General features: G+C 67.9%; 98 protein-coding genes and 2 tRNA genes (1 of these 100 only partly in view). 57 read left to right on the top strand and 43 right to left on the bottom strand.

Annotated elements, in window-relative coordinates; genetic code table 11:
- The 3 genes in view from MEU52_RS19770 to MEU52_RS19760 are tightly spaced (each overlapping or abutting the next) and all read right to left on the bottom strand, a layout consistent with a single transcriptional unit that may run on beyond the window.
- A protein-coding gene (locus MEU52_RS19770) for a threonine/serine dehydratase (RefSeq protein ID WP_238122935.1) crosses the window boundary here: on the bottom strand, positions 1–88 show its start. 896 nt of this gene lie to the left of the window's left edge; 88 of the gene's 984 nt are visible here — the first part of the coding sequence; the start codon lies at positions 86–88; its stop codon lies beyond the left edge, outside the window.
- Positions 85–1,152: a glycosyltransferase family 4 protein gene (locus MEU52_RS19765; protein WP_273546341.1), complete on the bottom strand. Its 1,068-nt coding sequence runs from the start codon at positions 1,150–1,152 to the stop codon at positions 85–87. The genes MEU52_RS19770 and MEU52_RS19765 overlap by 4 nt, the downstream gene beginning before the upstream one ends.
- The gene (locus MEU52_RS19760; protein ID WP_238122936.1) at positions 1,152–1,961 is read right to left on the bottom strand and encodes a UDP-2,3-diacylglucosamine diphosphatase; all 810 of its coding nucleotides are present in this window, start codon (positions 1,959–1,961) and stop codon (positions 1,152–1,154) included. The genes MEU52_RS19765 and MEU52_RS19760 overlap by 1 nt, the downstream gene beginning before the upstream one ends.
- A 536-nt stretch (positions 1,962–2,497) precedes the next feature.
- Between MEU52_RS19760 and MEU52_RS19755 the strand changes: the two genes are divergently transcribed.
- Positions 2,498–3,346 carry a fumarylacetoacetate hydrolase family protein gene (locus tag MEU52_RS19755; RefSeq protein WP_238122937.1) on the top strand — a complete coding sequence of 283 codons (849 nt, stop codon included), beginning with the start codon at positions 2,498–2,500 and terminating at the stop codon, positions 3,344–3,346.
- Between the two features lie 56 nt (positions 3,347–3,402).
- Here MEU52_RS19755 and MEU52_RS19750 read toward each other — a convergent pair whose 3' ends face one another.
- The 3 genes from MEU52_RS19750 to MEU52_RS19740 all read right to left on the bottom strand — a co-directional run bounded on the left by MEU52_RS19750 (position 3,403) and on the right by MEU52_RS19740 (position 6,850).
- Positions 3,403–4,524, bottom strand: coding sequence for a carboxylate-amine ligase (locus MEU52_RS19750; RefSeq protein WP_238122938.1), 1,122 nt, complete (start codon positions 4,522–4,524; stop codon positions 3,403–3,405).
- Positions 4,525–4,781: 257 nt separating this feature from the next.
- The gene (locus tag MEU52_RS19745; protein WP_238122939.1) at positions 4,782–5,513 is read right to left on the bottom strand and encodes a 16S rRNA (uracil(1498)-N(3))-methyltransferase; all 732 of its coding nucleotides are present in this window, start codon (positions 5,511–5,513) and stop codon (positions 4,782–4,784) included.
- A 461-nt stretch (positions 5,514–5,974) separates the two neighbouring features.
- Positions 5,975–6,850 carry a polysaccharide deacetylase family protein gene (locus MEU52_RS19740; protein ID WP_238122940.1) on the bottom strand — a complete coding sequence of 292 codons (876 nt, stop codon included), beginning with the start codon at positions 6,848–6,850 and terminating at the stop codon, positions 5,975–5,977.
- Positions 6,851–7,432: 582 nt separating this feature from the next.
- On the opposite strand from MEU52_RS19740, the gene MEU52_RS19735 reads away from it, so the two are divergent.
- Positions 7,433–8,326 (top strand): tRNA nucleotidyltransferase, encoded by an 894-nt coding sequence (locus MEU52_RS19735; protein ID WP_238122941.1) that lies wholly within the window; start codon positions 7,433–7,435, stop codon positions 8,324–8,326.
- A 42-nt stretch (positions 8,327–8,368) separates the two neighbouring features.
- On the opposite strand, the gene MEU52_RS19730 is transcribed toward MEU52_RS19735, so the two are convergent.
- The 3 genes from MEU52_RS19730 to MEU52_RS19720 all read right to left on the bottom strand — a co-directional run bounded on the left by MEU52_RS19730 (position 8,369) and on the right by MEU52_RS19720 (position 11,414).
- Complete coding sequence (locus tag MEU52_RS19730) at positions 8,369–9,664, bottom strand: hypothetical protein (protein WP_238122942.1); 1,296 nt, start codon at positions 9,662–9,664, stop codon at positions 8,369–8,371.
- A 48-nt stretch (positions 9,665–9,712) separates the two neighbouring features.
- The gene (locus MEU52_RS19725; protein WP_238122943.1) at positions 9,713–10,504 is read right to left on the bottom strand and encodes an ATP-binding cassette domain-containing protein; all 792 of its coding nucleotides are present in this window, start codon (positions 10,502–10,504) and stop codon (positions 9,713–9,715) included.
- A gap of 76 nt (positions 10,505–10,580) precedes the next feature.
- Positions 10,581–11,414: an ABC transporter permease gene (locus MEU52_RS19720; RefSeq protein ID WP_238122944.1), complete on the bottom strand. Its 834-nt coding sequence runs from the start codon at positions 11,412–11,414 to the stop codon at positions 10,581–10,583.
- Between the two features lie 807 nt (positions 11,415–12,221).
- On the opposite strand from MEU52_RS19720, the gene MEU52_RS19715 reads away from it, so the two are divergent.
- The 14 genes from MEU52_RS19715 to MEU52_RS19650 all read left to right on the top strand — a co-directional run bounded on the left by MEU52_RS19715 (position 12,222) and on the right by MEU52_RS19650 (position 27,720).
- Complete coding sequence (locus MEU52_RS19715) at positions 12,222–12,530, top strand: DUF485 domain-containing protein (RefSeq protein WP_238122945.1); 309 nt, start codon at positions 12,222–12,224, stop codon at positions 12,528–12,530.
- Positions 12,530–14,260 carry a cation acetate symporter gene (locus MEU52_RS19710; RefSeq protein WP_238122946.1) on the top strand — a complete coding sequence of 577 codons (1,731 nt, stop codon included), beginning with the start codon at positions 12,530–12,532 and terminating at the stop codon, positions 14,258–14,260. The genes MEU52_RS19715 and MEU52_RS19710 overlap by 1 nt, the downstream gene beginning before the upstream one ends.
- A gap of 132 nt (positions 14,261–14,392) precedes the next feature.
- Complete coding sequence (locus MEU52_RS19705) at positions 14,393–15,781, top strand: putative nucleotidyltransferase substrate binding domain-containing protein (RefSeq protein WP_238122947.1); 1,389 nt, start codon at positions 14,393–14,395, stop codon at positions 15,779–15,781.
- The gene (locus MEU52_RS19700) at positions 15,778–16,140 is read left to right on the top strand and encodes a hypothetical protein (protein WP_238122948.1); all 363 of its coding nucleotides are present in this window, start codon (positions 15,778–15,780) and stop codon (positions 16,138–16,140) included. Before MEU52_RS19705 ends, MEU52_RS19700 begins: the two co-directional genes overlap by 4 nt.
- A complete protein-coding gene (locus tag MEU52_RS19695; protein WP_238122949.1) occupies positions 16,137–18,812 on the top strand; it encodes a sensor histidine kinase in 2,676 nt (891 codons plus the stop codon). The genes MEU52_RS19700 and MEU52_RS19695 overlap by 4 nt, the downstream gene beginning before the upstream one ends.
- Before the next feature lie 12 nt (positions 18,813–18,824).
- Positions 18,825–19,253 carry a response regulator transcription factor gene (locus MEU52_RS19690; protein ID WP_238122950.1) on the top strand — a complete coding sequence of 143 codons (429 nt, stop codon included), beginning with the start codon at positions 18,825–18,827 and terminating at the stop codon, positions 19,251–19,253.
- Positions 19,250–21,406 (top strand): 3'-5' exonuclease, encoded by a 2,157-nt coding sequence (locus tag MEU52_RS19685; protein WP_238122951.1) that lies wholly within the window; start codon positions 19,250–19,252, stop codon positions 21,404–21,406. Before MEU52_RS19690 ends, MEU52_RS19685 begins: the two co-directional genes overlap by 4 nt.
- Positions 21,407–21,695: 289 nt before the next feature.
- Entirely contained in the window at positions 21,696–22,568 is an 873-nt protein-coding gene (locus MEU52_RS19680; RefSeq protein ID WP_238122952.1) for a branched-chain amino acid ABC transporter permease, read from the top strand.
- Positions 22,568–23,431, top strand: a complete 864-nt coding sequence (locus MEU52_RS19675) for a branched-chain amino acid ABC transporter permease (RefSeq protein ID WP_238122953.1) — start codon at positions 22,568–22,570, stop codon at positions 23,429–23,431. Before MEU52_RS19680 ends, MEU52_RS19675 begins: the two co-directional genes overlap by 1 nt.
- A complete protein-coding gene (locus MEU52_RS19670) occupies positions 23,431–24,189 on the top strand; it encodes an ABC transporter ATP-binding protein (RefSeq protein WP_238122954.1) in 759 nt (252 codons plus the stop codon). Before MEU52_RS19675 ends, MEU52_RS19670 begins: the two co-directional genes overlap by 1 nt.
- 1 nt (position 24,190) lies before the next feature.
- Positions 24,191–24,919: an ABC transporter ATP-binding protein gene (locus MEU52_RS19665; protein WP_238122955.1), complete on the top strand. Its 729-nt coding sequence runs from the start codon at positions 24,191–24,193 to the stop codon at positions 24,917–24,919.
- Between the two features lie 75 nt (positions 24,920–24,994).
- Positions 24,995–26,164, top strand: coding sequence for an ABC transporter substrate-binding protein (locus tag MEU52_RS19660; RefSeq protein WP_238122956.1), 1,170 nt, complete (start codon positions 24,995–24,997; stop codon positions 26,162–26,164).
- A 96-nt stretch (positions 26,165–26,260) separates the two neighbouring features.
- Positions 26,261–26,947, top strand: a complete 687-nt coding sequence (locus MEU52_RS19655) for a DUF2848 domain-containing protein (RefSeq protein ID WP_238122957.1) — start codon at positions 26,261–26,263, stop codon at positions 26,945–26,947.
- Positions 26,948–27,015: 68 nt separating this feature from the next.
- On the top strand, positions 27,016–27,720 hold the full coding sequence (locus tag MEU52_RS19650) for a GntR family transcriptional regulator (protein WP_238122958.1): 705 nt from the start codon (positions 27,016–27,018) through the stop codon (positions 27,718–27,720).
- Positions 27,721–27,775: 55 nt separating this feature from the next.
- On the opposite strand, the gene MEU52_RS19645 is transcribed toward MEU52_RS19650, so the two are convergent.
- The 10 genes from MEU52_RS19645 to MEU52_RS19600 all read right to left on the bottom strand — a co-directional run bounded on the left by MEU52_RS19645 (position 27,776) and on the right by MEU52_RS19600 (position 41,653).
- Entirely contained in the window at positions 27,776–29,164 is a 1,389-nt protein-coding gene (locus MEU52_RS19645) for an amidase (RefSeq protein WP_238122959.1), read from the bottom strand.
- Between the two features lie 63 nt (positions 29,165–29,227).
- On the bottom strand, positions 29,228–29,608 hold the full coding sequence (locus MEU52_RS19640) for a cupin domain-containing protein (protein ID WP_238122960.1): 381 nt from the start codon (positions 29,606–29,608) through the stop codon (positions 29,228–29,230).
- 36 nt (positions 29,609–29,644) lie between these two features.
- Positions 29,645–31,129 (bottom strand): 4-hydroxyphenylacetate 3-hydroxylase family protein, encoded by a 1,485-nt coding sequence (locus MEU52_RS19635; RefSeq protein WP_238122961.1) that lies wholly within the window; start codon positions 31,127–31,129, stop codon positions 29,645–29,647.
- Between the two features lie 75 nt (positions 31,130–31,204).
- Positions 31,205–31,717, bottom strand: coding sequence for a flavin reductase family protein (locus MEU52_RS19630; RefSeq protein ID WP_238122962.1), 513 nt, complete (start codon positions 31,715–31,717; stop codon positions 31,205–31,207).
- Between the two features lie 229 nt (positions 31,718–31,946).
- Positions 31,947–32,783, bottom strand: a complete 837-nt coding sequence (locus tag MEU52_RS19625; RefSeq protein ID WP_238122963.1) for a hypothetical protein — start codon at positions 32,781–32,783, stop codon at positions 31,947–31,949.
- Between the two features lie 3 nt (positions 32,784–32,786).
- Positions 32,787–34,208, bottom strand: a complete 1,422-nt coding sequence (locus MEU52_RS19620; protein WP_238122964.1) for a hypothetical protein — start codon at positions 34,206–34,208, stop codon at positions 32,787–32,789.
- Positions 34,209–34,212: 4 nt separating this feature from the next.
- Positions 34,213–36,606: a hypothetical protein gene (locus MEU52_RS19615; protein ID WP_238122965.1), complete on the bottom strand. Its 2,394-nt coding sequence runs from the start codon at positions 36,604–36,606 to the stop codon at positions 34,213–34,215.
- On the bottom strand, positions 36,587–39,370 hold the full coding sequence (locus tag MEU52_RS19610) for a hypothetical protein (RefSeq protein ID WP_238122966.1): 2,784 nt from the start codon (positions 39,368–39,370) through the stop codon (positions 36,587–36,589). The genes MEU52_RS19615 and MEU52_RS19610 overlap by 20 nt, the downstream gene beginning before the upstream one ends.
- On the bottom strand, positions 39,363–40,559 hold the full coding sequence (locus MEU52_RS19605; RefSeq protein ID WP_238122967.1) for a S1 family peptidase: 1,197 nt from the start codon (positions 40,557–40,559) through the stop codon (positions 39,363–39,365). Before MEU52_RS19605 ends, MEU52_RS19610 begins: the two co-directional genes overlap by 8 nt.
- Positions 40,556–41,653 (bottom strand): hypothetical protein, encoded by a 1,098-nt coding sequence (locus tag MEU52_RS19600; protein ID WP_238122968.1) that lies wholly within the window; start codon positions 41,651–41,653, stop codon positions 40,556–40,558. The genes MEU52_RS19605 and MEU52_RS19600 overlap by 4 nt, the downstream gene beginning before the upstream one ends.
- A 164-nt stretch (positions 41,654–41,817) precedes the next feature.
- Between MEU52_RS19600 and MEU52_RS19595 the strand changes: the two genes are divergently transcribed.
- The 3 genes from MEU52_RS19595 (at position 41,818) to MEU52_RS19585 (ending at position 45,304) form a co-directional block, all read left to right on the top strand.
- Complete coding sequence (locus MEU52_RS19595; RefSeq protein ID WP_238122969.1) at positions 41,818–42,456, top strand: hypothetical protein; 639 nt, start codon at positions 41,818–41,820, stop codon at positions 42,454–42,456.
- On the top strand, positions 42,456–43,058 hold the full coding sequence (locus MEU52_RS19590; RefSeq protein WP_238122970.1) for a hypothetical protein: 603 nt from the start codon (positions 42,456–42,458) through the stop codon (positions 43,056–43,058). Before MEU52_RS19595 ends, MEU52_RS19590 begins: the two co-directional genes overlap by 1 nt.
- Before the next feature lie 983 nt (positions 43,059–44,041).
- Positions 44,042–45,304: a hypothetical protein gene (locus MEU52_RS19585; RefSeq protein ID WP_238122971.1), complete on the top strand. Its 1,263-nt coding sequence runs from the start codon at positions 44,042–44,044 to the stop codon at positions 45,302–45,304.
- 74 nt (positions 45,305–45,378) lie between these two features.
- On the opposite strand, the gene MEU52_RS19580 is transcribed toward MEU52_RS19585, so the two are convergent.
- Positions 45,379–45,771, bottom strand: coding sequence for a c-type cytochrome (locus MEU52_RS19580; RefSeq protein WP_238122972.1), 393 nt, complete (start codon positions 45,769–45,771; stop codon positions 45,379–45,381).
- Positions 45,772–45,984: 213 nt separating this feature from the next.
- On the opposite strand from MEU52_RS19580, the gene MEU52_RS19575 reads away from it, so the two are divergent.
- From MEU52_RS19575 to MEU52_RS19555, 5 genes are read left to right on the top strand one after another with little or no spacing between them, the layout of a single operon-like run.
- A complete protein-coding gene (locus MEU52_RS19575) occupies positions 45,985–46,620 on the top strand; it encodes an amino acid kinase family protein (protein ID WP_238122973.1) in 636 nt (211 codons plus the stop codon).
- A 15-nt stretch (positions 46,621–46,635) separates the two neighbouring features.
- On the top strand, positions 46,636–47,208 hold the full coding sequence (locus MEU52_RS19570; protein WP_238122974.1) for a flavoprotein: 573 nt from the start codon (positions 46,636–46,638) through the stop codon (positions 47,206–47,208).
- Positions 47,209–47,212: 4 nt separating this feature from the next.
- Entirely contained in the window at positions 47,213–48,634 is a 1,422-nt protein-coding gene (locus tag MEU52_RS19565) for a DUF6513 domain-containing protein (RefSeq protein ID WP_238122975.1), read from the top strand.
- Position 48,635: 1 nt separating this feature from the next.
- Positions 48,636–49,196, top strand: coding sequence for a DUF447 domain-containing protein (locus tag MEU52_RS19560; RefSeq protein ID WP_238122976.1), 561 nt, complete (start codon positions 48,636–48,638; stop codon positions 49,194–49,196).
- Positions 49,193–49,918 carry a (5-formylfuran-3-yl)methyl phosphate synthase gene (locus MEU52_RS19555; RefSeq protein WP_238122977.1) on the top strand — a complete coding sequence of 242 codons (726 nt, stop codon included), beginning with the start codon at positions 49,193–49,195 and terminating at the stop codon, positions 49,916–49,918. Before MEU52_RS19560 ends, MEU52_RS19555 begins: the two co-directional genes overlap by 4 nt.
- Before the next feature lie 9 nt (positions 49,919–49,927).
- Here MEU52_RS19555 and MEU52_RS19550 read toward each other — a convergent pair whose 3' ends face one another.
- The 5 genes from MEU52_RS19550 to mgtE form a co-directional block, all read right to left on the bottom strand.
- Positions 49,928–51,001 (bottom strand): NAD(P)H-dependent flavin oxidoreductase, encoded by a 1,074-nt coding sequence (locus tag MEU52_RS19550; protein ID WP_238122978.1) that lies wholly within the window; start codon positions 50,999–51,001, stop codon positions 49,928–49,930.
- A gap of 229 nt (positions 51,002–51,230) precedes the next feature.
- The gene (locus MEU52_RS19545; protein ID WP_238122979.1) at positions 51,231–51,611 is read right to left on the bottom strand and encodes a 4a-hydroxytetrahydrobiopterin dehydratase; all 381 of its coding nucleotides are present in this window, start codon (positions 51,609–51,611) and stop codon (positions 51,231–51,233) included.
- A gap of 35 nt (positions 51,612–51,646) precedes the next feature.
- The gene (folD, locus tag MEU52_RS19540; protein WP_238122980.1) at positions 51,647–52,519 is read right to left on the bottom strand and encodes a bifunctional methylenetetrahydrofolate dehydrogenase/methenyltetrahydrofolate cyclohydrolase FolD; all 873 of its coding nucleotides are present in this window, start codon (positions 52,517–52,519) and stop codon (positions 51,647–51,649) included.
- Between the two features lie 318 nt (positions 52,520–52,837).
- Positions 52,838–54,964 (bottom strand): putative bifunctional diguanylate cyclase/phosphodiesterase, encoded by a 2,127-nt coding sequence (locus MEU52_RS19535; RefSeq protein ID WP_238122981.1) that lies wholly within the window; start codon positions 54,962–54,964, stop codon positions 52,838–52,840.
- Between the two features lie 155 nt (positions 54,965–55,119).
- A complete protein-coding gene (gene mgtE, locus MEU52_RS19530) occupies positions 55,120–56,535 on the bottom strand; it encodes a magnesium transporter (RefSeq protein ID WP_238122982.1) in 1,416 nt (471 codons plus the stop codon).
- 342 nt (positions 56,536–56,877) lie between these two features.
- Here mgtE and MEU52_RS19525 point away from each other — a divergent pair, with 342 nt between their 5' ends.
- Positions 56,878–57,630: a polysaccharide deacetylase family protein gene (locus MEU52_RS19525; RefSeq protein WP_238123144.1), complete on the top strand. Its 753-nt coding sequence runs from the start codon at positions 56,878–56,880 to the stop codon at positions 57,628–57,630.
- A 95-nt stretch (positions 57,631–57,725) separates the two neighbouring features.
- On the opposite strand, the gene MEU52_RS19520 is transcribed toward MEU52_RS19525, so the two are convergent.
- Positions 57,726–57,810, bottom strand: a tRNA-Leu gene (locus tag MEU52_RS19520).
- 221 nt (positions 57,811–58,031) lie between these two features.
- Between MEU52_RS19520 and lipB the strand changes: the two genes are divergently transcribed.
- Positions 58,032–58,769, top strand: a complete 738-nt coding sequence (gene lipB, locus MEU52_RS19515) for a lipoyl(octanoyl) transferase LipB (protein ID WP_238123145.1) — start codon at positions 58,032–58,034, stop codon at positions 58,767–58,769.
- A 439-nt stretch (positions 58,770–59,208) separates the two neighbouring features.
- Here the strand turns inward: lipB and gatB are convergent, their stop codons facing one another.
- Entirely contained in the window at positions 59,209–60,702 is a 1,494-nt protein-coding gene (gene gatB, locus MEU52_RS19510) for an Asp-tRNA(Asn)/Glu-tRNA(Gln) amidotransferase subunit GatB (protein WP_238122983.1), read from the bottom strand.
- 493 nt (positions 60,703–61,195) lie between these two features.
- Between gatB and MEU52_RS19505 the strand changes: the two genes are divergently transcribed.
- Both MEU52_RS19505 and MEU52_RS19500 read left to right on the top strand, forming a co-directional pair.
- Positions 61,196–62,506 (top strand): capsule biosynthesis protein, encoded by a 1,311-nt coding sequence (locus MEU52_RS19505; protein WP_238122984.1) that lies wholly within the window; start codon positions 61,196–61,198, stop codon positions 62,504–62,506.
- Positions 62,503–63,288 carry an SDR family NAD(P)-dependent oxidoreductase gene (locus tag MEU52_RS19500; RefSeq protein WP_238122985.1) on the top strand — a complete coding sequence of 262 codons (786 nt, stop codon included), beginning with the start codon at positions 62,503–62,505 and terminating at the stop codon, positions 63,286–63,288. The genes MEU52_RS19505 and MEU52_RS19500 overlap by 4 nt, the downstream gene beginning before the upstream one ends.
- Positions 63,289–63,310: 22 nt before the next feature.
- On the opposite strand, the gene oxyR is transcribed toward MEU52_RS19500, so the two are convergent.
- The 7 genes from oxyR to MEU52_RS19465 all read right to left on the bottom strand — a co-directional run bounded on the left by oxyR (position 63,311) and on the right by MEU52_RS19465 (position 71,706).
- Positions 63,311–64,219 carry a DNA-binding transcriptional regulator OxyR gene (gene oxyR, locus MEU52_RS19495; RefSeq protein WP_238122986.1) on the bottom strand — a complete coding sequence of 303 codons (909 nt, stop codon included), beginning with the start codon at positions 64,217–64,219 and terminating at the stop codon, positions 63,311–63,313.
- A 60-nt stretch (positions 64,220–64,279) separates the two neighbouring features.
- The gene (gene ahpF, locus MEU52_RS19490) at positions 64,280–65,857 is read right to left on the bottom strand and encodes an alkyl hydroperoxide reductase subunit F (RefSeq protein WP_238122987.1); all 1,578 of its coding nucleotides are present in this window, start codon (positions 65,855–65,857) and stop codon (positions 64,280–64,282) included.
- Positions 65,858–65,952: 95 nt separating this feature from the next.
- Positions 65,953–66,516, bottom strand: a complete 564-nt coding sequence (gene ahpC / locus MEU52_RS19485; protein ID WP_238122988.1) for an alkyl hydroperoxide reductase subunit C — start codon at positions 66,514–66,516, stop codon at positions 65,953–65,955.
- Positions 66,517–66,843: 327 nt separating this feature from the next.
- A complete protein-coding gene (locus MEU52_RS19480) occupies positions 66,844–67,773 on the bottom strand; it encodes a DMT family transporter (RefSeq protein WP_238122989.1) in 930 nt (309 codons plus the stop codon).
- 260 nt (positions 67,774–68,033) lie between these two features.
- Entirely contained in the window at positions 68,034–69,404 is a 1,371-nt protein-coding gene (locus tag MEU52_RS19475) for a glutamate--cysteine ligase (RefSeq protein WP_238122990.1), read from the bottom strand.
- Positions 69,405–69,541: 137 nt separating this feature from the next.
- Positions 69,542–70,540, bottom strand: coding sequence for an AI-2E family transporter (locus MEU52_RS19470; protein WP_238122991.1), 999 nt, complete (start codon positions 70,538–70,540; stop codon positions 69,542–69,544).
- A 146-nt stretch (positions 70,541–70,686) separates the two neighbouring features.
- The gene (locus MEU52_RS19465; RefSeq protein WP_238122992.1) at positions 70,687–71,706 is read right to left on the bottom strand and encodes a LysR family transcriptional regulator; all 1,020 of its coding nucleotides are present in this window, start codon (positions 71,704–71,706) and stop codon (positions 70,687–70,689) included.
- 237 nt (positions 71,707–71,943) lie between these two features.
- On the opposite strand from MEU52_RS19465, the gene MEU52_RS19460 reads away from it, so the two are divergent.
- The 4 genes from MEU52_RS19460 to guaD all read left to right on the top strand — a co-directional run bounded on the left by MEU52_RS19460 (position 71,944) and on the right by guaD (position 78,289).
- On the top strand, positions 71,944–72,777 hold the full coding sequence (locus MEU52_RS19460; protein ID WP_238122993.1) for an FAD binding domain-containing protein: 834 nt from the start codon (positions 71,944–71,946) through the stop codon (positions 72,775–72,777).
- Complete coding sequence (locus MEU52_RS19455; protein WP_238122994.1) at positions 72,774–75,503, top strand: molybdopterin-dependent oxidoreductase; 2,730 nt, start codon at positions 72,774–72,776, stop codon at positions 75,501–75,503. The genes MEU52_RS19460 and MEU52_RS19455 overlap by 4 nt, the downstream gene beginning before the upstream one ends.
- 78 nt (positions 75,504–75,581) lie before the next feature.
- Positions 75,582–76,880 (top strand): NCS2 family permease, encoded by a 1,299-nt coding sequence (locus MEU52_RS19450; RefSeq protein ID WP_238122995.1) that lies wholly within the window; start codon positions 75,582–75,584, stop codon positions 76,878–76,880.
- Positions 76,881–76,951: 71 nt separating this feature from the next.
- On the top strand, positions 76,952–78,289 hold the full coding sequence (guaD, locus tag MEU52_RS19445; protein WP_238122996.1) for a guanine deaminase: 1,338 nt from the start codon (positions 76,952–76,954) through the stop codon (positions 78,287–78,289).
- A 23-nt stretch (positions 78,290–78,312) separates the two neighbouring features.
- Here the strand turns inward: guaD and MEU52_RS19440 are convergent, their stop codons facing one another.
- The 4 genes from MEU52_RS19440 to MEU52_RS19425 all read right to left on the bottom strand — a co-directional run bounded on the left by MEU52_RS19440 (position 78,313) and on the right by MEU52_RS19425 (position 83,498).
- A complete protein-coding gene (locus MEU52_RS19440; protein WP_238122997.1) occupies positions 78,313–79,935 on the bottom strand; it encodes an ABC-F family ATP-binding cassette domain-containing protein in 1,623 nt (540 codons plus the stop codon).
- Positions 79,936–80,040: 105 nt separating this feature from the next.
- Positions 80,041–80,580 carry a DUF924 family protein gene (locus tag MEU52_RS19435; protein WP_238122998.1) on the bottom strand — a complete coding sequence of 180 codons (540 nt, stop codon included), beginning with the start codon at positions 80,578–80,580 and terminating at the stop codon, positions 80,041–80,043.
- Entirely contained in the window at positions 80,577–82,424 is a 1,848-nt protein-coding gene (locus MEU52_RS19430; protein ID WP_238122999.1) for a monovalent cation:proton antiporter-2 (CPA2) family protein, read from the bottom strand. The genes MEU52_RS19435 and MEU52_RS19430 overlap by 4 nt, the downstream gene beginning before the upstream one ends.
- Before the next feature lie 300 nt (positions 82,425–82,724).
- Positions 82,725–83,498: an SDR family oxidoreductase gene (locus MEU52_RS19425; RefSeq protein ID WP_238123000.1), complete on the bottom strand. Its 774-nt coding sequence runs from the start codon at positions 83,496–83,498 to the stop codon at positions 82,725–82,727.
- 135 nt (positions 83,499–83,633) lie between these two features.
- Here MEU52_RS19425 and MEU52_RS19420 point away from each other — a divergent pair, with 135 nt between their 5' ends.
- Positions 83,634–84,533: a LysR family transcriptional regulator gene (locus tag MEU52_RS19420; RefSeq protein ID WP_238123001.1), complete on the top strand. Its 900-nt coding sequence runs from the start codon at positions 83,634–83,636 to the stop codon at positions 84,531–84,533.
- A gap of 28 nt (positions 84,534–84,561) precedes the next feature.
- Here MEU52_RS19420 and MEU52_RS19415 read toward each other — a convergent pair whose 3' ends face one another.
- Positions 84,562–85,614, bottom strand: coding sequence for an AraC family transcriptional regulator (locus MEU52_RS19415; RefSeq protein ID WP_238123002.1), 1,053 nt, complete (start codon positions 85,612–85,614; stop codon positions 84,562–84,564).
- A 345-nt stretch (positions 85,615–85,959) separates the two neighbouring features.
- Here MEU52_RS19415 and MEU52_RS19410 point away from each other — a divergent pair, with 345 nt between their 5' ends.
- The gene (locus MEU52_RS19410; RefSeq protein WP_238123003.1) at positions 85,960–87,594 is read left to right on the top strand and encodes an arylsulfatase; all 1,635 of its coding nucleotides are present in this window, start codon (positions 85,960–85,962) and stop codon (positions 87,592–87,594) included.
- A gap of 75 nt (positions 87,595–87,669) precedes the next feature.
- Here MEU52_RS19410 and MEU52_RS19405 read toward each other — a convergent pair whose 3' ends face one another.
- Both MEU52_RS19405 and MEU52_RS19400 read right to left on the bottom strand, forming a co-directional pair.
- A complete protein-coding gene (locus MEU52_RS19405) occupies positions 87,670–88,836 on the bottom strand; it encodes a helix-turn-helix transcriptional regulator (RefSeq protein WP_238123004.1) in 1,167 nt (388 codons plus the stop codon).
- 316 nt (positions 88,837–89,152) lie between these two features.
- Positions 89,153–90,073, bottom strand: a complete 921-nt coding sequence (locus MEU52_RS19400; protein ID WP_238123005.1) for a LysR family transcriptional regulator — start codon at positions 90,071–90,073, stop codon at positions 89,153–89,155.
- Between the two features lie 157 nt (positions 90,074–90,230).
- On the opposite strand from MEU52_RS19400, the gene MEU52_RS19395 reads away from it, so the two are divergent.
- From MEU52_RS19395 to MEU52_RS19365, 7 genes are all read left to right on the top strand, one after another.
- A complete protein-coding gene (locus MEU52_RS19395) occupies positions 90,231–91,247 on the top strand; it encodes an ABC transporter substrate-binding protein (protein ID WP_238123006.1) in 1,017 nt (338 codons plus the stop codon).
- A complete protein-coding gene (gene rutB, locus MEU52_RS19390) occupies positions 91,244–91,969 on the top strand; it encodes a pyrimidine utilization protein B (protein ID WP_238123007.1) in 726 nt (241 codons plus the stop codon). The genes MEU52_RS19395 and rutB overlap by 4 nt, the downstream gene beginning before the upstream one ends.
- Before the next feature lie 15 nt (positions 91,970–91,984).
- Positions 91,985–92,371 (top strand): pyrimidine utilization protein C, encoded by a 387-nt coding sequence (gene rutC / locus MEU52_RS19385; RefSeq protein WP_238123008.1) that lies wholly within the window; start codon positions 91,985–91,987, stop codon positions 92,369–92,371.
- Between the two features lie 75 nt (positions 92,372–92,446).
- A complete protein-coding gene (locus MEU52_RS19380; RefSeq protein ID WP_238123009.1) occupies positions 92,447–93,199 on the top strand; it encodes an ABC transporter permease in 753 nt (250 codons plus the stop codon).
- Positions 93,200–93,224: 25 nt separating this feature from the next.
- Complete coding sequence (rutD, locus tag MEU52_RS19375) at positions 93,225–94,022, top strand: pyrimidine utilization protein D (RefSeq protein ID WP_238123010.1); 798 nt, start codon at positions 93,225–93,227, stop codon at positions 94,020–94,022.
- A complete protein-coding gene (locus tag MEU52_RS19370; RefSeq protein ID WP_238123011.1) occupies positions 94,019–94,804 on the top strand; it encodes an ABC transporter ATP-binding protein in 786 nt (261 codons plus the stop codon). The genes rutD and MEU52_RS19370 overlap by 4 nt, the downstream gene beginning before the upstream one ends.
- 118 nt (positions 94,805–94,922) lie before the next feature.
- Positions 94,923–95,594, top strand: a complete 672-nt coding sequence (locus tag MEU52_RS19365; protein WP_238123012.1) for a VIT1/CCC1 transporter family protein — start codon at positions 94,923–94,925, stop codon at positions 95,592–95,594.
- Positions 95,595–95,655: 61 nt separating this feature from the next.
- Here MEU52_RS19365 and MEU52_RS19360 read toward each other — a convergent pair whose 3' ends face one another.
- Complete coding sequence (locus MEU52_RS19360) at positions 95,656–96,672, bottom strand: HAD family hydrolase (protein ID WP_238123013.1); 1,017 nt, start codon at positions 96,670–96,672, stop codon at positions 95,656–95,658.
- A gap of 765 nt (positions 96,673–97,437) precedes the next feature.
- Here MEU52_RS19360 and MEU52_RS19355 point away from each other — a divergent pair.
- From MEU52_RS19355 to MEU52_RS19305, 11 genes are all read left to right on the top strand, one after another.
- On the top strand, positions 97,438–98,391 hold the full coding sequence (locus tag MEU52_RS19355) for a glycine reductase (RefSeq protein ID WP_238123014.1): 954 nt from the start codon (positions 97,438–97,440) through the stop codon (positions 98,389–98,391).
- 1 nt (position 98,392) lies between these two features.
- Entirely contained in the window at positions 98,393–99,586 is a 1,194-nt protein-coding gene (locus MEU52_RS19350; RefSeq protein WP_238123015.1) for a CaiB/BaiF CoA transferase family protein, read from the top strand.
- A 78-nt stretch (positions 99,587–99,664) separates the two neighbouring features.
- Positions 99,665–100,687, top strand: coding sequence for an ABC transporter substrate-binding protein (locus MEU52_RS19345; protein ID WP_238123016.1), 1,023 nt, complete (start codon positions 99,665–99,667; stop codon positions 100,685–100,687).
- Between the two features lie 10 nt (positions 100,688–100,697).
- A complete protein-coding gene (locus MEU52_RS19340) occupies positions 100,698–101,480 on the top strand; it encodes an ABC transporter ATP-binding protein (protein ID WP_238123017.1) in 783 nt (260 codons plus the stop codon).
- The gene (locus tag MEU52_RS19335) at positions 101,473–102,336 is read left to right on the top strand and encodes an ABC transporter permease (protein ID WP_238123018.1); all 864 of its coding nucleotides are present in this window, start codon (positions 101,473–101,475) and stop codon (positions 102,334–102,336) included. Before MEU52_RS19340 ends, MEU52_RS19335 begins: the two co-directional genes overlap by 8 nt.
- Before the next feature lie 134 nt (positions 102,337–102,470).
- On the top strand, positions 102,471–103,277 hold the full coding sequence (locus tag MEU52_RS19330) for an IclR family transcriptional regulator (protein WP_238123019.1): 807 nt from the start codon (positions 102,471–102,473) through the stop codon (positions 103,275–103,277).
- Positions 103,278–103,337: 60 nt separating this feature from the next.
- Positions 103,338–104,525 (top strand): CaiB/BaiF CoA transferase family protein, encoded by a 1,188-nt coding sequence (locus MEU52_RS19325; RefSeq protein WP_238123020.1) that lies wholly within the window; start codon positions 103,338–103,340, stop codon positions 104,523–104,525.
- Positions 104,522–105,151 (top strand): cysteine dioxygenase, encoded by a 630-nt coding sequence (locus MEU52_RS19320; protein ID WP_238123021.1) that lies wholly within the window; start codon positions 104,522–104,524, stop codon positions 105,149–105,151. The genes MEU52_RS19325 and MEU52_RS19320 overlap by 4 nt, the downstream gene beginning before the upstream one ends.
- A gap of 7 nt (positions 105,152–105,158) precedes the next feature.
- A complete protein-coding gene (locus tag MEU52_RS19315) occupies positions 105,159–105,926 on the top strand; it encodes an enoyl-CoA hydratase/isomerase family protein (protein WP_238123022.1) in 768 nt (255 codons plus the stop codon).
- A gap of 253 nt (positions 105,927–106,179) precedes the next feature.
- Complete coding sequence (locus MEU52_RS19310; RefSeq protein ID WP_238123023.1) at positions 106,180–106,533, top strand: hypothetical protein; 354 nt, start codon at positions 106,180–106,182, stop codon at positions 106,531–106,533.
- Complete coding sequence (locus MEU52_RS19305; protein ID WP_238123024.1) at positions 106,530–108,041, top strand: sodium:solute symporter family protein; 1,512 nt, start codon at positions 106,530–106,532, stop codon at positions 108,039–108,041. Before MEU52_RS19310 ends, MEU52_RS19305 begins: the two co-directional genes overlap by 4 nt.
- Before the next feature lie 33 nt (positions 108,042–108,074).
- On the opposite strand, the gene MEU52_RS19300 is transcribed toward MEU52_RS19305, so the two are convergent.
- Entirely contained in the window at positions 108,075–109,028 is a 954-nt protein-coding gene (locus tag MEU52_RS19300) for a LysR family transcriptional regulator (protein ID WP_238123026.1), read from the bottom strand.
- Positions 109,029–109,165: 137 nt separating this feature from the next.
- Between MEU52_RS19300 and MEU52_RS19295 the strand changes: the two genes are divergently transcribed.
- From MEU52_RS19295 to MEU52_RS19275, 5 genes are all read left to right on the top strand, one after another.
- Positions 109,166–110,230: a carbon-nitrogen hydrolase family protein gene (locus MEU52_RS19295; protein ID WP_238123028.1), complete on the top strand. Its 1,065-nt coding sequence runs from the start codon at positions 109,166–109,168 to the stop codon at positions 110,228–110,230.
- A 260-nt stretch (positions 110,231–110,490) separates the two neighbouring features.
- Positions 110,491–110,565: transfer RNA gene (locus MEU52_RS19290), tRNA-Gly, on the top strand.
- 647 nt (positions 110,566–111,212) lie between these two features.
- Positions 111,213–112,220, top strand: a complete 1,008-nt coding sequence (locus MEU52_RS19285) for a nucleoid-associated protein (RefSeq protein WP_170146978.1) — start codon at positions 111,213–111,215, stop codon at positions 112,218–112,220.
- Positions 112,213–113,409, top strand: coding sequence for a hypothetical protein (locus tag MEU52_RS19280; RefSeq protein WP_110372387.1), 1,197 nt, complete (start codon positions 112,213–112,215; stop codon positions 113,407–113,409). The genes MEU52_RS19285 and MEU52_RS19280 overlap by 8 nt, the downstream gene beginning before the upstream one ends.
- 267 nt (positions 113,410–113,676) lie before the next feature.
- The coding region (locus MEU52_RS19275; protein WP_238125024.1) for an abortive infection family protein at positions 113,677–114,459 on the top strand (783 nt) is incomplete at its 3' end.

Genomic DNA, 114,459 nt, shown 5'->3' with positions numbered 1-114,459 from the left:
CCAGCGGTGTACGCACGGCCACCCCCTTGAGGCGCTGGGCGGCGGCATCCACGTCGGCGGCGATGGGAAGGATCGGCGAAGGATTCATGATCCGGAAGCTACCCGACGGCGCAGGCGAAGGCGATAGCGCCGCGCGATGGGGCCGATATCGTGTGCCACCAGCACGTTATCGAGGAATTGACGGGCGCTCTCCCGCCAGGTGTAGTGCTCGCCGAAGCGGCGGGCCGCGGCGGGGGACAGTTCCAGCGCCCTGAGGCAGGCGGTGCGCAGGTCCTCGTCCAGTACGCCCACCGGCTCGGTGGCGTCCGCCAGCACGTCGGAAGGGCCGGTAACAGGATACGCCGCAACCGGCAGGCCGCTGGCCAGCGCCTCCAGCAGCACGATGCCGAAGGTGTCCGTGCGGCTGGGGAAGCAGAACACGTCGCAGGCGGAATAGACCTGTGCCAGATCCTCGCCCTCCTTGGGGCCGAGGAAATGGACATCCGGATAGCGGGCCTGCAGGCTCTCCAGCGCCGGCCCGCCGCCCACCACCACCTTGGAGCCGGGCAGATCGAGATCGAGGAAGGCCTCGATATTCTTTTCCACCGCCACCCGCCCGACGAACAGGAAGGCCGGCCGGGGAATGTTCAAGGTCGCCTCGGGCCGCGGCCGAAACAGGTCGGCGTCCACCCCGCGCGACCAGCGCATCAGCCGCTTGAAGCCGCGCGCCGCCAGATCCCGCTCCAGCGAGGCGGTGGAGACCATGACGCCACCGGCGGCATTGTGGAACGAGCGCAGCCAGGCATAGGTCCAGCGCTCGGGCACCGGTGCGCGGGCCGAGAGATATTCCGGGAACTTGGTGTGGTAGGAGGTGGTGAAGGTGCGCCGGCTGGCGATGCACGCCCGCCGCACCAGCATGCCGATGGGCCCCTCGGTGGCGATATGCACGAAATCCGGCTGCATGGCCTCGATCCGCCGCATGATCATGCGCGGGGTGGCCAGCGCCAGGCGAATCTCGCTGTAGGACGGCATGGGTAGGGTGCGGAACTCCTGCGGCGACAGGAACTCCAGATGGGCGCCGAGATGCTCGGCCTCGCGGGCGGTGTACTCCAGCGAGCGCACCACGCCGTTGATCTGCGGATGCCAGGCATCCGTCGCAATGAGAACGCGCATCAGGCGGCCGCCTGGGCCCCTTCCACCAGGTCCGAATCCTTGCTCGGCAGGGTTTTCAGATTGCGGGTCCAGCAGATGATCTCCATGCGGCCGTCGTCGTGCTCGGCGATGGCTGTGCAGCTCTCCACCCAATCGCCGCAGTTCACATAGCGCACCCCGAACTGGTCGTGAATAACCGCGTGGTGGATGTGGCCGCAAATCACCCCATCCACCTCATTGCGCTTGGCCTCGTCGGCCACCGCCTCCTCGAACTTGCCGATGTAGTTGACGGCGTTCTTCACCTTCAGCTTGGCCCACTGGCTGAGCGACCAATAGGTGAGCCCCAGCTTGCGCCGCACGCGGTTGACGTAGGTGTTGGTGGTGAGCGCCGCCGAATAGGCCCAGTCGCCGAGGAAGGCCAGCCACCTGGCGTGGCGCACCACCACGTCGAACACGTCGCCATGAATCACCAGGTATCGCTTGCCGTCCGCCGCCTCGTGAATGGCGGTCTCCACCACCTCGATACCACCGAAATGGGTGCCGTAATAATCGCGCAGGAATTCGTCGTGATTGCCCGGCAGGTAGACGATGCGGGTGCCCTTGCGGCCCTTGCGCAGCAGCTTCTGCACCACGTCATTGTGCTTCTGCGGCCAGTACCAGGAGGAGCGCAGCCGCCAGCCGTCGACGATGTCGCCCACCAGATAGATCACATCCGCATCGTGATACTTGAGGAAATCGAGGAGAAGCTCGGCCTGGCACCCCTTGGTGCCGAGATGGACATCCGACAGGAAGAGAGCGCGATAGCGTCGCGCATCCGCAGTGTCGCTCACGCCATGACCTCCGCACGTTGAACCTGATCCACGCTGCACCTGATCATCGTTGCACTCGATCATCGTGCACCCCCACCAGCGGTGCCCACACGCCACGGCGTTGTCGTCGCGCTCCGCGCGCCGCCCCGAAGGAGACTGCGTGGGAGTTATCCGGAGTCCTGTTTCCCTTTTATGACGCACGCGCGAAAAACGGAAGCAGCCCCGGCTGACTTTTAGCCATGCCTTGTTTTAATGCAGTATTTCTTCCCGTCACTTGGAAGACGGCTAAGTGTCCACACACCAACATACCGGCACGCTGCGGCACTGATGCTATGATCTCAACCGATTATTACCATCCACCCCGCCACATCGCGCGCGCCGCGCGCCACCGCGCGACGAGGTCTAGACGGCGCCTCGCCATCACCCTCAATGCCCTAGAGGAAGGCGCCATCTACACTCGCGGCTCGGCCGCAGGCTCCGGCCATTGACCGCGGGCAGCACGCACGGCAGCGTGCAGCCCGCGCGCGACGCGCTGCGGAGCCAGAGGAGGCACGGGCATGAAATTGGTACGCTTCGGAGCACCGGGGGAGGAACGTCCCGGGCTGGTGGATGCCCAAGGCCTGATCCGCGACCTGTCGGCGGAAATCAAGGATTTCGACGGCGCCGCGCTGGCGCCCGCGGCCCTGGCGCGTGTCGCCGCCCTCGACCCCGCCGGCCTGCCGCTCGCCCCGGAGGGCGCGCGACTCGGCCCCTGCGTGCCGCGCCCCGGCAATTTCATCGCCATCGGCCTCAATTTCGCGGACCACGCCGCCGAGACCAACATGGCGATTCCCACCGAGCCGGTGGTGTTCAACAAGGCGCCCAACTGCATCTGCGGACCCCATGACGATGTCATGATCCCCAAGGGCGCCACCAAGCTCGACTGGGAAGTGGAGCTCGCCTTCGTCATCGGCACCCGGGCGCGCTATGTGGAGGAGAAGGACGCGCTGGCCCATATCGCCGGCTTCTGCCTGTGCAACGACGTCTCCGAGCGGGCGTTCCAGATGGAGCGGGCCGGGCAATGGACCAAGGGCAAGGGCTGCGAGACCTTCGGCCCCCTCGGCCCCTGGCTGGTGACCCCGGACGAGATGGGAGACCTCGACGCCCTGCCCATGTGGCTCGACGTCAACGGCACCCGCATGCAGGACGGCTCCACCCGGACCATGATCTTCCGGATCCCCTTCCTGGTGCACTATCTCAGCCAGTTCATGGTGCTCGACCCCGGTGATGTCATCACCACGGGCACGCCGCCCGGCGTCGGCCTGGGCCACAAGCCGCCGCTCTTCCTCAAGGCGGGCGATGTCATGCGGCTCGGCATCGACGGGCTCGGCGAGCAGCGCCAGACGGTGGTGCCCTTCCGGCCGTAACCGCCGCCCTCTGCCGCCATCGCCCCCGGGGCGCGATGGCGGTGCCGCGCGCCGGCTCACTGCACCGTGGTGTGCGCCAGCCAGCTCTTTACCGCACGCAGCGCCTCGCCCCGGTTGCCGGTGCGATGCTGGGCCTCCTGGAACACCGCCAGCTGCACATCGGCGCTGGTGCCGCCTTCGGCGATGGCGCGGGCGTGCAGCACCGGGTCGAGGCAACCCAGTTCCTCGGCATCGCTGGCCACCAGATTGACCAGCCCCTCCACGCAATCGCGCACCGAGACCGCCCGGCGCTGCGCCAGATCCACGAACGAGCCGTGCACCCCGTAGCGCTGGGCCCGCCACTTGTTCTCCCCGGCGATGGCGCGATCGACGCTGCTCACCTCGCGATTGTGCTGCGGGTTGCGCACCAGGAATCGCACCAGGGCCCGATACAGGGCCGCGATAGCGATGCTGTCGGCCACCCGGGTGCAGCTGTCCGGCGCGCGCAGCTCCAGGGTCGGCAGCTTGCGGGAGGGGCGCACGCTCCACCACACATAGCTCGAATCCTCGATGGCCCGCGCCTCCACCAAGGCCCCCACATAGCGCTCATAAGCGGCGTGGTCCTCGAACATCTCCGGCAGGCCGGTGCGCGGCAGCTCGTCATAGGCGGCGAGCCGGTAGCCCATCAGCCCCGTGTGCTTGGAGCCCCAGAAGGGCGAAGAGGTGGCGAGAGCGATGAAATGGGGGATGTAGGGCACCAGGCGCCGCATCACATCCACCCGCTGGTCCGGGTCCGGCAGTTCCACGTGCACGTGGAGGCCGCACACCATGTTGCGCTCGCCCAGCATCTTCAGGTCGTTCATCAGGCCGCCGTAGCGCTGGGCCCGGTTCGCCCGGGCACCCTCCCAGCTGGCGGTGGGGTGGGTGCCTGCCGCCATCACCGCCAGGCCATGGCGTTCCGCCACCCGGCCGGCGCTGTGGCGCAGCTCCTGCAGCTCATCCAGTGCGGCCTGCGCATCGGTGGCCGGCTGTGTCGCCACCTCGATCTGCGATTGCAGCATCTCACCCGTAACGGCCGCGCCCAGCTCCTCGCGCAGATGATCGTGGAAGCCGGTGGGCATCCGCCGCTGGATCGCCATGGACTCCCCATCGACGACGAAGAACTCCTCTTCGATTCCGAATCGGTAGCACTCCGACATTCCAGCCTCCAATACTTTTATGAAACACCCCAACGAACATCCCATCAGTAACGCAGGATGGCGTAACACTGGAGCAAAATCGGTCGAAAATGGGGCGATCGAAAAATAACATCAACAGTGATGCGCGCACAATATCTTACCGCAGCGCACGCAAAAAGCTGCAGAACAGCAAATTCTGTTACGACTTATTCAAAATAAATATTTTCGTGTAGAAAACAGTCAAAGACGCTGGTTTTCACCCAAAAGCGGCAAGGTGCTTATATGGCGCCGCGCGCCGCCTCCACCAAGGCGAGCGCCGCGACGGCCGCCGTGTCGGCCCGCAAAATCCGTGGCCCGAGCGAGAGGGTGACCGCCCGCGGCAGCAGGCGCGCCCGCTCCTCCGGCGCGAAGCCCCCTTCCGGGCCGATGAGCACGCTCACCGGGCCGGCGGGCGCGGCCCGCAGGGCGGCGATGGGATCGGACGTGACCGCCGCCTCATCGCAGAACACCAGCACCCGATCCGCCGGCAAGGTCTCAAGCCACGCCTCAAGGGATCGCGGCGCAGCCACCTCCGGCACGCTGAGGATGCCGCACTGCTCCGCCGCCTCAACGGCGTTCGCCGCCATTCGTTCCAGGTTCACCCGCGAGACCTGGGTGTAGCGCGTGATCACCGGAGAGAGCAGGCCCGCGCCCATCTCCACCGCCTTCTGCACCATGTAGTCCAGCCGTGCATGCTTCAGCGGCGCGAAGGCATATTCCACCGTGAGCGGCGCCGGCTGGGGCCGCAGCAGCCGCTCCACCTCCAGGCGCACCTCCTTCTTGCCCCCCGCGCTGCGCCGCGCCAGCCATTCCCCATCCCGGCCGTTGAACAGCAAAAGCGCACCGCCAACCGGCAGGCGGATGACGTTGCCCACGTAATGCGCCGGTTCCGGCGCCAGGGTGAGAGCGACACCTGCCGCCAGATCATCGGGCACATGAAGGCGCTGGGTGCGAAAATCATAATCGGGCATGAGGTGTCCTTTCCGCTCCCGCCCTGAGCACGCCCCACGGCGGATGGCAAGGCCCACCTGTCGGCGGCACCGGCAGCCGCTGAGGCACGCCCTGGGGGCAGAGGCACGTCCGGGGGAAAGAACACGGCGCCCGCGGCGACGCGGCACGCCGGCACATGCCAGGGCCGAAGCTGGAGGACATGGCGCACTGCGGGCGCCAGGGACCAAGCCCCGCCCCACAGTGCGCCATAGAGGGGCAGCTCGCCCCAGCCGTTCCCCTCTGCCGCCTGACCGGCCCCACCACAATACCATGATGAAGACGCGGTGCATCCCTCGAAATGGGGATGACCCGCCCCCCTGGACTGCGGCAGCGCAGACGCGCGCCCTGCCCGGCCAAGATGCGCACGCAGACAGGCCGCGCACACGCTGGCGACGTGTGCGCGGCCTGTCGGTCGAAACTGCAACCCGAAAGCGGATGAAGCTCAGTAGAGGCTGGTGCGGGTGACCGGCTGCGGGGCCGGCTTCGGCCGCGCGACTGCCGGCTTGGCGGTGGCCGGCTTGCCCGTCGCCGAGGCGGGTTTGGCGGCGGTGCCGGGCTTCTTCGGCTTCGGCGCCCCCGAGGCGAGCTGCGCCACCCGCTCCGGCATGGGCTTGTTCATGGCGATGAGCTGGGACACGGTGACGAAGTGATAGCCCTTGGCCTGCAGCGCATCCAGCACCCGGGGCACGGCCGCCACGGTGGTCGCGTGAATGTCGTGCATGAGGATGATGCCGCCCGGACGGGTCTGGGCCATCACCTTGTCATAGATAGCCTGGGCGTCCCGGTTCTTCCAATCCAGCGAGTCGGCGGACCAGTAGACCATGGCCAGGCCGAACTTGTTCTCGATGTGCCGGCGCAGCCCCTGCGACATGGCCCCATAAGGCGGACGCAGATAGACGGGCGCCGACCCGGTGGCCGCGCGGATGGCGTCGGAGGTCATCTGGATCTGGCGATCCGCCTCCGCCTCGCTCACCTTCGGAAGCTGCGGGTGGTTCCAGGAATGGTTGCCGATCTCGTGGCCCGCCGCCGCCATCTGACGCAGCAGCTCGGGATTCTCGCTGGCGCGCGTGCCGACCACGAAGAAGGTCGCCTTCACGCCCCGCGCCGCCAGAATTTTCATCAACTTCGGCGTGGTTTCCGGATTGGGGCCATCGTCGAACGTGATGGCGATATAGGGACCGTCCACATTGACCGAGGTGTAGGCCGGAAAGCGGAAGCCCCTGGTGGGGGCGATCGCCGGCGCCTGCATGGGCGCGCTGGCACTCTCCTCCGGCGCCTGTCCCGCCACCGCCGCCGCGGCAGCCGCGGCCGCAGTCACCGAAGACGCGCTCGTCGATGATCCCTGCGCGGACGACGCACTCGCCGGCGCCACCCGCGCCGGAGCTGCGGCGGCCTGGGCCACGACCCGCGGCGCGGCGGAGGTCGCGCGCGCTCCCAGGCCGTCCGCCGCCGGGGCGACGACAGGCGTGGAGGCGACAGCGGGGACCGAAGCCGACGATTGCATCTGACTATAGGCGAGGCCGACGCCCAGGATACCCGACGCAAGAAACGTCGACACGGCCCAAAAAGTTCTCACAGCGCCCGCTTTCCAAACTGATCGTGGGGACGATACGCCACTTTCAGACGCTCTCTATGGACAAATTATGAAGCGCACCCAATCTTCCCGCGCATGTGGCAGCCGGAACACGTTGGCAGTGCGGCACTTAACGACCGCAGAGCGGCGCCGGGCCTGCAGTTCGCAGGGGCCCCGCCCCGATCAAGCACAACCCACATGGGAGCCCTGCACAAAGCGCGCAGCCTGCGCCAGCGTGCCATGACGGGGAGACCCCACCCCTTTGGCCACCCTTCGCCTGCCCTGGCCGCCCTTGCGCCTCCCCCCACTCGGTGTTCCACTTCGGTCATGGAACATGATCGTCCGCTCCTCCCGCCCGATCTGGTGCAGGTGCATCCAGGTCTGGGCATTCTGCGTCTCGCGGCCCTCCTTGCGGAGGGCGGCGCCGCCGACGACGACACGCTCGATCTCATGTTCGAGCAGATGGAAATCGGCGCCTTCGACGGGCTCGCTCCTGCGGAGATGTGGCCCGAGCTGGCTCGGGGACTGATGGCGACGGAGCCCGGCACCATGATCCGTGCCCTCCACGACTGCGGCGTGCTGGAGATCATCCTGCCGGAGGTGGACACCTTGTTCGGCGTGCCGCAGATCTCCGATGATCCTGGCGAGGTGGATCTCGGCGAATTGCTCATCAACGCCTTGAACGAAGCCGCGCGCCGCGAGGCGCCACTGGCGGTGCGGGTGGCCCTGCTCACCATGAACGTGGGCAAATCCGACTCCCCGCGCGAGCACCTGCCCGCCCATTACCGCCACATGGAGCGCGGCGCGCCGCGTATCACGGCCATCTGCGCGCGCTTCACCCTGCCGGTGGAATGCCGCGAGCTGGCGCTTCTGGCGCTGCACGAATGCGAGCGGGTGCACCGCACCTCGCAGGTACGGGCCGGGCCGGTGGCGGCCATGCTGGCGCGCATCGGCGCATTCGAGCAGCCGGCGCGTTTCGAGGCGCTGATGAGCGTTTGTACCTGCGACTATTTCGGCCATGGCGGGCGCCAGGAGGCCGCGTACCCGAAAGCCGCCCTACTGCATCGCGCCTTGGCCGCCTGCGCCGGCGTCAGCCCCGACCTCGGCCGCGAGGCCCGCCAGGAGGCTCAGGCCCGCGCGATCGCCGCCGCTTTCCGCTCGGAACGCTGGAGCAGCACCGACGACGTGGCCTCCGACGACACGCCCCCCGACGACGCCTGACCCCGCGGGCGCCGCCAGACGGCACCCGCGACCTTCAAGGCCTTACACGCTGTGATCGCGGATGGAGGCGAGGATCAGCCGCGCGATGAGCCACGCGAGGAACGTCACCGCAGCGACACCGAGCAGGATGCGCAGCCGATGGGGCAGCGTGGACTCGATCGGCACCGTCGGTGAAACCACGTTCACCACATAGATTTTCTGGTGCTCCGACTGCAGCACGGCGGTCTGCACCATGGCGGCCGCGGAATTGTACTTCTGCTGCGCCAATTGCATGTTGATGTTCAAGAGCTTGAACTGGCTGATAAGGGGCGCCAGCGCATCGGTGCGGCCGGTCAGACGGTTCTGCTCGGTGCGGATCTGCGATTCCAGCGACGCCAGCATGTTGCGGATTTCCACCGCGCGCGGGGACTCGGGAGACGAATTGCTGGTGAGCGCTCCCAGTTCCGCCCGCTTCACCGCCACCTGCTCGCGCAGGGAGGAGATGATCTGGCCGAAGCTCGCGGCCTCCTCGCTCGGGTCGAGCATGCCGTTCTTGATCTGAAGATCGGTCAGCGCCAGCATCGCCATGCGCAGGCCGTCCTCCGCCTCCGTCAGCTGGATCTGCGCCAGCCGGATGGTGTCCGAGCGCGCGCGCTCGTTGAACTGGTTCACCATCTTTTCGCTGACGCGCGCCAGCTCCTTGGCCATGGCGAACGCCGTTTCCGGATCGTAGGCGTCCGTGGTCAGGGTGATCTGCCCTTCGATATCCGAATAGGACACCGAAATGTGCTGCAGATAGTTGCGGTAGCGCTCCTCATACTGCGCTTCCGGCGACAGCCTGTGGAACCAGTCGAGCTTGCCGGAGGTGAACCGCTTGCTGAGATCGAGGCTCTTCTCAAGCTCATCAAACGCTTCGCGCGAACGGATGAAGTTCACCACGGCGAAGGATTCGTCGATCGCGCGCTCGGCCACCGTCTGGCCCGAGCTGCTCAGCGCCGCCGCCATGCCCTGCATGGAGCCGCCGGCATTGGCGACATTGTTGGCCGGGTTGCGGATCGCCAGAACCGTATCCACCTGATAGCCATCGGGGGCGATCAGATAGAGGTAAGTCGCGGCCGTCAAAATCGGCAGAGCGAGAAACAGGCGATTGAAGAGCTTGATATTGCTCTGCCAGAACTCGCGGATCGCCAGCCGCTGACGCAGCGGCAGCTGCTCCTCGCGCTGCGCAGCGAAATCGTCCCCCGGGACCTTCAGCCAGCTGAAGATCGACTTGACGTTGCTCTCCTCATGCGGGACCTCGCGGTCGTGCGTGGGCAGCGGCGTCGCCTTGCGCGGGCGCAGATTCAAGGGGCTATTCAATCGAAACCTCTTTGCGCTCTAATACTCATTCTGGTCCGTCCGGGCCGATCAATCAAGCACCTTGGCGCGATCGCCTGTCTTGAAGGCTTGGATCGCGTCATGCTTGTTGGCGAAGGTCCGGAGCGTTCCTCCCTCGAGGAGGTGAATGTCGTCACACAGCTCTCGATAGGCGATGATATTCTTGGTGACGATAATGAGACTGTGCGTGGACTTCCTCTCCACGAACAGCTCCTTGAAATGATCACGAAAGTGCTTCGACCCTCCGGTCAGAAGATCATCGGCGATATAGCAGTCGAAATCCAAGGCGTAACATAGGCTTGCCGTGCCCCGGATGACCAGATCGGCGGGCACCTCCGACAGCGGTCGGTCGAGATCCTGACTGCGGATCTTTCCGATTTCCTTAACCGCCTCCAGCATGTCCGGTGCCCAGGCGCCATAGAGGCCGGACACGATGCGCACGTTCTTCCGGAGGGTCAGCTCCCGCCGGAAGATGTCGCGCGCGCCGGTGGGCCACGAGACGCTCATGCCGCGCACGATCCGTCCGGCATCGGCCCGCATGTTGCCGGTCAGCAACTGCACCAGGGTGGATTTGCCGCTGCCCGACGCGCCCAGCACGCCCACCACCCGGCCGCGCGGAAAGATGGCATTCATATCCTGCAGCACAGGAACGCGCTTGCCGCTCAGCCCCAGCGCCTTGGAAACACCGTGAAACTCGATGGACCCGTGGCCACGCAGAAGGTCGCGCGAACGCACCGGCAGCGGCACGACACCCGTGCCGGCGTCATCGTTGGCCGTCCGGCCGAGCCGGAAGTCACCGATTCCGAACCGCGGCAGCGGCATGCGCCGACCCGGCAGATTGCGCCAAAGCGACCTCAGCATCCTGTCTCCCACCCCACCTGTCGACCAACCTCGGGCGCTACACCATATTCTCCGTGAACGGGTCCGTCTCTTCCTGCGGCCGCTGGGTCTGCTCCTGCGCTTTGGCGCGCACCACCCGTTCCAGCATCAAGCCCAGCGCCAAGGTCACGAACACCACCGTCAACAGGAACTGCCAATCCCCAAGGGCCGTCCGGTAAGCCTCGAAATAGGCGTCACGCAGCAGCTCCATGAAATGGAACAGGGGGTTCGCCGCGAAGAACCACCGCCCCATGTAGGGCACTTCCGGCCACAGGAACATGATGCCACTCAGCCACATGGCCATGTGCAGGATGCCGCCCACCACCACCTTCAATGACGGCACATATAGATAGACAGCGCCCAGGCACAGGCCGAATCCGAATGCCCAGACCCCCATCAGCAGGCAGAGCACAAGCACCAGCTCCGGCCGCTCCAGGCCGGGTGAATGGCCGGTCAGATAAGCTGCCGCGAAGGCCGTGGCGCCGATGCAGGTATAAATGAAGATGTTAACCACAGCTTTCGCGAGCAGCACGTCCAGTGACGTGATCCTCGGATTGCTGCGGAACGTCGCCTTCGCTGACTGCAGGTTCGAAACCTGCGCCACCGTGGTGCGGAACAGCCAGAAGGTAATCAGCCCCGACAACAGGAACGGCGCCATCGGCATGCCGTGATGGGTCGGCGCCCCCGTCATCACGCGCAGCGCCAGCATGCCGCCGGCCATGAAGATCAAGCCGCCCAGTTCCTCGATCAGGCCCAGGGTGCGGCGTGACGAACGCAGGGCGAACGTGGCGCTCAGCACCGCCCCCAGGCTGCGCACCTGGTTCTTCGTGGCTGCGACGAGGATATTGTCCACCCGAAAAGGCTCCTGAACAGGCTTTGGCGCATCACCGGCCACAGCCGACGACGAAGGACCTCAGGCTAGAGCCATAGGGTTAACAGCGTCACCTCGCCCCAGCACATCCCCCCGCTCCTAGCGCAGGGGCCGGTCGAAAACATGACGCAAATGTGGCGCGGACAGATGGCGACGCCCGCGCCCTGCCCGGCATCTGCTGGACGATAGTATGAATAGCCTTCCGCGTGGTTGTCGCATAGGTTGATCTTCGGAAGTGATCGGAACCGTGAGAATCGTCACCGGTGGTGCCCGCGACAATGCTGTCGCAGCCACACGCAAGGCGGCCCGAGGTCCGGCAGTTCCAGGGTGTTCTCGTGGACGGCAGGGGAGGTGCCGAAGCGTGGACCAGGATTCACATGTCAATTGAACCCGTCCCTTCACCGGGAGCGTGTGCCTGCTAGCCCGCCTGCAACGCGGCTGGAAGCGGGGCGCGAGTCTCCCCTTGTGAGGTGAAGACGGACCCGCGGTTGCCCACCCCCGGTGCGATGGGTGCGGAACCGCGGTCGCGAGAGGCACGAACCTGCGTGCGGCATGGCCGGCGCGGGCGGGGGAAGTGTGTGTCTGCTGTGGTCGGTCTCGTGTGGACCTCGCGCGTCGCGTGTGGGGCGCGTGGACCTTGAGATGAGCCAGGGCCTTGAGATGACACGCGCGCCGCCGGGCGGGTCGGGGCATCCGAACGCCGCTGAACACGGCATCTCCGCGGCTCCGCGGAGCACGGGGAAAAGAATGGGCCCGCGAATGGGTCGCGAGAAGAGGAGGGACAGTCCAATGGACAATTCACTGGCCGACCGCATTGCGGCCAATCCAGACTATCAGCGCCTGAAATCCACCCGATCACGCTTCGGCTGGATTCTCACCATCGCCATGCTGATCGTTTATTATGGCTTTATCGTGCTGATCGCCTTCGACAAGCAGGTGCTCGCCGCCCGCATCGGCGCCGGGGTGATGACCTGGGGCATTCCGATCGGCTTCGGCGTCATCGTCTTCACCATCCTGATCACCGCTGTCTATGTCCGCCGCGCCAACGGCGAGTTCGACACGCTGTCCGAGAAGATCAAGGCGGAGGTGCTGAAGTGATGACCGCCCGCAACCTGCTGGCCCGCGCCAGCGCCACCATCACCCTCGCCCTGCTCTCCGCTCCGGCCTTCGCCGCCGGCGGCGATCTCGGCGCCACCGAAAAGCAGGCCACCAACTGGACCGCGATCATCATGTTCGCGGTGTTCGTGGTAGGCACCTTGTTCATCACCAAATGGGCGGCTGCCCGCACCAAGTCGGCGGCGGACTTCTACACCGCCGGCGGCGGCATCACCGGCTTCCAGAACGGTCTCGCCATCGCCGGCGACTATATGTCTGCAGCCTCCTTCCTCGGCATTTCCGCCGCGGTGATGACCAATGGTTATGACGGCCTGATCTATTCCATCGGCTTCCTGGTGGGCTGGCCCATCCTAACCTTCCTGATGGCGGAACGCCTGCGCAACCTCGGCAAGTTCACCTTCGCCGACGTGGCGGCCTTCCGCTTCGCCCAGACCCCGGTGCGCGTGTTCGCCGCCTCGGGCACCCTGGTGGTGGTGGCCTTCTACCTGATCGCCCAGATGGTGGGCGCCGGCCAGCTCATCAAGCTGCTGTTCGGCCTCGACTACTGGATCGCGGTGGTGATCGTCGGCATCCTGATGATGATCTATGTGCTGTTCGGCGGCATGACGGCCACCACCTGGGTGCAGATCATCAAGGCCTGCCTGCTGCTGGGCGGCGCCACCTTCATGGCGGTGATGGTGATGCTGGCCTATGGCTTCAGCCCTGAGAAGCTGTTCGCCGCCGCGGTGCAGGTGAAGACCCAGATCGCCGCCGCCAAGCCGGGCACCACGCCCGAGGCCGCAGCGGCCGCCGGCCAATCCATCATGGGCCCCGGCAACTTCATCAAGGATCCGATCTCGGCCATCTCCTTCGGCATGGCGCTGATGTTCGGCACCGCCGGCCTGCCGCATATCCTGATGCGCTTCTTCACCGTGCCGAGCGCCAAGGAAGCGCGTAAGTCGGTGATGTGGGCCACCGCCTGGATCGGCTATTTCTACCTGCTCACCTTCATCATCGGCTTCGGCGCCATCACCTTCGTGCTGACCAATCCCGAGTTCCTCACCGGTCCCGGCGGCGGTCTCATCGGCGGTGCCAACATGGCGGCGGTGCACCTGGCCCATGCGGTGGGTGGCAATGTGTTCCTCGGCTTCATCTCGGCGGTGGCGTTCGCGACCATCCTCGCGGTGGTGGCGGGTCTCACCCTGTCCGGCGCCTCGGCGGTGTCCCACGACCTCTATTCGACGGTGCTGAAGGGCGGCAAGGCCGACAGTAAGTCGGAGCTCAAGGTCTCCCGCGTCACCACGGTTTGCCTTGGCATCATCGCGGTGCTGCTGGGCATCGCCTTCGAGAAGCAGAACATCGCCTTCATGGTGTCCCTGGCCTTCGCGGTGGCGGCCTCGGCCAACTTCCCGGTGCTGTTCATGTCGGTGCTGTGGAAGGACTGCACCACCAAGGGCGCGGTGATCGGCGGGTTCCTGGGGCTCGCCTCCTCGGTGATCCTCACCATCCTGTCGCCTTCGGTGTGGGAAGCCACCCTCGGCAATCCGGCAGGCTCGGCGCCGTTCCCCTACACCTCGCCGGCCCTGTTCTCGATGATCCTCGGCTTTGCCGGCATCTGGCTGTTCTCGAAGATCGACAACAGCGCCCGTGCCCGCATCGACCGGGCCGGCTTCGAGGCACAGGAAGTGCGCTCGGAAACCGGCATCGGCGCGGCGGAAGCCTCGGCCCACTGAGGCGTCATGCCTGAGCCGGGTTCACCCTCGGCGGACGGATCGGGACTTCAGGGAGCCCCGATCCTCGCCGAGCCGTCCGACACCGGACGGCTCAGCTCCCGGCGCCACGCGCGCCGGGAGTTTGTTTCGTTGATGACCGCCCATGTGCGCGATGCCCATGTGCGCAAGCCGCTGTTCGTGGATGGCGAGACCGATATCGTCAGCCTCTGCCGGAGCCTCTCCGCGCACGGCCTGACCGATGCCCTGGTGCGCGACGGCGAACGCATCGGCGTGTTCACCACCACCAATCTGCGCGATGCGCTGCTGCGAGACACCCCGCCGGCCCAGACGGAAGTGCGCGCGGTAGCCACTTTCTCCCCCTGGGCGGTGGACCTCGACGACGAGCTTTACGAGGCCATGCTGCTGATGCTGCGCCACCGCATCCACCGGGTGGTGGTGCGCGAGGGCGATGCCATCGTCGGCCTGCTCAGCCAGATCGACCTCATGGCCTTCATGGCCAACCATTCCCATCTCATCGCCCTGGAGATCTCCGAGGCACCGGACCGGGCCGCGCTCAAGGCGGCGGCGCGGCAGATCGATGCGCTGATCGCCATGCTGCACGAAGATGGCGTGCGGGTGGAGGTGATCGGTCGGCTGGTGGGCGAGCTCAACTGCCAGCTGTTCCAACGCCTGTGGGAGCTGGTGGCGCCGGAGCCGCTGCGCGCCCACGCCTGCCTTCTGGTGATGGGCAGCGAGGGCCGCGGCGAGCAGGTGATCAAGACCGACCAGGACAACGCCCTGATCCTGCGGGACGGCTTCTGGTGCGACGACATCGCCACCATCACTGGCGCCTTCACCGAGGCGTTGATCGACTTCGGCTATCCCCCCTGCCCCGGCGGCATCATGCTCAGCCGCCCCCTGTGGTGCCAGCCTTTGTCGGGCTTCAAGGACACCTTGCGGCAATGGCTGTTCGGCGGCGTCGCCGATGGGCCGATGAATCTCGCCATCTTCCTCGATGCCACCGCCGTGGCGGGAGATGCCCAGCTGCTGGAGGCGGCCCGTGCGCACCTGGACTGGCTGCTGCAGGATGATGCCAGCTATCTCGCCCGCTTCGCCCAAGCGGTGGACCAGTTCAGCGAGGGCGGCGGCTGGTGGTCGCGCCTGCCCGGCCTGCGGGGCCGCTCCGCCGCGGAGATCGATCTGAAGAAGCTCGGGGTATTTCCCATCGTCCATGGGGTGCGGGCACTGGCGCTCGAATATCGCCTGCGCGCGGTCAGCACCACCGCCCGCCTCAAGGCGCTGGCGGCGGAGGGCCACCTGGAACCGGAGATGGCCCGCGACCTCACCGATGCCCTGCACCGGCTGATGGATCTCAAGCTGAGCAACAATCTGCGGCAGATGGCCGAGGGACGGGCACCGGGCAACACCATTCCCCTGAGCGCGCTCGGCACCCTCGATCGGCAGGCGCTCAAGGATTCCCTGGCCATCGTGCGCGGCTTCAAGCAGTGGCTGTCGCGCCACTACCGGTTCGACGCCCTATGAGCGCGCGCGGGCGACATGGCGGCGAGGGGCCGCGCACCGATGTGCTGGTGGCGCTGTTCGCCGCCGGCGTTCTGGCGTTCAACTTTCCCCTGCTCTCTTTGTGGAGCGGCGCGCGGACAGTGTTTGGCCTGCCGCTGCTGCCGGTGGCCCTGTTCGCCATCTGGGCTGTCCTTATCGCCGTGCTGGCCTGGGTGAGCGAGACCGGCGGCGGGCGGCGGCACGGCGCGCCGGCATCGGCGGCCCCGCAGACCTGGCCGGACGGCGCCGCCACGGACGCGCTGGCGACGGAGGGCAGCGGCGTGCCAGCCAGCGGCCACCGCCCGGAAGACCCGTCGGCGGCACGACCGGGGCGGCCATGATTCCGGCCGCCGTCGTCCTCAGCCTGTCCATCGGCTACCTGGGCCTGCTGTTCGCCATCGCCGCTTTGGCGGACCGGCGGGCGGCGCAAGGCCGCTCGATGATCGCCAACCCCTGGGTCTATGCCCTCTCGCTGGCGGTCTATTGCACGGCCTGGACCTATTTCGGCAGCGTCGGGCGGGCGGCGGCGGGGGGCATCTGGTTCCTGCCCATCTATCTGGGGCCGACGCTGGCCATGCTGCTGGCATGGATCGTGGTGCGGAAGATGATCCGCATCGCCCATACCTACCGCATCACCTCCATCGCCGATTTCATCGCCAGCCGCTATGGCAAGAGCCCCCTGTTAGCGGCACTGGTCACCCTGATCACCGTGGTGGGGATCGTGCCGTACATCGCGGTGCAGATCAAAGCCATCTCCGCCGGCTACCAGATCCTGACCGCCGACGGCCGCGAGGGGTGGGACGGCACGCTGGTGGTGACGCTGGCCCTCGCCGGCTTCACCATCGCCTTCGGCACCCGCCACCTGGACAGCGCCGAGCGCCACGAGGGCATGGTGGCGGCCATCGCCTTTGAATCCGTGGTGAAGCTGGCGGCCTTCCTGGCGGTCGGCCTGTTCGTCACCTTTGGCCTGTTCAGCGGTCCGGCCGACATCTGGGCCCGGGCGCAGGCCCATCCCGAGCTGGCGCGGCTGTTCTCCGCTGCACCCGGCCAGTTCGATTCAGTGCAGTGGTTCGCCCTTACCGTGCTGGCGCTGCTCTCCGTGCTGATGCTGCCGCGCCAGTTCCAGATGATGGTGGTGGAATGCACCGATGAGCGGCATGTGAAGCGGGCGGCGTGGGTGTTCCCCGCCTATCTGCTGCTCATCAACCTGTTCGTGCTGCCGGTGGCCCTGGGCGGGTTGCTGCTGCTGGACCCCGGCCGGTTCGATCCGGAAAGCTACATTCTCGCCTTGCCCCTCGCCGAGGGCGCCCCGGCGCTGGCGCTGTTTGCCTATGTGGGCGGCCTTTCGGCGGCCACCGGCATGCTGATCGTCGAAACCGTGGCGGTCTCCACCATGGTCTGCAACGATCTGGTGATGCCCACCCTGCTGCGGCGCGCTTCCATCCGCGCCCGCCAGGGGGGCGACCTCACCCGGCTGCTGCTCAACATCCGCCGCGCCGCCATCGTCGGCGTGCTGCTGCTCGGCTATCTGTATTTCCAGGTCGCGGGCGAAGCCTATGCGCTGGTGTCCATCGGCCTCATCAGCTTTGCCGCGGTGGCCCAGTTCGCGCCCACCCTGCTGGGCGGGCTCTACTGGCGCGGCGCCACCCGGGCCGGCGCCTTCGCCGGGCTCATCGGCGGCTTCCTCATCTGGGCCTACACCCTGATGCTGCCCTCGGTGGCGAAATCCGGCTGGATCGCCGACGATTTCGTGCGCGAGGGGCCGTTCGGCCTGGCGCTGCTGGCGCCGGAGCGGTTGTTCGGCCTCGCCAGCCTCGACAATCTCACCCACGCCTTGTTCTGGAGCCTGCTCGTCAACATCGCCCTTTATGTGGGCGTCTCCCTGTGGCGCGCGCCCTCCGGGCGGGAGGCGAGCCAGGCGCATCTGTTCGTGGACGTGTTCAGCCGGCCGGCGGAGGCGGGTGCGCCAGTGTTCTGGCGTGGCGCGGCGCGGCTCGACGACCTGATGGGGCTGGCCACCCGTCTTCTGGGGCCCGAGCGGGCCCGCGCCCTGTTCGAGGCCCAGGCCCGCGAGCGCGGCCTCGCCGACATCCAGGCCCTCACCCCCGATGCCCGCCTGGTGGACCAGGTGGAGCGGGGCCTCGCCGGGGCGGTGGGCAGCGCCTCGGCGCGGGTGCTTGTGGCCTCGGTGGTGGAAGAGGAGCCCCTGGCCATGGAGGATGTGCTGCAGATCCTGGACGAGGCCTCCCAGGTGCGTAGCTATGCCCGCGCCCTGGAGACCACCAGCGCCGAGCTGCGGGCCGCCAATGCGCAACTGAAAACCTTGGACCAGTTGAAGGACGATTTCGTCTCGTCCGTCACCCACGAGCTGCGCACCCCGCTCACCTCCATCCGCGCCTTCTCCGAGCTGATGCTCGATGCCCCTGACCTCGATGTGGCGCAGCAACGGGAGTTCCTCGGCATCATCGTCACCGAGAGCGAGCGGCTGGGGCGGCTGGTGAACCAGGTGCTGGACCTGGCCAAGCTGGAATCGGGCCTCGCCGACTGGCACACGGAGGATGTGGACCTCGCCGCCACCATCCGCGCCGCCATCGCCGCCACCTCCGAGCTGTTCCGCGCCCGCGGGGCGCAGGTGCTGCCCCACCTGCCGGAACGCGCGCCCCTGGTGCGGGCCGACAGGGACCGGCTGACGCAGGTGCTCATCAACCTCCTGTCCAACGCCGCCAAATTCGTGCCCGAGGGGGCCGGCCGGGTGGATGTGCGGCTGACGGTGGAGCCCGACGCGGTGGTGGTGGCGGTGTCCGACAACGGCCCGGGGGTGCCGCTGGCCGAGCAGGCCACCATATTCGAGAAGTTCCGCCAGGGCGGTGATGCGCTCTCGCGGCCATCGGGAACCGGACTTGGGCTTCCGATCAGCCGCCAGATCGTGGATCATCTGGGGGGACGCATGTGGCTGGTGTCACAACCGGGCGGCGGCGCGACCTTCGCGTTTCGACTGCCCCTCCAGCCCTGAGGAGGAAACGCCATGGAACTGCTGCGCGCCACCGAAGCCGGCCCCTCACCCAAGGTGCTGATCGCCGATGACGAGCCCAACATCGTCGTTTCGCTGGAATTCATGATGAAGCGCGAGGGCTTCCAGGTGCTGGTGGCGCGCGACGGCCCGCAGGCGCTGGAGACCATCCGCCGCGAACACCCGCGCCTGGTGCTGCTGGACGCCACCATGCCCGGCATGACCGGGTTCGACGTGTGCGAGGCGGTGCGGGCCGATGCCGGCACCCGCCACACCCGCATCCTCATGCTCACCGCCAAGGGCCGGGAAACCGACATGGCCCGCGGCGTCGGCGCCGGGGCCGATGCTTATGTCACCAAGCCCTTCTCCACCCGCGAGCTGATGCAGAAGGTGAAGGACATGATGGCCGGTGACGGCCCCGGGCGCGAGGATCCCGCCGCATGAAGCTCGACCGCGCGCGGCTGCTCGCCATGCTGGCGCCGGGGCTCGCCCTGGCGCTGTGGCTGCTGCTCGGCGCCGCCGCCTTCCACGCCACCCTCGCCCCACCGGTGGCGGCGGCGCTGGGCGCCCTCCTCGCGCCGCTGGCCGAAAGCCATGGCATGCTGCTGGTGGGCTGGTGGCTGACGGCGGCGGCCGCCGGCGCCTGGCTGGTGCACCGGCTCGCCGACGTCTATGTGGCCGCCCCGGCCCGACTGGCGGAAGGCGCCCGGGTGCTGGTGGAGGATGATGGCGCGCCGCCGGTGATCGGCGCCGGCAGCAGCGCCAACGGCGCGCTGGCGGAAGCCCTCAACGCGCTGTGCGCCCAGCGCCGCACCCTCAAGCAGGACATGGCGCGGCTGGTGGAAGAGGCCAGCCGCACGGTGGCCCAGCAGCGCGACCAGCTCGGCGCCCTGCTGGCGGAGCTGCAGCAGAGCGTGGTGGTCTGCAATCTCGAAGGGCGGATCCTGCTCTACAACGCCCGCGCCCGGGCGCTGTGCCAGCGGCTGTCGCGCGCCCCGGGGGCCACCGCCGGCGCCGAGCTCATCGGCCTTGGCCGCTCCATCCACGGGGTGATCGACGCGGCATTGATCAGCCACGCCCGCGAGGGGCTCGACCGGCGCATCGCCCGGGGCGAGCCGACCCCGGCGGCGCGTTTCGTCACCCACACGCCCTCCGGCCACCTGCTGAAAGTGAGCCTCGCGCCGGTACGTTCCGCCCAGCCCGACGCACCGGCGACCGGCTTCGTCCTGCTGCTGGACGACATCACCGAGGATGACGAGGCCGAGGCGCACCAGAGTCAGCGCTGGCTGGCCCTGACCGAGGCCGGCCGCTCGGCCCTCGCCAACATTCAGGCGGCCCTCGACATGCTCGACTATCCCGATCTGGAACCGCCGGACCGGGAGCGCTTCCACCAGGTGGTGCGCGATGAGGTGGCGACACTGGGGGATCGCCTGTCGGCGCTGGCCGCCGACGCCGCCGAGACCCGCACCCGCTGGCCGCTGGAGGAGATGCACGGGGTGGACCTGATCGCCGCCGCCGCCCACGCCATCGGCGCGGAAACCCAGCAGGCGGTGGCCACCCAGGCCGTGGATGCGGCCCTGTGGCTGCGCGTCGACAGCTTCGCGCTGATTGCCGCGCTGGTGTTCCTGGCCCGCCTCACGGCCACCGGCCGGCCTGGTGGCGGCGTCGAGCTGCGGCTGTCACGGGCGGATGGGCGCGCCCACCTGGATCTCTTGTTCGCCGGCGGCGCGGTGGTCTCCACCGGCTGGCAGAACGCCCCCCTGGGTGGCAGCGCGGGAGCCGCCTGCGGCACGGTGCGCGAGGTGGTGGAGCGGCACGGCGGCGAGGTCTGGCTGGAGCATGAGCGCCAGGGCGCGGCGGCACCGCGCGCCCTGTTCCGCTTCCTGCTGCCCCTGGCCGCGGGTGGTGCGGAACCGGCGCCCATCGCCCTGGAAAGCCGGCCGGAATTCTATGATTTCGATCTGTTCGCGGCCGGCGACGGCGGCCACGCCCAGGACGCCCGGACGCTGGAGAGCCTCGCCTACACGGTGTTCGACAGCGAGACCACCGGCCTCGACCCCGCCGGCGGCGACGAGATCATCCAGATCGGCGCCACCCGCATCGTCAATGGCAAGCTGCTGCGCTCGGAGTGTTTCGACCAATTGGTGGACCCGCGCCGCTCCATCCCCGAGGCGGGCATCGCCATCCACGGCATCCGCCCGGCCATGGTGCGGGGCCAGCCCACCATCGCCGAAGCGCTGCCAGCGTTCCACGCCTTCGTCTCCGACACGGTGCTGGTGGGCCATAATGTGGCGTTCGACCTGCGCTTCCTGAAGCTCAAGGAGGAAGCGACGGGCATCCGCTTTGAACAGCCGGTGCTCGACACCCTGCTGCTGGCGAGCGTGACCCATCCCAATGCCGAGAGCCAGAGCCTCGATGCCATCGCCGCCCGGCTCGGCGTCACCGTCAGCGGCCGCCACACCGCGCTCGGCGATGCGCTGGTGTGCGCGCAGGTGTTTCTCAAGCTGCTGCCACTGCTGCGCCAGCAGGGCATCCACACCCTGGGCGATGCCCGCGCCGCCTCCGAGGCCTCCTATTATGCCCGGCTGCGCTATTGACCGGTCCCACGCCTCGGAAGGCGCCTAATAATTAGGCACAGGGGCGCTCGCCACACATGCATTGAACCGGCTCAGCGTCCCGCTGCGATGACCAATTTCCTTTTCAAAAAAAGCTGATAGCGACGCTGGCGCAGTTGCATACCATTCTGACATACGTCTGAAATCCGCCTGAAATTTCACCTTGAAGACATCAGAAATTTAGCTTTGTCTATTATCTAATTCCGGAACGGGAGCGAACCCTCGCCGACGGGCCGGAGCCGGACTGCATCACGCACGCACCCGAGGTTCCATGCTCGCGCAGCAGATCGTCAACGGCCTCATGCTCGGGGCCATCTACATGCTGATGGCGGTGGCGTTCACCCTCGCCATCGGCGTGCTGAACTTCCTGAACTTCTCCCTGCCGGGCCTGTTCATGCTGGGCGGCATGCTGGCCTACGGCTTCATCACGCTCGGCTTTCCCGTCATCTTCGCCTTCGCCGCCGCGCTGGCCGCCGCCGCGCTGGTGTCGCTGCTGGTGGAGCGCTTCGCCTACCGGCCCATGCAGGGGGGCGATCCGGAAGTGCCGCTGGTGTCCTCCCTCGGCTTCCTGGTGCTGCTCGAAAACCTGATGCTGATCTATTTCGGCTCCGATCAGCAGGCCTTCCCGGCCCTGGTGCCGGACCTGAACCTGCGGTTCGGCGGCCTCGTCATCGGCATCGCGCAACTGGGCTCGCTGGTGCTCTCGGTGCTGCTGGTGCTGTGGCTGTCCTGGTTCCTCTCCTCCACCTCCACCGGCCGCTGCATCCGCACGGTCGCCGAAAGCCGCGATACGGCGGTGCTGATGGGCATCGACACCGGACGCCTGGTGCCGCTGCTGTTCATCGCCTCGGCGCTGCTGGCGGCAATCGCCGGCCTGCTGTTCGCTGTGAACTATCAGCAGGTTTCCCCCTTCATGGGCGAAGGCGTCGGCTTCAAGGGGGTCGCCGCCATGATCGTCGGCGGCATGGGCTCCATCTGGGGCGCGGTGCTGGGCGGGCTGCTGATCGGCCTCGCCGAGGTGCTCTCCATCACCTTCATCGGCGCCGACGTGGTCAACATCACCGTCTATGGGCTGCTGCTCTTGATCCTCATTGTCCGTCCGCAGGGCCTCATCGGTCGCCCCGCCACCCGGGAGAAGCTGTGATGAGCGGTTATCTCACCGGCGTTCTCGTCGTCCTCGCCTTCAACGTCATGGCGGCCTATGCGGTGTATCTGCCGCTCGCCGCCGGCCAGCTCAACCTCGGCATCGCTGGCTTCATGGCCATCGGCGCCTATGCCTCCGCCTTCCTCACCAATGAATATGCCTGGCCCATGTGGGCGGCCATTCCGGTGGGCTCGGCGCTGGCCGGCCTCACCGGGCTCGTCATCGGCATTCCGGTGCTGCGCACCCATGGCATCTATCTCGCCATGGCCACCTTCGCCCTCGGCCAGGTGATCTCCGCCATCTTCCTCAATCTCGAAGTGGTGGGCGGCGCCGCCGGCTATCCGGTCAGCGATTATGTGGGGCCGAACGGCGTCTTCCTCGCCGCCGCCGGGGTGGTGGTGCTGATGCTCTACCTCTCCCGCACCCGCTTTGCCCTCTATCTCACCGCGGTGAAGAGCGACCCCACGGTGGCGGACCTGCTGGGCGTCTCGGTGCGCGGCATCCAGGTGGCGGCCTTCGCTCTGGGCGCGGCAGTGGCGGGCTTCGGCGGCGCCTTCTACGCCCACCATTACAATTTCGTGGAAGCCCAGCACTTCAACGTGCTGCTCTCGGTGTTCACGGTGCTCTACGTGCTGTTCGGCGGCACCCAGACCGTGTGGGGCCCGCTGGTGGGCGCCGCCTTCTTCACCCTGGCGCCGGAGCTGCTGCGCGCCTCCGACCAGTGGCGCTACGCTTTGTTCGCCATCTTCATCATCGTGTTCATGGCGATCCGCCCGGAAGGGCTCGTCACCACCTCCCTGCTGCGGTTCCGCCGGCGCAAGAATACTGACGGCGCCGCCGCCGCGAGCTCGGAGGCCGCGTGATGACCGCAGCGCTCTCCATCCAGGGGCTCACCAAGTCCTTCGCCGGCGTCAGGGCCATCCGCGACCTCTCGTTCGAGGTGCCGAAGGGGGTGACGACCGCCCTCATCGGCCCCAACGGGGCGGGCAAGACCACCGTGTTCAACCTGGTCAGCGGGGTCTATGGCGTCGATGCCGGCACCATCACGGTGAACGGGGTGGACGTGACCCACATGCCCTCGCGCAAGCGCATCGGCACCGGCATCGCCCGCTCGTTCCAGAACATCCGCCTCATGGCGCACCTCACGGTGCTGGAGAACATGCTGGTGGGGCAGCATGTGCGCAACGCCTCCCTCGGCGCCCTGCTCACCCCCTACCGGCTGTTCCCCAACCATCGCTGGAAGGTGGAAGCGCGGGAAGCGCTGGCGGAAAGCGGGCTCGAGGCCTGGGCCGACGAGACCGTGGGCGCCCTGCCCTATGGCGTTCGCAAGCGCATCGACCTGGTGCGCGCGACGCTGGCCGGCGCCAGCCTGCTGATGCTCGACGAGCCCGCCGCGGGCCTCAACCCGTCCGAGACCAATGCCTTGCGCGAGCATCTGAAAGTGCTGATGGGCAAGGGCATTACCCTGCTGGTGGTGGAGCACGACATGCACTTCGTGAACAGCATCTGCCAGAACGTGGTGGTGCTGAATTTCGGCGAGAAGATCGCGGAAGGCCCGCTCTCCAAGGTCCGGCAGGATCAGAAGGTGCGCGAAGCCTATATCGGCTCGGAGGAGGCGTGACATGGCGCTGCTCGACGTCTCCGGCATCTCCGTCTCCTACGGCCGCGTGAACGCCCTCACCGACGTTTCGCTGCAGGTGAACGAGGGAGAGATCGTGACCGTGCTGGGCGCCAATGGCGCCGGCAAGTCCACTTTGCTGAAAGCGGTTCTCGGCGCGGTGCCGGTGAAGGGCGGCGGCATCACCTTCGCCGACACCGACATCACCCACGCCGCGCCCCATAAGCGCATCGGCGAAGGTCTAGTGCTGGTGCCCGAGGGGCGACGCATCCTCATCTCGCTGACGGTGGAGGAGAATCTGCGGCTCGGCGCCCACATGCGCCGCGACGGCACCGCCATCGCCCGCGAGATGGATGCCATCTACGCCCGCTTCTCCAACCTCGCCGAGCGGCGGAACATGCTGGCCTCCTGCCTCTCCGGTGGCGAGCAGCAGATGCTGGCCATCGGCCGCGCCATGATGGCCAAGCCCCGGCTGATGATGTTGGACGAGCCCTCCCTCGGCCTCTCGCCGCTGTTCGTCTCCAAGCTGTTCGACCTCATCCGCGAGCTGAACCACGACGGCCTCGCCGTGCTGCTGGTGGAGCAGAACACCGGCAAGGCGCTCTCGGTGGCCCATCGCGCCACGGTGCTGGAGCTGGGCCGGGTGACCATGGCGGGCGACCCCAAGGCGCTCGCCGCCGACCCCGCCCTGCAGGCCGCCTATCTCGGCACCGGCGAGGCGAGCCCCGCCTGAACCCCTGTCGTTCCGGCCGGGCCACACCCGGGCGGCACGGCCCAATGCTCGACAATCTTCCAGAGGAGTTGGGACATGAAGAAGCAGGTCCTGTTGGGTGCCACCATGCTGGCGGCGCTGTTGACCGCCGGCGGCGCGCGGGCCGAGGACGAACTGGTCCTCGGCTACATGATGGCCAAGAGCGGCCCTTATGTGAGCCTTGCCAACACCAATGAAATCGCCGTCGACATGGCGGTCGAGGAGATCAACGCCAAGGGCGGCATCAACGGCCGGAAGATCAAGGTGGTGAAGTTCGACACCGCCGGCGATCCCAAGCAGGCCACCACCGCCGTGCGCTCGTTCGCCAAGGATGCCGGCGCCCTGGCCGTGATCGGCCCGTTCTCCTCCTCCGAGGTGCGCACCACCTTCCCGGTGGGTGAGCGCGAGGGCATTTCGCAGATGTCCATGGCCTCCTCCGCCCCCGGCCTCACCAAGGGCTTCACCTACGGCTTCCGCAACACCACCGACGAAGGCAAGGTGATCGACCAGGTTCTGGCGGCCATCAAGGACAAGAAGCTGCCCATGGCCTCGGGCGCCGCCGCTTATGCCACCGACGACGTGGTGTCCAAGTCCGTCGGCACCAAGGTGGTTCCGGCCGAGTTCGAGAAGTACGGGATTCCCCTGAAGGGCTCTGTGGACTTCCAGCTGGCCGCCTTCGACCTGTCGCCCCAGGTGGCGCAGCTGAAGCAGATCAACCCCGACATCGTCGGCCTCGGCTCGCCGCCGGAAGGTGCCATCAACCTCGCCAAGGAGCTGAAGCGCCAGGGTGTCTCCACCCGCATCATCGGCGGCACCAACATGGCCGATCCCGAGCTGCCCAAGCGCATGGATGGCGCCGGCGAGACGCTAACCATCGGCACCACCTTCTTTGGCGAAGCCAATGACAAGACCAAGGCCTTCGCCGACGCCTTCGCCAAGCGCACCAAGGCCGCCGGCCTGCGCACGGACCCCAACCAGATGGACGCCTCGGTCTATGACATCGTCTATCTCTACGCCGAGGCCATGAAGCGCGCCGGCGTGACCGGCGACAGGGCCAAGGTGGCCGAAGAGCGCGCCGCCATCCGCGATCAGCTGTCCAAGCTGAAGGATTATCCGGCGATGGAAGGCTCCATCTCCTTCACCGACGGCGATGCCGTGAAGCCGGTCTATGTGATCGAGGTGAAGGACGGCAAGTGGACCTTGCTCGACACGCGCCTGCCGAACTGAATTTGGCAGCGCCAGGGACCGGCGCCCCATTCTGCCCCTGACCTGGGGCGCCGGTTCCCCCAGTGACTTCATAGACGACCAGTTCGAGGAACCCTGATGTCGGGCACTGCCCTCACCTTCACCATCCACGCCGACGGTCGCAGCATCGAAGAGACGCTGCTGATCCGCACCGCTGTCATCGCCGGCTGGACCGGTCGCGACAAGGCCGCGCTGGAAAAGCACATCGCCGAGTTGGAAGCCCTCGGTGTACCGCGCCCGGCCTCCACCCCCATCTATTACCGGGTCGCGGCCGCCCGCCTCACCAGCGCCGAGGCCATCGAATGCACCGGCACGGACTCCTCCGGCGAAGTGGAGTTCGTGGTGGTGGCCGCCAATGGCCGGCGCTATCTCGGGGTCGGGTCCGACCACACCGATCGCAAGGTGGAGACCTACAACGTCACCGTCTCCAAGCAGCTGTGCGACAAGCCCATCGCCCCCGAGCTGTGGGACCTGGAAGAGGTGCTGCCCCATTGGGACCAGCTGGTGCTGCGTTCCTATGCGGTGTTCGAGAGTGGCCGCGCGCTCTACCAGGAAGGCACCGTGACCGCCATGCTGCCGCCCCTGGAGCTGCTGGCCGGCTACTCCGAGCCCTTCGAGGCCGGCGCGGTGATGTATTGCGGCACCCTCGCCGCCCACGGCGGCATCCGTCCCGCCCTGCGCTTTGAATATGAGCTGGAAGACCCGGTGCTCGGCCGCACCATCCGCCACGGTTATGACGTGGCGACGCTGCCGGTGGCAGGGTAAGGCTTACACGTCAACGGCATGCCGCCCAGACCCTGGGCGGCCATCCACGGCCCGGAGGGGCGAGCAAGATGCAGATCGAAAGTCCGGAGCGCCCGTTCGCCGCCACCGAAGAGGGGCTGAGCCTCACCGAGGCGCCGGCCCCGGTGCGCTCGCTGCGGGACGAGGCCTACGATCTCATCAAGGCGCGCATCATCATGTGCGTGTTCCGTCCCGGCGAGGTGCTCAGCGAGGCGGCGGTGTCCGCCTCGCTCAACATCGGCCGCACGCCGGTGCGCCAGGCATTCGACCGGCTGATGCGGGACGGGCTGGTGGAGGTGCTGCCCCGCAAGGGCATCGTGGTGCGCCCCATCACCCAGGATGAGGTGCGCGACATGGTGGACGTGCGCCTGCTCAATGAGTGTTTCTGCGCGCGCCTCGCCGCTGAGCGGGCCGAGCCCAGCCACCTGGTGGCGCTCTCCACCAACGTCGCCCTGGGCGCCGAAGCCGCCGCGGAGCGGGATGTGGCCACCCTGATGGCGCTCGACCGCGAATTCCACGCTATCGTCTCCGCCGCCGCCGGCAATCCGGTGCTGGCCGAGATCCTGCGCAACCTGCATGAGAAGGCACAGCGGGTGTGGTTCGTCTCCCTGCGCGCCCCCGAGCATCACCGCCGGGTGGTGGAGGAGCACGCCGCCATCGTCGAGGCCCTGCGCGCCCATGATCCCGATGCGGCGGAAGCCGCGGTGCGCGCCCACATCCGCTCTTTCGCCGACAATCTGAACCGCCAGCTCTGATCCGGCGCACGCACGCGGCGGCACAGGCCCGGGCCAGAGCCCGGGCCTTTTTGCATCAGGCCTTCAGCAACGCCTCGACGCCCGCCGCCAGGGCCAGCAGCTCGCCATCGCGGCCACCGGCCGCCGCCAACATCAGCCCCACCGGCGCCCCACCGGGGCCGGCCAACGGCAGCGACACGGCGCAGCCGTCGATCATGTTGATGAGGGTGGGGTTGCGCAGGGCCGCGAGATTGGCCTTGCCATAGGCCGCGTCATCGGTCGCGAGATCGGCGATGCGTGGCGGCAGAATGGGCGAGGTGGGCAGCACCAGCGCGTCGAACGGCGCGAGCCGCGCCATGGCCTGCGCCACCAGCGCGTTGCGGGCCGCCACCAGGTCGAGATAATCCGCCGCCGACTGCTCGGCACCACGGCCGATGCGCACCGCCACCCGCGGATCATAGGCCCCCGCCTTCTCGGCCAGAAGCTGGCGATGCACCGCATAGCTCTCGGCGGCGGTGAAGCCGCCCTTGGCATTCATGGGCGCCACATCGGCAAATTCCGGAAACGGCGCGGAGGTCACCACCGCGCCCGCCGCCGTCAGCCGGGCAAGCGCCGCCTCGAAGGTCGCGGCCACGTCCGGCTCCAGGCCGTCGAGGGCGACGGTGGTTGGCACCAGCAGCCGCAGGCCGGCCACCGGGCGGGCCACCAGTTCCGCCGCCTCATCGCCGGCGAGAATGGCATCGAGGCTGGCGCAGCAGGCCACCGAACGGGCCAGCGGGCCGACGCTGTCGAGGCTGCCAGAAAGCGGAAACGCGCCCTCCTTCGGCACCCGGCGGGCGGTGGGCTTGAAGCCGGTGATGCCGCAGAAGGCGGCCGGGATGCGGCAGGAGCCGCCGGTGTCGGTGCCCAGCGCCGCATGGGCCATGCCATCGGCCACCGCCACCGCCCCGCCCGAGGTGGAACCGCCCGAGACGCGGCCCACGGCGCGCTCGAACGGCGCGCGGGGATGGCCATAATGGGGGTTCATGCCAAGGCCCGAATAGGCAAACTCGGTCATGGTGTTGCGGCCGATGACCACGAACCCGGCCCGGCGCAGGCGGGCCACGGCCGGGGCGTCCCTGGTGGCGGGCGGCGCATCGGCCAGCACCTTGGAGCCGGCGGCGGTCACCTCGCCAGCCACGTCGAACAGATCCTTCACGCCAATGGGAATGCCGGCGAAGACGGAAGGCGCGGCGCCGGCCCGGCGCAGGCCGTCCTGGGCATCGGCAGCGGCCAGCGCCGCTTCGGCGTCCACCTTCACGAAGGCGCGGGCACCCTCGCCGGTGGGATCAGAGATGCGCGCGAGGCAGGCTTCGGTCAAGGCGCGGGAGGTGGTGCGGCCGGCGGCGAGATCGGCGGCGAGATCCGCCAGGGTCGGGCCGCTCAGGGGGGCGAGCAATGGCGAGGAAACAAGAGATTGGGACATAGGCCACCACATGCAAAGGCCCGCCCCGTGGGAACGGAGCGGGCGCCATGGAGGATCAGACGATCAAACCGGATCGTAATAGTGGATTTCGAGCAGCATGCAGCCCTTTTCAGACTTGAACGGGCCGTGGAAGGCGCCCGGCGGCCGCACCGCATAGGTGAAGGGCTGGAACGCCTCGCCACCCTGGCCCTTGTCGTCATTGCCCACCGTCAGATCACCGGAGAACAGGAACACCTCTTCCCAGTAATCGTGCACGAACGGGGCCGTGGTGTACTCACCCGGCTGGAACCGCAGGATGCGGGTGCGCGAGCCGGTCTTGGCGGTCTCGTCGAGCGCACCGGACAGGATCTTCTGCTGGATACCCGGCGGGTAGCCCGGGGGCACCTCCCAGCCGGTGGAGAGATCGACGGCACGAAACTCGTCGTGAATCTTGGGGTTGGCCATGCGGGGGCAGTCCTCTTCTGGAATGGTGCTGTGTCGTCACTCGGCGGCGCGGGCGGGGGCTTCCTTGACCTCGTCGGAGAGCTGGTAGCTGTCCAGCATGCGGTCGAGCAGGTTGCCGGCGCCGGCCCAGTCATAGGTGCGGAAGGAATGGCCCTTCACCACGAAGCTCGCGCCCGCATAGAACATCTCGTACTGGGCGTGGCGGGAGGCGAATTCGGAGCCCACCGCATCCCACGCCAGCTTGTAGAACTTCACCTTGTCCTCGGCATTGGCGGCCGGAGACTGCTGGGTCTTGCGGATCAGCTCGGCCAGTTCGGGATTCTCGAAATCATGCACCGAGGAGGGCAGCATGATCATGCCGCCGCCAGCCAGTTCGCGCAGGGTGGTGATGACCTTGCCGTAGAGCTGCTGGGCCAGGGTCTGCGCGGCATAGAGGGTGTGGCGGTCGGGCACGAAATAGGGGCCGTAATGGGTGCCCTTGGCCTCCATGGCGGCGACGAAGGCATCCACCATGCCGGCCTCGGCGGCCAGCTGCCCCAGGGTCTCGCGCACCTGCGGAAAACCGATGATGCCGTTCATGTCGGCGATGCGGCGGGCGATGCCGAGCAGGAAACGCATCTTCACCGAGAGACGGATCTGCGCCTGGTAGTTCTGGTAGACGTGGGCCGGAGTGGCGTGGAACTGGTTCAGCGTCATGGCGCGGTCGTCCACCACGAACACCCGATCCCACGGCACCTTCACGTCGTCGAAATAAAGCACCGCGTCGTTCTCGTCGAAGCGCGACGACAGCGGGTTGTCGAACACCGAGGGGGCGCCCGCCTCATAGGACTTGCGCGAGAGGATCTTCAGACCCTTGGCATTCATGGGAATGGCGAAGGAGAGCGCGTATTTCTCATCGCCCTCCGGCAGCGGCTGGATGCAGGTGACGAACACCTCATTGGCCATGATGCCGCCGGTGGCCAGCATCTTGGCGCCGCGCACGGTGATGCCCTCGGCATCGCGATCGACGATGGCGGTGGAGAGGAAGGGATCCTTCTGGTCCGCCGCGCTCTTGGAGCGGTCCGCCTGCGGGTTGATGATCACATAGGTCAGGTAGAGGTCATTGTCGCGGGCATAGCGGTAATAGTCCGCCAGGGCGCCGGCGCGGGCCTTGTCATAGGCCTCGAACTTGTCGAGCCCCATGTACATGCCGGCGATGCAGGAGGCCACATGGTCCGGCGCGCGGCCGAGGAAGCCGCCGTGCAGTTCGGTCCACGCCTCCAGGCCCTTGCGGCGGGTCACCAGCTCATCATAGCTGGTGGGCAGCTGCCAGATGCGGTTGGCGCGGGTGCCGGTGTCGGTGGCGAACGTCATCAGCTCGCGGTTTTCCGGCGCGCTCTGGAAATCGAACATGCGCGCCACCGAGGCGACGGCGCGGCCATAAGCGGCATCGGTGGTCACGTCCTGAACCACCTTGCCGTCGAGATACACCTGCCGGCCATCCTTGAGGCTCTTGGTGTGTTCGGCTCCGGTCTTGATCATCTGGAAGGTCCTTTGTTGTCCGGTTCGGCGCGCGGGCGGAAGCGTCTCACGACGCCAAAGCGTGCTCGAAGCGTCTCACGACGCCAGGGCGTGGTAGCGGCCGCGGAAGAAGATGAGGGGCGCGCCCGGGTTCGGCGTCGACACGCGCAGCACCCGGACGATGAAGATCTCGTGGTCGCCGCCGTCGTGGCGGGCGTAGGGCACGCATTCGAGATGGGCGATGGCGTCCTTCAGCAGCGGCACGCCATTGAGGCCCTCGTGGTGCTCCACGCGGGCCCATTTGTCCTCCAGCGCCCGGGCGAAGCGGTTGGAAAGCTCCTCCTGCCCGTGGCCCAGCACATTGATGCCGAAGCCGGTGGCCGCACGCAGCGCCGGCAAAGAGAGCGCCCGCCGGTCCACCGAGAACAGCACCAGGGGCGGATCGAGCGAGACGGAGTTGAAGGAGCTCATGGTCATGCCCACCCGCTCGGGCCCGGTGCCCGGCGCGGTGATGACCGCCACCCCGGTGGCGAACTGCCCCAGGGCCTGGCGAAAGGTGCGCGACTCGAGCGGCGGAAGATCCGCCGCGGACAGATCCGGTGACGACATGACGGCCACTCTCTGGAACAGGTGTTATTAGCTTTGTTAGAAAGCTAATTCACCCTCCGACTTCCGTCAAGCGCCGCGCTATCGACTTTGGTAGAACCCGGCTGCGGATCGCGGCGCCCCAGCCCCTGGCGCCACGGGATCAGCGCGCGCTGGCCGTAACGGCGCACGGGAGCTGCCGGAGCGTGGCGACGATCAGGAGAGGATGTGGGAGAGGGGCGGCCTGGCCGCGCTAGAGCCGGTCCAGGGCGGCGGCCAGGACCCGCGGATCGCAGCGGGATTCGTCATTGCGGCGCAGGATGACCCGGATCATGTCGTCCTGGGGTCGCACACCCTCCATGCGCAGCGCGCGCTTCTCCGCGGCCGCGGCCACCGCGCCGGCGACGATGTCGTCGATCTTGCGTCCGCCGTCCGCCTCATAGGCGAAGCGCGCCAGCGGGGCGGCGCGGCGCCCGCCCACCGGCTCCATCAGCACGCAGGCCACCGGCAGTGGCGTAGCGGCGAAGGCGTCCAGCAGGCCCTCGCCCCAGCCCATGCTGCGGGCCATGGCATCGGCCAAGGGTTCGGCGCTGCGCGGATCGAGGGAGGCGGAGACCTCGAACACCACCTCATTGGCGCCGAGCTGCCGCGCCTGCGCGCTCGCCCCCTTCAGCCGGTCGCGGATCTCCCCCATGACGCTCGCCGCCATGCGCCCATCGGCCGCCAGGAAGGCGCCGGCGCCTTCCTGGGTCAGGGTCACCACCACCTGCGGCCGGGCGGCGCGGTCCACCGTGGCGGCCGCCGCCGGCGGGGCGGCGGGCAGCGGGGCCGCGGGCGGTGTGGGGGGACGCTCGGCCAATTCCTGCCGCAGCGCATCGCGCTCCGCCCGCAATTGCTCGTACTGGGCCTTGGTGTAGTCGAGATCGAGGGCGGTGGTGGCCACCACCTGCCGCGCCTCCGCGTCGCGCACATGGCTGCCGGCGCCGAAGATGGCGAGCAGCAGCACCGACATGGCGAACAGCGAGAACACCAGATCGGTCGCCGGCGTGTAATCGTCCGCCGGCTCCGCCTCCCACGCCCGCCGCGCCATGGCTCAGCCCCCCATCCAGGCGAGCAGCCGCCCGCCGAGGCCGCTCGCGCTCGCCACCGCCACGAGCGCAGCCGCCCCGGCCACGAGGCCGACCGCCAGCAGCCAGAAGCCGAGCCGCCGGGTCACCGCGTCCTGGCGGTCCACGCTCGCCTCCATGCGCTCGGCAAGGGTGGCATCGCGCCCGGCCTTGAACTCGCCCACCAGATGCCCGTCGAGATCCTTCACCGCCTGCAGCAGCGTCTCGGCAAACCGCTGCTGCGCCGCCGCCATGCTGGCGCCGAATGCCCCCAATGCGTCCGCGGCCTGGGCCAGCGCGCCGGCCGCCGCCTCCTGCCGGCGGACCGCATCAGCGAGCCGGGCGCTCACCTCGTCCATGCGCTCCGCCGGGCCGGAGAGCAGCGCCCCCATGTGGGTGGTCGCCTGCTCCACCACCCGGGCGCCGTCGCGGATGTCATCGGCGGTGTCGAGGATGGCCTGGCGATGATCCTTCAGACTCACTTCCAGCTTCTTCAGGTCGTCGTCGCGCATGGCGAGCCGGCAGATGGCCTGATACTCGCTGCCCACCTGATACAGGGTGTCCACCAGCCGGTTCTCGGCGGACCGGAGCGCCCCGGCGATGACCTGGAACACGATGGCCGCGCTCAGGCCGGCGATGGACGAGGAAAAGGCGAGGCCCAGGGACAGCACCACCGCACGGATGGAGTTGCGGATGTCGCTGGCCCCCAGCACGTCGCCGGACATCATGCCCGACACTCCCTGCAGCGACGCCACGATGCCCACGAAGGTGACGAGGATGCCGAGCCGCACCCCGAGCTGCTGAGCATCACGAATGCCAGCGGAGCCGCTGAGCAACTGGTCGCTCACCCGCTCGGTGACCACCGCCAGCGGATCGAAGCGATGGCGCTCCGCGTCGTCGCGGATGATCTCCTGCATGCGATGGGTGGCGGTCTCGGCGAGGGGCACGCCCCTGAGCGCCGCCACCGGCGCCAGCAGGGTCTTGCGCCGGGGCCCGAACACATCGGCGTGGAACACCTCCTGATGGGCGGGAAAGGTCTCGTGGAGCTTGTCGGCGAACTGCCCCAGCACATCGGCCTCGCGCTGCAGGCGCCCCACCCCGGTCAGCAGGTGCCAGCTGCCGTAGGCCCAGACGATGAGATAGATGGCGGCGGCGATGGCGAGCTTCCACGACGAGACTTCACCCAGGGTCGCCTGCAGCAGCCCCGGGGTGGCCAGCGCCAGCACGATCAGCCCCACAGCCACGCCGGCGCCCGCCAGGGCCAGCAGCGCGGCGGCGCTGATGAGCTCGAACCGGAAGCGCAGAAGGCCCAGCAGCCCCTCGCGCGTGAGCCCCCATTGAACGGAAAAACGGGCCCGACGCGGCTTGCCCCAGCGCTGTTCGGAATCCGCCGCGATCACGTCGACCATGGCCTCAGTTCCCCTCATCCACGGCATCGCTCGCCGTGCCCGCTTGCGGCGGCGTGACGATGACGTCGTCATCCTCGGCTGCGCCGAGAACGGCGCGCGGGGCGCTGCCGGCCTGGATGACGCGCTGCCCCTCAGAGAGCTGGCGGGTGATGGCGGCCTCGAGCTGGCGCTTGACGGCGTCATATGCCCGCCGGTCCGCCTCCACATTGGCATCATCGACTGTCGCGGCGCCGAACTGGCGGGCAAGCCGGGCCCCCAGCTGCGCCAGCTGCGCGCGCAGGGTCCCCACCTCATCGTTGAACACCTGGATCTCCAGTTCCTGCAGCATTTCCAGCTGGCCCGCCGCGCGGCCGGTTGCGAGCTCCGCCACGCCATTGCGCTTCAGCGCCGCGGTCTGGGCCTGGGAATGGCCCACCCGGGCGGTCTCCAAGGTCACCCTGAGGCCGTAGATCTCGCGCAGGCGCTGGGCGAGATAGGCTTCCAGCGCGCTGTACACCCCGTCATCCCCGGAGCGGCCAAGGGCCAGACGCTGAAGGGTCTCCGGCTGGTAATCGAGCAGGAACTCCTCCGTGGCATCCTTGACCGAGCGCTCCACCTCCGGCTGGGCGAGCCGCGCCGAGCCATTGCGGACAATCTGCGAATACTCGCCCGGCTCCAGCCCCTCCACCCGCAGACGCACATTGACCGGCACCAGCTGCGCCAGACTGCCGAGCCCATGGGGCACCACCTCGGCGGCCACGGAGATGGGGTCCAGCGCCACCGCCAGCCGGTGGAAATGCCCTACCCCGCTGTCCACCTTGCGGAAGGTGACCCGCACGGTTTCCGGCTTCAGCCGCGCGGTGAGCGCCGTTTCAGCGGCGGCAGCGAGGCGGGCGCCGATCATCGGCCCGCCGTCGCTGGGGCGCACCACGGCGCCGCCCCCCTCCTCGAACGCCGGCGCCTCCCAGGAGAGGAAATAATCGCCGGGATTTACCTGGTTCATGGCCTGGTCGATGGCGTTGAGGGTCAAGGTGCCGATCAGCTCCCGGATACAATCCGAATAATTGCGGATCGCCTGCCCCGCCGGCGCCGACAGGCGCACCTCGTCGATCACCCGGCGCAGGGTGGCGAAGCGGATGTCCACGCTTACCCCCAGGCGGCCCGACACCAGCGGGTCCCGGGTGCGGAAATCGTGCTCCCCCAGATCCACTGGCACGGTGGACAGCCAGATGTTCTCGGGAATGAGCGGCTGCACCAGGAACGGCATGATCTTCTGGCCGGTTTCCCGCGCCCGCTGGTGCAGCTGGTTCTCCAGATGCTGGCTCACCGCCGCCTGCTCGGCCACGTTCATGTCCTCGAAGTCGCGGGCGTGCATGGCGATGGCCAGGGCCTGCTCGGCCTCCTTGCGCAGCCAGTCCGCCCGGCTGCCGAGCTTCAGCGCGTGATAGAGGCCGGTGCCCTCGCGCATGAGGGTCAAGGTGGCCTCCACCCGAAAGCGGATCTGCCGGCCACCGCGCCCGTTCCAGACCAGATCGCAATTCACCTGCTCGGTCCGCTCGTGGAGCGGCTCCACCGGATCCATCAGCACCTCGCGCACCCGGAACCCGGAGAGCTGGAGGGCATCGGTCAGGGTCTGCTGCAGCGCCACCTGCACCTTCGGCTTGTCGTACCAGACATCGTAAAGGGAGATGTCGGCCGGAAAATTGCTGCCGAGGCAGGCGCGCAGCCGCTGCTCCCGCTCGCGCCGATCCCGCGGCAGCGGCCGCTCGGTGGCGGATCCGGAGGGATCGAGCACCACCTGCAGACGCACCAGCGCCGACCAGTTGGGCGCGTCGAGGGTGCGCATCTCCTGGCGGATGTCCACCCGCCGCTCGTCACGGATCTCACCGTGGTCGGGGGAGTTGAAATAGATCTTCACCTCGAGCGCGCTGGCGCGGGCGATGCGCTCGGCCACCTTGCGCTGCCATTCCTCCGGCTCGGCGCCGATCTCCGCGAGCAGCCCCTCCGGCCCCTTGATGGCGCGCTCGCGCACCTCGTCGGCGAGCGCCCGCTCGACGATCTCGCGCAGGCGATCCCCCGGCGTCTGCATCGGCGCGGCGAGGGCGCGGACGATGTCGGCGGCGGGCCGCGATCGGGCGATGACGGAGAGGCGATAGCCCACCTCAACCTTCTCCGTGGTGGAGAAGATGCGCAGGGTCTGGCCCTGGTCATAGATGTCGACGGGGGTGTCGGTGACCACCCGGAAGATCAGCGTCCGCCGCAGCCCCAGCAGCCCGCCGGCGCGGCCCGGCCGGGGAATGACCTCCCCGGTCTTCGCGTTCAGATGCACATGGACGAGACCGGGAAGATTGGACTCACTATCCACCTGAGCGATGATCGCGTCGATGGGATGGGCGAACTCACGGGGCGTGGCGGTCATCGGCGGCTGCCTGTCTGGGAGATGATATCAAGGCGGGAATGGTCGGCGGTTCGAAGCGCGCCGCCAGCGGACGCAGGCGGGCGCAGCGTTGCCTGTGGTAGAGCGCGGTGCGGACCATGCCGGCCCGCTCGAACTCGGCGAGAAGGCGGCCCGCGCCGGCCTGCAGCGCCCGGAAGGCCTGATGAATGGCCGCCAGCCGGGGCGCATCGAGCCCACCCACCAGACGATCCAGCACCGCCACGAAGCAGCGATCCTCCGCCCCGCCGGCGGCCAGCGGCGCGGCCGGCCACATGCGCAGCCGCCAGAACGCCAGCACCGCGGCCGGGTAGAGGTCGAGCAGCGGCAGCACCGCCGCGCTCCGCGCCGGCGCGCCCACCGCCGCCAGCAGCGCCGTTGCCAGCTCCCGCTCGGGATCGCTGCCGGCGAAATTGGCGCGGCGCAGCTGATAGGCGCCGATCACCTCATCCCAGAACACGTGCCGCAGCCGCGCCTCGCCGCCGCGCAGGCGAACGCTCTCGTCGCTGGCGATGTCGTCATAGACGGCGTGGAAGCAGTCCCGCAGCCGCGCCGCCACATGGTCCAGCGGCACCAGCGCCGGGCTTTCGTCATAGCGGCCGGCCAGCGCCGTGATGTGGGACAGCCAGACCCGCGGCGGGCGGGCCATGAGCCGGCGCAGCAGCGCCCCGGCGCCGTCCCCATCCTCACAGAAGAAGCGGCGCGCCAGCACCGGCGCCGACGGCCGCGGCGCATCGAGATCGCGCGGGCGCCAGGGAATCTCGGCGTTGGACAGATGATCATCGAGATAATGGGCCAGCGCCACCGCCGCCGGCGGCGCCTCTGGCAGCTGCGCCACCTGCCACACGCCATCGGCCCAGCGCTCCACCGGCGCCGCCAGATGGCCCGGACGGGATCCGGCGACCTGCAGCACATCGTTGAGCAGTTCCCGCAGCTCGCGCAGCGCCGCGCTGAACGCATCCCGGGTCACGCTGGAGAAGCGGCGCAGGGTCAGCTCCCCCACCACCCGCGCCGGCGGTTCCGGCTCGAACACCAGGAGATAGCCGAGCAGGATCCACAGCGCGTCGTCCTGCTCCGGCGCCCGCGGCCCGGCCATGCGGGCCAAGAGATCGAGAAACGAAGCCAGGAAGCCATCGGGTTCGGCGAGCCCCGTGCAGAAGCGCAGCAGCAGCACGCGCAGATGCAGGGCCCAGTCGTAGCCGTCTCCCGGGTCCTGCATGCCACCGAAAGCGGTGATCAGCTCCGCCGGCTGGACGAAGCCGGCATCGTAGAGGCTGCGCAGCAGATCCACGAACAGCAGCCGCAGCTTGAGGTTCGGCTCATCGGGCAGAATGCGGGTGACGGGCTCGGCCGGCTGGGCGCGGCCCAGCAGCCGGTCGGCGAAGGCCGCCATGCTCCACCCGTCGGCCAGCACCCGGGCCGGCACATCCACCTGCGCCAGCTGGGCGCCCGCCACCAGCCCGCCCTCGCCATTGCGACGCAGGCCGATGGTGCGTGGCAGATCGACCGCCAGGGCCTGGAACAGATCGGCCCAGCCGGGCGGCTGCGGCCGCGCCCGATACAAGCGCACCGCGTCTTCGCAGGCGTGGGCATGGGCTTGTGCCATCTCCGGCGGCAGCAGCGCCAGCGGCACCCGCCCTTCCGGCAACAGCCGTCGGGTCGCCTCGCGCAGCTCCGGCTCGGTGATGCGGCGGGCGAGCGCGAACACGGTGAGCGCCGTGCGCCCGATCTCGCCGCGCGTCTCGGGCTTTGAAAACTCCGCCATGATCGCGCGGATCAAGGCCTCGCCCTCCTCGCCCAGGGCGGAGCCCGTGGCGGCTGCGGCAATCGCCGCACGCACCTTTGCGACAAAGGCCTCGTGGCGCGGCAGCAGGTGGGGCACGCCATCGGCGAAACTCAATTCCTCCGCGCTCAAACGGTGGTGAAGCTGGCGTTCGTGGCTGAGCTCGAACCCCGTGAGCAGGCATTCGGCGGCGTTCAGCTCGCCGCCCAGCTTGTGCCGAAGCGCCGCCGTGTCGAGCCCGTTGGCCCGCCCCACGCCCTCCAGCCAGGCCGCCGTCCAGGGCAGCCGCAGCGCCGTCGGGCACATCTCGAGCACATCGAGACCCATGTGCGGCGGCAGGCAGAGCACCTGCAGATACCGCGCCCCGACCCGCTCCAGCACCAGATCGAGCGCCTCCGTGCGTCCCCCCGGTCCCGCGCCGAGCACGTCGGCGAGATCGAACGGGGAGGCCCCGAGATCGATCACGTCGACAAACAGATGCTCCGCTGCCGCGTCCCCGTCCCGCGCGGCATCGGGCTCGAGCACCTGGAGGATCGCCTGTTCCAGATCGCCGCCCGCGCCCGGCCCATCGCTCCGCAGCCACAGCCGCGCGGGGGTGGCGGCCGCCAGCCGCGGCATCTGCGGCCCCATGCAGGGGCGGGTGACCACCGTCAGCACCCGTCCTTCCGCCACCCCCAGCTGCGTTGCGAAGAGCGCCATCGTCTGCGTCACGGACCAATCCACCACGGCGGTGGGGAAGCCCGGGTCGCGCACCGGCACGAAGCGGCCCAATCCCGGCTCGTCCAGCAGGCCCGGCTGCTCCGAGCGCCGCAGGAAGTCGCTTTCCGCGGCGGCGGGCTGATCCTTGGGGCGCTGCAGGGCATCGGCGCGCGGCGCGCCGGGCGGCCCCGGTGCGCCGTCGCAGGCGGTTGCTGCGGGGTGGGCCGGCATCTCAGGCGGCACGGCGTCGTTGACCTCTTCAGGCATCGAACGCCAGCCGCATCACGGCGGGCCGGCCGGCCCGCTGGGTCACCGGCCGCACGGCGCCGTCGCCCAGGTTCTCACACAGCTGCATCCCAGGCCCCCCGCCCTCGCCTTCGGAACCGCGCTCCAGCCACTCGAGGCAGCCCTCCGGCGCCGGCCGCGGCGCGGCCACATCGCCGAACAGCCGCAAATCGGGCGGCAACCCGGCCAGCCGGTAGCGCGGCGCGGCGCCGAGCCGCGCCTCGAACGCCAGCAGTTCGGCGCTGGTGGGCAGGCGCAGAGGCCGGCCAAACGCCACCGAAAGCGTCTCCAGGCGGCGGTGCACCGCGGCCGCGTCGGGCAGATGGTCGGCCAGCTTCAGCCGGCCCCAGCCGTCGGACGCGAGCGGCAGGACGCCCACATAAGCGTGGCGCCCCGGGCGCGGCTCCACATGCCAAAAAGGCGGCTGATCGACCGCGCCGGGCCACGGGACATCCGGCTTCAGCCCCCGCCGCCCCACCGCCGCGCGCCAGGTGCCGCGCCAGCTTTCGGGACAGACGGCGGCATCGTGCAGCACTGGCAGATGCTGGATGAGGAAATCGACCAGGCTGTCGCGGGCGATGATCTTGCCCCACGCGACCCCGTCGCCACCGAGCCGGGACAGGCCGACCAGCAACGGCGCTCCGTCTTCGTCCTCGGCGAACACCGGTCCGCCGCTGAAGCCCCCGGGAGCCCCGAACGGCGCGACCAACTGTTCGTCGCGCCCCTCGGTGCGCTGGACCGTGAACAGATCCATGTCGCCACGGTGGCTGGTGGGGTGCAGGTCCGAGGTGGCGGTGCCAAGCGCCACCACCACTTGCTTCTGCACGCTCCGAGGCACGCCCGGCGGCAGCTCCATCCAGCGCTCGAACGGCTGCTCCAGCCGCAGCAGCACCAGATCGCGCGCCACGTCCTCGCTCTCCGGCACCACCCGTGCGGGCAGCCGCCGGGCGCCCTCGCCTGTACGCAGTTCCACCGTCAGATCGTCCAGGGCGATGCCGCTCTTCTCGCCCGCCGCCAGGCTGAGCACGTGGCGGCAGGTGACGGCATAGCGGTCGCCGACCAGCAGCGCGGTGCCCCAGCTCTCCTTTCCCCGCGGTGGCCGCACATGCACCCCGGCCACGTTCGGTGGCCGCCAGGCCTCGTCGCAGACCCGCGCGATGAAGCCGCTCATCCCGCCAGCCCTTCTTCCTCCGTGGCCTCCGGCGCGGCGAGAAGCGTATCGCGCTCCTCGTCGATCTCCACTTTCAGCCAATCGGGAATGAGGCGGTCATCGAAGCGGTGGACCGCGGCCAGCAGGTGGGTGTTGAAGAGGTCCAGCACATAGCGCGTCACCGGCTTGCCGAGGCGCGCATCGACTTGGCGGCCGGCGCCGGCCATCGCCTGATAGATCGCAAGCTCGATGTGATCAGTGGCGCGGGACGCCACCTCCAGCGGCACGCGGATGCTCTCCGTCGTGCCCGGAATGCGCAATTGGTAGCGTCCATCGCCCAGCGCCTCGAACGCCTGCGCCACCGCCGGAGCGGTGTAGAGATCGGCGCGCAGGCGCGGCACGTCCGCCACCACCGCCATGGCATAATGCCCGTCGCGCCGCTGGCGCGCGCCCGGCTTGGGAGCACCGGACTTCGGCGCACGCCGGCCGGCGGCGGCGGCGCGCTGGGCGGCCCGTTCCTCCGCCTCCAGGAAGGCATCGCCGTCGGCGTCGTCATAATCCCAGAAGGCCCCGCTTTCGTGGGAAGCGACGCAGGCGCTCAAGGCCCGCTCGCTCATGAACAGGTTGGTGACGAGGCGATGCAGCCCGTGCACCGCCTCCACGTCGCTCAGCGCAGCGCGCGCCGCCGCCGATGCCGGCAGCGGCGGCAAGGCGAGCGCCTCGAACACGAAATCCTCGATCGCCTCCGCATAGCCCTGCACTGCGGCAGTCTGGAACCGGCGCTGAGCCGGTGGCAGGTTGGCCACCACCAGCGTGTGGCCGCGCTTCAGATCGTGGCGCTTGGCATCCGCCAGCTGCACCACGAATTCCTGGCGCCGCAGATTCACCCGACGGCGGGCGCCGGTGATGGGATCCTGCCGCAGGAAATCCCGATCGAGCGTGCGGCATTCCGCTGGAATCTCCGGGCCGAAACACCACACGCCCTGCTGTTGGACGAAGCTGGTCAAGGTGACCGGATTGACCATGCTATTGGCGCCGATCGGTACCGCCTGCCACGGGACCTGCGCCGAACTCTGCTCCTCGAACGCCTCGCCCCCAACCTCGAACACACCCATCGCCGCCCTCACCAACCACCCAGGATCGAACATTTATTGAAATACACTTAAAGATTGTGCAAGATTAAACTTGCAGCATTGGGGTTGCAGAACAGGCTCTGGGGGCATTCATGAGTGTGGGGATTTCGCGATCCGCGCGGGGGATCGCCGGGGGGGCCATGGTGTTGAGCGCGCTGGTTTTGACGCCGCTGCTGGCCACCGGCGCGCGGGCCGACGACCAGGCGCGCCGCGGCTCCGGTGATTACGAGCGCACCGTCACCGAAGGGGTGATGACGGGGGCCATGACCGGCTGTGCCGGCGGCCTTCTCGGCGGGCTGCTGAGCGGCAATGCGCAAAATGCCCTGACCGGGTGTCTGGTGGGCGGCGGCACCGGCATGGTGGCTGGCGGCATCGCCGGAAATGAGGTGGCCGAGCGGAAGCGCAACTATGCGGACGCGGAGGACAATCTCGATGGCCAGATCGCCACGGCCCGTCGCAACTCCGTGCGCCTGAAGAAGCTGGTGGCGAGCGTGGATGCCCTCACCGAACGCCGGCGCTCCGAGCTCGCCGCCCTGGAGCAGGTGCAGGGCGATACCGAGGCCCAGAGCCGCCTCAAGGCGGCGTTGACGGCCGACCTCGCCGATGTGGATCAAGCCCTGGCCCTCGCCCGCAAATCCCAGAAGGACCTCGCCGGCGCCGTGCGTCAGTACCGCGGCACGCCCGCCGGCCGTGAGCTGAACGGCCCGGTGGCGGCGGCCGGCAAGTCCATCCAGACGCTGGCGACCCGCCGGCAGGAGCTGCAGAAGATGCGGGCTGAGCTGTGATGCGGCGCGTTGCCCTGGCCCTGCTGCTGTCACCCCTGGTGATGGGGGCCTGCGAAGGGGTGAGCAGTGATCCCCGCCAGGGCGGCTTCGCCGGCGGGGTCTGCGGCCTGTCCACCGGCGCCTACCAGCGCCGGCTGGATGCCCGGCAGCGGGAGCTGGACGGCCTCGATGCCATCAACCGGCGCCTGGAATCCCGCGCCGCCAGCGGCCAGCGCGAGGCGGCCGGCCTCACCGCCCGCATCGCCCAGCAGAAGCGCCAGCTGGCCGCCGCACAGGCGGAGCTGGCGCAGCTCCGCGTCGAGGTGACGGCGCTGCAGCAGCTCGGCACCTATCGCCGTGCCGAGCTCGAGGCTGCCCGCCGCGAGGTGGCGGCGCTGGCCGATGAATTCGACCGCCTCTCCGCCGCCCACACCCATGCCGAACTGGCGGTGCGCGCCATGGAATCCGGCGTGCGACAGGCGCAGGCGCCGAACAGGGCCGAGGGGCAGGTGGGCGATGTGGACGCCAAGACCCTGACGGCCCAAACCCTGACCGCCCAGGAGCAGAGCACCAAGCGCCTGCGCGCCCGCATGGACCGGGTGCGGCGCGATCTCGACCTCTGATCCCCCGGGCGGAGGGGCGTGAGGCGCCGCTCGGGATAATCGGACAGGTTCGGCGGCGCGCGCGCCCGGCGAAGGGCCCTTTGCCGCCGCAGGGCGAATTCCGTGCCGGGAGCAACGGATCAGAGCGCCGCGGACCGGCCTGCGCCGTCCCGCCTGTCCCTGCCCAGACGCCACTGCTGGCCGCGCGGTACGCCACCCGCATCCCGCCCCGATGCGCGTCCCCCTGCCCCGGCGTGGAGCCAACGGTGGGCCGGCATGCGGTCGCCCTCCGTGGTTTCAGAGAGAACGACCGTGGGCGCAGGCCCGATCAGGTCCGGAGCCCATCCGCCGCCCTCCCGTGATGCGCGCCCGGCTTCTGCACCGACAACGACGCCCCTGCATCGGGACCCAACGCCATCCACTCCCGCAGTTGAGCCCCGCGCCTCAGGGCAGCGGCCCACCTCATCGGACCTCCCCGACGCCCAGCCCTGCCCATCGTCGGTTCCGCCGACCGGCTGCGGGGCCGTGTGCCCCCATCGATGGCGTCTACAGCCAGCGCCCGGACCCGCGCCCCGCGCCCCGCGACCCGGGGCCTCCGACGTCCGCGCCGATCCCCACCCCACCGCCAATCACCCTTGAACCGGGGCCCACCGCAATGCCGAGGCCGCCGGCGGAACCGTTGGCTGCGGCCCGTGCCCAGCTGAAGGCGTCACGCTCAACGCGCACCGCGCCAACTCCACCTCGGGCCTGATCGGGCCCGCACGGGGGTACCGCAGCGCCCCGATGTCCCCGCCTTCCGGGGAAACTCAAGCCTCAGCGGACCAGCCAAACAGGAGGTTCGCATGGCCCACACGTCCTTCTCCCACGAGAACCACAACGACGATCGTCTCCTCCAGCAGCCGCGCGCGCTCCGGCGCCTCGGCCGGCTGCTGAAGTTGCTCACCCGCCACCCCGCCGTCCGGGGAAACTCAAGCCTCTGCGAGCCAGCCCAACAGGAGGTTCGCATGGCCCAACTCCTCTTCCCCCACGACTACCAGGACGACGCGCGTCTCAACCGCATCTTCAGTGACCGGGCACGCCTGCCCCGGTTCCTTCGCGGACTGCACGAGCGGCTCACCGGCCTGCCCGATCCGCGCCAGCCGGCGCGCGCCACCACGCCGCTGAGGGTGCTGGCCGCCGACATCGGGTGGCTCGCCGGCTTCTCGGCCACGGCCGCCGCCGGCGCCGCCATCGCCCATGCCGATCCTCTGAGTGTCACCGGTCCGTTGGCCGCCCTCATCTCGGCCTATGCGAGCCTGGGGGTCGTCGGCCGGTTGCGGCGGCTGGTGGTCGGGCACGCCCATGAGGCGGCGCACGGCGTCATCGCCGCCTTCTATCGCGAGCGGGGCGTGGCGAAGGCCCGCGCCCGGTCGCTCAACGAATGGGTGTTGGACATCGGCACCGCCCTCACCCTCACCCGCAACGGGCTCGACTATCGCCGCAGCCATGGTCCCCACCATGACACGGACAAGCTCGGCACCCTCCGGGACCCGGACGGCATGGACCTGCACAGCTGGCGCCTGTGGCGCGGGCTGGGCATCCGCTCGCTCCGCCTGGAACTGCTGCTGACCGCCCTCGACCCGTTTTGGCACGCCGGGATGATCTGGGCGCGGCTGAAATCCAACTTCGCCACGGGACGGCGCTCCCGCCGCCTCATGGCCCTGCCGCCGCTGCTGCTGGTGGTGGCCAGCGCTGCGGTGCTGCCGCTGCCAGTGTGGCTGATGGCCATCGGCCTGCCCTGGACCGTGGGCTACAACATCGCGGCCCTGCTGCAGGTGGTCACCGAGCATCCCTATGCGCAATCCGGCGCGGCCAACGACCATGCCGCCCACGCCGCCCGCAACTGGGACCGGGTGCCGGTGGATCCGCTGCCGGCGTCAGACCTCACCGGCTTTGCCAAGGCCAGGGCCTGGACGGTGTTCACCGCCCGCCTGCTGGCGCTCCACATCCCGGCCCGGCTGGCGGTTCTGGACAGCTCCATGATCGCCCACGCCTGGCACCACATGGCGTGGCCCACCGGCCACCGCTTCTTCGACTGGTGGGAGACCCCGCGCCGGGAGCTAGAGGCGCGCCGGGCCGGCACCCTGCCGCGGGCCGCGGCGACCCGGGTGCTGTTCGGCCTGGGCGAGGCCATCGCCCTGCAGGCGGTACAGTTCGCAAAGGCGCAGGCGGCCGAAGCGGCGACGACCGATGCCGAACCCGGAGAGCAGGACGGTTCGGGCATTTGAGCCGTCGCCGGGCCTTCCGGGTGAGACGCGCCAGAAAATCAGCGGCCGGCGGGATCACCCGCCGGCCGCATGCGTCACTTCTTGTTGCCCTCGGCGTCGAACTGGGAGAGGAACGCGATCAGGTTGGCGCGCTCCTCGTCATTCTTCACACCGGCGAAGGCCATCTTGCCCTTGGGGGCCAGCACCTTTGGATTGGTGAGGTAATTGTTGAGGGTCTCCAGGTCCCACACCTTGCCGGCGGCGGCGCCGTCCTTGATGTCCTGGGAATAGGCATAGCCCTCCATATGCGCCCATTTGGCGCCGACAATGCCGTTGAGCGGCGGGCCCACCTTGGTCTTGGCGCCGGGGCCGATGGCATGGCACGCCATGCATTTCTTGAAGACGGTCTCGCCCTTGGCGGCATCCGGTTCCGCGAACGCCGTCCCGGCGGTGGCCAACAGCAGCATCGAGGCCAATACGAGTCGCATGAGGCACTCCCTTTTCCGCGCGCGATGCTCCATCACACCGCACTATCCCTTCTTGCCGCTGCCGACGGACGGCCCCGGCCGCGCAAAACAGCCCGCTCGTAGCGAAAAGCGTGCCATCATGAGGGCTTTCCTCACCCGACTCCGCGCTGGCGCGGGCGCGAGATAAACCCCGTTTTTCATTATCATAGCTTCATGCTGGAACCGGATGCGACCTTGAGCCCCTCACCCGCCCCGCCGCTGCTGGTGGTGAAACTGGGCGGCAGCCTGATGCGAGATGCGCCACCGCGCGCCCTGTTGGCGCGTTTGGCGCCACTCAGCGGGGTGGTGCTGGTGCCCGGCGGCGGCGCTCTTGCCGATGGCGTGCGCACCGTCCAGCCCCAATGGGGGCTCGGCGAAGGGGCCGCCCACCGCATGGCGGTGCTGGCCATGGAGCAGATGGCCCATGCTCTGGCCGATCTCGCGCCCGCCCTGCGCCCCGCCCGCACCCTGGCCGGCCTCGCCGCCGCCGGGCCGAGCGCGGCGTTATGGTTTCCCGCGGCAGTGCTGGTGGGCCATCCCGACATCGCCGAGAGCTGGGACATCACCTCCGACAGCCTCGCCTTATGGCTGGCGCGGCAATTGGGCGCCCCGCGCCTGCTGCTGGTGAAGGCGCCGGGAGCCGCCATCCCGCCCGCCGGCGCCGCCACGGATCTTGCCGGCTGGAGCGCCACCGGCCTCGTGGATGCGGCCTTTGCGGGCATGGCATCGGGCTACGAAGGCGATATTGTGCTTGCCGCCGCGGACGATGCGTCCACCCTCGACACCGTCCTTGCCCCTTATGAAGCGGCGGGCAGGACCCACGAACCGTGAAGGGCGAAGGCCCCCATGAGCAAAGTGCCCCCTCCCCGCTGGGCCTGGGCCCTGACGGGTTCCGGCCATTTCTTCACCGAGAGCATGGAGATCATCCGCGACCTGGGAGACGTGGATCTCTTCATCTCCGCCGCCGCCGCCGAGGTGCTGCGCATGTACCGGCAAGACAAGGAGCCGCTGCCGGAGAGCGTCAACATCTATCGTGACGACAGCGCCTCCTCCGCCTCCATCGGCCGCTTCTACCATGGGGAATACCACACGCTGGTGGTCTCCCCCGCCACCTCCAACACCGTGGCGAAGGCGGTCTATGGCATTTCCGACTCCCTGGTCACCAATTGCTTCGCCCAGGCCGGCAAGTGCCGGGTGCCGTGCATCGTGTTCGCCTGCGACAGCGCGCCGGAGCTGATCACCATGGCTCCCGAAGGGCCGGTGCCGGTCTATCCGCGCCGGATCGACCTGGAGAACACGCAAAAGCTCAAGGATTTCGAGGCCACCGCGGTGGCCGAGAGCCTCAGCGAGCTGAAGATCCTCATCGCCCGCCGCCGCGCCGAGCTCGTCGCCGCCGGCCTCGCACCCGCTGCGGGGTGAGGCCATGGCCGAGCGGGTTGCGCTCATCACCGGGTCCCTCGCCGAGCCCCGCATCGCCCGGATCGCCGCGGCGATCGCCGACGAGGCGCTGCATCCGGTGGTCATCAACATCGGCGTGAAGGTGGCAGCGCTGATGACCGCCGAGATCGTCGAACGCCGCCTGAAGCTGCCCGAGGACATCGACCGCGTGGTCATGCCCGGCCGCTTCCGGGGCGATCTCGACCGGCTGGCCGCGCGCTTCGGCATTCCCTTCGCCCGGGGTCCGGAAGAGGCGGCGGACCTGCCGGACTATTTCGGCAAAGGCAAGGGCGCGGCCGATCTCTCCCGCCAGGAGGTGCTGCTGTTCGCCGAGATCGTCGATGCCACCCGCCTGTCGGTGGACGACCTTCTGGCGCGTGCGCGCCGCCTGCGCGCCGACGGCGCCGACGTGATCGACCTCGGCGCTTTGCCGGACGAGCCGTTTCCGCACCTGGAGGAGAGCATCGCCGCCCTGAAGAGCGACGGCTTCAAGGTGAGCGTGGACAGTTTCGACACCGCCGAGCTGGCCCGCGCCACCCGGGCGGGGGCGGACTTTCTGCTCAGCCTCAACGAAACCACGCTCGACATTGCCCGGGAAGGCCCCGCCGTTCCGGTGCTGGTGCCGGCGACCCAGGGGGATCTCGCCTCGCTGATCCGCGCGGTGGAGGCCTGCGAGGCCCGGGGGCAGAGCTTTCTGGCCGATCCGATCCTCGACCCCATCCATTTCGGCTTCACCGCCTCCCTGCTGCGCTATGCGGAGCTGCGGCGGCTGAAGCCGGATATTCCCATTCTCATGGGCATCGGCAACGTCACCGAGCTGACCGATGCCGACACCACCGGCATCAACGCCCTGCTCATGGGGGTGATTTCGGAACTCCATCTCAATGCGGTGCTGGCGGTGCAGGTGAGCCCCCATTGCCGCACCGCCGTGCGCGAGTTCGACCGGGCCCGGCGCGAGTTCTTCGCCGCCCGCGAGGCCCGCTCTTTGCCCCAGGGCTTCGGCGGCGGACTGATGGCGCTGCGCGACCGCAAGCCCTTCACCACCACCCCGGCCGAGGTGGAGCGGCTCGCCGGCGAAGTGACCGACCGCGCCTTCCGCATCGAGGTGAGCGAACAGGGCATCCACGCCTACAATCGCGAGGGCCACCATGTGGCGGAAGAGCCGTTCGGCCTGTTCCCCCATCTCAAGGTGGAGAACGACGGCGCCCATGCCTTCTATCTCGGCGTCGAGACCGCGCGGGCGGAAATCGCCTTCCAGCTGGGCAAGCGCTACGCCCAGGACGAGCCCTTGCACTGGGGCGTCGCCGGGGAGACCGGCGGGCGGGCGGATGCGGCCCATCAATTGACATTCAAGGCGGCCGGCTCGACCCTGCCAGCCAAGCAAAACGCCGATCAGAAAGGCGAATAAAGTGATCCGGGAGACCATCGTCACCACCGCCTCACCGGCGGGCGTGGCCCATATCGCCCCCATGGGCGCGACGCTCACGGCGGGCGGCTATCTGCTGCTGCCGTTCCGCCCCTCTCGCACCCTCGACAACCTCCTGGCCAGCGGCGCGGGCGTGCTCAATTTCACCGATGATGCCCGCGTCTTCGCCGGCTGCGTCACCGGCCGGCGCCGCGATTGGCCCACCCTGCCCGCCGGCGCCAGCGTGCGCCTCGCCGACACCCTCGCCCATGCGGAATTCGTGGTGGAGAAGGTGGAGGACGACCCCGTGCGCCCCCGCTTCCACTGCCGGGTGGTGAACAGCGAGAGCCACGGCCTGTTCCAGGGCCTCAACCGGGCGGTGGCGGCGGTGGTGGAAGGGGCGGTGCTGGTGTCGCGCCTGCATCTGCTGCCCGCCGACGAGGTGGCGCGGGAGATGGCGCGCCTCGCCATCGCCGTGGAAAAAACCGCCGGCCCGGCTGAGCAGGAGGCCTGGGGCTGGCTGGTGGATACGGTGGCCGCGCACCGGGCGCAGGTGGCATCATGAGCGCGGATGTCACCCGGCCCCCCGGCTTTCTCGCCTCGGTCGCCACCCTGAGCGAGATGGAAACGGTGCTGGCGTTCGGCGCCGACATCGTCGATCTCAAGAACCCGGCCGAGGGCGCGCTCGGCGCCTGGGCGCCGGACGAGCTGGAAGAAGCGGTGGCGCGCTGGCTCGCCTCCGGCACCCGCGCCAATCTCAGCGCCACCGTAGGCGATGTGCCGCTGGAGCCCGAAGCGCTGGTCGCCGCCGCCCGCCGCACCGCCGCCACCGGCGTGCCACTGGTGAAGATCGGCTTTCCCACGCCCACCGCGGCCACCCTGGCGCCGTGCCTGGAGGCGCTCGCCCCTCTTGCCCGCCAGCGCCGGCTCATCGCCGTGCTGTTCGCGGATCAGAGGCCGGACATCGACCTCATCCCGGCGTTCGCGGCGGCGGGCTTTGCCGGCGTGATGCTGGACACCGCCGACAAGGCCGCCGGCAGCCTGCGCATCCATCTCGACGAGGCCACCCTCACCCGCTTCGTGGCGGCGGCGCGGGCGCAGCGGCTGATGACCGGCCTCGCCGGCTCCCTGACGCTCGCCGACGTCGCGCCCCTGGCGGCGCTTCACCCCGATTATCTGGGCTTTCGCGGCGCCCTGTGCGCCACAGGCCGCACCGGCGCGCTTGATCCCGAACGCCTCGCCGCGGTCGGCGCGGCCCTCAAAGGCGGCAGCGCAGCCGCCGCCTGAGGCCGCCCCTCAGCGCACCGCCAAAGCGGCGCGGACGGAAGCGTATTCCCGCATCAGCAGGTCGCACAGTTCGGCGGCCGGCAGGGCACGGGCGAGGGGCGCCCCCTGCCCCGCCCATTGGGCGCCGAAGCTGGCATCGCCCGCCGCCTTGGCCGCCGCGTTGAGGGCCTTGCCGGCATCATAGGCCACCGGATAGGCGGCACGCGGCGTATCGAGGGTGGCCGCGAGCGCGGTGAAGCCGTTGGCGAGGCAGCGGGCCGGCCGTCCGGAAATGGCGTCGGTCATCACCGTGTGGAAGGCGGCGGAGCTCGCCAGGGCAGCGCGATGGCCGGCATCCGCCGCGCTTTCCGGGCAGCCGATGAAGGCGGTGCCCAATTGCACCAGCTCAGCCCCGGCGGCGAATGCCGCGGCGATGCCGCCGCCGGTCATGATGCCGCCGGCGGCGATGACCGGAATGGAGAGTTCGCGCGCCAGCACCTGCACCAGGGCCAACGTGGAGAGGCGATCATCGGCGCCGGCAGGATCGAAGATGCCGCGATGGCCGCCGGCCTCATAGCCCTGCGCCACCACCCCATCCATGCCGGCGGCGGCCACCGCCCGCGCCTCGTCCAGGCTGGTGGCGCTCGCCAGCAGCACCACGCCTTCAGCCTTCAGCCGGGTCACCAGATCAGCCGGCGGCAGGCCGAAATGGAAGCTCACCACCGCCGGGCGCTCGGCCACCAGCATCTCGGCCATCTCCGGATCCGCATTGAGGCTGCGGTAGATCTCATGGATCTCGGCGGGCGGGGTGGCGCCGAACCGGGCGAAGGCGGGCGCGAGCGCGGCCAGCCACGCCGCCTCACGGGTTGCATCGCGCACCGCCGGAGCGTGGCAGAACAGATTGACGTTGAAGGGCTTGTTCACCAGCGCCCGGGTCGCGGCGATCATCTTGCGCCCCGCCTGTGCATCCACTGCGCCCAAGGCGATGGAGCCGAGCCCGCCGGCCGCGGCCACGGCCGCGGCCAGCGCGGGCGTGGAGGTGCCCGCCATGGGCGCCTGGATGATCGGAATCTCCATCTGCAGGCGGTGCATCAGCGCGCTCATGGCGGATCTCCCAGCTTTGTCGTTGGCGCCTTCATAGGCCCTGCCGACCGCCCGGGTCCAGCCGCGCGCCCGCCCATCCCAGGATACGGCAGCAGGGCGCGCGCCGTCAGGATGGCTGCCACCACGCGCCGGCGGTCATCGCCGACGGGGCCCGCTTCAGGGTTCCCGAAAGACACCGCCGCCCTCGTGGAGCCGATCGCTGAACCCGAGGCACTCCGCGCGCCGGCGCTCAATCGTACTTGATGTAGGCGAAGCGCAGGTCGTGGGCGGGGGTGCCTTCCAGAGGCGCATCCTCCGCCGCGCCGGGCTGCCACATCACCACCTCCTCGATCTTTTGAGCGAGGGCGAAGTCGCGCACGGTGATGCCCTTGGCATCGTGGGACTGGAGGCGCACCTCCACCCAGGCATAGGAGGCGGTGAGGTCCGGATGGTGCCACGCCGCCTCAGCGAGGTGGCCCACCGTGTTGATCACCATCAGCGTGCCCTTCCAGCTGTTGGTGCGGTAGGTGCGGCGAATCCAGCCATCCTCATAGCGCCAGTGGGGCAGCTCGGCCGCAAGCCGGGCCTCGATCTCAGCGGTCGAAAAGGTCTGCTTGCGGTCGATGCTCATGGGTGCGCTCCCGGGTTGGGCGGAATGCCCGCCCCTCACAGCCCCTTCTGGCGGCGGGTGGCGGTGAGGGTGTTCTGCAAGAGGCAGGCGATGGTCATGGGGCCGACGCCGCCGGGCACGGGCGTGATGAGGCCGGCGATGCCCTGGGCCTCGGCGAAGGCCACGTCGCCCACCAGCTTCGTCTTGCCGTCATCCTTGGCGATGCGGTTGATGCCCACGTCGATCACCGTGGCACCGGACTTGATCCAATCGCCGCGGATCATCTCCGGCCGGCCCACCGCCGCCACCAGAATGTCCGCCTCCCGGCATTCGGCGGCGAGGTCGCGGGTGCGCGAATGGGCCATGGTGACGGTGCAGTCTTCCTTCAGCAGCAGCTGCGCCGCCGGCTTGCCGACGATGTTGGAGCGGCCCACCACCACCGCCTTCAGGCCCGAAAGGTTGCCCACATAATGCTTGAGCAGCATGACGCAGCCGAGCGGCGTGCACGGCACCAGCGCGTCGAGGCCCACCGCCAGGCGGCCGGCATTGACGATGTGGAAGCCGTCCACGTCCTTGGCCGGGTCGATGGCGGCGATCACCTTGGCGGCGTCGATCTGCGCCGGCAGCGGCAACTGCACAAGAATGCCGTTCACCGCCGGATCGGCATTAAGCTTGTTCACCAGCGCCAGCACCTCATGTTCCGAGGTCTCCGCCGGCAGGCGATACTCGAACGAGGCCATGCCCACTTCCGTGGTCTGCGCCGCCTTGTTGCGCACATAGACCTGGCTCGCGGGGTCCTCGCCTACCAGCACCACGGCCAGGCCCGGCTTCACACCATGGGCGCGGCTGAGCTCGGCCACCTCTTCCGCGAGGCGGGCCCGCAGATTGGCGGCAAAGGCTTTTCCATCGATAATCTTGGTTTCGATCACGGAAGACGGTCCCGTTGCTTGCGCCGCCGAGGCGCGGACAACCGAAGAGCCGGCGGGATGAGGCCCCCGCCGAACCCAGGAAGGATGGATCACGCGCCCGCTGCGATTGCAGGCGGGCTCCCAATCCGAGGCTCGCGGGTGTTGTTGGCCGCGCCGCGGCCAAGCGCAATACAAAACCACGCGCAGGCGTCGCAATGCAGCTCGCGCCCCAGCGCGCGAGACTCATTATATGGCAAAAATATTTCTCTTAAAGAAAAATATCAGGATGGGAGCGCAACGCTCGGACCGCGCTGAAACGGGCCCCGGCGCGCGAAACGCTCACCTGTCCGCGCCTCCCAGGCCCGGCGCGCCGAGATGCAGGGCCTGCTCGCCATCCCCATGGCGCTGCCGTTCCAGCAGCGCCACGGCCGCGGCCAAAGGCAGCGGCGGCGCGAACAGATAGCCCTGGGCCTGATGGGAACCGAACGCCCGCAGGAATCGCAGCTGCTCGCGGGTTTCCACCCCCTCCGCCGTCAGGGTGATGCCCAGCGCCCGGCCGAGCCGCACCGTGTATTCGACGATGGAGGCGGCATCCCGCTGCCGGCCGAGGTTCATGATGAAGGAGCGGTCGATCTTGATCTTGGTGATGGGATAGCGCCGCACATGGACCAGCGAGGCATAGCCGGTGCCGAAATCGTCGAGGGCGAAGCGCACGCCCTTTTCCCGCAGCTGCATGAGCACGTCCTGGGCACCGGGCCCGAGATCGATGATGGCGCTTTCCGTCAGCTCCAGCTCCAGCCGCGCCGGATCAAAACCGGTCTCGCGCAGGGTGGCGAGCACATTGTCGACGATGCCGCCGCTGCGCAGGTTATAGGGGGAGAGATTGACCGCCAAAGTCACCCCCGGCAGGGCCTTGGCGTCGGCGCAGGCTGTGCGCAGCACGAAGGCATCCAGCCGGCTGATCAGCCGCGAGCGTTCGGCAATGGGCACGAACTCGCTGGGCAGAATGCGCCCGCGGATGGGGTGATCCCACCGGACCAGCGCCTCGAAGCCGACGATGCGCTCGCTCTCCACATCCACCTGCGGCTGGTAGAGCACCGTGAGCTCGCCATGGTCCAGCGCTTCGGACAGCTCCTTTTCCACCTGGCGCCGGCGAATCTGCGCCTGCTCCATGTGCGGCTCGAACTGCCGGAACACCCCGCCGCCCTCGGCCTTGGCGCGGTAAAGGGCGATATCGGCCAGCCGCATCAGCTCCGCCGCGCTCTCGCCATCGGCGGGCGCGCGCGCGGCGCCGATGGAGGCGGTCACCCGCAGATCCTGGTTTTCCACCGCAACCGGGATCTCGATGACCCCATAAAGGCTCGCAACGAGGCTTTTCAGTTCCTCGTCGCTCTCATAGCGGGCGAACAGAACGAACTCGTCGCCCCCCACCCGGCCGGCGCAGCCGCGCAGACCGAGACAGCTCTTCAGCCGCCGGCCCACCACCCGCAGCAGTTCGTCGCCCACCGCGTGGCCATGGGTGTCGTTGATGATCTTGAAGCCGTCGAGGTCCACATACATCACCGCCAGAGGTCCGACCTGGGCCGGCGGCGCCAGAATCGCCTCCAGCTCAGCGATGAAATGGCGCCGGTTGGCAAGGCCCGTCAGTTGGTCCTCATTGGCCAGATCGCGCGCCAGGGCCTCGCTGGAAGTGAGCGCGCCGGCCAGGCGTCGGGCCCGAACCATCAGGGCGAAGAAGATGGCGCACAGCGCCGCCGCCACGCTGGCCAGCGCCGGCATGGCGCGGGCCAGCAGCCCACCGCCCGGCTGCGCGCCGTGCCAGGTGACCGCCACCTTCCCGCCATCATAGAGATTGGGCAGCAGCAGCGCCTTTTCGTGGCTCTCCACTTCGGCCGCTTTCAAGCCGACATTCTGCACTTCATTAACCCGGAACACGTCGTCCAGCGCCGGCTCGTCCATGACGTCGGCGGCAAGAACGATAAAGGTGGCCGGCTTGCCGGTGGCCGGATCCGTATGCTTGAGGGTCCGCGCCAGCAGCAGCACGCTCTTGCCGCCGCCCACCACCAGCCCCTTGCGCTCGTTCTGGCTGCGCGCCAGCAGACGCAGCAAGGCCGGCCGCAGCGCCTCGAACGTGTCGGTATCCCCCAGCCGGCCATTTTCCGAGGCATAGAGCAGATTGCCCGCGCCATCGGTGACATAGGCATATTCGAGGTCGAAATCCTGCGTCAGCCGGGCGCCCAGGCGACCATGCACATCCTGGAGATCACCGCGAATGACCGCATCGAGGTCGCGCTCCGGCCGCACCGATTCCAGCGCCCGCTCCATGAAACGCTCGTGGACCTGGAACGCCTGCGCCAGCGCGCCCTTCTCCCGCGCGAGGGTGCGCGCATCCTCGCCGCGGGCAGCCAGCAGCAGGATCAGCGCGCCCGCGCCCAACAGGACGACCAGCGCCGCCAGCCCGAACATGAACGAACGCTGTGTACGCGCAGGAATGATCCGGCTCCTTTAAAGCCGCCCAGTATCGCGTGGGGAACGCGACCAAGCCGCAGGTCTGTGCGACTTATGTCGAACAGATCAGGTTTGCGCGCAAGGCATCCTTCCCCAGCAGCTGTGAAAAGCGACTAACCGCCCGCAAACCACCAGGTGGCAAGACCCAGAAACGCCAGGAAGCCAACGCAGTCAGTAACCATAGTCACGAAAACTCCGGAGGCTACCGCCGGATCGAGTTTCAGGCGGGAAATACCCAGCGGTATCAAAATGCCAAACAGGCCCGCCGCCGCCATATTCATGACCAGCGCCGCCGAAATCACGAAGCCCAGGTGCACATTGGCAAACCACAGCGCCGCGATGCCGCCGAGCAGGCAGGCCAGAGCCACCCCGTTGAACAGCCCCACCAGCAACTCGCGGGAGACAATGCGGCGGGCATTGTGGGTGGACAGATCCTTGGTCGCCAGCGCCCGCACCGCCACCGTCATGGTCTGGGTGCCGGCATTGCCGCCCATGGAGGCGACAATGGGCATCAGCACTGCCAGCGCCACCATCTTCTCGATGGTGCCCTCAAACAGAGAGATGATGGAGGCGGACACGAACGCCGTTCCCAGATTCACCACCAGCCACGGCAACCGGCTCCGGGCCGTGTAGGCAACGGTATCAGACAGCTCCTCATCACTGCCCACGCCGGCGAGGGCGCGCAGGTCCTCGTCGGCCTCCTCCTGGATGACGTCGACCATGTCGTCGATGGTCATCACGCCGACGAGGCGGCCCGCGTCGTCCACCACCGGGGCCGAAACCAGGTTGTAGTGCTCGAACCGACGCGCCACCTCTTCCTGGTCCTCGGCCGCCTTCATCACCTGCATCTGGTCGGACTTCACCGCCGTCAACAGCACGTGTCGGCGGGTGCGCAGCAGCCGGTCGAGGGGCACAGCGCCGATCAACCGGTAGCCCGGATCCACCACAAAGATCTCATGGAAGGTGTCCGGCAGGTTGGGGGTTTCGCGCATGTAGTCGATGGCCCGGCCTACCGTCCAGAACGGCGGCACGGCGATGAACTCGGTCTGCATACGCCGCCCGGCGCTGTCCTCGGGATAGTCGAGGGAGCGCTGCAGCGCCACCCGCTCGGGCGCCGGCATATGCTCGAGGATGGCGGCAACATCCTCTTCCGACAGGTCTTCCAGAATGTAGACCGCGTCGTCGGAATCGAGCCCCCGCATGCCCTGCGCCACGGTCTGCGGCGACAGGCCGTGCAGGATCTGGACGCGCACCGTCTCGTCGAGCTCAGTCAGGGCGGTGAAGTCGAAGGCCGGGCCCAGCAGCTCGATCAGCCGGCGGCGTTCATCCCCTTCCAGCGCTTCCAGAAGGTCGCCCATATCGGCTTCGTGGACGTCCTGGGTGAGGACCTTCAGCCGGTCCACATCCCGTTCGCCGATAGCCGCCGAAACGGCTTCGCGGAACGCTTCCGCGATGTTGCCGGCCTCATCCCGCACCACCGGCAGATCATCGGCGCGCTCGGCGTCGGCGAGATGAAGATCCTCGCTCATGGCTGCTCCCGGTTCGGTCGAGATTGGCTGAAAGGGCCCGTCCGCAGCACGGCTGGAAAGGCCGGCAGGGCAACTGCGCGAACGCGCCTGCTCTGGCTCTAGAGGGCCATTGCCGCGAAGGGAAGCGGCAAAACGGGCGAGAATGGAAAGGCGTTGCAACAAAGCGGGACCGAGACTCCCGCGCAACACCTTCATTTCGCCCCGCCTCCCGCTTATGCCAGCGCCGCAATCGCGGTGCGGAGAGCCAGCATGAGTGGGATGACACAACATTGGCCGATGCCGGCCACGGCCTGCCGGCGGCCCCACATCCTGGCCAACGCCCCTCTCCTGGCGGCCCTCGCAATGGCCGCCGGCCTGTGGCTGAGCCCGACCCTCGCCCGCGCTGCCGAGGACTGCCCGGCCGGCGCGCTGGGAACGGCCCGCGTGCTGGACATCGACCCCAAGGGGGTGCGGGTGGGCACCAAGTCGTTCCCCGACACCCTGCCCTTGAAGCCCAAGGAAGTGGTGCTCACCTTCGACGATGGCCCCTGGCCCACCACCACAGCGGCGATTCTCGACGCCCTGAAGGCCGAATGCGTCCGCGCCACCTTCTTCCTCATCGGCCAGAATGCGAAGGCGCGCCCGGCCTTGGTGCGGCGGGAGCTGGCCGAGGGCCACACGCTCGCCCACCATTCCATGACCCATCCGGCGGCAACCCTCGCCAAGCTGCCGTTCGACGCGGCGGTAGCGGACATCAAGAAGGGAATCGCCGCCGACGACGAGGCCGCCTACGGCCGCGCCGCAGGCGCGCCGCGGGTGCCGTTCTTCCGTTTTCCCGGATTCGCCGCGACGCCCGAGCTGTTGGCCTATCTCGACCAGCACGGCATCGCCGTGTTCGGCGCCGATTTCTGGGCCAGCGATTGGAATAAGATGACGCCGGAGCAGGAACTGGAGCTGGTGCTGAAGCGGCTCGATGCGACGGGCGGCGGCATCGTGCTGTTCCACGATACCAAGGCGCAGACCGCGGCCATGATTCCCGCCTTCCTGCGCGCCCTGAAGGATCGCGGCTACAGCATCGTCCACATAGTGCCGAAGGCCTCCGCCCAAGCGGGCTGAGGGCCGGCACCACGTGCCGCAGACGAAACCAGAAACGAAAAAAGGCGGCCGAGGCCGCCCTGTTTCATCTCCGGCTCAGCCGGAAGGCCATTTCCTGGTGCGGACGAGAGGACTCGAACCTCCACGGGTCTCCCCACTAGCACCTCAAGCTAGCGCGTCTACCAATTCCGCCACGACCGCAGTCAGGGATGGCACCGCCGGGGCCCATGGTGTGGACCGCTTCCGGCGGGGCCCATCGTCTAACAGATCGACTCGGGCGCCACAAGAGCGTCATGCGCCCCATTTCAGAAACCGCCCCGGCCTGTGGATGACGGCCGCGCCAGGTGTGGTGACAGCTCTCCGGAATGCCGCGGCCAACAGGCTCTGGACCTGCCGCAGGAATGGTTTATGCCATGCCGATCATGACCACGCTTCCTTCGCCCGCGGCGGTGCCGTTACCGCGCGCCAGCCTCGACACCACCTTCCGCCCGCAGGACCCGGCCGCACCGCCGGTGGAATGGATGGTCAGCGACCGGCAGGTTCCTTATCCCGAGGCCCTGGCCGCCATGGAGGCGCGGGTGGCCGCCATCGCCGATGGCGCGGCGGGCGAGGCGGTCTGGCTGCTGGAGCATCCACCGCTCTACACCGCCGGCACCAGCGCGCGACCGGAAGACCTAGTGGAGCGCCGCTTTCCGGTCTACGAAGCCGGCCGCGGCGGCCAGTTCACCTATCATGGCCCCGGCCAGCGGGTGGCCTATGTGATGCTCGACCTGCATCGCCGCGCGCCCGATGTGCGCCGCTATGTCAGCGCCCTCGAAGCCTGGCTTATCGGCACCTTGTCCGCCTTCAACGTCACCGGCGAGCGGCGGGAAGACCGGGTCGGCGTGTGGGTGCGTCGACATGGGGACGAGGACAAGATCGCCGCCATCGGCATCCGCGTGCGCCGCTGGGTGACGTTCCACGGCATCTCCTTGAACGTGGAACCGGATCTCAGCCATTTCGGCGGCATCGTGCCCTGCGGCGTGCGCGAGCACGGGGTGACCAGCCTGGCCGATATGGGCATCCCGGTGAGCATGCCAGAGGTGGATGCCGTGCTGCGGGTGGCCTTCGAGGAAATCTTCGGCCCCACCCAATTGGCCGCTCCTCTGGTGGGAGCGTAGGGGCGTCGCCCGTGCCCCCGCTGGGGCAGTGGTGCCACTCTTGCGCCGCTGGCAGCCCCGCCATCGCCTCACGGTCCTAAACGCCTGCCATCGCCCCCTTGCATCCCCGTCGCCCTCCGGCTTGACCGGAGGGCCCATCGCTCCGTCGGCGCCGGCCCTGAGGGTGGAAATGGGTGCTCCGGTCAAGCCGGAGCACGACGGCGATGAGGTGGCGAGGGAGCGGAGGGTGATGGGAGCAATATTGCCAACCTCCGTCGCCCTCCGGCTTGACCGGAGGGCCCATCGCACCGCCAAGCGCCGGCCCTGAGGGTGGAAATGGGTGCTCCGGTCAAGCCGGAGCACGACGGCGGTGAGGCGGCGAGGGAACGGAGGGTGATGCGGGGGTGGTCAGCGGGATAACCGGCGCATGCCGGCGATCTCTGCCAGCCGAACGCCGGCCTCAGATGCCGAGCTTCGCCTTCAGGATCTCGTTCAGCGCCTGGGGGTTGGCTTTGCCGCCGGAGGCCTTCATGGCCTGGCCGACGAACCAGCCCAGCATGGTGGGCTTGGCCTGAACCTGGGCCACCTTATCCGGATTCTTGGCGATGATCTCGTCCACCACCTTCTCGATGGCGCCCGTATCCGTCACCTGCTTCATGCCCCGCGCTTCAACCACCACCTTGGGGTCGCCGCCTTCAGTATAGATGATCTCGAACAGGTCCTTGGCGATCTTGGACGAGATGGTGCCCTCGGCGATGAGGTCGAGGATGGCGCCGATCTGCTCCGGCGTCACCGGCGAGGTGGTGACGTCCTTGCCGTCCTTGTTCAGCCGGCCGAACACTTCGTTGATGACGAAATTGGCCGCCGCCTTGCCATCGCGCCCGCTGCCATCGCGCCCCTTGGCCACCTTCTCGAAGAAATCGGCGGTGTCGCGCTCGGCCACCAGCACGCCGGCGTCATAGGCCGAGAGGCCGTAATCGGCGATGAAGCGGGCCTTCTTTTCGTCGGGCAGCTCGGGCAGATCCTGCTTCAGATCACTGACGAACTCGGCCTTGATGTCGAGCGGCAGCAGGTCCGGATCGGGGAAATAGCGGTAGTCGTGCGCCTCTTCCTTGGAGCGCATGGACCGCGTCTCACCCTTGTTGGGGTCGAACAGGCGGGTCTCCTGGTCGATGGCACCGCCATCCTCCAGAATCTCGATCTGCCGGCGGGCCTCCACCTCGATGGCCTGGCCGATGAAGCGGATGGAGTTGACGTTCTTGATTTCGCAGCGGGTGCCCAGCGGCCCGCCCGGGCGACGCACGGAAACGTTCACGTCGGCCCGCAGATTGCCCTTCTCCATGTCCCCGTCGCAGGTGCCAAGGTAGCGCAGGATGGTGCGCAGCTTGGTCACATAGGCCTTCGCTTCCTCCGAGGAGCGCAGATCGGGACGCGACACGATCTCCATCAGCGCCACGCCGGACCGGTTGAGGTCCACGAAGCTCTGAGTGGGGGAAAGATCATGGATGGACTTGCCCGCGTCCTGCTCCAGATGCAGGCGCTCGATGCCCACCGCGATGGCCTCGCCGTCGGGCAGGTCCACGGTCACCTCACCCTCGCCGACGATGGGGTATTTGAACTGGCTGATCTGATAGCCCTGCGGCAGATCCGGATAGAAATAATTCTTCCGGTCGAACACCGAATGCAGGTTGATCTGCGCTTTGAGGCCAAGGCCTGTGCGCACCGCCTGGGCCACGCATTCCTTGTTGATCACCGGCAGCATGCCCGGCATGGCGGCATCCACCAGCGAGACATGGTCGTTGGGCTCGCCACCGAAAGCGGTGGAGGCGCCGGAAAAGAGCTTGGCATTGGAAGCGACCTGGGCATGCACCTCCATGCCGATCACCACCTCCCAGTCGCCGGTGGCGCCATGGATGAGCTTCTTGGCGTCGGCGGGCCGCGTATGAACCGTCATCGTCGTCCTAATCCGTAGTGCGGCAGTGCCGCATGATGCTGCGGTTTCCACTACTCCCCCAGTCGCCGTGCTGGCAACCACTGCCGGCATCCGCAGCCTGCGGGAAGAGCTCGAGCACTCTGTTTCCATATGGGCGCCCGGCACGGGATTGCGAGCCCGTCCGTGCCGCCCTGTCCTCGGGGTCCGTCGCGACACCCGGGTGCGCAGACGGCCCGCGCGCCATGCGCCGCAAGACGGGCAGCTCACCGGAAAAATGCTGCAACATCACATTCGTGCCGTCACCCAGCGGCAGTATCCGCCTTGATTCACAAGGCGCCTGGGCAAAGCCGGGCGGCCGGTAGCGGAGCCCTCCTTTTTCAGCCATGTCGTTCATTTCTGGAAGACACAACTCAAGAAGGCGGCTAGGACGGCCGCTTCAAGACATCACCTCAGGTGACCTGCGATTCCCCGCGCCGATACAATGCGGTTGGGGACGGGATGGAACGGACCAGAAATGACGCAGGAGGAGCACACGGCGCGGTCGGCGCAGGGCGCGAGCCCCACCGCACGGCCCGAGGCGCGCGTGGTGCTGATGCTACAGGGGGCGGCATCCCGCTTTCATGGCGCGCTCGGCAAGGCGCTGGCGCAGCGGGGCGCGGAGGTCCTCAAGATCAATCTGTGCGCGGCGGAATGGGCCTTCTGGCCCGGCCGCGCCCGCAGCTATCGCGGCCGGCCGGACGCGTGGCCCTCCCATATCCAACGGCAGATGCGCGATCTCGGCGTGACTGACTTGGTGCTGTTCGGCGATTGCCGTTTCTATCACGCGGAAGCCATCAAGGCCGCGCGGCCGCTCGGCATTCGCCTGCATCTGTTCGAGGAAGGTTATCTGCGGCCCAATTGGATCACGCTGGAGCATTCCGGCGTGAACGCCCATTCGGACCTGCCGCGCGATCCCGAGGCGATCCGCGCGGAGGCGGACCGCCTGGGCCCGGAGCCCGAGCCCCTGCCCTTCAGCGACCGGTTCGCCCTGCGCGCCCTGTGGGACGTGGCCTGGAACACCAACCTGCTGGCCGGCTGGCCGCTCTATCCCCACTACCGCCGCCACACCGTCATCCACCCCATCGTCGAATATGCCGGCTGGCTGCGCCAGTTCGCCCGCACCGGTGCCATGGGCCGCCATGATGCCGCCGCGCGCGCCGCCCTCACGGCCTCCGGCGCGCCTTATTACGTGCTGCCGCTGCAGTTGGACGGTGATTTCCAGATCCGTGTGCATTCCAACTTCCGCGACATGGGCGAAGCCACGGAGCTGGTATTCGCCTCGTTCGCCCGGTCGGCGCCGCCCGACAGCCGCCTGCTGGTGAAGCGCCACCCCTTCGACGTGACGCTGCACGACCGTCAGCGTGAGATCCTGGCCCTGGCGGCCCGCCACGGCCTTGCCGAGCGGCTGACCTTCATTGAAACTGGCGACATCCAGCCGCTGATCGCCGGCTCCGCCGGTGTCCTGGTGGTGAACTCCACATCGGCTGGCATCGCGCTGGAGGCGGGCATTCCCCTGAAGGTTCTGGGCCGTGCGACCTACGACATTCCCGGCCTCGCCTTCCAGGGGCCCCTCGACGCCTTCTGGACCGAGGCCACCGCCCCCGATGCCGCCCTCTGGCAAGCCTATCGCCGGGTGGTGATCGCCCGCACCCAGGTCAACGGCGGCTTCTTCTCCCACGACGGCATCGCCCACGCCGTCGCCGAGAGCGCCCGGCGCATCTGGTCGACCCCCGCGCCGAAGGGCAGAGCTCAGTCATCCCAGCCGCTCGGTGGAACCCAGCCATGAGCAGCGGCCGCGCGCCGGGCCATGTGGTCATCACCGGCGCCTCCGGTGGGCTCGGCGCCGCCCTTGCCCGCCGCTATGCGGCGCCCGGCACGCGGCTGCTGCTGCTGGCCCGCGACGCCGCGCGCCTGCAGCAGGTGGCCGCCGACTGCACCGCACGCGGCAGTGAGGTTGCCTGGCACAGTTGCGATGTGCGTGACGCAGCGGCCCTCGGTGCCCTGCTCCAGACCGCCGATGCCGCCAGCCCGGTGGATCTCGTGATCGCCAATGCGGGAATCGAGGCCAGCCTCGGGCCGGGTGGCGCGCCGGAGCCCTTGGCGGCAGTGCAGGCACAAATCGACGTCAATCTGGCCGGCGCGCTGGGCTGCATTCTGCCACTGCTGCCGGCCATGCAGGCGCGCCGCCGGGGCGGGCTCGTGCTCATTTCCTCCCTCGCCGCGCTGGAACCCCTGGCGGACCAGCCGACCTATTGCGCCACCAAGGCAGCCCTTCTGACCTGGGGAGAGGCCGCCCGGCCCTGGCTCAAGCGCTTCGGCATCCAGGTGACAGTGGCCTGCCCGGGCTTCATCGCCACCGGCATGAGCACCCGCTACACCGGCTGGCGCCCGTTCGAATGGAGCGCCGACAAGGCCGCCGGCACGATCGCCGCGGCGGTGGCGAAGGGCCGGTCCCGCATCAGCTTTCCCTGGCCGCTGGTGGCGCTGATCCGCCTCGGCAAACTGGCGCCCGGGCCCCTGCGCGAATGGGTCCGCGACCTGCTGTTCAAGGTGGACGTGGCGTCCTGAAGCCGCGCCCCTCGCCCACCCGCTAGGCGGCGCGCGTCAACAGCTGCGGCGCCAGGCGCCGGCACACCTCGGCCACTTGCAGGAGCAGTGGCGCCATGGCCGAGGTCTTGCGCCAGAGCAGGCCGATCTGGCGGCTGGGATGGGAATCGACGAAATCCAGAAGGTGGATGTTCTCGGTGACCTGAGGCTGCCCCTTGATGGCCAGCATCGGCAACAGGGTGATGCCGGCCCCGGCCACCACCATCTGCCGCAGCGTTTCCAGGCTGGTGGCGCGAAACTCCGTGTTCTCGCGCGCACCGGAGAGGCGGCACACGTCCAGGGCCTGATCCCGCAGGCAATGGCCGTCCTCCAGCAGCATCAGATTGTGCTGGCCCAATTCGTCGAGATGCAGCGTATCGCGCTTGGCCAGGGCATGGTCGCCCGGCACCGCCAGCAGGAAAGGTTCCTCGAACAGGAACTCCGCGTGCAGATGGGGTTCGTGCACCGGCAAGGCGAGAAAGGCCGCGTCCAGGGTGCCGGCGGCGAGGCGGGCGATCAGATTGGCGCTCTTCTCCTCGAACAGCAGCAATTCCAGCTGCGGGAAGCGCGCCCGGATCATGGGCACCACATGGGGTAGAAGATAGGGCCCGAGGGTGGGAAACACGCCGAGCCGCAGGGTGCCGCCCTCGGCCGCGCCGCTGCGGCGGGCGGCCTCCTTCATCTCATCCACTTCGTTGAGAATACGCCGGGCCCGTTCCACGGCATCGCGACCGGCTGGAGTGAGCATCACCTTGCGCGGCGCCCGCTCCACCAGCGCGACACCCAGCTCGTCCTCGAGCTTGCGGAGCTGCATGGAAAGCGTGGGCTGGCTGACATGGCACGCCTCCGCCGCCCGCCGAAAATTCCGGTGGTCGGCCAGCGCGATCAGATATTGCAGCTCACGCAGGGTCATATGCGGTCAGCGCGGGGCGGTGAAGTGCCGGCCCCCGTTACAACGGGCGCCGGCACAAGATCACGCCGCCTTGGTCTCCGCCTTGGGAGCGGAGGTGCGGATCAGGTGGTCGAAAGCGGCGAGGGAAGCCTTCGCCCCTTCGCCCATGGCGATGATGATCTGCTTGTAGGGCACGGTGGTGCAGTCGCCGGCGGCGAACACGCCGGGCACCGAGGTCTGGCCGCGATCGTCCACCAGGATCTCGCCGCGGGGCGAAAGATCCACTGCGCCCTTCAGCCATTCGGTGTTGGGCAACAGACCGATCTGCACGAAGATGCCTTCCAGCTCCAGCTTGTGGGTCTCGCCCGTGGTGCGGTCCTCATAGACAAGGCCGTTCACCTTGGACCCGTCGCCGGTCACCTCCGTGGTCTTGGCGGAGACCTTGATGTCCACGTTGGGCAGGCTCTTCAGCTTGCGCTGCAGCACCTCATCGGCGCGAAGCTTGGAGTCGAACTCAAACAGCGTGACATGGGCCACCACGCCGGCGAGGTCGATGGCCGCCTCGACACCGGAATTGCCGCCGCCGATCACCGCCACGCGCTTGCCCTTGAACAGCGGGCCGTCGCAATGGGGGCAATAGGCCACGCCCTTGGTGCGATAGGTGTCCTCGCCAGGCACGCCCATCTGCCGCCAGCGGGCGCCGGTGGAGAGGATGACGCTCTTCGCCTTGAGGCTCGCGCCATTGGCGAGCTCGATGGCGATCAGATCCTCGCCGGGCACCAGCTTGACGCCCTTCTGCAGGTTCATGATCTCCACGTCATACTCACGCACATGCTGTTCCAGCGCGGCGGCGAGCTTCGGCCCCTCGGTGTAGGGCACGGAGATGAAGTTCTCGATGGCCATGGTATCCAGCACCTGGCCGCCGAACCGCTCGGCGGCAACGCCGGTGCGGATGCCCTTGCGGGCGGCATAGATGGCGGCCGCGGCGCCGGCCGGGCCACCGCCCACCACCAGCACGTCGAACGGATCGAGGGTGGCGAGGCGCTTGGCCTCCCGCTCCACCGCGCCGGTGTCGAGCTTGGCGACGATCTCCTCGACGCCCATGCGGCCCTGGCCGAACACTTCGCCGTTCAGATAGATGGTCGGCACCGACATGACCTGGCGCGCGTCCACCTCGGTCTGGAACAGGGCACCGTCGATGGCCACGTGCTGCACCTTGGGGTTCAGCACGGCCATGAGGTTCAGTGCCTGCACCACGTCCGGGCAGTTCTGGCAGGACTGGGAGAAATAGGTCTCGAACTTGAAGTCGCCGTCGAGGCCCTTGATCTGGTCGATGATCGCCTGCTCGACCTTGGGCGGATAGCCGCCGGTCTGCAGCAGCGCCAGCACCAGCGAGGTGAATTCGTGGCCCATGGGCAGGCCAGCGAAGGTCAGGTGGATGTCCTGGCCGGGGCTGCTGAGGGCGAAGGACGGGACGCGCGCATCGGCGCCGCGCACCTCTTTCAGGGAAATCTTTTCGGAGAGCGGAACGATGTCGTTCAACAGGTCCATCATCTCCTTGGACCTGGCGCCGTCGTCCACATAAGCGGTGATCTCGATCGGCCGGACCACCCGCTCCAGATAGGCCTTGAGTTGGGCTTTCATCGTCTCGTCAAGCACGGGCAATCCTCCGGAATGGGGGTAAAGAACTCCCGCGCGCCGGGCGCGGCGGGGGCGCGGCCCTCCCCGGAGGGGAAGGCCGCAGGGTCGGACGATCAGATCTTGCCGACGAGATCGAGGGACGGGGCCAGGGTCTTCTCACCCTCGTGCCACTTGGCCGGGCACACCTCGCCGGGGTGGGCCGCCACATACTGCGCGGCCTTCACCTTGCGCAGCAGGTCGGCGGCGTCACGGCCGATGCCCTCGGCGGTGATCTCGACGGCCTGGATCACACCATCGGGATCGACGATGAAGGTGCCGCGATCAGCCAGGCCCTGGCCGGGACGCAGGACCTCGAAATTGGTCGAGATCTCGTGGTTGGGATCGCCGAGCATGGTGTACTTGATCTTGGCGATGGTGTCGGAGGTGTCGTGCCAGGCCTTGTGGGTGAAGTGGGTGTCGGTGGACACCGAGTAGATCTCCACGCCGAGCTTCTGGAACTCCGCATAATGGTCGGCCACGTCGCCGAGCTCGGTGGGGCAGACGAAGGTGAAGTCGGCCGGGTAGAAGAAGAACACGGCCCACTTGCCCGCGAGGTCGGCGTCGCTCACCTCGATGAACTTGCCATCCTTGAAAGCCTGGGTCTTGAAAGGCTTGATCTTGGTATTCACGAGAGACATGACAATTCCCTGAGTCAGGTTGCGGTGCAGAAGGGCCGAAGCCTTCGCGAAGCAACATATGGTGACGATCGGGATAAATGAAATAGATAAATTCGTCATATTTGATAGTCTGGACCTATCAAATTAACCCCAACCCTCTGATATTCCAGCATCCACGTCGGTGCACCGGCGATCATGAGCCGGCGTCTTGCCACATCGCTGCTGTGCGGCAGAACGGCGCAGAGCAATGCGCGCCGTTCTGCCGTGAAATGTCATGTATGCAAGGCCGGTCCGTTGCCCGCGAATGCGCCAGTCGCAATGACCGGAGACGAACGGGATACCGCCTGCTCAACCGGCGCGGGGGCGCCGCCCGCGGGGCAACAGCACCAGCAGGGCGCCGGCCAGCACCAAGGCGATTCCCGCCGCCGCGCTGAGGGTCCAGTGGAACGCCTCGAACACCGTGGACAGCGCCAGCGCCACCAGCGGAAACAAGACGGTGGTGTAGCCCGCCCGGCTGGGGCCGATGCGGCGGATCAGCACCAGATAGGCGGCGAAGCCCACCAGGGTCTGCGCCAGCACCAGATAGGTGAGCGAGCCGAGGTAGCGCACGTTCCACTCCACGATGAAGGGCTCGCCCCGCGCCACCGCCAGCGCCGCCATGATGATGCAGCCATAGACGAAGCCCCACGCATTCATGGACGCCAGCGGACAGCCGCGTCGCGCCGCCACCCCCGACAGCAGGCTGCCCACCGAGAACGACAGCGTGCCCACCAGGCTCAGCATGAGGCCGGTGCCGAGCCCGCCGGCCCCTTCCCCGGCGCCGATGGACGGACCGAACACCAGCGCCAGTCCGGCCACCCCCGCCAGCGCCCCCAGGGCGACCCGCGGATGCAGCGGCACCTTGAAGAAGACGGCCGACAACAGCGGGATGAACACCGCCGCCAAGGCGAACACCACCGAGAGCAGCCCCGACGGCAGGTAGTAGCCGGCATGGTAGAAGGTGACGAAGTTCACCGAGAACAGGCTGGCCCCCATGGCCAGGAACAGCAAATGGTCTCGCCAGGGAAAGCGGATGCGGCCACGGGTGATCAGCAGCACCGCGAACATCACCGCTGAGGCCACCAGAAAGCGCCAGACCCCCGACACCTCCGGCGCCACCACGCCCAGCTGCAGGCGCAGCGGCAGCCACCCCGTGCCGAAGATGAGCACGGTCACGACATAAAGCAGGAGCTCCGCGGCACCGAGCGGCGCATCCTGCGGTGAGCGGGCGGATGACATGAGGCAACTCCCAGATGGAGGCGACGCTGCGCCCCCACGCGCGGACACGCCCGCCCCGGACCGGCGCGGACGCTCCATCGTTTACGCAAAAGACCTGTGAGGCTGCCGCGGCGGCCGTCCCTGCCGGCCCGCAACCGTCGGCATGAAACCGCACCCCCAGCGGCGCGGAGGGACAATCGTCGAAACGGGGACCAGCAAAGCCGAAAACGGTTGAATGCCACCATGCTAACTGCGCATGGCAGAGCCGCGATCACGGCAGATCAGTAGGCCAGCTCCGAAAAGATGGGCTCCACCGAACCTGACCAATCACCATTGAAATGCTCAAGCCAGACCTCCGCCGGCGAACGACCGGAGAAGACGGCTTCCTCAAGCGGCTGGAGGAAGCGGGTTTCATCGCGCCCCTGGCGATCGTAGAAGCCGCGCCGCTTCAGCCCCGCCTCGGCCAGCACCAGGGCCTGGCGCGCCACCTCGCGCAGCTTCTGGCCGCGAATCTCCGCGTGGAGGGCCAGCCGTGGCACGTCATCGCGCAGCTGCTGGCGCTCGTCCTCCGTCCAGTCCTTCACCAGATTCCATGCAGCATCGAGGCTCTGCTGGTCGTAGAGCAGGCCAACCCAGAAGGCCGGCAGGGCGCACAGCTTGGCCCAAGGGCCGGCATCGGCGCCGCGCATCTCCAGGAAGCGCTTCAGGCGCACTTCCGGGAAGATGGTGGAGAGGTGGTTGATCCAGTCGGCGAGCGTCGCGCTCTCCCCCGGCAGCGCCGGATGCCGGCCGGCCAGAAGATCCCGGAAGGAGGAGCCGGCCACGTCGATGTAGCGGTCGCCACGCTTCACGAAATACATAGGCACATCAAGCGCATAGTCCACGTACCGCTCGAAGCCGAACCCGTCCTCGAAGGCGAACGGCAGCATGCCGGACCGGGCCGCGTCCGTATCGCGCCAGATTTCCGAGCGGAACGAGAGGAAGCCGTTGGGCCGGCCCTCGGTAAAGGGGGAGTTGGCGAACAGCGCGGTGGCCACCGGCTGCAATGCCAGGCCCACCCGCATCTTCTTCACCATGTCCGCCTCGCTGGAGAAGTCGAGGTTGGCCTGCACGGTACAGGTGCGGAACATCATGTCGAGGCCCAGCTTGCCCACCTTGGGCATGTAGTTGGACATGATCTTGTAGCGGCCCTTGGGCATCACCGGGGTCTCGGAGCGGCTCCACTTGGGGCTCATGCCGATGCCGAGGAAGCCGATGCCCAGCGGCTCCGCCACTTCCCGCACCTGGGCGAGATGGGCGTTGAGCTCCGCACAGGTCTCGTGGATGGTGGTGACCGGCGCGCCGGACAGCTCGAACTGTCCGCCCGGCTCCAGCGAAATGGCGCCGCCGCCGGTGACGTCGGCAAGGCCAATGATCACGTCGCCTTCCATGATCGGCTCCCAGCCGAGCAGCAGGCGCATGCCTTCCAGCAGCTTGCGGATGCCTTTGGGCCCCTCGTAGGGCACCGGCTCATGACGGGCGAGGGTGAAGGGGATCTTCTCGTGCTCGGTGCCGATACGGAAGGCGCTTTCCCGTTTGCACCCCTTTTCAATCCAGGCAACCAATTCGTCGCGCGCGGAAATGGGGGTCGCGTCGGTGGTATCGCGGGCCATACGGGCAATCTCTTCAAAGCAACGGGCGCGCGACCATACACGCCCGCCTCGCCAAGGCAAACGGTGCGGTTTCCTTGGCCCTGCCCGGTGCCTTCGATGGCGTCTCCGCGGGCGGCGCGGCGCGCGAGGCCGCCCCCTCAGCCGGCGATGGGCCCCTCGTGCTTGCGCACGGCGGAGAAGGCCAGAACGGTCAGCGGCGTCGCCAGCAGAATGCCCAGCGGGCCCAGCAGGCTGCCGAACACCACCACCGAGAACAGGGTGACCGCCGGCGGCAGCGACACCATGCGCTGTTGCAGCAGCGGGGTGATGAGATTGCTCTCGGTTTGCTGCACCACCACGAACACGAGCAGCGTCCACAAGGCCGAATCGACCCCGAGGGTCAGCGCGATCAGCAGCGCGGGAACCGCAGCCACCACCGGCCCCACCATGGGCACGAACTCCGCCAGGCAGGCAAACAGCGCCAGCGCCAGAGACGATGGAATGCCCAGAATCGTGAGGCCGATGAAGGTGAGCGCCCCCACCACGATCATGGAGATGACCTGCGCCTTCAGGAAGCCGCGCAGGTCGGCCGCGATGATGCCGAGGCGCCGCGCCACCGCGGGGCGTTCCGCCTCGACCCACAAGCCGAGGAAGAGATTGCGGTACAGCTTCGGCTCCACCGCGAAATAGAGCCCGCCGACCACCACCAGGAACAGGCCAAGCAGCAATTGGAACACGTTGCTGGTGAGGCTCTGCATCACCAGCAGAATGGTGTCGCTGGACGGCGCCGCCGCCTCCACCCGCTGCAGCAGGTCCGGCATCACCCCCTTCAGATGGAAACGTTGCTGGAACACCTCCCACGCCCCGGGCAGATCCTGCAGGAGCTCGGCCACCTGAACCTGCACGGTGGAGCCGAACAGATAGCCGGCCAGCATCAACCCGCACAGCAGCAGCAGCGCCACCGGGAACACCGCATATTGCTCCTGCAGGCGCGTGACCCGCGCGAAGGGAACGGCCATGGCATGCAGCGCAACCGCCACCAGGATGGCCGCGAACACCATGAGGAACACATCCACCACCTGCCACGCCAGATAGAGCGTTCCCGCCACCACCACCGCGATCGCGACCCTGCGCACCACGCTCCAATCCGACGGCATCTACAGTCCCTTCCCCATGTCCGGCGCGCCCCTGCCGCCCCGGTCTTCACCAGAACTATAGCGGCAAATCTTACCGCTGCGGCAGGCCTCACAGCCACCGGCGGACGCTATCCCCCGGCAAACCGCGACGCCAGCGCCAGCGGCCATCAGCGCGCGGCGTCGTGCGGCAGCGCGCCGGGCAGCGCGATGGTCTCGAAATACTGCTTGGCATATTCGTAGAAGACGGCGGAGGCGAAGTGCAGGCCCGCCCCGGCCCGCACCATGAGCCCGAAGCGGTTGCTCGGCAGCCCCGCGTCGGCCAGCGGCCGGAACAGCAGCTCGCCCCGGCGGATCTCGTTCTCCGCGCCCAATGGCGTCATCACCGAGGCGTAATGGCCGCGCAGCGCCAATTCCACCAGCATGCGGATGGAATCCACCTCCACCAGCGGCCGCCGCACCGGCGCCAGTTGATCCAGGAACGGCTCGATGACGGTGCGGATGGAAATCTCCGGCTTGCCCACCGCCAAAGGGTGCGGCAGGCAGGCGGCAAGCGTCAGTTCCGGCAGTTGCGCCAAGGCATGGTCCGGCCGCATGACGATGCCGATGGGCAGATCCCGCCGCACCGCGATATCGATGCGCCGGGGCGCGCCGGCGACGAAGCCGAAGCCCACGTCGATCCGCTCATCCAGCAGCCGCGCCATCACCTCGGCAGAAGAGACGACTGCCACATCCAGCGACAGGCGCGGATAGCGCCGGCCGAACACGTCCAAGAGCGGCGGCAGCACCGAGAGGCCGATGCTCTCGGCGGCGCCGATCCGCACCGTTCCGGTGCGCAGGCCGCGCAGCATGTCGAGCTCGGACACCGCCGCCTCCAGCGGCCCGGTGAGGCGGCGGCTGTGGCGATAGAGGATCTCGCCGGCCGGCGCCAGCTTCAGCCGCCGCCCTTCCCGCTGGAACAGCGCGAGCCCCAGGGCGTCCTCCAGCTGCGCGACCTGCCGCGTCACCGCCGAGGAGGCCACATTGAGCCGCCGCGCCGCCTCACGCACCGAGAGGTGCTCGGCCACCGCATTGAAATAGATGAGGGAGGGCTGGTGGAACACCCGTGCCAGCAGCGCCGGCGACAGGGCCTGCTCCCGCGGCCGGGCGGGCTTTGCCCCTGCCCGCGCGCCCTCTGCGGCGTCCCCCATGCCCCAAGCTCCCCGGGCAGCCCGTGCCCGCGCCATCCGCGCGGGAGGGGTGCTGCCGAAATGGCAGCGTAGCGTTCTGCAATCGGAAATATCAAGCACCACCGAATTGCGTCATCTTGGCTTACCGATACGCCGCCGCATCGTCCCGCGCCGCCCCTGGCGCCGCCGATTGTTGCGGCGTTTGAAGTGGTTGGCGCACCACGGCCGCGGCCGGCGGGTGGGTTTCGGGGGGGCAAGATGGATCTCAACACGGTCACCGCTCTGGCGCGGCCGCGCAGCCGCGCGGAGCTGCCGCCCCCCGAGGCCGGCGACGCCTTCGTCGCCGGCGGCACCTGGCTGTTTTCCGAGCCCCAGCGCCAGCTCCGCCGGCTGGTGGATCTTTCCGGCTTCGATTGGGCGCCGCTGAAGGCCGACGACACCGGCCTCACCCTCGCCGCCACCTGCACGGTGGCCACCCTCGACGGCTTCGAGGCGCCGGCGGCATGGCGGGCGGCACCGCTCATCGGCCAGTGCTGCCGGGCCTTCCTCGCCTCGTTCAAGATCTGGAACATGGCGACAGTGGGCGGCAACATCTGCATGTCGCTGCCCGCCGGGCCCATGACCTCCCTCACCACCGCCCTGGAAGGCACCTGCCACATCTGGACCGCGGACGGCGGCGAACGGCAGCTGCCGGTGGTGGAGTTCGTGCGCGGCCCCCTCGACAACGCCCTCCGGCCCGGCGAGGTGCTGCGCGCCATCACCCTGCCCGCCCGCACCCTGCGCCGGCGTGCCGCCTTCCGCCGCGCCTCGCTATTCCCTCTCGGCCGGTCCGGCGTGCTGCTGATCGGCACCCATGACGCCGCGCCCGAGGCAGCGCAGGCCTTCACCCTCACCATCACCGCCGCGACGGTGCGGCCGGTGCAGTTCACCTTCCCCGCCCTGCCGCCGGCGGCGGAGCTGGCGGCGTACGTCGCCGCGCTCCCGGACGCGCTCTATTACGATGATGCCCATGGCCGCCCCGACTGGCGCCGGCACATGACGCAGCTGTTCGCCGCCGAGATCCACACCGAACTGGCGGAGGGGCGGCCATGAGCTTTCTCGTCAATGGCGAAACCTTCACCGCAAGCCCCCGCCCCGGCCAGTGCCTGCGCACCTTCCTGCGCGATCTCGGCTGGTTCGGCGTGAAGAAGGGGTGCGATGCGGGGGATTGCGGCGCCTGCACCGTGCATGTGGACGGCCGGCCGGTGCACAGCTGCCTTTTCCCGGCCTATCGGGCGGAGGGACACGCCGTCACCACCATCGAGGGCCTCGCGGGGGCGGACGGGCTCCATCCCATGCAGCAGGCCTTCATGGATGCCCAGGGCTTCCAATGCGGCTTCTGCACCGCCGGCATGGTGATGACCGCCGCCAGCCTCGACCAGGCCCAAAGGCGCGACCTGCCGGCCGCCCTCAAGGGCAATCTGTGCCGCTGCACCGGCTATCGCGCCATTGCCGATGCCATCGCCGGCATCCGCCATGTAGAGCCCAACGGCGGCTGCGGCCATAACGCCCCGGCCCCGGCGGCGGCGGATATCGTCACCGGCCGCGCCCGCTTCACCATGGATGTGGCGCCCGAAGGCGCGCTTTCCGGCCTGCTGCACATGAAGCTGCTGCACGCGCCTCTGGCCTCCGCCCGCATCGTCTCCATGGACACCACGGCGGCGCGCGCCGTGCCCGGCGTGGTGGCGGTGCTGACCGCCGCCGATGCGCCGGAGCACCTTTATTCCTCCGCCCGCCACCATCACCCCACCGACGATGTGGACGATACCCGCGTGCTCGACACCGTGGTGCGCTTTGCCGGCCAGCGCATCGCCGCCGTGGTGGCGGAAACCGAAGCCGCCGCCGAGGACGCCCGCGACCGGATCGAGGTGATCTACGAACCCCTGCCCGCGGTGTTCGATCCCGAGGCGGCCATGATGCCCGGCGCGCCGCAGGTGCACGACAAGGGCGGCGCTTCCCGCATCGCCAATGCCGCCCGCAACATCGTGGCCGAGGTGCATGGCCACGTGGGGGACGTGGGCCAAGGTTTCTCTGATGCCGAAGTGCTGCACGAAGGCACCTACGAGACCCAGCGGGTGCAGCATGCGCACCTGGAAACCCACGGCGCCATCGGCTGGCGCGGTGCCGACGGGCGGCTGAACCTGCGCTCCAGCACCCAGACCCCGTTCCTCACCCGCGACGCCCTCGCCACCTTGTTCGACCTGCCGCGGGAGCAGGTGCGGGTGTTCTGCGAGCGGGTAGGCGGCGGCTTCGGCGGCAAGCAGGAGATGATCACCGAGGACATCGTTGCCCTGGCTGTGCTGAAGACGGGACGCCCGGTGAAGCTGGAATTCACCCGGCCGGAGCAATTCTCCGCCTCCACCACCCGCCACCCCATGCGCGTGCGGGTGAAACTGGGGGCGCGGCGCGACGGACACCTCACCGCCATGGAGATGCACGTGGTGTCGGACACCGGCGCCTATGGCAACCATGCCGGCGGCGTGCTGTTCCACGGCGCCAACGAGTGCCTCGCCCTCTATCGCTGCGCCAACAAGAAGGTGGACGGCTATGCGGTCTACACCAACAACCCGCCGAGCGGCGCCTTCCGCGGCTATGGCCTGAGCCAGACCATCTTCGCGGTGGAATCGGCCATGGACGAGCTGGGCCGGGCGCTGGGCATCGACCCGTTCGCCCTGCGCCGGCTCAATGTCATCCGCCCGGGCGACCCCATGGTCGCCTATGACGAACACCCCCACGACGTGGAATATGGCAGCTACGGCCTCGACCGCTGCCTCGACCATGTGGAAACGGTGCTCAGCGCTGATGCCGAGCCGGCACCGGAAGGCTGGCTGGTGGGCTCAGGCATGGCCGCAGCCATGATCGACACCATTCCCCCGCGCGGCCACCAGTCCCACGCCGCCCTGCGGCTTCTGGCCAACGGCACCTATGAACTGAAGGTGGGCACGGCCGAATTCGGCAACGGCACCACCACGGTGCATCTGCAGATCGCCGCCACGGTGCTGAACACCACGCCCGATCGCATCCGCATCCGCCAGTCGGACACCGACCACGTGGCCCACGACACCGGCGCCTACGGCTCCACCGGCACCGTGGTGGCGGGCCTTGCCACCCAGCGCGCCGCCGAGGCGCTGAGCGAGACCATGCTCGCGGCCGCCGCCGCGAGGCGCGGCATGAGCGCGGACCAGTGCCGGCTGGAGGGTGACGCCGTTCTGTGCGGCGACACCCGGCTGCCGCTCACGGAGCTGGCGCCCCTCGGCCTTGCGGCGCAGGGGCGCGCCGATGGCTCGCCCCGCTCCATCGCCTTCAATGTGCAGGGCTTCCGGGTGGCGGTGCATCCCTCCACCGGGGAGATCCGCATCCTGCGCTCCATCCATGCCGCCGATGCCGGCGTGGTGGTGAACCCCATGCAGTGCCGCGGCCAGGTGGAAGGCGGCGTCGCCCAGGCGCTGGGCGCCGCCCTGTGCGAGCGCTCGGTGGTGGATGCGGAGGGGCGCATCGCCAATCCCACCTTCCGCGGCTACCACATCCCGGCCTTCGCCGATGTGCCGCGCACCGAGGTCTTCTTTGCCGAGACCACCGACCGCATCGGCCCGCTCGGCGCCAAATCCATGAGCGAGAGCCCCTATAATCCGGTGGCTCCCGCCCTCGCCAATGCCATTCACGACGCCACCGGGGTGAGGCTCACCGCCACGCCCTTTGTGGCCGACAGGCTCTATCGCGCGGTCATGGACGCCGCTGCGCAGCAGCGCCCCGCGCCCAACCCTTCAACCTGCCCATAACCCAATAAGCTCCGACCGCCGCGCGGCAGCCCCGCGCGTGCGCAGCGGGGTCCATCCTTCCAGCCGAGGAACCGGACGATGTTAGAGCGCTTATTTGCCCTGAAAGAACACGGCACGAACGTACGCACGGAGATTTTGGCCGGTGTCACCACCTTCGTGACCATGGCCTATATCATCTTCATCAACCCCATCATTTTGGGGGATGCGGGCATGCCCCACGGGGCGGTGTTCGTCGCCACCTGCATCGTGGCGGCGGTCGGCACCCTCATCATGGGGCTTTACGCCAATTATCCCATCGCCCTCGCCCCGGGCATGGGGCTCAACGCCTATTTCGCTTATGTGGTGGTGCTCGGCATGGGCTACACCTGGCAGGCGGCGCTGGGCGCGGTGTTCATCTCCGGCTCGCTGTTCCTGCTGGTGACGCTGCTGAAGCTGCGCGACATCATCGTCAACGGCATTCCCCACTCGCTGCGCATCGCCATCACCGTGGGCATCGGCCTGTTCCTGGCCATCATCTCCCTGAAGAGCGCCGGCATCATCAAGGGCGACAAGGCCACCCTCGTCACCCTCGGCGACCTCCACAAGCCGGAAGTGGTGCTCTCGGTCATCGGCTTCCTGATCGTCGCCGTGCTGTCCGTGCGCAAGGTGAAGGGCGCGCTTCTCATCGGCATCCTGGCGGTGACGGTAATGAGCTTCCTGTTCGCCGGTAACACCTTCAAGGGCATCGTCTCCATGCCGCCCTCCATCGAGCCGACCCTGTTCGCGCTCGATATCACCGGCGCGCTTTCCGGCGGCTTCCTCAATGTGGTGCTGGTGTTCTTCTTGGTCGAACTGTTCGACGCCACCGGCACGCTCATGGGCGTCGCCCGCCGCGCCGGCCTTCTGACGCCGGAGCGCCAGGGCCGGCTCAGCCGTGCCCTGATGGCCGACAGCGGCGCCATCTTCCTCGGCTCCCTGCTCGGCACCTCCAGCACCACCGCTTATCTCGAAAGCGCCTCCGGCGTGCAGGAAGGCGGGCGCACCGGCCTCACCGCGGTGACGGTGGCGGTGCTGTTCCTCGCGGCCCTGTTCATCTCGCCGCTGGCGGGCGCGGTGCCGGCCTATGCCACCGCCCCGGCCCTGTTCTACGTGGCCTGCCTGATGCTGCGCGACCTGGTGGAGCTGGACTGGGAGGACACCACCGAGGTGATCCCCGCCTGCGTGACGGCGCTGCTGATGCCCTTCACCTATTCCATCGCCAACGGCGTCTCGTTCGGCTTCATCACCTATGCGGCGCTGAAGCTGCTGACCGGCCGGGCCAAACAGGTGCACCCGGTGGTGTGGATCATCGCCGCCGTCTTCCTGTTCAAATTCATCCACGACACCGCCAGCCACTGAGCCCGCGCAGCGAACCTTGCGGCGCCGGCTTTCGCGCCGGCGCCGGCCCCGAAAGTGCCCCGGAGAGCGTCATGTCTGCCCCCCAAATGTCGGCCCTGCGCGGGCCGGCGGTGTCCCTGCGGGACAACCCCTTCGCCGCGGATCCGGCGCGCTGCCTCGACTATCTGGACGACGCGCTGATCCTCATGGAGGGCGGCGTCATCCGCGCCATCGGCCCCTATCAGGAGCTGGCCGGGCGCCTGCCCGCCGGCGTCACGCTCGATCACTACCCGGACGCGCTGTTGTGCCCGGGCTTCATCGACACCCATGTGCATTATCCCCAGCTGCAGATGATCGGCGCCTATGGCGAGCAGCTGCTGGAATGGCTTAACCGCTACACCTTCCCCACCGAGCAGCAGTTCGCCGACGCCGCCCATGCGGACAAGGTCGCGGCCCTGTTCCTCAAGGAGCTGCTGCGGGCCGGAACCACCACCGCGCTGGTCTATTGCACGGTCCATCCCGCCTCGGTGGAGGCGTTCTTTGCGCAGTCCGAGCGGCTCGGCACCCGCATGATCGCCGGCAAGGTGCTGATGGACCGCAACGCGCCGCCCGCTCTGTGCGACACCGCCGAGCGCGGCTATCGAGAGAGCAAGGCGCTCATTCAGCGCTGGCACGGGCGCGGCCGCCAGCTCTATTGCGTCACACCCCGGTTCGCCCCCACCAGCACCGAAGCGCAGCTGGAGGCCGCCGGCACCCTGCTCGCCGAGCATGACGGCGTGTTCCTGCAGACCCATCTGTGTGAAAACAAAAACGAAATGGCCTGGGTGCGGGATCTGTTCCCGGACCGCTCCAGCTATCTCGATGTCTATGCCCATGCCGGGCTGGTGCAGCCGCGCGCCGTATTCGGCCATGGGGTGCACCTCAACGAGCACGATTTCTGCACCTGCCACGGGGCGGATGCCGCCATCGCCCACTGCCCCACCTCCAACCTGTTCCTGGGCAGCGGCCTGTTTCCCCTGTTCGATGCGGTGGACCCGCGCCGACCGGTGCGGGTGGGGCTCGGCACCGATGTGGGCGCCGGCACCAGCCTGTCCCAATTGCAGAGCCTCAACGAGGCCTACAAGGTGGCCGCCCTGAGCGGCCACAGGCTCAATGCGGTGCAGGGCCTCTATCTCGCCACCCTGGGCGGGGCGCGAGCGCTGCACCTGGACGACCGGCTCGGCCGCCTCGCCCCCGGCTATGAGGCCGACATCTGCGTGCTCGATCCGAAAGCAACGCCGCTCATGGCCTTCCGCACCGGCTATTGCAGCTCCATCGAGGACCTGCTGTTCGCGCTGATGACCCTGGGCGACGACCGCGCCATTCGCGCCACCTATGTGGCCGGGCGCCAGGTGCACGACCGGGATGAGGACGTCCGGGAGCGCCCTTAGCTCCTGAGGCCAGGGGCCTCTCCTCAGCTCCTGAGGCCTGGGGCCTCCTGGCCGGTGCGGGCCACATATTCAGTGTAGCCGCCGGGATATTGGTGGATGCCCTCCGGCGTCAGCTCCAGCACCCGGTTGGAGAGGGCGGCGAGGAAGTGCCGGTCGTGGGACACGAACAGCATGGTGCCCTCGTAATTGGCCAGCGCCGCGATCAGCATGTCCTTGGTGGCCATGTCGAGATGGTTGGTGGGCTCGTCCAGAACCAGGAAGTTCGGCGGGTCATAGAGCATCTTGGCCATCACCAGCCGTGCCTTCTCACCGCCGGAGAGCACCCGGCAGCGCTTGTCCTGGTCGTCGCCGGAGAAGCCAAAGCAGCCGGCGAGGCTGCGCAGCGAGCCCTGGGCGGCCTGGGGAAAGGCGTCCTCCAGGGTCTCGAACACGGTGCGCTCTCCCTCCAGCACCTCCATGGCATGCTGGGCGAAATAGGCCATCTTCACGCTGCCGCCGAGGTTCACGGTGCCCGCGTCGGGCGGCGTGGTGCCGGTAACGAGCTTGAGCAAAGTGGACTTGCCGGCGCCGTTGATGCCCATCACCGCCCAGCGCTCGCGCCGGCGCACGTGGAAATCGAGCCCCTCATAAATGCGCCGGGCGCCATAGCTCTTGTCCACCGCCTTGAGGCTCACCACGTCCTCGCCGGAGCGGGGCGCGGGCTGGAACTCGAACGCCACCACCTGCCGGCGGCGAGGTGGCTCCACCCGGTCGATCTTGTCGAGCTTCTTCACCCGGCTCTGCACCTGCGCCGCATGGGAGGCGCGCGCCTTGAACCGCTCGATGAAGGCGATCTCCTTGGCCAGCATGGCCTGCTGGCGCTCGAACTGGGCCTGCTGCTGCTTGTCGGCCAGCGCCCGCTGCTGGGCATAGAATTCATAATTGCCCGCATAGCTGGTGAGGGTGCCGGCATCGATCTCGATCACCTTGCCGACGATGCGGTTCATGAACGCGCGATCGTGGGAGGTGAGCATCAGGGCGCCGGAGAAATTCTTGAGGAAGGCCTCCAGCCAGATGATGCTTTCGAGATCGAGATGGTTGGAGGGCTCGTCCAGCAGCATCACGTCGGGCCGCATGAGCAGGATGCGGGCGAGGGCCACGCGCATCTTCCAGCCGCCGGAGAGCCGACCCACGTCGCCTTCGATCATCTCCGGGCTGAAGCCGAGGCCGGCCAGAACCTCGCTGGCGCGCCCCTCCAGGGAATAGCCGTCCAGTTCCTCGAAGCGGGCCTGCACCTCGCCATAGCGCTCGATGATGGCGTCCATCTCGTCGGCCCGCTCGGGATCGACCATGGCCTGTTCCAGCTCGCGCAGCTCGGCGGCGATGACGCTGACCGGGCCGGCGCCGTCCATCACCTCGGCCAGCACCGAGCGGCCGGACATCTCGCCCACGTCCTGGCTGAAATAGCCGATGGTGGTGCCGCGATCGATGGAGACCTGGCCCTCGTCTGGCGTCTCCTCGCCGGTGATGAGGCGGAACAGGGTGCTCTTGCCGGCGCCGTTGGGGCCCACGAGGCCGATCTTCTCGCCGTTGAGGAGACTGGCGGAGGCCTCGATGAAGACGATCTGCTTGCCGTTCTGCTTGCCGATGGAGTCGAGCCGGATCATAAGCGCGGGAAATCCTGAATGATGCTGCGCCGCGCTTAGGCCATTTGACCGCCCGGGGGAAGTGCGCAGTCTGCAGAGCCGGGACCCACTTCGCTCGAAAATGCTCTAGCCGGCAAAGCCCCCCTCGGCCAGGAAGCGCGCCTCCTCCGCCGTGGTCTCGCGCCCCAGCAGGGGATTGCGATGGGGGAAGCGGCCGAAGCGCAGCACGATGTCCCGGTGGTCGATGGCATGGGCGAGCCAGGGCTCGCCGAGCTGCAGATTGAGCGCCACCGACAGTTCCTGGTCCACCAGATCCTCCGCATGGGCGAAGGGCAGGCAGAAGAATACCCGCAAGCCCTCCTCCACCTGAGCCATATGGCCGGCCGCCAGCGCCGCCCGCGCGAAGCTGCGGGCCAGGGGATCGGTGGCATACATGTGGCCCGTGCCGCGAAAGGCGTTGCGGGGAAACTGGTCGGTGAGGATGAGGAGGGCCAGCGCCCCCTCCGCCGTTTCCATCCAATCGTCGTGCAGGCGCGCTGCCACCGCCATGTGGCGATCCAGGAACATCTCGCGGAACTGCCGGTCGAAATGCGGATCGTGGGAGAACCAATGGCCGGCGGCACCGGCAGCGCGCCAGAAGTCGAGCAGCGAGGCGATGGCGGTCATGCCGGAGTTCCCGGATGCGGTGCATTGCCATGGATCAGCTCGCGACCGGCATAAAGGCCCTCGGTTTCCTCCAGGGCCAGCCGCTCCCCATCACGCCGCCGCACATCCTCCATCACATGCGTGCGTTCCTCCTCGCTGACCCCCATGAGCTCCAGCGCCTTCTCGCCGAGCATCAAGGCGGACTCGAACGTCTCGCGGATCTGGAACTCCACCCCGGCGTGGATCAGCGCGATGGCGTGCTCGCGATCGGCGGCGCGGGCCAGCACCGGCACCAGGGGAAATTCCGCCTTGGCGAGCTCAGCCACCTTCAGGCTCGCCTCCCGATCGTTCAGCGCGATGATGATCAGCCGCGCGGTGCCGGCCCCGGCGGCGTGCAGGATATCGAGGCGGGCGCCGTCGCCATAATAGACCTTGAAGCCGAAGTCTCGGGCATCGCGAATGGCGTCGGTATTGGTCTCGATGATGGAGACCGAGCAGGCATTGCCCAAAAGCGGCTGGCTGACGATCTGCCCGAACCGGCCGAAGCCGATCAGCAGCACGCTGGCGGAAAGGTCCTCCACCGCCTCCACCCCTTCCATGGAGGGGGCCGGCTTTGGCATCAGCCGATCGTGCAGCACGATCAGGATGGGGGTCAGCGCCATGGAGACGATGATGGTGGCGGTGAGCAGCGCATTGGCCCGCGCATCGATGATGCCCACGGCGCTGGCGGAGGCGTAGAGCACAAAGGCGAATTCGCCGCCCTGAGCCATCAGCACCGCCCGCTCGATGGCCTCCCGGTTGGAGGCCCGAAACAGCCGGGCGATGGCATAGATGCCGATCATCTTCAGCACCATGTAGGCGATGACCGAAACCGCGATCAGGCGCCAGCTCTGCGCGATCACCGCCAGATCAAGGGCCATGCCCACGCCGAGGAAGAACAGGCCCAGGAGGATGCCGCGGAACGGCTCGATATCCGCCTCCAGCTGATGGCGGAACGAGGATTCCGAGAGCAGCACACCGGCCAGGAACGCCCCCATGGCCATGGAGAGGCCGCCGAGCTGCATGGCCAGCGCCGCGCCCAGCACCACGAACAGCGCCGCCGCCGTCATCACCTCCCGCGCCTTGGCCTTGCCGAGCAGGCGGAATAGGGGATCGAGCAGATAGCGGCCGGCCAGCACCAGGGCGAGGATGGAGGCGAGGCCAATGCCCACCGAGGTGAGCCGGTCGGCCAGCGTGGTGTTCTCCCCGCCCGGGGCCAGGAACGCCACCAGCGCCAGCAGCGGCACGATGGCGAGATCTTCCAGGAGCAGAATGGCGACGATGCGCCGGCCCTTGGGCAGGCCGATGGCGCGCCGCTCCTCCAGCATCTGCATGACGATGGCGGTGGAGGTGAGCACGAAGCCGGTGCCGGCCACAAAGCTCTGCGGCACCGGATAGCCCAGCGCCAGCCCCACCAAGGTGAGCAAGGCGATGCAGGCCAGCACCTGGGCGAGGCCGAGGCCGAAGATCTCACCGCGCATGGCCCACAGGCGCGAGGGCTGCATCTCGAGGCCGATGATGAACAGGAACATCACCACGCCCAGCTCGGCCACGTGCAGAATGGACTGGGCATTGGAGAACAGGCCGAGGCCGAACGGGCCGATGACGAGGCCGGCGGCGAGATAGCCCAGCACCGAGCCAAGGCCGAGGCGCTTGAACAGCGGCACCGCCACCACCGCCGCCCCCAGCAGCACCACCGCGGGAACAAGATCGAACCCGCCATGGCTGGCCGCTTCCGCGGCATGGTTGGCGAGGTCGCTCGCAATGTTGCCCGCAACTTGGCTCGCAACTTGGCTCGCAACTTGGCTGGCAGCTTCGGCGGACATGACCCATCCCATCCAGAATCACCGCGGCAACAGGCACACGACAGCGGTCTCACGCCAGTATCGCCAAGCGACGCCGGTTTTCCATAGCCCTCAGGCTGTGGCGGTCACACGCCCTTGAAGGCCACGCTACGGGCCCTCCCCCACGCCGGCCCGCCGGGTGTCATCGACGGATTGGCGCGGAGGGAGGGTGCGGGGAAGGCGGCGCGGCAACACCGCCTCACCCGCCCGGACACCGCACAGGGCGGCGCCCGGCCGATTCCAGCCGGTGCAAATGCCGGTCATCGGCACCGGTCATTCCACTCACTTGGTGGTGTAGCCGCCGTTGACCAGGATGGTCTGGCCGGTCATCCACCAGCCGTCGGACACCAGGAGGCGGATCCAGGGCACGATGTCCTCGATGTCGGTGAGGCCGGTCTTGGAGACAGCGGAGAGCGCCGCGGCAGTCTTGTGGTAGGCAACCGCATCCGCCCCCTCCGCCGGATAGAAGAAGGGCGTGTCCATGGGCCCGGGACCGATGGCGGTCACCGAGATGCCGCGGGCCCCGAACTCCTTCGACGCCGCGCGGGTGAAATGCTCCACCGGCGCCTTGGTGCCCGCATAGCTCGCATAGAAGGGCGTGAAGGCACCAAGGAGGGAGGTGACCAGGGTGACGATCTTCCCATTGTCGTTGAGATGGCGGCCCGCTTCCTTCAGGAAGAAGAAGGCGGCCTTGGCGTTCACCGCGCTCATCTCGTCATATTCGGCTTCGCTGATCTCCAGGATCGGCTTCTTCAGCACCTTGCCGACGGTGTTGATGGCGATATCCGGGCGGCCCACGGCAGCGACCACATCGGCGAACAGCTTCTCCATGGCACCAGCGGTGGTGAGATCGGCCTGAAAGGCCACCGCCTGCGCCCCTGCAACCTTCAGCGCAGCCACGGTGGCGTCCGCCTGCGGCTTGGCGGCAGCGCTGTTGTAGTGGATCGCCACCGCCTTGGCGCCGTGGGCGGCGAGATCGAGGGCGATCAGCCCGCCAAGGTTCTTCGCCCCGCCCGTCACAAGAGCCGTCTTGCCCGTGATGGAATGATCAACCATGGCCCGATCCCTTCTGGTGCCCAGCGACCACCCCGCGGGATCGCTTTGTCCATGGCAGGCTATCGTCTACATTTCTCAGATAAACTCCGCACTAGTGACCACACTTGTTAGAAAATACGAACAATAAGGGGCACCATGGATCGCATCGAGCTGTTCCGCATTTTCGGTCGCGTGGTGGAATGCGCGAGCTTCACGCGGGCAGCCGACAGCCTGGGCCTGCCGCGCTCGTCCGTCTCGGCGGCGGTGCAGGAGCTGGAGAACCGCGTGGGCGTACGCCTGCTCAACCGCACCACCCGAAAAGTCTCTCCCACCCACGACGGGTCCGCTTTCTATGAACGCTGCCAGCGCCTGGTGGCCGATGTCGAGGAGGCCGAAGGGCTGTTCCGCCACAACCCGGGGCAGCCGACGGGCAAGCTCAAGGTGGATGTGCCGGGCCGCATCGGCCGGCTCATCGTCGCCCCCGCTTTGCCGGCCTTTCTCGCGCGCTATCCCGGCATCCAGATCGACCTCGGCGTGAGCGACCGCGCCATCGACCTCATCGCCGACAGTGTCGACTGCGCGTTGCGGGTGGGGCCGCTCACCGATTCCGGGCTCATCGCCCGCCCCCTGGGCGAGCTGGCGCTGATCAATGTGGCGAGCCCGGCCTACCTCGCCTCTCATGGCACCCCGCAAATGCCATCGGACCTCCCCCAGCACCTCGCCGTCAATTACACGTCCCCCTCCACCGGCCGCGTGGCCGACTGGGAATGGGAAGATGCCGATGGTTTTCACACCTTGCAGCTGCCCGCGCGGGTGAGCGTGAACAGCGCCGAAGCCTCCATCGCCTGCTGTCTGGCCGGATTGGGGCTCATTCAGATTCCAGCCTACGACGTGCGCCACCACCTGGCAGAGGGCGAACTGGTTGAGGTGCTCCCGCGCTTTCGCGCCGCGCCCATGCCCATGGCCCTGCTCTATCCGCACCGCCAGCACCTGTCGGCGCGGCTGAAAGTGTTCATCGACTGGCTGGAACAACGCATGAGGCAAGCCCTGGCGTGAGCAGGCCGGACGAGTTGGCTGCCAGGCCTCAGGCCTCCAGGGGTTGGCCGGCGAGCGAGCGGGCAACCAGCATACGCCGGAAGGCCGAGGGGGACATGCCGGTCCAGCGGCTGAAGGCCAGCGTGAAGTTGCTGTGGTCCTCGTAACCAAGACCCAGGGCGATCTCCAGCACCGGCAGATCGGTTTCCGTCAGCAGCGCCACCGCCCGCTCGTGGCGCACCGAATCGAGGATCTCGCGGTAATTGAACCCCTTGTTTCGCAGGCGGCGCTGCAGCCCCTGCACACTGAGGCCCACCAACTGGGCGGCGCCGTCGATGTCGCAGCGCCCATCGAGCAGCCGCAAGGCGATGGCCGCAGACAGCGCCCGCGCCGGCTCCGGCGCATCCTTCAAGGCGATGTCGGCGGCCACGTCGCGGAGGGTGAGCACCCGGCATCCCAGCGGCACGCGCCGATCCCGGCTCCGGGAGAGCACATCGGCGCCGAACGCGATACCCGATCCGCGCCCGCCGAAATGCACCGGCACCTGCAGCCAGTCCTCCATGAGCGCCGCATCGGGATCCCGCGGATAGTTGATCTCCACCCAGTCGGGCAGCCAGTCCTTACCCAGATAGTGCCGCATCATCATGATCATCGGCGGCACCAGGTGATCGGCATGCTGGATGCGCGACACCCCGAGGTCCGGCACCACGAAGCGCAGCACCCGCCGATTCCGCTCCACCGCAAGCTCCATCACCCCGCCGCTGACATGCGCCCAGCAGTGGGTGACCACCCGCTGCAGCGCCTCGCCCAGGGTCGGCGCCTGCGTGCAATACTCGACCCACAGCCCGTAGGCCCGGTGGGTCATCTGCGCCCCCACATCGAGACCCAGCGTGCGCTGGCCCAACTGCCGACCGCTGCGGGTGAACAGATTCATCATAGAAAGCAGCGGAATAGGCGTTGTCGGCGCATCCCGCAGGGCAATCGGCAGGCTTTCACGCTCGAACACATCGAGCATGGTTTTCTCCCCCGCCCGCTCTTCCAGCAGCTGCGGCAGAGCCCCGAAGCCGCCGGCGCGCACGATGGGGATGACAGACAGGCGCATGGCCCTATTAGCCCTTGAGATTGACGTCAAATGACAAGCGAAAGCGCATCATGTTGCTCATTCTGCAGCCCCGCGCAAGCGATCATCATGGCTAGCCTTTTTCTCCGGAGACCGAGTTGCAGAAGTTGCACGACATTGGCAAGCTCTCGGCGTCGATCGCAAGGACCTAACTCCGGAGCTTTTTTTCGCGCCCAAACGCGATGTTCTGCAGCGCCAAGACTCGGACATACGTGCTGCCAGATTTTCCGCCGCGATCGCAACGGCAGCGACGGATTTCATCAGCGCGTCATGAGCAGCGCCCGTGCCCACCCCCGGGCCGGGCGAGCCCCACAAGGAGTGACGAAGATGAAGCGCCTCGTGCTCGCGACCCTGGTCGCGGCAGCATTCAGCAGCCCGGGCCTCGCCCAGACTGACCCCAAGCAACCCAACATTCTCCTGATCGTTTCGGACGATACCGGCTACGGCGATCTCGGGGCCTATCTCGGCGGCGAAGAGCGCGGCATGCCGACCCCGAACCTCGATGCCCTCGCCAGCGAAGGTATGCTGTTCACCTCCTTCTATGGCCAGCCCAGCTGCACCCCCGGCCGCGCGGCCATGCAGACCGGCCGCATCCCGAACCGCTCCGGCATGACCACCGTGGCCTTCCAGGGCCAGGGCGGCGGCCTGCCGCACGCGGAGTGGACCCTGGCCTCGGTGCTGAAGCAGGCCGGCTACAACACTTACTTCACCGGCAAGTGGCACCTGGGCGAAGCCGATTACGCGCTGCCCAACGCCCAGGGCTATGACGTGATGAAGTACACCTTCCTCTACCACCTGAACGCCTACACCTACGGCGATCCCAACTGGTTCCCCGACATGAGCCCCGAGGATCGGGCCATGTTCCAGCGGGTCACCAAGGGCGCCCTTTCGGGCAAGGCGGGCGAGGCCCCCAAGCAGGACTTCTCCGTCAACGGCGAATATGTGAACACGCCGGAAAAGGGCGTGGTCGGCATTCCGTTCCTCGATGAGTATGTGGAGAAGGCGGCGCTCGAGTTCCTCGACGATGCGGCCAAGACCAAGAAGCCCTTCTTCATCAACGTCAACTTCATGAAGAACCACCAGCCGAACATGCCGGCCCCGGAGTTCATTCATAAGTCCCCGTCCAAGAGCAAGTATTCCGACTCGGTGCTGGAGCTCGACACCCGCATCGGCCGCGTGCTCAAGAAGCTCGATGAGCTTGGGCTGAGCGAGAACACCATCGTGTTCTACACGGTGGACAATGGCGCCTGGCAGGATGTTTACCCCGACTCGGGATACACGCCCTTCCGCGGCACCAAGGGGACGGACCGCGAGGGCGGTAGCCGTGTCCCGGCCATCGTGCGCTGGCCCGGCCACGTGAAGCCCGCCACCCGGAGCGCGGCGATCGTCGGCGGCCTCGATCTCATGAAGACCTTCGCCACCGCCGCCGGCCTCAAGGAGCTGCCCAAGGAGGATCGCGACGGCAAGCCGATCATCTTCGACAGCTTCGACATGACCCCGGTGTGGACCGGCAAGGGCGAGCCCACCCGCAACTCCTGGTTCTACTTCACCGAGAACGAGCTGACCCCCGGCGCCGCGCGCCTCGGCCACCTCAAGGCGGTGTTCAACCTGCGTGGTGATGACGGCGCCCCCACCGGCGGTCTTGCTGTCGACACCAACAAGGGCTGGAAGGGTGAAGAGAAGTATGTGGCGACCGTGCCGCAGGTCTTCGATCTGCGCCAGGACCCGCAGGAGCGCTACGACATCTTCATGAACAACTTCACCGAGCGGACCTGGGCGCTGGTGTCCATCAACAAGGCCGTGGCCGAGCTGATGAAGACCTACATCGCCTATCCGCCGCGCAAGCTGCAGAGCGAGGTCTACACCGGCCCCATCACCATCTCGCGCTATGAGATGTTCCAGAACGTGCGCGAGCAGCTGAAAGGCCAGGGCTTCAGCATCGGCCTGCCCACGGGCAACTGATCCCCCGCGAGGCTCACCATCTGCGGCAGCCGGCCCACCAGGGCCGGCTGCCTTGCGTTTGGCAGGCCTGTGGTGTCAGCGCCGCAGCGCCGATACCTTGGTCACCAGCTCCGCCTGGCGATGCACATCCAGCTTCTGGAAAACGCGCTTCAGCACCACCCGCGCGGTGCCCTCGGTAATGCCGAGCCGCTCCGCCGCCTGCTTCACCTTCAGCCCCGCGCACAGCAGCGATGTCAGCCGCGCCTCGCCCAGGGAGAGGCCGAAGATGGAGCGAATGACCGACGGATCGATCACCGCCCCCTGCTCCAGGGGCTGCGCCAGCACCAGCACATGGGGCTTCGGCCGCGCAAGGCCGAGATGATCGCTGGAGGCCCCCACCACGGGCATTGCCCACACCGCCAGGCGGCTGGTGCCGCTGCGGTCCGACACGGTGGTCGGCCGCGGCGCGCCTGCGCCCACACCCGAACCTCCACCCACGCCCGCACCTGCCCCCCCATGGGCCACATGGGCTTCGCGCACGGTGGCGGCAAACGCCGCGTGCTCGTCGGAGGAGGCCGGCTGCAGCGGCCCGCCGTCGCTGGTGAAATAGCGCCCCACCAGGTCTTGCGCCGGGCGGTTCATCAGCACCGGGCGCTGCTGGTCATCCAGAATGAAAGCGGCCCGGTCCATGGAGTCCAGAGCGGTGCCGAGGGATTGGCTCACTGTCTCCGAGGTGGCGAGCCGCGAGGAGATGCGCAGGGATTGCTCCACGTGATGAGACAGCGATCCGAGCCGATCCATGGCCGGGCGATCGAACGGCCCGGCCGCCTTGGCCCGCTGGACCACCAGCCCCGCCGGGGCGCCCAGCTCGGAATGGATGACCGCCACCATCTGCCAGCCGAGGCCGACTCGCGGCAGAAAATCCGTATAGAAGGGGGCGCTCTCCAGCGTCGTGTCGGCGATCACATCGTGGTCGCAATAGACGTCGCCCACCGTGAACGGCAGCTCCACCGCCGCATTGAGCCAGGGATTGTGCTCCCACCAGCGTTCCGACCGATAAAGCTGCACCGCTTCCGCGAGCTCCGGGGAATGCTCGATCACCCGCCATCCCTGGCTTTCGCGGACATAGAGCAGCGCCCCGGTGGCCGCGAACACGCCGGCGACACCGGCAAGCGCCTGGGACCATAGGGCCGGGCGCAGGGTGGCTTCATAGATGCGATAGACCGCGTCATTCACGCTCGGCAGCTGTCCGCCACTATCCAAGTCACCGTCCCCTATGGCGCAACACACCCGAACACCGCCCCGCCGGACACCGATCGGCGGGGGTTGGGCCCCATCCATAATATGCCGTCGCAGCGGCCGTAAAGCACCGCCAGCGCTCAGGAACCCAGCGCCCGCAAACGTCTCCCGTTTGGGAGATAGCGAGGACCCGGCCGGTTTGCGAGATTGGCACGGGTCGGGGCGGTGAGCAGACCGGCGCGGTCCATCGTCGCTCGGGGGGTCGGGCGATGGACACTGAGCCGCGCTCGGTCTGCTCGTCGGCAGAGCGCCGCCCATATCACGACGCTCCCGGCGCGCCTCAGGGATTGATCGAGCGCACGTTGCGGAAATCCTCCCGCGCCGCGCCGGCCAGTATAGCCCGGTGGAAGGAGCGCCCCGCCGGCGAGAGATCGCGGCCCGCCCGCTTGATCAGGAACAATTGGCGCTCCACCTGCGGCTCCACCAGGGGCCGGAAGGTGAGCACCGGGTGATCCGGCCGGGGCCAGGCGAGGCTCGGCAGCGGCGCCACGCCCACCCCCGCCTCCACCATGGCCAGCAGCGTGGCCGGATGCTCCGCCTCATGGTGCGGGGCGGTCGCAACCGGCAGGCCGCGCTCCATCTCCAGGCGGATGCCGGTGCCGGGCGCCATGGCCACCACCCCGGCGGCCGAGGCCTCAGCCCAGGTGACTTCCCCCCTGTCCGCCAGGGGATGATCGCGGCGCATCACCAAGGCGAACACGTCGGTGAGCAGGAAGCTGCTGTCGAGCTCGGGGTCGTCCCCCGGCACGTTGGCGACGCCCAGTTCCGCATCGCCGCTGCGCAAGCCCGCGATGATCTGGTGTCGCGGCGCCTCCTTCACGGTGACGCTCACCATGGGGTGCGCCGCCTGGAACTGGGCCAGCACCGACGGCAGCAGCCGCAGCGCCACCGAGGGCACGCAGGTGACCGACACCTGGCCGCGCCGATGCTCCTTGAGGTCCTTCAAGTCCTGCAATTGGTGATCGAGATCGGCCAGCACCCGCTGGATGCCGGGCAGGAAGTCCCGCCCGGCGGCGCTCAGCTGCACACTGCGGGTGGTGCGGTCCAGGAGCCGCAGGCCGAGGTCCCCCTCCAGTTGCTGCACCGCCTGGCTGAGGGCCGATTGCGACAGGCCGAGGCTCCGCGCCGCCCGGCTGAAACTACCGGTCTGGGCCACGGCCACGAAGGCGCGCAATTGGCGCAGGTTCATATTCATCTGCATTGCTAATAAATATATCCATTTTTCCCGGCTTGTTAATAAGCGTCGCGAATGCCAGGATTTTGATCGTGATCAACGAATGTGCACATTTCGCCTCCGCGGATGATGCACCGGATGGCGCGGCTCACGTGCCACCACTTCCTTCCGAGAGGCCCTCCCGATGCTGATGGATCGGCGTTCGCTGCTGAAATTCTCCCTCGCCGGCGCTGCCGCGGGCACCCTCGGCCTGCCGGGCCTCGCCCGCGCTGCCGGCACCCCCGTGGTCATCGCCGAGGCGCTGCGCCTCGGCATGTATGCAACGCTTTATGTGGCCGCCGACAAAGGCCTGTTCGCCAAGCACGGGCTGGCCGCGGACATCTCCACCGCCGGCGGCATCGCCCTGCCCGCGCCCATGGTGCTCTCGGGCCGCGCCCAGTTCGGCGTCACCAGCCCCGGCATGTCGGTGAATGCGGCCCGCGAGGGCGGCAAGATGAAGAACATCGCCAAGATCGTCGGCGGCGTCTCCATGTGGGCCATGGCGCGCCCCGACAGCCCCATCAAGAGCATCGACGACCTGCGCGGCAAGACCATCGCCACCCTGAAGTTCCCCTCCTCCACCATTCAGGTGCCCACCTTCGCCATGAAGACTGTGGGCAAGTTCGATCCCAAGGAGGCCGGCGTCACCTTCCTGGAGCTGCCAGCCGGCGCCCAGGCGGCGGCGGTGAAGGACGGCCGCGCCGACGTGGCCACCGCCTTTGAATGGGACATCTCCATCGGCGCCGAGCAGTTCGGCCTGAAGCCGGTGCTCTCGTTCGGCGACATCATCGGCCCGCTGTGCTTCACCACCGCCATGGCGAGCGAGGACTATATCGCCAAGAACCCGGCCACCGTGCAGGCCTTCTGCAATGCCCTCGCCGAGGCGCAGAAGATGATGCACCAGGACAATGCGGTCTTCACCCAGGTGGCTGAAAAGTACTTCCCCAAGGTGTCGCCGGCGGTGATCGCCAACGCCACCAAGAACTTCTTTGGCTCGCGCACCGCCATTCCCCAGAACCCCACCATTTCCGAAGAGGAATGGACCCGCGCCATGGCGCTGGAGCAAGGTGGCGGCTCCATCAAGGAGCCCCTGCCCTATGCCCAGATGGTGGACAATTCCTTCGCCCTGAAGGCGGCGAAGGACTTTGGAGTTGCCGGATGACCGTCGAAACCACCTACCCCACCACGCGCCAGCGCGTGGTGCTGCCTGCCCGCCCCGAGCCGCTGTCGCTGGCGGTGGAGGAAACCGCCATCGTCGTGGTGGACATGCAGAATGCCTATGCCTCCCCCGGCGGCTATCTCGACCTTGCCGGCTTTGACATCTCCGGTGCCAAGGCCGCCATCTCGGCCATCGCCGAGACGGTGGAGGTGGCGCGCAAGGCCGGCGTCACCGTGGTGTTCTTCCAGAACGGCTGGGACAAGGATTATGTGGAGGCCGGCGGCCCCGGCTCGCCCAACTGGCACAAGTCCAACGCCTTGAAGACCATGCGGGCGCGGCCGGAGCTGGACGGCAAGCTGCTCGCCAAGGGCGGCTGGGATTATGCGCTCGTCGACGCGCTGACGCCCCAGCCCGGTGACATCGTGGTGCAGAAGCCGCGCTATTCGGCTTTCTTCAATTCCCAGTTCGACACGCTGATGAGGGCCCGCGGCATCCGCAACCTGGTGTTCTGCGGCATCGCCACCAATGTCTGCGTAGAATCCACCCTTCGGGACGGCTTCCACCTCGAATATTTCGGCATCCTGCTGGAGGATGCGACCCATCAGGCCGGGCCCGAATACGTGCAGCAGGCCACCATCTACAATGTGGAGACCTTCTTCGGCTGGGTCTCCAACGTCGCCGAATTCCGCCGCGCCTTCGCGCAGATTCCCCCTCAGGACCGCTGAACCGAGGCCCTCGCCATGACCACTCGCGCCATCATCCCCGCCGGCTCCGGCGCCCCGCTCGCCCCCTATTCCCCCGGCATGCAGGCGGACAACACCATCTACGTGTCCGGCACCCTGGCCTTCGACGCCAACAACAATGTGGTGCATCTGGGCGATGCCGCGGCCCAGACCCGGCATGTGCTGGAGACCATCAAATCGGTGCTGGAAGCGGCCGGCTCCGGCATGGCCGATGTCACCTTCAACCACATCTTCCTCACCGATTGGAGCAATTACGCCGCCATCAACACCGTCTATGCGGAATACTTCCCGGGCGAGAAGCCGGCCCGCTATTGCGTGCAGGTAGGCCTCGTGAAGCCCGGCGCGCTGGTGGAGATCGCCACCATCGCCCACAAGCGGGGCTGAGCGGTGACCTTGGCCTCCGCCCCGACATCCCCACAGATGCAGCCGCGCGCCGCTGGCCGGCGGAGCGGCTGGCAGGTGCGACTGCCTTCGGCGCCGCGGGTGGCGCTCTATCAGCTGGCGCTGCTGGTGGGCCTCCTGGCCGCCTGGGAAGCGGCCGTCAGCCTCGATTGGCTGCCGGTCTACCTCTATGGCAGACCGAGCGGCGTGTTCGCCAAGGGCTGGCAATTGCTGCTCTCCGGCGAGCTGCTGCGGGACGCCGGCCTCACCGCCTGGGAGGCGGTGTCGGGCTTCGTCATCGGCACCGTGCTGGGCAGCGCCGCCGGCCTGCTCTTGTGGCTGTTTCCTACCGGAGCGGCGGTGCTGCGGCCCTATATGATCGCCCTCAACGGCCTGCCGAAGATCGCGCTGGCGCCGCTGATCATCGTCTGGTTCGGCATCGGCCTCGGCTCCAAGATCGCCATTGCCGCCATCATCACCTTCATCGTCGCCCTCATCACCGCCCAGCAGGGCGCCAAGGAAGTGGATTCCGACTTGGTGAAGCTGATGCGCTCGCTCGGGGCGAGCCGCCTGCGCACCTGGCGCACGGTGATCGTGCCCGGCGCCATGCCGTGGATCGTCTCCGCCTTCCGGCTCAACGTGGGCTTCGCGCTGATCGGCGCCGTGGTGGGCGAGTACATCGCCTCCAAGGAGGGCCTCGGCTACATGATCTACTATGCCGGCGTGCTTTACGATCTCAACGCCGTGTGGGTGGGCATCGCCGCGCTGATGGCCGTCGCCCTCGCCATGTATGGCGCCATCGACTGGCTCGAACGGCGCCTCCTCGCCTGATCCCTTTCGCAAACGAAGACGATCCATGCCCTACGCGCACGGCGGCGACGCCGATCTCTATTATGAAGTCCATGGCAGCGGCACGCCCATCCTGCTCTCGGCCGGCATGGGCGGCGGCGGCGGCTTCTGGGGCCCGCAGGTGGAGGCCCTCGCCGCCCGCCACCAGGTCATCGTCTACGACCACGCCGGCACCGGCCGCAGCGGCCGCGACATCGGCCCCCGCTCCATCTCCGAGATGGCCGGCGACATGGCCCGGGTGCTCGATGCCGCCGGCGTGGACGACGCCCACGTGGCCGGCCACGCCATTGGCGGCATCATCGGCATGGAGCTGGCGCTGTCGGCACCGGAGCGGGTGCGCAGCCTCACCGTGGTGAACGGCTGGGCGCGGGCCGACGATTTCATCCGCCGCTGCTTCGAGGTGAGAAAGCGCATTCTGCTCGCCTCCGGCCCGGCCGCCTATGTGCGGGCCCAGCCGCTGTTCCTCTATCCGCCGCGCTGGATCGCCGAGAACACCGCCACCCTCGATGCCGAGGAAGAGCGCATGGTGGCGCACTTCCCGCACACCGACACCATGCTGAACCGCATCGAGACCTTTCTCGCCTTCGATGGGAGCGCGCGGCTCGCCGACATCCGCGTGCCCACCCTGCTGGCGGCGGCGCGGGACGATGCGCTGGTGCCCTCCTATCTCTCCGAGCAGCTGGCCGCCGGCATTCCCGATGCGCGGGTGGCGGCGGTGGACTGGGGCGCCCACGCCTTCACCGCCGTGACCCCCGACGCCTTCAACGCCATGCTGCTCGACTTCTGCGCGGAGACTGACCGATGAGCGAGACCCGGACCGTGGTGCTGCGCGCCACCGATGTGGGTGTCACCTTTCCTGGCGCCAAGGGCCCGGTGGAGGCCATCCGCAAGGTGGATTTCGAGCTCTATGAGGGCGAGACCCTGGCCATCGTCGGCCCCTCGGGCTGCGGCAAATCCACCTTGTTCAACGCCATTTCCGGCCTCCTGAAGCCCACCCGTGGCCATATCGAGGTGGATGGGGTGACCGTGGAGGATGCCACCGGCCATGTGGGCTACATGCTGCAGAAGGACCTGCTGCTGCCCTGGCGCACGGTGATGGAAAACGTGGTGCTGGGCCTTGAGGTGCGGGGCGTGGCGACGGCGCGCGCCGAGGCCATCGCCCAGGAGCTCATCACCGCCTATGGTCTCGCCGGCTTCGAGCATGCCAAGCCCGCCACCCTGTCGGGCGGCATGCGCCAGCGCGTCGCCATCATGCGCACGCTGGCGTTCGATCCCAAGGTGATCCTGCTGGACGAGCCCTTCTCCGCCCTCGATTTCCAGACCCGCCTGCTGCTCCAGGCGGATGTGGCGCGGATCATCGCCGAGCGCGGCAAGAGCGCCATTCTCGTCACCCACGACATCGGCGAGGCCATCGCCATGGCCGATCGGGTGCTGGTCCTGAGCCTGCGCCCCTCCGTGGTGCGCGCGGTGCACGAGATCGCCCTGCCGAAGACCGAGCGGGACCCGGTGGCGCTGCGCGCCCATCCCGAGTTCAACGCTCTGTTCTCCCGCATCTGGGCGGATCTGGAGATCCCCAAGGCGGCCTGAGGGCAGCGCCCCCTGCACTCTCACGCGCGTGACATCGGCGGGGCCGCCCATGATATGCTGGAGGGCCCTGCCAGCCTTCGCCAGCCCGGCCGAAAGACGGGGCTGAAAGGACCCGCGCATGTCGGCCGCCGCCCGCCTCCTCGCCTCGCTGAAAGCCTCCATCGGTGATGTGGTGTTCGGGATGGAAGACGGCACCGTCTCCATCTTCGGCCTGGTGTTCGGCGTCGCGATCAGCACCGATGATCCCCACACCGTGCTCATCGCCGGCGCCACCGGCGCCGCCGCAGCGGCGGTGTCCATGATGGCCGGCAGCTACCTCGATGCCGAATCCGTCCGCGATGCCCGGCGCGCGCGCCAGCAGGGCGCCATGGACCCGGCGCTTGCGCGCACCGAAACGCAGGCGATCACCGCCGCCCTGAGCCGGGGCGGCATGGCGCCGGCCGATGTGGAAACGGTGGCGCAGGCCCTGGGGCGCGCCCCGCGGGCGGCCGCCGGCCTGCGCACCGAGCTGGATGATGCCGCCGACGGCGCCAGCCCCACCTCGCACGCCTTCTGGATGTTCGTTTCCGATCTGTTTGCCGGCTTCACCCCGGTGCTGCCGTTCGCCGTGCTGCCCATGGACAGCGCGCGCATCGTGTCCATCGTGCTCACCACCATCCTTCTGGTGGCCCTGGGCATTGGTCGCGGGCTGGTGGCCAGGCGACCGGTGGTGCGTGCCACGCTGGAAACCCTCAGCATCGCTGCCTCGGCCGCGCTTGCCGGCATCGTCGTCGGCCACCTTCTGTCATGAGAGCGCGCCGCCGGCGCCGCGGCCATGGGGGTCACGGCGCCGGAGACGGGACAGGCTGGTGCTACTGGGGCGGAAAAACCGTGGCCCAGTCGTCCTTCATGTGAATGACATGCCAGCCGCTCTTGTCCGCTTCGTCCATGAGCGCGGGCGAGAAGGTGCCGAACGGCGTATTCGGCAGGCCGCCGGCCGGCCCATAGGCATATTCGCGCACCGGATCGTCGTGATAGACCAGCATCATCAGGCGGGCGCCCGGGCCGGCGGCGGTCCACTGCAGCATCTGCTCATCGCCGTTCGAATTGCCGAAGGCCGCGATCGGCCGCAGCCCGATATGCGAATTGATGCCCACGGGCTTGCCTTCCTTGTCGTCGATGAAGGCGATATCCGCCAGACGCAGCAGCTCGGGCTTGCCGTCCACATTCTTGTACTCGGTCTTCACGGAAGACCCCACCACGTTCTGCGGCGGAATGTTATAGACCCGCGCGGTCCACGGCCGCATGAACTCGATGCCGCCACCGGACACGATGAAGGTTTTGAAATCGTTCTGCTGCAGATATTTGATCACCTCCAGCATGGGCTGGTAGACGAGCTCGGTATAGGGGCGCTGAAAGCGCGGATGCTTGGCCTCGGCGATCCAGCCGCTGACGATCTTCTCGAACGCCTCGGTGCTCATGCCCGCATGGGTCACCGCCACGATCTTCATCAGCCCGCCGACTCCGCTTTCACCCAGAGTCTTCATGTCGCCTTCGAGCGCTGCCTTGAAGGGCTGCGTGGTCTTCCATTCGGGATGCTGCGGGGCGAGCACCTTCAGCCGATCGAGAGCGAACGCCAGCTGGGTGTACATGGGATGCTCGACCCACAGCGTGCCGTCGTTGTCGAAGGTGGCGATCCGCTCGGCCGGCGGCACATAGTCCTTGCCGGCCTTGTCGGTCACCTTCTCCACGAAGGAGATGATGGCGCTCTTGTTGGCCCCCTCGTTCCACGACGGCAGCGGATCGTTTTTCGCCATGGCGGAAAAGGCGACTGCGACACTCGCCACGGCCGCGACAGCCCACCGCGTCAACCCCAAGGATACACGCATCACTGCCCCTCCTGATGCACCGGGGTCATGTCCCGGTCCTCTGTGATCGCGCGGCGGCGAAACCGCCGCACCTTCCCTGGCGCGGCCGCGCCAGCGCAGCGCCCGCGGCCGGCCGGACCCGCACCTCCATCAAGCCAGGATTCGTGCGCCCCGTCGCCCCCAACGGCAACCGCAGGTTCTGATGCCGGTGAAAAACGCGCCACAGGCGTCGGAGGCTGCCTCTCTCGACCGCAGCACAGCCCGGCTGATGCCGGATGGACGGTACGGCAGGCGGCAGATCCCCACTTGTCATTTGGCGTCGAATGCGCGCGCCGTTACCGGGACACCCGCCAGCCTGGAAACGTCAAAATATTACGTCTGTATTACTTACCATTGCGGCGCTTTACTGCACCGCAGCAGCAGCCACAGCGCATTGCCCGGCAATGAAAACATGAATGTGCAATGCAAAAAGCACAGGCGTGCGCCGTTACCGTGTTGACCACCCTTGTCATGGATAGTACATTTTAGAAACAACGTTCCGAAATATAGAACACAAAAAGCTGGACACCAGCCAAGCTCACCTGGAACGGGAGGAAAAATTGAAGCACGCAGCCTCTTTGCCGCGCCTGCGCGGCCACGGCCGTCGCCGCACGCCTCGATCCATCCCGGCGCCGCGCGACTGAGCGATCGCGCGTTGCCACGCTCCGTCATGCGGAGTGGATGAAAGACAAACCGGTGTCTAGCGGCACCGGATCGGTTTCCACTCATCGAGGATGAGGTAAAGGCATGTCATCCGACATCGAAAATACTTTGGGCTTTGCGCCGGCATTCGACAGCCCGGTGCCCTATATGCAGCGGACCCGCGACTGGTATCTCGCCCTGGGCTACGATAATCCCTACCTCTGGGCCCACTATATCGACACGCCGTTCCAGCCCCTGCGCAAGCCGCTGGCGGAAAGCCGCGTCACCCTGATCACCACCGCCGCGCCCTACCAGCCCGACAAGGGCCCCCAGGGCCCCGGCGCCCCCTACAATTCGGCAGCGAAGTTCTACCAGGTCTATTCCGGCGCCACCGATGCCGAGCACGACCTGCGCATCTCCCACGTGGGCATCGACCGCAAGCACACCAGCATGGAAGACGCGCGCAGCTGGTTTCCGCTGGCCGCCCTGCGCACGGCGGTGGCCAAGGGCCGCATCGGCGCGCTGACGGCCCGCTTCCATGGCGCCCCGACCAATCGCAGCCAGCAGCACACGCTGGAGGTGGATTGCCCGGAGATTCTCGCGCGCTGCCGGGAGGATGGCGCCGACGCCGCGCTGCTGGTGCCCAACTGCCCCATCTGCCACCAGACCCTGAGCCTCATCGCCCGCCACCTGGAAGCCGCCGGCATCGCCACGGTGGTGATGGGCTGCGCCAAGGACATCGTGGAGCATTGCGGCGTGCCGCGGCTGATGTTCTCCGACTTCCCGCTGGGCAACGGAGCCGGCCGGCCGCACGATCCGGACAGCCAGGCGCAGACCCTGGAGTTGGCCCTGCGCACGCTCGAATCCGCCCCCGGCCCGCGCACCACGGTGCAGTCGCCCCTGCGCTGGAGCGCGTCGCCCGACTGGAAGCTGGATTACTGCAACCTCGCCCGGCGCACCCCGGAAGAGATCGCCGCCCTGCGCGCCGAGGCCGACAAGGCCAAGGACGTCGCCCGCCAGATCCGCGAAACCACCCTCACCATCAAGGGAGCCGCCTGACATGACCCGTCCCTTTGAAGGTGTGCGCATCCTCGATTTCACGCGCTTCTTCGCCGGCCCCTTCGGCACCTATCAATTCGCCTTGCTGGGCGCCGACGTGATCAAGATCGAGCCCATCGAGGGCGAGGAGAACCGGCGCGCCCAGCTCAGCCAGGAATGGGCCGACCGCAACATGGCCCCCGCCTTCGTGGCGGTGAACGCCAACAAGCGCTGCATGACCCTCGACCTGCGCAAGCCCGAGGCCCGGGAGATCATCCTGCGCCTGGCCGCCGAGGCCGATGTGGTGTGGGAGAACTTCCGCCCCGGCGTCATGGATCGCTTCGGCCTCGGCTATGAGGAACTCAGCAAGATCAACCCGCAGCTGATCTATTGCGCGGTCTCCGGCTTCGGCCAGAGCGGCCCGGAGAGCGGCGCGCCGGCGTTCGACGGCAAGGTGCAGGCCATGTCCGGCATCATGTCCATCACCGGCAACCCCTCCGACGGGCCCATGCGGGCGGGCTTTGCGGTGTGCGATCTCATCGGCGGCATCACCGCCGCCTTTGCGGTGTCGAGCGCCCTTTATCAGCGCACCCATACCGGCAAGGGGCAGTTCGTCGACGTCGCCATGCTGGATTCCACCCTCAACGTGCTGGCTCAGCACGTGACCGAATACACCATGACCGGCTATGTCCAGCGCCAGTACGGCAACCTCTCCGTCACCCGCAAGGTGACCGCCGACCGCTTCCGCTGTGGCAACGGGCATATCGTGCTGGCGGTGCTGCTGGAGAAGCAGTTCGCCAACCTCATGCGGGCCCTCGGCCGGGAGGACGCCTTGGCCGATCCCCGCTTCAAGGACTGGCCCACGCGCACCCGCCATGCCGCCGAGCTGCGCGACATCATCGAGGACGCCATGCGCGACGGCGATCCCCAGGGCTGGGAACAGAGGCTCACGGCCGCCGACGTGCCGTGCGCCACCATCCACAGCCTGGACGACATCCTCAACCACCCCCAGGTGCACCATCGCGAGCAGTTGCAGACGGTGCCATCCGCCTACGGCCCGCTGACCCTGGTGGGCCCCGGCTTCCGCCTGGCCCATGGCAGTGGACGGGTGGAGCGCGCCCCCGGCCAGGTGGGCGAGCACACCGACGAGATCCTCGCCGAATACGGCTTCGCCCCCACCGACATCGCCCGCTGGCGCGAAGCGCGGGTGATCTGAGGCGGGGCGCCCCGGCGCCCCACCCATCCAGTCCAACCAAAAGATACGCCAATAAAAACGATTACCGGAGGAAACGAGATGCAGTTCCGCACCAAGATCTGCCGCCGAACGTTATTGTCCGCCATGGTGGCCGGCGTCACGCTCGCCACCGCTCCGGCCTTCGCGGAGGTCAAGCAGATCAATATCGCCAACCAATATTCCATGGCGCATCTGCCCCTCATGGTGATGAAGGACCAGGGCTTCGTGGAAAAGCGGCTGAAGGCGCAGGGGCTCGACGACACCACCGTCAACTGGCTCAACCTCGCCGGCTCGTCCGCCATGATGGACGGGCTGCTGTCCGGTGGCCTGCAGGTGGCCAGCACCGGCACCAGCGGCTTCGCCATTCTGTGGGATCGCACCCGCGGCCAGGTGAAGGCCATCGGCGCCCAGACCTACATGCCCACCATCCTGGTGACCCGCGATCCGGACGTGAAGAGCCCCAAGGACCTCACCGACAAGAACCGCATCGCGGTGCCGGCGGTGGGCACCTCGCCGCAGGCCATCTTCCTCAAGATGGCGGCGCTGGAACTCTACGGCAAAGACAAGGTCAACCATTTCGACAAGATGACCGTCACCATGGCGCATCCGGATGCCTATGCGGCCATGCTGTCCGGCGCCGGCGGCGTCGACACCCACTTCTCGCCCCCGCCTTTCCCCCAGTGGGAGATAGAGCGCGTGCCCGGCGCCCGCATCATCCTCAACAGCGACGACCTCACTGGCGGCCCGGCCACCACCACGGTGGTGATGGCCAACGAAAAGTTCCGCGCCGACAGCCCCAAGGCCTTCGCCGCCGTGTCCGCCGGCCTGCGCGACGCCATCGACTACATCAACGCCCACCCAAAGGAAGCGGCGGAGATCTACCTGCGCGCCCTCAAGAACACCAAGGATTCGGTGGAAGAGACCGCCGCCCTCATCACCGCCCCGGGCACCACCTTCACCTATGTTCCCAAGAATACGGTGAAGCTGTTCGACGCCATGTATGACGTCGGCGTGCTGAAGCGGAAGCCCAACGACTGGAAGGAGCTGTTCTTCCCCGAGCTCCACGACGTGAATGGCAATTGAGGAGGGGCGCATGAACACCCCTGCCCTCCTCGAGGTGAAAGACGTCACCCTTCAATACAAGACCCGCGACCACCTGGTGACCGCCACCTATCGGGTCAGCTTCGAGATCCACAAAAGCGACCGCTTCGTGCTGCTCGGGCCGTCCGGGTGCGGCAAGTCCACCCTGCTCAAGGCGGTGGGCGGCTACATGGCGCCGGTGGAGGGCGAGATCCGCCTCAACGGCACCGCCATCAACCGGCCCGGCCCCGACCGGATGATGGTGTTCCAGGAGTTCGACCAGTTGCTGCCCTGGAAGACGGTGAAGGAGAACGTCATGTTCGCCCTCACCTCGTCCGGACGGCTGGGGCGGGCCGAGGCCACTGAGCGGGCCATGGCCTATATCGAGAAGGTCCGCCTCACCAAGTTCGCCGACAGCTACCCCCATATGCTGTCCGGCGGCATGAAGCAGCGGGTGGCCATCGCCCGCGGCATGGCGATGGAGCCGGACATCCTGCTGATGGACGAGCCCTTCGCCGCGCTCGACGCGCTCACCCGCACCAAGATGCAGGACGAGTTGCTGCAGCTGTGGGAGGACACCCGCTTCACGGTGCTGTTCGTCACCCACTCGATCCCCGAGGCGATCAAGGTGGGGAACCGGATTCTCCTGCTGTCGCCCCATCCCGGGCGGGTGCGCGCCGAGATGGACAGCACCGGGGTGGACGAAATGGAGCCCGCCCTGGGCATCCCCATGTCCGAGCATATCCACTCCATGCTGATGTCCGAGGAGTTGGTCACGGAGGAAGAAAATGTCTGACGTCGCCCGCCTGTCGCGCACCGTGAGCGTGCCCCGCCCCAAGGACTTCACCGTCGTCGAGAAGCCGCTGACCCTCGGCGAGCGGCTGTGGTCGTCTGGCGCCTTCCGCAAGAGCCTGGTGCTGCTGGGCCTCGCCCTGCTGTGGCAGGGCTACGCGCAATGGCTCGACAACCCCCTGCTGTTCCCCACCTTCGTGGAAACGGTGCAGGCCCTGGTGCAGGGCATCATCGGCGGCGATCTCATCAGCGCCGTGTGGGTCTCCATGCAGCTGCTGCTGGTGGGCTACGCGGTGGGCCTGGTGCTGGCGGCGCTGCTGGCGGTGCTCGCCATCACCACACGGCTCGGCAACGACGTGCTGGAAACCATGACCGCCATGTTCAGCCCATTGCCGGCCATCGCGCTGCTGCCGCTGGCGCTCATCTGGTTCGGCCTCGGCGTCGGCTCCATCGTCTTCGTGCTGATCCACTCGGTGCTGTGGCCGGTGGCGCTCAACACCCACACCGGCTTCAGGGCGGTGTCCAACACCCTGCGCATGGTGGGGCGCAACTACGGCCTGCGGGGGCTGCCCTATGTGGCGCTGATCCTCATCCCCGCCGCCTTCCCCAGCATTCTCACCGGCCTCAAGATCGGCTGGGCATTCGCCTGGCGCACCCTGATCGCGGCCGAGCTGGTGTTCGGCGTCACCACCGGCGGCGGCGGGCTCGGCTGGTACATCTACCAGAACAAGAACACGCTGGAGATTCCCCAGGTCTTCGCCGGCCTGCTGGCGGTGATCCTGGTGGGCCTGCTGGTGGACAACCTCATCTTCCGCGTCATCGAGAACCGCACCGTGCGCCGGTGGGGCATGCAGCATTGACCCGACCACGACCGGAGGACGTAATGACGCCCTTCGGCACGCGCCGTGACGCCCGGCGCATCAGGCAGTGAACCCCGGCGGCGCGGCCCAGGCGGCGCCCGCGCCGCCGGGCCTCAGGAAAAGTGGGAGGCATCGTGAACAATACACTGGTGAAAGGCATGGCTCTTCTTGAGGTTCTCGCCCGCAGCGAGCGGGCTCTGGGCGTCTCTGAGCTCGCCGCGCGAGTGGAGATCGGCAAGAGCAATGCGCATCGCCTGCTGCAGGCGCTGACCGAGCTCGGCTATGTGCGCCGTGCCAGCGATGCCGGCACCTATCAGGCCTCGATCCGGCTGTGGGAGCTGGGCATGGCGCTGTTCGCGCAGATCGACCTGCGGGCCATGGCCGCCCCGGCCATGGAGCGCCTGCTGCTCGCCACCCGCGAAACCGTGCACCTCTCCACGCTCGACATGGACGACGTGGTCTATCTGGCCAAGCTGGACAGTCCCCAGCCGGTGCGCGCCTATAGCCAGGTGGGCGGCCGCGCGCCCGCCTATTGCGTGGCCACCGGCAAGGCCATGCTGTCGGCGCGCAGCGACATCCTGCTGCAGGACCTCGCCCAGCGCCTCGAAAGCCATTCCCCCCGCACCATCACCGATCCGCAGGACTTCCTGCGGGAGATCGCCCGCATCCGCACCCAGGGCTATGCCGAGAACCGGGGGGAGTGGCGGGAGAGCGTGTGCGGCGTCGCCGCCCCCATCCGCGATCCCGCCGGCCAGGTGGTGGCCGCCATCGGCGTGTCCGGCCCCTCGGACCGTGTGCGGCCCACCCATTTCAAGGCGCTGGGCCGCGAGGTGCTGCAGGCGGCCGCCGAGGTTGAGCAGGCGCTGGCCGAAGGCGGCACTGCGCCCCGTGCGACGCCGCTGCAGCCGAATCTCTCCGACGCCCCCTGCGCGGCCCGCTGAGCGCCCCTGATGAGTGGCTCCATTGCGTCACACGCCCCTTTCACACCACGAGGCAAACCCATGCGCGATATGTCCCCGTCTCGATCTTCCGGCCCGCTGGCGGGCATCCGGGTGGTCGAATTCTGCCAGGTCGCGGCCGGCCCCTTCTGCGGCATGCTGCTGGCCGACTACGGTGCGCAGGTGATCAAGATCGAGCCGCGCGAAGGGGATGGCCTGCGCGCCTGGCCGCCGATCCGCGGCGGCTTCTCGGAGAATTTCGCCTCCCTCAACCGGGGCAAGAAATCCATCGCCCTCGACCTGAAGTCCCTCGACGACCGGGAACTCGCCCGCGCCCTGGTGCTCGATGCCGACGTGCTGGTGGAAAACAACCGGCCGGGGGTGATGGAGCGGCTGGGGCTCGGCTGGAGCTGGGCGCGCAGCGCCAAGCCCTCGCTCGTCTATTGCTCCATCTCTGCCTATGGGCAGAGCGGCCCGCGGGCCCGCGAAGGCGGCTTCGATCTCACCATCCAGGCGGCGGCCGGAGTGATGAGCGTGACCGGAGAGCCGGACGGTGCGCCCTTGAAGTGCGGGGTTCCGGTCTCCGATTTCACCGCCGGCCTCTATGCCGCCTTCTCCATCAGCTCCATGCTGGCACGGGTGAAGGCGGGCGGCCCCGGCGGGCATATCGACGTGCCCATGTTCTCCACCACCCTGGCCATCGGCGCCCTGCAGACCAGCGAGTATTTCGGCACCGGCCGCAACCCGCGCAAGCTGGGCTCCGCCCACCCCCGCAACGCGCCCTACGAGGCCTTCCGCGCGCGGGACGGCTGGTTCGCCCTGGCCGCCGGCAACAACCGCCTGTGGCAGGCGGTGTGCGAGGTGGCCGGCACCCAGGAGCTGTTCGAGGATCCCCGCTTCGCCACCAACACCCTGCGCGCCAGCAACCAGGCGGAGCTCAAGGGCCTTCTGGAAACGAAGTTCGCAGAAGCCGATGCCGGCACGTGGCTGCGGCGGTTTGCGGAAGCCGGCGTTCCAAGCGCCCCCATCAACGATTTCGCGTCGGCCCTTTCCGACCCCCAGGCCGAGCATCTCGAGCTGGTGCAGGCGATGCAGATGCCCGGCGGCACGGCCACGCAGACCGTCACCTGCCCCATCTGGCTCGATGGCGCACCGGTGCCCGTGAACACCCGCTCGCCCGCGCTCAACGAACACGAAGAAGAACTGCGCACGGCCTTCGGCCGGCGCGAACCGGAGGAAATGACAGGATGAACGCCCAAACCCGTTCCGCAGCCGCCTCCATCACGCCCCTGCGGCAGTTCGTGGTGGAGATGACCCGCCTCGTGGAGGCCACCGACGACGAACAACGCCTGCTCGGCGAGGGGCGCCCGCTGCTCGCCCGCCTGGTTTCGCGCGACGACTGGCTGCCGGACGCCTTCGCCCAGCCGCATCCGGACTTCTACCAGCAGTATCTGCTGCATGCGGACCCGTTCGAGCGGTTCTGCGTGGTGAGCTTCGTGTGGGGGCCGGGGCAGAAGACCCCCATTCACGACCACACGGTGTGGGGGCTCGTGGGCATCCTGCGTGGCGCCGAACGCGCGGTGCGCTACGGCCGCGATGAACACGGGGCGCTGGTGGCTGAGGGCGAAGACATCCTGCCCACCGGGGCCGTGGAGGCCGTCTCCCCCGACATCGGCGACATCCACGCGGTGGAGAATGCGGTGGCGGACCGCCCCTCCATCTCCATTCATGTCTATGGCGGCAACATCGGCGCTATCCGTCGCAGCGTGTTCGATCCCCAGACCGGGGAGCGCCGCCCCTTCGTTTCCGGCTATTCCTCACCGGCGGTGCCCAATCTGTGGGATCGCTCGGCCGAGGTGCGCGCGGCCACATGCTGAGGTTCAGATGACCATCGCCCAGGATGACCCCTGCCGGCTGACGATCGGCGACGGCTTTGCCGTGCTGAGCCTCAACCGCCCCGCCCGCGGCAATGCGCTCGCCACCGACATGGTGGAGCGCGCGCTGGCCGCGCTCGATGCCGCTGTCGCCGATCCGCAGGTGCATTCGCTGGTGCTGTGCGGCGTCGGGCGCCACTTCTGCACCGGCTTCGATCTCTCCACCCTGGCGGAGGAGAGCGACGCCACGCTGCTGGCCCGGCTGGTGCGCATCGAGACCCTGCTGGATGCCCTGTGGCGGCTGCCACTGCGCACCATCGCCATCGGCCAGGGGCGGGTCACCGGTGCGGGTGCCGACCTGTTCGTGGCCTGCGACCACCGCCTGCTCGCCGCCGACGCCAGCCTGGCCTTTCCCGGCGCCCGTTTCGGCATCGTGCTCGGCACCCGGCGGCTCGCCGCGCGGATCGGCGGCGATCGCGCCCTCGGCGTGGTGTCCGGCGGGCGCACCCTGGCCGCCGGCGCGGCGCTCGCCGCCGGGCTGGCGTCCGCGCCCCTGCCGGAAGGGCTCGATCCGCTGCGCGACACGCCGTGGCTCACCCTGGGCCCCCCGGTGGTGGATCGCACCACCTTCGCCCATCTGCGCCAAGCCCTGGATGACCATGCCGGCGACGGGGACCTCGCCGCTTTGGTGCGCTCCGCCGCCCGCCCCGGGCTGAAGGCGCGCATCACCGCCTATCGCGCCAGCCTCACGGCCAACCGCCCCGCGCCGCAGGCCTGATCCCCCGCCACGTCCGGGCGCCCCTGTCCGCCAGGGGCGCCCGTTCTGCTGCAGTGGCATGCCCTTACCCCCAGACGCATAATTCTTGTGCACGCATCAGATCCATGCACATGGCTGTGCATGATTTCCTGATGCACGTGCTGCCAGCCTCTGGAAATCTGCACGCACGTGAAGGGAAACGATGCCCAACCAGCGGCGTAGCCGAGTTCAATGGCCGCCCCCTTCGCGCCCGCACTCAGAACCGGAGGGGTTCATGACCACTGAGCTCACCGGGGCCGGCGCCCCGACCAGACACAGGCCCAACGTCGCCTCACCTCACATGCCCCACCTCGGCATCATCCCGCGCAGCACGGCCGGGCGGCTGTTCCTGGGCTGGGCGGCGCTGAACATGCTGCTGGCGCTGATGCCGGTGTTCGGCGTGTTCGGCAACGGCAACCAGATCGTCGGCGGCATCCTGCCCCTGACGGTTCTGTATTCCTACGCCATCTTCACGCTGAACTGCGTCTTCGGCCTCGCCTATTTCTTCGCGCGCGGGCGCGCCTGGGCCAAAACCCATACCCATCACGAGCGCGCGGGCGCCAACGAGCAGGCCGGGGGCGCACGATGAACACCACCCTCACCATCGCCGGCATCGCCATCTACATGGTGGCCATGTTCCTCATCGGCTGGGCCGCCTACCGGCGCAACAAGGCCAATGACGCGGACGACTGGTTCGTCATGGGGCGCAGCGCCAACCTGTTCATGTTGGTGGGCACCCTGTTCGCCACATGGTTCAGCACCTTCGCCTTTCTCGGCGGGCCCGGCACCTTCTACCTCACCGGCGTGAACTGGCTGCTGTTCGGCTTCTTCAATTCCATGGGCCCGGTGCTGGTGATGATCTTCGGCCCGCGCATCTGGACCCTGGGCAAGCGCTTCGGCTTCATCACCCCGGCCGACCTGCTCGCCTCCTATTATGATGACAGCCGCCGGCTGCGCCTGCTCACCGGCCTCGTGTGCATCGCCGTGCTGTTTCCCTACGCGGCGATCCAGCTCTCCGGCATCTCGGTGGCGCTGAACTCCATCTCCCACGGACTCATCTCCTACGAGACCGGCATCATCGGCCTTGCCGTGTGCGTGGGCGTCTATGCCATCTTCGGCGGCAGCCGCGCGGTGGTGTGGACCGACGCGGTGCAGGGCATCATCTTCGCCGCTTTGCTGATCGGCGGCGCCATCGCCGTGGTGCACTGGTCCGGCGGCTGGCAGACGGGGTGGTCCAATGCGGTGGCGGCGGCGCCGGACAAGTTCATGTTCGGCGAGAACACCAAGCAGGGCACCTACATCACCCTGCTGATCCTGTGGACCTTCGGCTGGATCCTCACCCCCCACCTGTGGCAGCGCCTCTACATGGCGGAGAGCCCGCGGACCCTGCTGCTCGGCTCGGTGATCACCTCGTTCCTGGCCTTGTTCGTGGTGACCTTTTCCGGCGCCGTCATCGGCATGCTCGCCATCGGCATGAACGTGGCGCCCACCGGCTCCATCGTCTCCGACGCGCTGGTGCCGATGATCTTCGCCAAATACCTGCCGATCTTCGGCGTGGTGCTGGTGATCGCGGTGTTCGCGGCGGGCATGTCCACCCTCGACAGCCAGATCATCTCCGCCTCCTCGAACTTCACGCAGGACCTTTATGGCGCCATGCCGAAGCTCGATCAGAGCCGCAAGATGAAGGCCTCCCGCTATTTCGAGATCGCCTTCGTGGTGGCGGTGGTGCTGTTCTCGCTCTCCGAGGCGGGGCGCCAGTTGCTGATCCCGCTCGCCTCCATCGGCGTCGGCATGGCGCTGGTGTTCCTCATGCCGCTGATCGGCGCGCTGTTCTGGCCCCGGGCGAGCGAGCCGGCCGCCTTCTGGTCCATGCTGTGCGGCTGGGGCGTGATGATGGCGATGCAGTTCAAGCTGTTCGCTCTGCCCGGCTCCATCGGCCCGGCCCTGTGGGGGCTTATCGTCTCCGTGGTGCTGTTCTACGGCATTTCCTTCGCCACCGCCCCGGTGTCCCTGCGCAAGCGCCAGCAGTTCCAGGACGACATGCTGGATGTCTTCCCCGAGACCCGCGTCGCCCAGGGCAAGGAAGCCTCGCTCTGACCCCCGCGCCGCCGGGGTGGGCCGGAAACGGACCTACTCCGGCGGCAGGGCCCGCGCGCCCGGCCGCGTCACGGCCGGGCCATGGCCCAGAAGGTAGTCCCGATCCGCCCGCAGCAGCCGCGCGAGATAGCGCTCCACCGCCCGGATCCGCCCGGCCCCGCGAAGATCATTATGAACCGTCAGCCAGACTTCACGCCGGACATCGGTCACCCCATCGAGCACCCGCAGCAGCCGGGTCTCCTGCTCCACCGCGAAATAGGGCAGCAGCACCAGGCCCATGCCGCCCACGGCGCAGCCCATCTGGGCAATCATGGACGAGGACGTCACGGCGATGCGCGGCGCGTTGATCACGTCGTCGAGCCAGCGCACGGGGTCGATATGGATGAGGTCGCGGACATAATCGACGAACACGTGCTCCGACAGATCGGCGAGGCTGTGGGGCGTGCCGTGGCGCTCCAGATATTCCGGCGCCGCGAACAGCCCCAGGCCGAACTCCCCCACCTTCTTGGAGGTGACGCTCTTCGCATCGGCGCGGAAGAACGACAGGAACAGATCCGCCTCCCGGCGCGACACCTGCACATGCTGCGGCGAAGTGATGATCTCCAGGGTGATGCCCGGATAAAGCTCGGACAGCGCCAGCAGCCGGCGCGACAGGTAGAGCGAGGCGATGCCTTCCATCATCGCGATCCGCACCACCCCGCCGACTTCCGCATCGCGGCCGGCCAGATGCGTCTCCATGCCAATGATGCTGTGCTCCACCGCTTCCGCCCGCTCCAGCACCTCCTGGCCGAGGCGGGTGAGCGAGAGCCCGTTCGACTGACGCTCGAACAGGCTGGCACCGATGACATATTCCAGCTGGCTGACGCGCCGGCTGATGGTGGAATGATCCATGCCCAGCTGGCGGGCGGCTCGGGAGATGGCGCCCGACCGGGCGACGATCAGGAAGATGCGCAGGTCGTCCCAGTTCAGATTGTTCAATCCCGCCATCGCCGCGCCTCGCTCTTCTCCGTCGGTGGGCCCGATGCCCGACAGCGGATCGTCATGAGCCGGGCGCGAGTTGAGACAAGTCTTGCGCCCCGCGCAACCCGTTCAACCCGAGATTAAGGAACAGGAGGATCGCCCCCTTGCCCCAGCCCGCCCCCTGCCGCGTCGCGGCCGCCCATGCCGCTCCCGTCTTCCACGACCGCGCCGCCACCACCCGCAAAGCGGCCGCGCTCATCGCCACGGCGGCGGAGGGCGGCGCGAGCCTCGTGGCGTTTCCGGAAAGCTATATCCCCGGCTTTCCCATCTGGGCGGCGCTCTGGGCGCCCATTCACAATCACGACCTGTTCGAGCAGTTCGTCGAGGCCTCCATCTATGTGGATGGCCCGGAGATCGCCGAGCTGCGCGCCGCCGCCCGGCACCACCACATCAGCGTGTGGATCGGCTTTTCCGAGCGCAATCCGGCCAGCGTCGGCGGCATCTGGAACAGCGCGCTGCTGATCGGCAGCGATGGCGAAATCCTCATTCATCACCGCAAGCTGGTGCCCACCTTCTTCGAGAAGATGGTGTGGGCGCCGGGCGACGGCGCCGGCCTGGTGGTGGCGCAGACCCCCGCCGGGCGCGTCGGCGGGCTCATCTGTGGCGAGAACACCAACCCCCTCGCCCGCTTCACCCTGATGGCCCAGCGCGAGGAGGTGCACATTTCCTGCTGGCCGCCCATCTGGCCGACGCGCCCGCCATCGGACACCCGCAATTTCGACAATCTCGCCGCCAATCGCATCCGCGCCAGCGCCCATTGCTTCGAGGCGAAGGCTTTCGGCATCGTGTGCGCGGCGGTGCTCGATGAGGCCGGCAAGGCGATGCTGGTGGCCCGCGATCCTGCTGTCCGCGACATGCTGGAGCGCTCCCCCCAGGCCGAATCCTTCTTCCTGGATCCCACCGGCACCCCGGTGGGCGACAGCGCGCGCATGGAGGAAAAGGTGATCTTCGCCGATTTCGACCTTGCCGCCTGCGTGGAGCCCAAGCAGTTCCACGACCTCACCGGCTATTATAACCGCTTCGACGTGTTCGAGCTCTCCGTGGACCGACGCCGGCAGGTGCCGGTGCGCTTCCGCGCCGGTGAGGAGGCACGCCCGGAACGCCCCCGCATGCGCGTGGAGACCACGCCCCTGCGCTGGCGCACGGAGCAGACCGTCGGGTCTGAGTGACGGACGCGGCGACGAAGAAGTCGACCGCCGCGATTCGCGCCCCGCCGGCCATGGCCCCCATGGCCGGCGGGGCGGCAGGGACTGGCGCTCCGGAGATCGAAAATCCCCGTCATGCCGGCCTGCCGCGCCGGTCCCTGCACACGCCATCCACAGGCCGCAGCACGGGCGCCCGCCAAATTCGCCGCGGCCATTGCAATTTTCCACGGCACCTGCCATAGGAGCGCACCGCCGGCGACGAACCACGACGCCGTGCATTGGATGCGGGTGTAGCTCAGGGGTAGAGCACAACCTTGCCAAGGTTGGGGTCGAGGGTTCGAATCCCTTCGCCCGCTCCAAAACTTTCAAAATAATCAATAGCTTATAGCGAAGCCGCTGAGAGGCGGCTTTGTCGTTTTTGGCTTGGTGACCACTTGGTGACCACCGATGTCGGGAGTGGTCACCAGCTCTCCCCCTGTGGAAAACCGCAGGTGAATCTCGCTTTGGAGGATGCAGCTGATCTGGCGGACACTCTGACCTCGAGACGGGGTTGGACGGCGGTGGCTCATACCGAAGCGATGATCACTGAGCGCGCCAAGACCGCGGCGGAGGGCCTACGGGCTGCGTTCAAGTCAGACGGCGCAGTACGAACGCGACGGCGCCTCCGTTGGGTTGGATCGGATTGCTCGTTCCAGCGAAGGCGATTCTCCCGCAGATGCGGGACGCCGCACGACGTTCGGATCGACCTTCAAATGTTGCAATCGGACTGCAAATGTTCTTATTTTGTTCTCATTTACGGCTTAAGTCTCCTCCTTCTAAGGGCCGCTCAAGCGGAAAGTGAACCCTCTTTAAAATTGCTTTGTGCGCACGTCTTTCAATCCGTGGATGCAAGTGTAGAAATGCGATTGGCCAAGGCCTGGTCGACTCCAGATCCTTGAATACCCAATACGATAGCCCTAGGGACGGCGGTGGCCGGTGACCCCAGGGAGAAGCTGTGGAGAGTTTGGTGGCTGACGGGATCTTCCACGTCGCGGTACATGAGCTCGAGCGCGCCGACACCGGCTTTCGCGTGAAGTTCGGCCAGGAGCAGCTCGCGATCACTCCCACGATCGATCGGGTGACCGCCCAGCTATTCGATCTCTACAAACGCCGCGCCTCGAAATCTCACGGCAAGTTCTCGACCGCGGCGGATGTGGCTCCCACGCAGAAACATCTGGAAGATTATGTCGCGACGAAGGGGGCGGGCTTCCCCGATTTCATCTCGCGCCTGATGGAAACGCTCAGGGTTCATGCGTCCAGCCAGAATGCCGCTTCGGGCGGGTTTGTCTTCTTTGCGCATCTCGAGCGGGACGAGCGGCAGTTCCTCCTCGTTGCGGTCGTGTCCAACAAGCTCGGTGCGACCCTGACCAAGACCTACGACGTCAAAGACGCCGAACACCTCGACATCGAAGGATTCCGCTTCGCCGGACGCATCAGCCTGACCGGGTGGGCGGCCAAGGAAGACCGCTACATCAGCTTCCTGAAGGGAAAAGGAGAGGTCTCAGACTACTTCAAAACCTTCCTCGGATGCGACACCACAGTCCAAGATCGCCAGGATACGAACGACCTCGTCGAGGCTCTCAAGGCTTTCGCTGACGCTCAGAACATGAAGCCGCCAGAGCGCGAGGGATTCCTGTCCAAGGCCAAAGATTTCTGCGACCAGATCGCGCGCGAGAAGCAGCCGCTTGCATTCGAAACGCTATCAAATGCGGTTGTGCCCGACGATCCCGAACCACTGCTGTCGTTCCTCGTCGACCCGGACCGTGGCCTCAACGATGGCTTCGTGCCGCACAGATCGGCGCTTGGGTCTTTGGTAAAGCTCAAACGCGAAACTCCATACTGGAGCGTCGCCTTCGAGCGGAGCGCCATCCACCAGGGCAAGGTCGATTACGACCCGAAACAGAACGTCCTGATACTAAAGGATCTGCCCGAGGATTTCGCGGCCGAGCTACGGCACGAGATTCTGGATGTCTGAGCTCGGGTTTGATCGCCTGCTGGCGATCTACCGCGCAACGCGGTTTGACCCTCGCGGCGAAGATGGCTCGCTTGCGATCGCCACCGGCGAGGTCCTGACGGACCTTCGAGAGATTTATACACAGCCCGAGATTGGCAAGGCCGCCGGCATTGAGCCGCTTTCGGATCCTGCGAAACTGCGCATTGGCGACGAAGTGCGGATCCGTGTCGGTCCGCCGCGCCTGTCGATCGGACGAATCGTCCGATCGCTCGACGAGTTGCTAGAGAGTCGTCGGGCGCGGCTCAAGGAGCCTGACACATATTTCATCATAGAAGGCGCTTTGGATCATTCGACCACGCCAGTGCCGGACGAGATCACGCGCTACCGCACGGCACTCGAGATTGTCGCGCTCTTCGTTAAGGCTGCAGCCTATCTTGACGAGATCAGGGAAGAGCTCGTCTTCATCCATGAGGGGAAGTTCGTGACGCCAGTCGTCTACGACGTCGCTCTGCTGAAGCGCCTTTCCATGAGCGATGCGGACCGTCTCCTCGGCCATTTCGCGGACGACGTCCACATCGACCAGAAGCTTGCGATCCTGAGCGAGTCGATCTGTCGGCTGAGCGCGCCGCGCTCCGCCGCGAGCCGGTTCACCTACCTTCTGGACAATCTGGACGAGATGGAGAAGGAGGTGCGCAACGGCTACAAGCTGTTCGCCTCAAGCTTCTCATACGCAAAGATCCGCGGCGAAATTGAGGCCGCTCGCGTCGACTATGTCAGCAAGATCCATAAGACGCTGATCGACATCCAGGGGCAGCTGCTGGGAATTCCCGTGGCGACCGTCATTGTCGCGTCTCAGCTGAAGACCGCGAAGTCATGCGGCCTCGAGTTTTGGACGAACATCGCCATTCTAGGCGGTGCCTGGATATTCGTGGGGCTGCTTGCGATCGCGATCGTTAACCAGTGGGTCACTCTTGGGTCGATCAGCCAGGAGATTGACGGTCAGAGGAAACGCCTCGAGCAGGATTATGCGGCAATCGCAGCGCAATTCATGGATCTGTTCTCAAAGCTCGGTGGTCGGATTTGCTGGCATCGCGCGGCCCTGATCGGGATCGGCGTCGTGGCGATCGCCGGCGCGGCTTTCGCCACCTACGTCTTCCTCCGGATTACGCCGGTTGAGATCAGCACCTGCATCGCCGCTGCATGGCTGTAAGGGTGACGCAGATGCCGAAATGTCCCGGCACCTAGGCTCGCCTTTCTTATTCAGGAAGGTGAATAGTCTGTCGCCGCTTTGGGCGCGAACCCTCGACGTCCGCCGACTCGTCCATCAGCGATGTGCCGTGGCGCGCGCTGCCGATCAGCCGCACCAAGGCGGCCCATGCTATCGGGGCTTTCACCGGTTGCGGTGGCTGACCTAGTCTGATTCTTCGCGCATTCAGGCGCGATGCCGTGCAACTGCCAACTCGGTTTATGACCAACTATGACCAGTCGGACCATTTCCGAAGTTACCCGGCGCAACCTGTTTGACGAATTGCGCCTGCGCAACGCGCCCTGGTCGGGCAGGCTGGCCGAATCTGACTTTCTCGGCCGCATTTTCGATCTGAAGACGCTTCCCTCGGATGACCACCGCCAGCCACATATGGCCGGTGATATCTGGATGCATCGGGAACGCTTTCAGGACTGGACCAATGACTGGGTCTACGACGATGTGCGGCTTGACCTTCTACGGTGCCAGGATGAAATTCTCCTCACCTTTCTGTGCGAGATGTTGCACCCAATTGTCCAGTCCGATGCTCAGGTGGTCGGCGAGCTGCTGGGAATCTTCAATCGGCATCTTCATGTGGACGGGTTCGAACTCGTGCCGAACACCTACGTTTCCGGAAAGCCGATTTATGCGGCGCGACGGCGCCTAGGTGGTGTGGCGCAAGTGGCCGCCGCCCGGAAAGTTGCCGATGAATTGTCCTCGGAGCACATTTCGGTGCTCATCACCCGCATGGAGACAGCGGTCGAGGCCGATCCATCTTTGGCGATTGGTTCCGCCAAGGAATTCGTCGAGTCCATTTGTAAGGGCATTCTCACGGCGCGCGGAACGCCGCCGCGCGGTTCCGAAACACTGCCACAGTTGGTGAAGGCGACCCGTGAGGCGTTAAACCTATCAGTGTCCTCTCAAACGGGCGATACCCTCAGACAAACGCTGAGTGGGCTCTCCAGCATTACCCAAGGCGTCGCGGAACTTCGCGGTCAATTAGGATCGGGCCACGGA

The organism is Xanthobacter sp. NM-25, from assembly GCF_022138605.1.
GTDB lineage: Bacteria > Pseudomonadota > Alphaproteobacteria > Rhizobiales > Xanthobacteraceae > Xanthobacter.
Note: the sequence above shows the minus strand (reverse complement) of the source record. Positions and strands in the feature narration are given on the sequence as shown.

What these genes read in the sequence shown, in the direction of transcription:
- MEU52_RS19670 (WP_238122954.1), top strand. Translation starts at nt 23,431, where the DNA reads ATGACCGCAGCGCTCTCCATCCAGGGGCTCACCAAGTCCTTCGCCGGC.
- MEU52_RS19665 (WP_238122955.1), top strand. Translation starts at nt 24,191, where the DNA reads ATGGCGCTGCTCGACGTCTCCGGCATCTCCGTCTCCTACGGCCGCGTG.
- MEU52_RS19350 (WP_238123015.1), top strand. Translation starts at nt 98,393, where the DNA reads ATGACCCGTCCCTTTGAAGGTGTGCGCATCCTCGATTTCACGCGCTTC.
- MEU52_RS19305 (WP_238123024.1), top strand. Translation starts at nt 106,530, where the DNA reads ATGAACACCACCCTCACCATCGCCGGCATCGCCATCTACATGGTGGCC.
- MEU52_RS19450 (WP_238122995.1), top strand. Translation starts at nt 75,582, where the DNA reads ATGTTAGAGCGCTTATTTGCCCTGAAAGAACACGGCACGAACGTACGC.
- MEU52_RS19460 (WP_238122993.1), top strand. Translation starts at nt 71,944, where the DNA reads ATGGATCTCAACACGGTCACCGCTCTGGCGCGGCCGCGCAGCCGCGCG.
- MEU52_RS19660 (WP_238122956.1), top strand. Translation starts at nt 24,995, where the DNA reads ATGAAGAAGCAGGTCCTGTTGGGTGCCACCATGCTGGCGGCGCTGTTG.
- MEU52_RS19300 (WP_238123026.1), bottom strand. Translation starts at nt 109,028, where the DNA reads ATGGCGGGATTGAACAATCTGAACTGGGACGACCTGCGCATCTTCCTG.
- MEU52_RS19615 (WP_238122965.1), bottom strand. Translation starts at nt 36,606, where the DNA reads ATGACCGCCACGCCCCGTGAGTTCGCCCATCCCATCGACGCGATCATC.
- MEU52_RS19325 (WP_238123020.1), top strand. Translation starts at nt 103,338, where the DNA reads ATGCGCGATATGTCCCCGTCTCGATCTTCCGGCCCGCTGGCGGGCATC.
- MEU52_RS19430 (WP_238122999.1), bottom strand. Translation starts at nt 82,424, where the DNA reads ATGTCCGCCGAAGCTGCCAGCCAAGTTGCGAGCCAAGTTGCGAGCCAA.
- MEU52_RS19680 (WP_238122952.1), top strand. Translation starts at nt 21,696, where the DNA reads ATGCTCGCGCAGCAGATCGTCAACGGCCTCATGCTCGGGGCCATCTAC.
- MEU52_RS19360 (WP_238123013.1), bottom strand. Translation starts at nt 96,672, where the DNA reads ATGCGTGTATCCTTGGGGTTGACGCGGTGGGCTGTCGCGGCCGTGGCG.
- MEU52_RS19690 (WP_238122950.1), top strand. Translation starts at nt 18,825, where the DNA reads ATGGAACTGCTGCGCGCCACCGAAGCCGGCCCCTCACCCAAGGTGCTG.
- MEU52_RS19500 (WP_238122985.1), top strand. Translation starts at nt 62,503, where the DNA reads ATGAGCAGCGGCCGCGCGCCGGGCCATGTGGTCATCACCGGCGCCTCC.
- guaD (WP_238122996.1), top strand. Translation starts at nt 76,952, where the DNA reads ATGTCTGCCCCCCAAATGTCGGCCCTGCGCGGGCCGGCGGTGTCCCTG.
- MEU52_RS19640 (WP_238122960.1), bottom strand. Translation starts at nt 29,608, where the DNA reads ATGGCCAACCCCAAGATTCACGACGAGTTTCGTGCCGTCGATCTCTCC.
- MEU52_RS19370 (WP_238123011.1), top strand. Translation starts at nt 94,019, where the DNA reads ATGAGCGAGACCCGGACCGTGGTGCTGCGCGCCACCGATGTGGGTGTC.
- MEU52_RS19435 (WP_238122998.1), bottom strand. Translation starts at nt 80,580, where the DNA reads ATGACCGCCATCGCCTCGCTGCTCGACTTCTGGCGCGCTGCCGGTGCC.
- MEU52_RS19580 (WP_238122972.1), bottom strand. Translation starts at nt 45,771, where the DNA reads ATGCGACTCGTATTGGCCTCGATGCTGCTGTTGGCCACCGCCGGGACG.
- MEU52_RS19415 (WP_238123002.1), bottom strand. Translation starts at nt 85,614, where the DNA reads ATGCGCCTGTCTGTCATCCCCATCGTGCGCGCCGGCGGCTTCGGGGCT.
- lipB (WP_238123145.1), top strand. Translation starts at nt 58,032, where the DNA reads ATGACCACGCTTCCTTCGCCCGCGGCGGTGCCGTTACCGCGCGCCAGC.
- MEU52_RS19465 (WP_238122992.1), bottom strand. Translation starts at nt 71,706, where the DNA reads ATGGGGGACGCCGCAGAGGGCGCGCGGGCAGGGGCAAAGCCCGCCCGG.
- MEU52_RS19320 (WP_238123021.1), top strand. Translation starts at nt 104,522, where the DNA reads ATGAACGCCCAAACCCGTTCCGCAGCCGCCTCCATCACGCCCCTGCGG.
- MEU52_RS19280 (WP_110372387.1), top strand. Translation starts at nt 112,213, where the DNA reads ATGTCTGAGCTCGGGTTTGATCGCCTGCTGGCGATCTACCGCGCAACG.
- MEU52_RS19765 (WP_273546341.1), bottom strand. Translation starts at nt 1,152, where the DNA reads ATGCGCGTTCTCATTGCGACGGATGCCTGGCATCCGCAGATCAACGGC.
- MEU52_RS19310 (WP_238123023.1), top strand. Translation starts at nt 106,180, where the DNA reads ATGACCACTGAGCTCACCGGGGCCGGCGCCCCGACCAGACACAGGCCC.
- MEU52_RS19565 (WP_238122975.1), top strand. Translation starts at nt 47,213, where the DNA reads ATGGCCGAGCGGGTTGCGCTCATCACCGGGTCCCTCGCCGAGCCCCGC.
- gatB (WP_238122983.1), bottom strand. Translation starts at nt 60,702, where the DNA reads ATGACGGTTCATACGCGGCCCGCCGACGCCAAGAAGCTCATCCATGGC.
- MEU52_RS19535 (WP_238122981.1), bottom strand. Translation starts at nt 54,964, where the DNA reads ATGTTCGGGCTGGCGGCGCTGGTCGTCCTGTTGGGCGCGGGCGCGCTG.
- MEU52_RS19410 (WP_238123003.1), top strand. Translation starts at nt 85,960, where the DNA reads ATGAAGCGCCTCGTGCTCGCGACCCTGGTCGCGGCAGCATTCAGCAGC.
- rutB (WP_238123007.1), top strand. Translation starts at nt 91,244, where the DNA reads ATGACCGTCGAAACCACCTACCCCACCACGCGCCAGCGCGTGGTGCTG.
- MEU52_RS19695 (WP_238122949.1), top strand. Translation starts at nt 16,137, where the DNA reads ATGATTCCGGCCGCCGTCGTCCTCAGCCTGTCCATCGGCTACCTGGGC.
- rutC (WP_238123008.1), top strand. Translation starts at nt 91,985, where the DNA reads ATGACCACTCGCGCCATCATCCCCGCCGGCTCCGGCGCCCCGCTCGCC.
- MEU52_RS19700 (WP_238122948.1), top strand. Translation starts at nt 15,778, where the DNA reads ATGAGCGCGCGCGGGCGACATGGCGGCGAGGGGCCGCGCACCGATGTG.
- MEU52_RS19345 (WP_238123016.1), top strand. Translation starts at nt 99,665, where the DNA reads ATGCAGTTCCGCACCAAGATCTGCCGCCGAACGTTATTGTCCGCCATG.
- MEU52_RS19570 (WP_238122974.1), top strand. Translation starts at nt 46,636, where the DNA reads ATGAGCAAAGTGCCCCCTCCCCGCTGGGCCTGGGCCCTGACGGGTTCC.
- MEU52_RS19745 (WP_238122939.1), bottom strand. Translation starts at nt 5,513, where the DNA reads ATGCCCGATTATGATTTTCGCACCCAGCGCCTTCATGTGCCCGATGAT.
- MEU52_RS19505 (WP_238122984.1), top strand. Translation starts at nt 61,196, where the DNA reads ATGACGCAGGAGGAGCACACGGCGCGGTCGGCGCAGGGCGCGAGCCCC.
- MEU52_RS19625 (WP_238122963.1), bottom strand. Translation starts at nt 32,783, where the DNA reads ATGGCGCGGCGGGCGTGGGAGGCGGAGCCGGCGGACGATTACACGCCG.
- MEU52_RS19675 (WP_238122953.1), top strand. Translation starts at nt 22,568, where the DNA reads ATGAGCGGTTATCTCACCGGCGTTCTCGTCGTCCTCGCCTTCAACGTC.
- MEU52_RS19455 (WP_238122994.1), top strand. Translation starts at nt 72,774, where the DNA reads ATGAGCTTTCTCGTCAATGGCGAAACCTTCACCGCAAGCCCCCGCCCC.
- MEU52_RS19605 (WP_238122967.1), bottom strand. Translation starts at nt 40,559, where the DNA reads ATGAGCGGCTTCATCGCGCGGGTCTGCGACGAGGCCTGGCGGCCACCG.
- MEU52_RS19755 (WP_238122937.1), top strand. Translation starts at nt 2,498, where the DNA reads ATGAAATTGGTACGCTTCGGAGCACCGGGGGAGGAACGTCCCGGGCTG.
- MEU52_RS19610 (WP_238122966.1), bottom strand. Translation starts at nt 39,370, where the DNA reads ATGCCTGAAGAGGTCAACGACGCCGTGCCGCCTGAGATGCCGGCCCAC.
- MEU52_RS19650 (WP_238122958.1), top strand. Translation starts at nt 27,016, where the DNA reads ATGCAGATCGAAAGTCCGGAGCGCCCGTTCGCCGCCACCGAAGAGGGG.
- mgtE (WP_238122982.1), bottom strand. Translation starts at nt 56,535, where the DNA reads ATGAGCGAGGATCTTCATCTCGCCGACGCCGAGCGCGCCGATGATCTG.
- MEU52_RS19470 (WP_238122991.1), bottom strand. Translation starts at nt 70,540, where the DNA reads ATGCCGTCGGATTGGAGCGTGGTGCGCAGGGTCGCGATCGCGGTGGTG.
- MEU52_RS19400 (WP_238123005.1), bottom strand. Translation starts at nt 90,073, where the DNA reads ATGCAGATGAATATGAACCTGCGCCAATTGCGCGCCTTCGTGGCCGTG.
- MEU52_RS19315 (WP_238123022.1), top strand. Translation starts at nt 105,159, where the DNA reads ATGACCATCGCCCAGGATGACCCCTGCCGGCTGACGATCGGCGACGGC.
- MEU52_RS19630 (WP_238122962.1), bottom strand. Translation starts at nt 31,717, where the DNA reads ATGTCGTCACCGGATCTGTCCGCGGCGGATCTTCCGCCGCTCGAGTCG.
- MEU52_RS19420 (WP_238123001.1), top strand. Translation starts at nt 83,634, where the DNA reads ATGGATCGCATCGAGCTGTTCCGCATTTTCGGTCGCGTGGTGGAATGC.
- MEU52_RS19645 (WP_238122959.1), bottom strand. Translation starts at nt 29,164, where the DNA reads ATGTCCCAATCTCTTGTTTCCTCGCCATTGCTCGCCCCCCTGAGCGGC.
- MEU52_RS19365 (WP_238123012.1), top strand. Translation starts at nt 94,923, where the DNA reads ATGTCGGCCGCCGCCCGCCTCCTCGCCTCGCTGAAAGCCTCCATCGGT.
- ahpC (WP_238122988.1), bottom strand. Translation starts at nt 66,516, where the DNA reads ATGTCTCTCGTGAATACCAAGATCAAGCCTTTCAAGACCCAGGCTTTC.
- MEU52_RS19335 (WP_238123018.1), top strand. Translation starts at nt 101,473, where the DNA reads ATGTCTGACGTCGCCCGCCTGTCGCGCACCGTGAGCGTGCCCCGCCCC.
- rutD (WP_238123010.1), top strand. Translation starts at nt 93,225, where the DNA reads ATGCCCTACGCGCACGGCGGCGACGCCGATCTCTATTATGAAGTCCAT.
- MEU52_RS19475 (WP_238122990.1), bottom strand. Translation starts at nt 69,404, where the DNA reads ATGGCCCGCGATACCACCGACGCGACCCCCATTTCCGCGCGCGACGAA.
- MEU52_RS19715 (WP_238122945.1), top strand. Translation starts at nt 12,222, where the DNA reads ATGGACAATTCACTGGCCGACCGCATTGCGGCCAATCCAGACTATCAG.
- MEU52_RS19685 (WP_238122951.1), top strand. Translation starts at nt 19,250, where the DNA reads ATGAAGCTCGACCGCGCGCGGCTGCTCGCCATGCTGGCGCCGGGGCTC.
- MEU52_RS19705 (WP_238122947.1), top strand. Translation starts at nt 14,393, where the DNA reads ATGACCGCCCATGTGCGCGATGCCCATGTGCGCAAGCCGCTGTTCGTG.
- MEU52_RS19620 (WP_238122964.1), bottom strand. Translation starts at nt 34,208, where the DNA reads ATGGTCGACGTGATCGCGGCGGATTCCGAACAGCGCTGGGGCAAGCCG.
- MEU52_RS19480 (WP_238122989.1), bottom strand. Translation starts at nt 67,773, where the DNA reads ATGTCATCCGCCCGCTCACCGCAGGATGCGCCGCTCGGTGCCGCGGAG.
- MEU52_RS19425 (WP_238123000.1), bottom strand. Translation starts at nt 83,498, where the DNA reads ATGGTTGATCATTCCATCACGGGCAAGACGGCTCTTGTGACGGGCGGG.
- oxyR (WP_238122986.1), bottom strand. Translation starts at nt 64,219, where the DNA reads ATGACCCTGCGTGAGCTGCAATATCTGATCGCGCTGGCCGACCACCGG.
- MEU52_RS19725 (WP_238122943.1), bottom strand. Translation starts at nt 10,504, where the DNA reads ATGCCGCTGCCGCGGTTCGGAATCGGTGACTTCCGGCTCGGCCGGACG.
- MEU52_RS19655 (WP_238122957.1), top strand. Translation starts at nt 26,261, where the DNA reads ATGTCGGGCACTGCCCTCACCTTCACCATCCACGCCGACGGTCGCAGC.
- MEU52_RS19635 (WP_238122961.1), bottom strand. Translation starts at nt 31,129, where the DNA reads ATGATCAAGACCGGAGCCGAACACACCAAGAGCCTCAAGGATGGCCGG.
- MEU52_RS19735 (WP_238122941.1), top strand. Translation starts at nt 7,433, where the DNA reads ATGGAACATGATCGTCCGCTCCTCCCGCCCGATCTGGTGCAGGTGCAT.
- MEU52_RS19550 (WP_238122978.1), bottom strand. Translation starts at nt 51,001, where the DNA reads ATGAGCGCGCTGATGCACCGCCTGCAGATGGAGATTCCGATCATCCAG.
- MEU52_RS19750 (WP_238122938.1), bottom strand. Translation starts at nt 4,524, where the DNA reads ATGTCGGAGTGCTACCGATTCGGAATCGAAGAGGAGTTCTTCGTCGTC.
- MEU52_RS19600 (WP_238122968.1), bottom strand. Translation starts at nt 41,653, where the DNA reads ATGGGTGTGTTCGAGGTTGGGGGCGAGGCGTTCGAGGAGCAGAGTTCG.
- MEU52_RS19440 (WP_238122997.1), bottom strand. Translation starts at nt 79,935, where the DNA reads ATGATCCGGCTCGACTCCATCGGCAAGCAGAACGGCAAGCAGATCGTC.
- MEU52_RS19355 (WP_238123014.1), top strand. Translation starts at nt 97,438, where the DNA reads ATGTCATCCGACATCGAAAATACTTTGGGCTTTGCGCCGGCATTCGAC.
- MEU52_RS19545 (WP_238122979.1), bottom strand. Translation starts at nt 51,611, where the DNA reads ATGAGCATCGACCGCAAGCAGACCTTTTCGACCGCTGAGATCGAGGCC.
- MEU52_RS19585 (WP_238122971.1), top strand. Translation starts at nt 44,042, where the DNA reads ATGGCCCAACTCCTCTTCCCCCACGACTACCAGGACGACGCGCGTCTC.
- MEU52_RS19395 (WP_238123006.1), top strand. Translation starts at nt 90,231, where the DNA reads ATGCTGATGGATCGGCGTTCGCTGCTGAAATTCTCCCTCGCCGGCGCT.
- MEU52_RS19555 (WP_238122977.1), top strand. Translation starts at nt 49,193, where the DNA reads ATGAGCGCGGATGTCACCCGGCCCCCCGGCTTTCTCGCCTCGGTCGCC.
- MEU52_RS19340 (WP_238123017.1), top strand. Translation starts at nt 100,698, where the DNA reads ATGAACACCCCTGCCCTCCTCGAGGTGAAAGACGTCACCCTTCAATAC.
- MEU52_RS19525 (WP_238123144.1), top strand. Translation starts at nt 56,878, where the DNA reads ATGGCCGCCGGCCTGTGGCTGAGCCCGACCCTCGCCCGCGCTGCCGAG.
- MEU52_RS19710 (WP_238122946.1), top strand. Translation starts at nt 12,530, where the DNA reads ATGACCGCCCGCAACCTGCTGGCCCGCGCCAGCGCCACCATCACCCTC.
- MEU52_RS19590 (WP_238122970.1), top strand. Translation starts at nt 42,456, where the DNA reads ATGCGGCGCGTTGCCCTGGCCCTGCTGCTGTCACCCCTGGTGATGGGG.